General features: G+C 52.8%; 75 protein-coding genes, 1 other RNA gene and 1 pseudogene (2 of these 77 only partly in view). 35 read left to right on the top strand and 42 right to left on the bottom strand.

Annotation, left to right across the window (positions count from 1 at the left end):
- Positions 1-1,124, bottom strand: the 5' portion of a protein-coding gene (locus Q2J34_RS04415; protein WP_422763888.1) for a transketolase family protein. The gene continues 964 nt to the left of window position 1, outside the view; the window shows 1,124 of its 2,088 coding nt (coding positions 1-1,124); its start codon is at positions 1,122-1,124; the stop codon falls past the left edge of the window.
- A 558-nt stretch (positions 1,125-1,682) separates the two neighbouring features.
- Here Q2J34_RS04415 and Q2J34_RS04420 point away from each other — a divergent pair.
- On the top strand, positions 1,683-2,720 hold the full coding sequence (locus Q2J34_RS04420; RefSeq protein ID WP_300969017.1) for an IS110 family transposase: 1,038 nt from the start codon (positions 1,683-1,685) through the stop codon (positions 2,718-2,720).
- 979 nt (positions 2,721-3,699) lie between these two features.
- On the opposite strand, the gene Q2J34_RS04425 is transcribed toward Q2J34_RS04420, so the two are convergent.
- Complete coding sequence (locus tag Q2J34_RS04425) at positions 3,700-9,579, bottom strand: leucine-rich repeat domain-containing protein (RefSeq protein ID WP_300969371.1); 5,880 nt, start codon at positions 9,577-9,579, stop codon at positions 3,700-3,702.
- A gap of 880 nt (positions 9,580-10,459) precedes the next feature.
- On the opposite strand from Q2J34_RS04425, the gene Q2J34_RS04430 reads away from it, so the two are divergent.
- The 9 genes from Q2J34_RS04430 to purD all read left to right on the top strand — a co-directional run bounded on the left by Q2J34_RS04430 (position 10,460) and on the right by purD (position 23,031).
- The gene (locus tag Q2J34_RS04430) at positions 10,460-11,386 is read left to right on the top strand and encodes a magnesium transporter CorA family protein (protein WP_298888948.1); all 927 of its coding nucleotides are present in this window, start codon (positions 10,460-10,462) and stop codon (positions 11,384-11,386) included.
- A gap of 21 nt (positions 11,387-11,407) precedes the next feature.
- Positions 11,408-12,247, top strand: coding sequence for a zinc transporter ZupT (gene zupT / locus Q2J34_RS04435; protein ID WP_300969372.1), 840 nt, complete (start codon positions 11,408-11,410; stop codon positions 12,245-12,247).
- A 318-nt stretch (positions 12,248-12,565) separates the two neighbouring features.
- Positions 12,566-14,308 carry an aspartate--tRNA ligase gene (gene aspS / locus Q2J34_RS04440; RefSeq protein WP_300969373.1) on the top strand — a complete coding sequence of 581 codons (1,743 nt, stop codon included), beginning with the start codon at positions 12,566-12,568 and terminating at the stop codon, positions 14,306-14,308.
- 15 nt (positions 14,309-14,323) lie between these two features.
- On the top strand, positions 14,324-15,436 hold the full coding sequence (locus Q2J34_RS04445; RefSeq protein WP_300969374.1) for a Nif3-like dinuclear metal center hexameric protein: 1,113 nt from the start codon (positions 14,324-14,326) through the stop codon (positions 15,434-15,436).
- A 12-nt stretch (positions 15,437-15,448) separates the two neighbouring features.
- The gene (locus tag Q2J34_RS04450; RefSeq protein ID WP_300969375.1) at positions 15,449-16,339 is read left to right on the top strand and encodes a zinc ribbon domain-containing protein; all 891 of its coding nucleotides are present in this window, start codon (positions 15,449-15,451) and stop codon (positions 16,337-16,339) included.
- A 79-nt stretch (positions 16,340-16,418) separates the two neighbouring features.
- On the top strand, positions 16,419-17,903 hold the full coding sequence (gene tilS, locus Q2J34_RS04455) for a tRNA lysidine(34) synthetase TilS (protein ID WP_300969376.1): 1,485 nt from the start codon (positions 16,419-16,421) through the stop codon (positions 17,901-17,903).
- A 43-nt stretch (positions 17,904-17,946) separates the two neighbouring features.
- Positions 17,947-19,416: a THUMP domain-containing class I SAM-dependent RNA methyltransferase gene (locus Q2J34_RS04460; protein WP_300969377.1), complete on the top strand. Its 1,470-nt coding sequence runs from the start codon at positions 17,947-17,949 to the stop codon at positions 19,414-19,416.
- A gap of 28 nt (positions 19,417-19,444) precedes the next feature.
- On the top strand, positions 19,445-21,661 hold the full coding sequence (locus Q2J34_RS04465) for a S9 family peptidase (protein ID WP_300969378.1): 2,217 nt from the start codon (positions 19,445-19,447) through the stop codon (positions 21,659-21,661).
- On the top strand, positions 21,658-23,031 hold the full coding sequence (gene purD / locus Q2J34_RS04470) for a phosphoribosylamine--glycine ligase (protein WP_300969379.1): 1,374 nt from the start codon (positions 21,658-21,660) through the stop codon (positions 23,029-23,031). The genes Q2J34_RS04465 and purD overlap by 4 nt, the downstream gene beginning before the upstream one ends.
- Before the next feature lie 188 nt (positions 23,032-23,219).
- On the opposite strand, the gene Q2J34_RS04475 is transcribed toward purD, so the two are convergent.
- The gene (locus Q2J34_RS04475) at positions 23,220-26,639 is read right to left on the bottom strand and encodes a leucine-rich repeat protein (protein WP_300969380.1); all 3,420 of its coding nucleotides are present in this window, start codon (positions 26,637-26,639) and stop codon (positions 23,220-23,222) included.
- A gap of 1,006 nt (positions 26,640-27,645) precedes the next feature.
- Between Q2J34_RS04475 and porU the strand changes: the two genes are divergently transcribed.
- Both porU and Q2J34_RS04485 read left to right on the top strand, forming a co-directional pair.
- Positions 27,646-31,128, top strand: coding sequence for a type IX secretion system sortase PorU (gene porU, locus Q2J34_RS04480; protein ID WP_300969381.1), 3,483 nt, complete (start codon positions 27,646-27,648; stop codon positions 31,126-31,128).
- Between the two features lie 29 nt (positions 31,129-31,157).
- A complete protein-coding gene (locus tag Q2J34_RS04485; protein WP_298888924.1) occupies positions 31,158-31,967 on the top strand; it encodes an urease accessory protein UreH domain-containing protein in 810 nt (269 codons plus the stop codon).
- Here the strand turns inward: Q2J34_RS04485 and Q2J34_RS04490 are convergent.
- The 16 genes and pseudogenes from Q2J34_RS04490 to Q2J34_RS04565 all read right to left on the bottom strand — a co-directional run.
- The gene (locus Q2J34_RS04490) at positions 31,934-32,725 is read right to left on the bottom strand and encodes a 3'-5' exonuclease (protein ID WP_298888923.1); all 792 of its coding nucleotides are present in this window, start codon (positions 32,723-32,725) and stop codon (positions 31,934-31,936) included. The genes Q2J34_RS04485 and Q2J34_RS04490 overlap by 34 nt on opposite strands.
- Positions 32,726-32,768: 43 nt before the next feature.
- Positions 32,769-34,526 (bottom strand): bifunctional metallophosphatase/5'-nucleotidase, encoded by a 1,758-nt coding sequence (locus Q2J34_RS04495; protein ID WP_298888921.1) that lies wholly within the window; start codon positions 34,524-34,526, stop codon positions 32,769-32,771.
- A 22-nt stretch (positions 34,527-34,548) separates the two neighbouring features.
- Positions 34,549-35,631 carry a Gfo/Idh/MocA family protein gene (locus tag Q2J34_RS04500; RefSeq protein ID WP_300969382.1) on the bottom strand — a complete coding sequence of 361 codons (1,083 nt, stop codon included), beginning with the start codon at positions 35,629-35,631 and terminating at the stop codon, positions 34,549-34,551.
- 18 nt (positions 35,632-35,649) lie between these two features.
- Positions 35,650-36,816 (bottom strand): DegT/DnrJ/EryC1/StrS family aminotransferase, encoded by a 1,167-nt coding sequence (locus Q2J34_RS04505; RefSeq protein WP_300969383.1) that lies wholly within the window; start codon positions 36,814-36,816, stop codon positions 35,650-35,652.
- A gap of 12 nt (positions 36,817-36,828) precedes the next feature.
- Positions 36,829-38,880 (bottom strand): methionine--tRNA ligase, encoded by a 2,052-nt coding sequence (metG, locus tag Q2J34_RS04510; RefSeq protein WP_300969384.1) that lies wholly within the window; start codon positions 38,878-38,880, stop codon positions 36,829-36,831.
- 247 nt (positions 38,881-39,127) lie between these two features.
- Positions 39,128-40,633 carry a D-alanyl-D-alanine carboxypeptidase/D-alanyl-D-alanine endopeptidase gene (gene dacB / locus Q2J34_RS04515; protein ID WP_300969385.1) on the bottom strand — a complete coding sequence of 502 codons (1,506 nt, stop codon included), beginning with the start codon at positions 40,631-40,633 and terminating at the stop codon, positions 39,128-39,130.
- A 159-nt stretch (positions 40,634-40,792) separates the two neighbouring features.
- Positions 40,793-41,683, bottom strand: a complete 891-nt coding sequence (locus Q2J34_RS04520) for a M23 family metallopeptidase (protein ID WP_300969386.1) — start codon at positions 41,681-41,683, stop codon at positions 40,793-40,795.
- Positions 41,684-42,193: 510 nt separating this feature from the next.
- Positions 42,194-43,390 (bottom strand): C1 family peptidase, encoded by a 1,197-nt coding sequence (locus Q2J34_RS04525; protein ID WP_300969387.1) that lies wholly within the window; start codon positions 43,388-43,390, stop codon positions 42,194-42,196.
- Between the two features lie 270 nt (positions 43,391-43,660).
- A complete protein-coding gene (ffh, locus tag Q2J34_RS04530; RefSeq protein WP_300969388.1) occupies positions 43,661-45,001 on the bottom strand; it encodes a signal recognition particle protein in 1,341 nt (446 codons plus the stop codon).
- 21 nt (positions 45,002-45,022) lie between these two features.
- On the bottom strand, positions 45,023-45,370 hold the full coding sequence (gene panD, locus Q2J34_RS04535) for an aspartate 1-decarboxylase (protein ID WP_004330552.1): 348 nt from the start codon (positions 45,368-45,370) through the stop codon (positions 45,023-45,025).
- Positions 45,371-45,396: 26 nt separating this feature from the next.
- Positions 45,397-46,086, bottom strand: a complete 690-nt coding sequence (locus tag Q2J34_RS04540) for a LolA family protein (RefSeq protein ID WP_298888905.1) — start codon at positions 46,084-46,086, stop codon at positions 45,397-45,399.
- A gap of 11 nt (positions 46,087-46,097) precedes the next feature.
- Positions 46,098-48,695: an FtsK/SpoIIIE family DNA translocase gene (locus Q2J34_RS04545; protein WP_300969389.1), complete on the bottom strand. Its 2,598-nt coding sequence runs from the start codon at positions 48,693-48,695 to the stop codon at positions 46,098-46,100.
- Positions 48,696-49,019: 324 nt separating this feature from the next.
- Positions 49,020-49,955, bottom strand: coding sequence for an alpha/beta hydrolase (locus tag Q2J34_RS04550; protein ID WP_300969390.1), 936 nt, complete (start codon positions 49,953-49,955; stop codon positions 49,020-49,022).
- A gap of 206 nt (positions 49,956-50,161) precedes the next feature.
- Positions 50,162-50,565: a transfer-messenger RNA gene (gene ssrA, locus Q2J34_RS04555) on the bottom strand.
- Between the two features lie 339 nt (positions 50,566-50,904).
- Positions 50,905-51,645 carry a hypothetical protein gene (locus Q2J34_RS04560; protein WP_300969391.1) on the bottom strand — a complete coding sequence of 247 codons (741 nt, stop codon included), beginning with the start codon at positions 51,643-51,645 and terminating at the stop codon, positions 50,905-50,907.
- A gap of 54 nt (positions 51,646-51,699) precedes the next feature.
- Positions 51,700-52,278, bottom strand: a pseudogene (locus Q2J34_RS04565) (transposase); the annotation flags it as partial.
- Between the two features lie 1,012 nt (positions 52,279-53,290).
- On the opposite strand from Q2J34_RS04565, the gene greA reads away from it, so the two are divergent.
- The 6 genes from greA (at position 53,291) to Q2J34_RS04595 (ending at position 57,834) form a co-directional block, all read left to right on the top strand.
- A complete protein-coding gene (greA, locus tag Q2J34_RS04570; RefSeq protein ID WP_300969392.1) occupies positions 53,291-53,761 on the top strand; it encodes a transcription elongation factor GreA in 471 nt (156 codons plus the stop codon).
- A gap of 47 nt (positions 53,762-53,808) precedes the next feature.
- Positions 53,809-54,204, top strand: coding sequence for an HIT family protein (locus tag Q2J34_RS04575; protein WP_273475198.1), 396 nt, complete (start codon positions 53,809-53,811; stop codon positions 54,202-54,204).
- Between the two features lie 16 nt (positions 54,205-54,220).
- The gene (locus Q2J34_RS04580; RefSeq protein ID WP_300969393.1) at positions 54,221-55,243 is read left to right on the top strand and encodes a PhoH family protein; all 1,023 of its coding nucleotides are present in this window, start codon (positions 54,221-54,223) and stop codon (positions 55,241-55,243) included.
- Positions 55,244-55,318: 75 nt separating this feature from the next.
- Positions 55,319-56,263 (top strand): phosphoribosylaminoimidazolesuccinocarboxamide synthase, encoded by a 945-nt coding sequence (locus Q2J34_RS04585; protein ID WP_300969394.1) that lies wholly within the window; start codon positions 55,319-55,321, stop codon positions 56,261-56,263.
- A gap of 84 nt (positions 56,264-56,347) precedes the next feature.
- Positions 56,348-57,061: a bifunctional demethylmenaquinone methyltransferase/2-methoxy-6-polyprenyl-1,4-benzoquinol methylase UbiE gene (ubiE, locus tag Q2J34_RS04590; protein ID WP_300969395.1), complete on the top strand. Its 714-nt coding sequence runs from the start codon at positions 56,348-56,350 to the stop codon at positions 57,059-57,061.
- Between the two features lie 20 nt (positions 57,062-57,081).
- Positions 57,082-57,834 carry a shikimate dehydrogenase family protein gene (locus Q2J34_RS04595; protein ID WP_298888591.1) on the top strand — a complete coding sequence of 251 codons (753 nt, stop codon included), beginning with the start codon at positions 57,082-57,084 and terminating at the stop codon, positions 57,832-57,834.
- 3 nt (positions 57,835-57,837) lie between these two features.
- Here the strand turns inward: Q2J34_RS04595 and Q2J34_RS04600 are convergent, their stop codons facing one another.
- The 7 genes from Q2J34_RS04600 to rsmH all read right to left on the bottom strand — a co-directional run bounded on the left by Q2J34_RS04600 (position 57,838) and on the right by rsmH (position 67,467).
- Complete coding sequence (locus Q2J34_RS04600; protein WP_300969396.1) at positions 57,838-59,250, bottom strand: FtsW/RodA/SpoVE family cell cycle protein; 1,413 nt, start codon at positions 59,248-59,250, stop codon at positions 57,838-57,840.
- A 14-nt stretch (positions 59,251-59,264) separates the two neighbouring features.
- Positions 59,265-60,650 (bottom strand): UDP-N-acetylmuramoyl-L-alanine--D-glutamate ligase, encoded by a 1,386-nt coding sequence (gene murD, locus Q2J34_RS04605; protein ID WP_300969397.1) that lies wholly within the window; start codon positions 60,648-60,650, stop codon positions 59,265-59,267.
- A gap of 28 nt (positions 60,651-60,678) precedes the next feature.
- Positions 60,679-61,938 carry a phospho-N-acetylmuramoyl-pentapeptide-transferase gene (gene mraY, locus Q2J34_RS04610; RefSeq protein ID WP_300969398.1) on the bottom strand — a complete coding sequence of 420 codons (1,260 nt, stop codon included), beginning with the start codon at positions 61,936-61,938 and terminating at the stop codon, positions 60,679-60,681.
- Positions 61,939-62,003: 65 nt separating this feature from the next.
- Positions 62,004-63,506: a UDP-N-acetylmuramoyl-L-alanyl-D-glutamate--2,6-diaminopimelate ligase gene (locus Q2J34_RS04615; RefSeq protein ID WP_300969399.1), complete on the bottom strand. Its 1,503-nt coding sequence runs from the start codon at positions 63,504-63,506 to the stop codon at positions 62,004-62,006.
- Positions 63,507-63,530: 24 nt separating this feature from the next.
- Positions 63,531-65,771: a penicillin-binding protein gene (locus Q2J34_RS04620; protein WP_298886374.1), complete on the bottom strand. Its 2,241-nt coding sequence runs from the start codon at positions 65,769-65,771 to the stop codon at positions 63,531-63,533.
- 30 nt (positions 65,772-65,801) lie between these two features.
- Positions 65,802-66,521 carry an FtsL-like putative cell division protein gene (locus Q2J34_RS04625; RefSeq protein WP_300969400.1) on the bottom strand — a complete coding sequence of 240 codons (720 nt, stop codon included), beginning with the start codon at positions 66,519-66,521 and terminating at the stop codon, positions 65,802-65,804.
- A gap of 13 nt (positions 66,522-66,534) precedes the next feature.
- On the bottom strand, positions 66,535-67,467 hold the full coding sequence (gene rsmH / locus Q2J34_RS04630; protein ID WP_300970150.1) for a 16S rRNA (cytosine(1402)-N(4))-methyltransferase RsmH: 933 nt from the start codon (positions 67,465-67,467) through the stop codon (positions 66,535-66,537).
- An 808-nt stretch (positions 67,468-68,275) separates the two neighbouring features.
- On the opposite strand from rsmH, the gene Q2J34_RS04635 reads away from it, so the two are divergent.
- From Q2J34_RS04635 to Q2J34_RS04685, 11 genes are all read left to right on the top strand, one after another.
- Positions 68,276-71,161, top strand: a complete 2,886-nt coding sequence (locus tag Q2J34_RS04635; RefSeq protein WP_300969401.1) for a T9SS type A sorting domain-containing protein — start codon at positions 68,276-68,278, stop codon at positions 71,159-71,161.
- A gap of 575 nt (positions 71,162-71,736) precedes the next feature.
- Positions 71,737-74,802 (top strand): SusC/RagA family TonB-linked outer membrane protein, encoded by a 3,066-nt coding sequence (locus Q2J34_RS04640; RefSeq protein WP_300969402.1) that lies wholly within the window; start codon positions 71,737-71,739, stop codon positions 74,800-74,802.
- A gap of 39 nt (positions 74,803-74,841) precedes the next feature.
- Positions 74,842-76,497 (top strand): RagB/SusD family nutrient uptake outer membrane protein, encoded by a 1,656-nt coding sequence (locus Q2J34_RS04645; protein WP_300969403.1) that lies wholly within the window; start codon positions 74,842-74,844, stop codon positions 76,495-76,497.
- 519 nt (positions 76,498-77,016) lie between these two features.
- Positions 77,017-78,372 (top strand): Na(+)-translocating NADH-quinone reductase subunit A, encoded by a 1,356-nt coding sequence (locus Q2J34_RS04650; RefSeq protein WP_300969404.1) that lies wholly within the window; start codon positions 77,017-77,019, stop codon positions 78,370-78,372.
- A 67-nt stretch (positions 78,373-78,439) separates the two neighbouring features.
- Complete coding sequence (locus Q2J34_RS04655; RefSeq protein ID WP_293964332.1) at positions 78,440-79,663, top strand: NADH:ubiquinone reductase (Na(+)-transporting) subunit B; 1,224 nt, start codon at positions 78,440-78,442, stop codon at positions 79,661-79,663.
- Positions 79,664-79,677: 14 nt separating this feature from the next.
- Positions 79,678-80,427, top strand: coding sequence for an NADH:ubiquinone reductase (Na(+)-transporting) subunit C (gene nqrC / locus Q2J34_RS04660; protein WP_298887353.1), 750 nt, complete (start codon positions 79,678-79,680; stop codon positions 80,425-80,427).
- Positions 80,428-80,449: 22 nt separating this feature from the next.
- The gene (locus tag Q2J34_RS04665) at positions 80,450-81,073 is read left to right on the top strand and encodes an NADH:ubiquinone reductase (Na(+)-transporting) subunit D (RefSeq protein ID WP_297114699.1); all 624 of its coding nucleotides are present in this window, start codon (positions 80,450-80,452) and stop codon (positions 81,071-81,073) included.
- A gap of 51 nt (positions 81,074-81,124) precedes the next feature.
- Positions 81,125-81,739, top strand: coding sequence for an NADH:ubiquinone reductase (Na(+)-transporting) subunit E (gene nqrE, locus Q2J34_RS04670; RefSeq protein ID WP_007364974.1), 615 nt, complete (start codon positions 81,125-81,127; stop codon positions 81,737-81,739).
- 21 nt (positions 81,740-81,760) lie between these two features.
- Positions 81,761-82,999 (top strand): NADH:ubiquinone reductase (Na(+)-transporting) subunit F, encoded by a 1,239-nt coding sequence (nqrF, locus tag Q2J34_RS04675; protein WP_298887360.1) that lies wholly within the window; start codon positions 81,761-81,763, stop codon positions 82,997-82,999.
- A gap of 256 nt (positions 83,000-83,255) precedes the next feature.
- Positions 83,256-83,867 carry a DUF3575 domain-containing protein gene (locus tag Q2J34_RS04680; protein ID WP_298887363.1) on the top strand — a complete coding sequence of 204 codons (612 nt, stop codon included), beginning with the start codon at positions 83,256-83,258 and terminating at the stop codon, positions 83,865-83,867.
- A 38-nt stretch (positions 83,868-83,905) separates the two neighbouring features.
- The gene (locus Q2J34_RS04685; RefSeq protein WP_300969405.1) at positions 83,906-85,345 is read left to right on the top strand and encodes a DUF3868 domain-containing protein; all 1,440 of its coding nucleotides are present in this window, start codon (positions 83,906-83,908) and stop codon (positions 85,343-85,345) included.
- An 846-nt stretch (positions 85,346-86,191) separates the two neighbouring features.
- Here the strand turns inward: Q2J34_RS04685 and Q2J34_RS04690 are convergent.
- The 10 genes from Q2J34_RS04690 to Q2J34_RS04735 all read right to left on the bottom strand — a co-directional run bounded on the left by Q2J34_RS04690 (position 86,192) and on the right by Q2J34_RS04735 (position 98,469).
- Positions 86,192-87,535 (bottom strand): DUF2851 family protein, encoded by a 1,344-nt coding sequence (locus tag Q2J34_RS04690; RefSeq protein WP_300969406.1) that lies wholly within the window; start codon positions 87,533-87,535, stop codon positions 86,192-86,194.
- 16 nt (positions 87,536-87,551) lie between these two features.
- Entirely contained in the window at positions 87,552-88,640 is a 1,089-nt protein-coding gene (locus tag Q2J34_RS04695; protein ID WP_298886218.1) for a mannose-1-phosphate guanylyltransferase, read from the bottom strand.
- A gap of 524 nt (positions 88,641-89,164) precedes the next feature.
- The gene (gene rodA, locus Q2J34_RS04700) at positions 89,165-90,622 is read right to left on the bottom strand and encodes a rod shape-determining protein RodA (RefSeq protein ID WP_298886220.1); all 1,458 of its coding nucleotides are present in this window, start codon (positions 90,620-90,622) and stop codon (positions 89,165-89,167) included.
- Between the two features lie 15 nt (positions 90,623-90,637).
- Entirely contained in the window at positions 90,638-92,494 is a 1,857-nt protein-coding gene (locus Q2J34_RS04705; RefSeq protein WP_298886223.1) for a peptidoglycan D,D-transpeptidase FtsI family protein, read from the bottom strand.
- Between the two features lie 10 nt (positions 92,495-92,504).
- Positions 92,505-93,023 carry a rod shape-determining protein MreD gene (gene mreD, locus Q2J34_RS04710; RefSeq protein WP_298886226.1) on the bottom strand — a complete coding sequence of 173 codons (519 nt, stop codon included), beginning with the start codon at positions 93,021-93,023 and terminating at the stop codon, positions 92,505-92,507.
- Positions 93,020-93,895 carry a rod shape-determining protein MreC gene (gene mreC, locus Q2J34_RS04715; protein ID WP_298886229.1) on the bottom strand — a complete coding sequence of 292 codons (876 nt, stop codon included), beginning with the start codon at positions 93,893-93,895 and terminating at the stop codon, positions 93,020-93,022. Before mreC ends, mreD begins: the two co-directional genes overlap by 4 nt.
- 41 nt (positions 93,896-93,936) lie before the next feature.
- Positions 93,937-94,959, bottom strand: coding sequence for a rod shape-determining protein (gene mreB, locus Q2J34_RS04720; RefSeq protein ID WP_298886232.1), 1,023 nt, complete (start codon positions 94,957-94,959; stop codon positions 93,937-93,939).
- Positions 94,960-94,983: 24 nt separating this feature from the next.
- Positions 94,984-96,501, bottom strand: coding sequence for a bifunctional phosphoribosylaminoimidazolecarboxamide formyltransferase/IMP cyclohydrolase (gene purH, locus Q2J34_RS04725; RefSeq protein WP_298886235.1), 1,518 nt, complete (start codon positions 96,499-96,501; stop codon positions 94,984-94,986).
- A gap of 254 nt (positions 96,502-96,755) precedes the next feature.
- Positions 96,756-97,754 carry a malate dehydrogenase gene (locus Q2J34_RS04730; protein ID WP_298886238.1) on the bottom strand — a complete coding sequence of 333 codons (999 nt, stop codon included), beginning with the start codon at positions 97,752-97,754 and terminating at the stop codon, positions 96,756-96,758.
- Positions 97,755-97,887: 133 nt separating this feature from the next.
- Positions 97,888-98,469: a superoxide dismutase gene (locus tag Q2J34_RS04735; protein WP_298886241.1), complete on the bottom strand. Its 582-nt coding sequence runs from the start codon at positions 98,467-98,469 to the stop codon at positions 97,888-97,890.
- Between the two features lie 404 nt (positions 98,470-98,873).
- On the opposite strand from Q2J34_RS04735, the gene Q2J34_RS04740 reads away from it, so the two are divergent.
- A complete protein-coding gene (locus Q2J34_RS04740; RefSeq protein WP_300969083.1) occupies positions 98,874-100,025 on the top strand; it encodes an IS4 family transposase in 1,152 nt (383 codons plus the stop codon).
- Between the two features lie 171 nt (positions 100,026-100,196).
- Here the strand turns inward: Q2J34_RS04740 and Q2J34_RS04745 are convergent, their stop codons facing one another.
- Positions 100,197-100,835 carry a 50S ribosomal protein L25/general stress protein Ctc gene (locus Q2J34_RS04745; RefSeq protein WP_298889671.1) on the bottom strand — a complete coding sequence of 213 codons (639 nt, stop codon included), beginning with the start codon at positions 100,833-100,835 and terminating at the stop codon, positions 100,197-100,199.
- Positions 100,836-101,345: 510 nt separating this feature from the next.
- Here Q2J34_RS04745 and rpsA point away from each other — a divergent pair.
- The 4 genes from rpsA (at position 101,346) to nth (ending at position 106,160) form a co-directional block, all read left to right on the top strand.
- Positions 101,346-103,142 (top strand): 30S ribosomal protein S1, encoded by a 1,797-nt coding sequence (rpsA, locus tag Q2J34_RS04750; RefSeq protein ID WP_298889673.1) that lies wholly within the window; start codon positions 101,346-101,348, stop codon positions 103,140-103,142.
- Between the two features lie 878 nt (positions 103,143-104,020).
- A complete protein-coding gene (locus Q2J34_RS04755; protein WP_300969407.1) occupies positions 104,021-104,353 on the top strand; it encodes a T9SS type A sorting domain-containing protein in 333 nt (110 codons plus the stop codon).
- Positions 104,354-104,468: 115 nt separating this feature from the next.
- On the top strand, positions 104,469-105,494 hold the full coding sequence (pheS, locus tag Q2J34_RS04760; RefSeq protein ID WP_300969408.1) for a phenylalanine--tRNA ligase subunit alpha: 1,026 nt from the start codon (positions 104,469-104,471) through the stop codon (positions 105,492-105,494).
- A 15-nt stretch (positions 105,495-105,509) separates the two neighbouring features.
- The gene (gene nth, locus Q2J34_RS04765) at positions 105,510-106,160 is read left to right on the top strand and encodes an endonuclease III (protein ID WP_300969409.1); all 651 of its coding nucleotides are present in this window, start codon (positions 105,510-105,512) and stop codon (positions 106,158-106,160) included.
- A 288-nt stretch (positions 106,161-106,448) separates the two neighbouring features.
- Here the strand turns inward: nth and Q2J34_RS04770 are convergent, their stop codons facing one another.
- Positions 106,449-108,935 (bottom strand): InlB B-repeat-containing protein, encoded by a 2,487-nt coding sequence (locus Q2J34_RS04770; RefSeq protein WP_300969410.1) that lies wholly within the window; start codon positions 108,933-108,935, stop codon positions 106,449-106,451.
- 385 nt (positions 108,936-109,320) lie between these two features.
- Between Q2J34_RS04770 and Q2J34_RS04775 the strand changes: the two genes are divergently transcribed.
- Positions 109,321-110,928: a T9SS type A sorting domain-containing protein gene (locus Q2J34_RS04775; RefSeq protein WP_298887387.1), complete on the top strand. Its 1,608-nt coding sequence runs from the start codon at positions 109,321-109,323 to the stop codon at positions 110,926-110,928.
- Positions 110,929-111,253: 325 nt separating this feature from the next.
- Here Q2J34_RS04775 and Q2J34_RS04780 read toward each other — a convergent pair whose 3' ends face one another.
- From Q2J34_RS04780 to Q2J34_RS04795, 4 genes are all read right to left on the bottom strand, one after another.
- Positions 111,254-112,573, bottom strand: a complete 1,320-nt coding sequence (locus tag Q2J34_RS04780; RefSeq protein ID WP_300969411.1) for a replication-associated recombination protein A — start codon at positions 112,571-112,573, stop codon at positions 111,254-111,256.
- Positions 112,574-112,637: 64 nt separating this feature from the next.
- Positions 112,638-113,171 carry an NUDIX hydrolase gene (locus tag Q2J34_RS04785; protein WP_300969412.1) on the bottom strand — a complete coding sequence of 178 codons (534 nt, stop codon included), beginning with the start codon at positions 113,169-113,171 and terminating at the stop codon, positions 112,638-112,640.
- Positions 113,172-113,173: 2 nt separating this feature from the next.
- Positions 113,174-114,142, bottom strand: coding sequence for an ROK family protein (locus tag Q2J34_RS04790; protein WP_300969413.1), 969 nt, complete (start codon positions 114,140-114,142; stop codon positions 113,174-113,176).
- Between the two features lie 121 nt (positions 114,143-114,263).
- A protein-coding gene (locus Q2J34_RS04795) for a dipeptidase (RefSeq protein WP_300969414.1) crosses the window boundary here: on the bottom strand, positions 114,264-115,343 show its 3' portion. 576 nt of this gene lie beyond the right edge of the window; 1,080 of the gene's 1,656 nt are visible here — the last part of the coding sequence; the start codon falls outside the window, past its right edge — the gene reads right to left on this strand; its stop codon occupies positions 114,264-114,266.

Consider the following 115,343-nt stretch of genomic DNA (forward strand, 5'->3'; position numbering starts at 1 on the left):
GCACGCGTAGCCTGATTAGCCTTCTGAGCTATCTCCTGCCAAGCCACATCGTAGGTAGGCTCTGCAGCAAACCAACGGTCATAGAGCTTCGCCTGATCAGGGTGCTCCTTCTTGTATTGCTCCTGAATCTTGTACTGACCATCCCAGTAGGCGATTAGCTCCTTGCGACGCTCAGCGTAGAAGGCAGCCACATCCTCATATATGGTGAAAGGATTGTCTGGGTCAGCACCCAGTGCCTGCATCGTCTTAGCATACGAAGCACCCGCCTTAGAGATCGGTTGGCCGTGCGTTGCGATCAGATTAGCCAGCGGATTACCCTCCTCATCGACCGCCTTGTAAGCCATATTGGTATAGCCAATGATAAGCGTCGGCGCGCCTGTCTCTTCGGAAGTCTCAATAGCATCTTGTAACACCTGACTCAGCGCTGCTGGGTCATTGCCCGGCACCTCAAAGACGTTCCAGCCCCACGCATCATACTTAGCCGCAACGTCCTCAGCCGTGATATCCTCGACACGCGTCGAGAGCTGTATGTCGTTGCAGTCGTAGTACATGATCAGGTTGTCCAGCCCTAGGTCGCCAGCGATGCGCCCCGCACCCTGACTGATCTCCTCTTGGATACCGCCATCAGAGATAAAAGCGTAGATACGTTGTGGCATCAGCGTATCACCAAGACGGTGCTGGAGGAACTTCGCTGCGATGGCTGCACCCACAGCGTAGGTGTGTCCCTGTCCCAGCGGACCACTCGTGTTCTCGATCATACGGCTACGCGATAGCTCTGGGTGTCCAGGCGTAGGACTGCCCCACGAGCGGAAGGCTGCCAGCTCGTCCATCGTAAAGAATCCCGCCAGCGCCAGCTGAGCGTAGAGCATTGGCGACATGTGCCCAGGATCCATAAAGAAGCGATCCCGCGAGGGGTGCTCTGGGTTACGTGGGTCATAGCGCAGTTGCTCGGAGAAGAGGACCTGGATAAAGTCCGCTCCGCCCATAGCTCCACCGGGGTGGCCACTCTTAGCGCGCTCGACCATTGAGATGGCGAGGGCACGGAGATTGTCGGCAGCACGCTCAGCGATGCTCATAGGCTGCTGTTGGGTTGATAAAGTCTGATCAGTCATTTCGTTGCTCATAATGCGATAGAGGTTCTTTACTTAAAGGTGAGACCTACGTCTCACGGGTAAAACTTACGACTTCAAAGGTACGAAAATTAGAGATTAGGGGTTGGCGGTTAGCTTTTAGCTGTTGGCGATTGGCTGTTGGCTCTTGGCTGTTAGCTCGTGTAACCCGCTGTAGGGACGCTCGGTCGAGCGTCCGTCCCCGTTAAAATCCTGACGCTGTAATCTTTGATACAACGGACGCACCACGGTGCGTCCCTACAAAGGGTTACTCGTCTTGCTGTGATACAACGGACGCACGACCGTGCGTCCCTACTTTAAGTTTGCAGAGTGAAAAGAAATCGACCCGAGAATAGGTCAGTTGAACGGGTTGTTTTTACCTTTGTTGTAGTAAGGTAAGGACAGCAACCAGAGGGTAATCTATCGTCCCTACGAGGCCTTGAGCCTAAGCTCTGTTAGAGACCCTCTGGAGTTCAGCTACTCGAGACTTATTAGAAAGAGAGGACCAGAGCCTAATTAAAGTAATAGCCTAATGTAGCCTAGCTGCCTTATCAAATATTCAAGTACAAAGTTATGAAATACTTTTTCATCGGCATCGATGTATCCAAAGAGAAACTAGACGCCACAATGATTCACTACGAATCTGAATCAGACAGCGAGCAGCAGCTCGCCTACACTACAGTAGAAAACAACCCTAAGGGGTTCCGGAGCCTCGTCTCTTGGAGTAAGAAGAACGCTGGTCGAAGAGTCAAGACCGACACCATGCTCTTCTGCTGTGAGACTACAGGAGGATACGATCGCGCACTCTGCGACTGGCTCTACGGCAACGGCCTAAACATCTGGCGCGAAAGTGCTCTGCAGATCAAGCGCAGCATGGGTCTGCGCAAAGGCAAGGACGACAAAGCCGACTCAGAGATGATCGCTTACTACGCCCTACGCTTCCGCTCCCAAGCCACTCTCTATAAACCTCTGGACGGGAACATGCGTAGCCTACGTGACCTCTTTCTCTATAGGCAGTCTCTAGTTGCCGAGAGACAGGCTAAGATGGTTAGTTCCAAGGAAAAACAGCACATCTCTAGCAAGTCTAAAGTCGACAACTTCATCTACCGAGATGCTCAGAAGGGCATCGACATCCTGACCAAAAGCATCAAAAAGTGCGAGTGCCGAATGCTTGAAATCATCAAGGAAGACGAGGAGATGTACCGCAACTACCTGCACCTCATTTCCTGCAAAGGAGTGGGCCTCATCACCTCTGTCATGCTGATCATCTACACCGACAACTTCAAGAGCTGGAATGCCAAGAAGATGGCTAGCTACTGCGGTATAGCACCCTTCTACGAGAGCTCTGGGAGCTCAGTCTTTCACAAAGCCAACACAAGTGGCTACAGTAACCGACGGCTAAAAGGAATCTTGACCCAAGCAGCCCGAAGTGCCATAACGTATAACCCAACATTAAGACAATACTACCTACGCATGAAAGCCCAAGGCAAGCCCTACGGGGTCATCCTCAACAATGTCAACAATAAGCTCGTACACATTCTCTTCTCGTTGGTTCTGCACGACTGCGACTTCGAGCTGGACCACGAAGCGAAGAGAGCTCTTCGAGCCTAGTCCAAGGAAGGAAAGTCTCCGCTCGGGGAGCGCCCCCGCGGCAAGGGGTGGGAGCCCCCACCCCGACGAGCGGTTCACCCGAAGAGAAGCGAGTCCTCCGAGTCAAGTTCAGAAAGGAAAGTCTCCGCTCCGGGAGCGCCCCGCGGCAAGGGGTGGGAGCCCCCACCCCGACGAGCGGTCCCCCGAAGAGAAGTAGACCGAGCTTGCGAAACGAGAAAAAACTTCGCTTTTTACTTGCACATGAACTTAGAAAGCAAAGGGTTACTCGTCTCTCTAATCTCTAACCTCTAATGACTCTCCGATCTATTCTTCATTTGTCGTTACGTGTAGCTCCTGACAGAGCGATTATGATGCGTCAGCCCTGACTGGGGAAACCTAACGCCAGCTCGCAACAATAATTTAGATCCGACTACATATCGAAACGGCGCTGTGTCGGGGAAAAGTGATTTCCACGTGGATATTTTGAAATCCCCACGTGGAGAATAAAAAATTCTTCGGAGGAATGAAATGAAACTTCGGAGGAATGAAATGAAACTTCGGAAGAAATGAAACACGCCCACGTGGAAAATAAAAAATATCCACGTGGAGATTTGAGATTTCCCACGTGGATATTCGAGAAAGGAGAGAATCGGACGAATTTCCCTGTAAAGATATGTTATTAGAGATTAGAGGTTAGAGATTAGAAGTTAGAGATCGGAGGATTCCCTCCCCACTGCGCCCCTACAGGATTCAGTCACGGCTAGTGTCGTCAAGATCGTTCGACAACGGACGCCCTCCGGCTAGACACTCTCGTGCGTCCGTCCCCGTTAAAGGTTACGATGTCCAGCTTTTACGATGCGAGCTATTCGTTCGCCTCCATCCGATGGCTCCGATCCCTCCGATTCCTCCGATGGCTCTAGCTAACAGCCAAAGGCCAACAGCTAACAGCTAATCTCTAATCAAAAAAGGGGCGAACTGCTTGTTCGCCCCTTTTTTGATTCTAGTGCCTTACCACTACGCGGTAAGTATCGCCCGCTACGCAGACTAGGTAAACCCCGTCTGCATAGGGTGTCAAGTCAATCTGCAGCACGCCTCGATCATCGGCACGACCCGCATAGAGTCGTTCGCCAGTCATGCTGTGCAGCGTCACCTCGCTGGCAGGTGCTACACCCTCCACGATGACATAGTCAGTCGCTGGATTCGGGTAGAGCTGCACCTGTTGCGTGACGGTCGTCTCCACGCCTGTGTGATCCACAAACGTTGCCTTGACCTCCGTTGCACCTGTGACCACAAAGCTCTGGGTAGCCAGGATGTCCTTGCCGTTGGCCGTCAGCTCCGTCAGTACGCACTGCGCATTCTTGCCCGTAGCCTTAACCGTCAGAGTCGTACCATACGGCACCGCGTCTAGATTAACTGGCTCAACGATTGTGATATCTCCATGCTCGTTGCTGGTCAGCGTCACGGCAAAGGTTGCCTCATCGAAGGTTGCCTTGACTGTCACATTATCCGTAACGACCAACTTTTTCGTAGCGAGGATGTCCTCTTCACCAGCCGTAAGAGATATTAGTTCATATCCCTCGGTAGGTGTTGCGACGATCGTCAGCTCCGTACCATAGGGTACAGCCGTGAGATCATCTGCCCCCGTGGCGTTAATCGTCCCTTCGCCCTCCTTGGTCAGCGTCACAGCAAACGACTCCGTCTCTTTACCTGCGTAAGGCTCGTACTGCTGACGCTCCTCGTTCCACTTCATCGGAGACCAACCCTTGTCTTGCACACGCTCCACATCAGCCTTGAAGAATACGTTCCCCTCGTCAGCTGCATTGGATACGATGCCAAAGAGATGTGTACTCCTCAGCGGTAGCTGTGGGAGCCCCTTGATGAGCTGTGCCATCGCCTCGCCCTTGATCTGATTTCTGTAGCAAGTGAGAGAGGTCACGGCAGCGTTGTGCGACACATCCAGAGAGGTCAGTTGGTTGTTGGAGCAGTCTAGCTCAACTAGCGGAACGGTCGTTGAGAGATCCAGGCTAGTCAGCTTATTGCCCGAGCAGTGTAGCTTCGTCACATACCCTCGTATGGTGACATCTTGGCTTATGAGCGTGTACTGATGTGGCTTGCCATCAGTCTCAGGCACACCCTTGACACCGTCTATCGCCACATCTCCCTTAGCCTCCAAGGTCAGAGTAATCTGACTCCCCACCTCTTGAGCTGTACGCATCATCACAACACCCTCATCCATCACACCAAAGTAGTCTTCCCAAGAAAAGGAGTAGTGCTTTTGAGGTCTCCAATTCTTATCGTTGGCACGTCCCACAGCGGGGCGGTAGCAGAAGTTCTCCTCATACTCATCCTCGCTGTAGTAGACAAAGTAAAACTTGCCCAGCTCCTTACCATATCGATCTGGGAGGCTCTCGACTAGTTGCGCTACAGCATTGCCCCTAATCTTATTCCTATAGCACGCCAAGCTCTCAAGATTGGGACAAGCCGATAAATCTAGAGTCTCCAGCTTATTCCTAGAGCAGACAAGCTTTACCAAAGCACTGTTTTGTGACAGATCTAAGCTGGTCAGTTGATTGTGGGAGCAGTCAAGCTTTGTCAAGGCGGTACAACCAGAGACATTCAAACTAGTCAACTGATTGCCAAAACAGTCAAGCTCAGCAACATCTCCTCGGATGGTTATCGTCTGACTAGTAAGCGTGTAGTTGTTGCTATTTCTGCCTAGTTGTGTCATCTCACTAACACCTTCAATAACCACATCTCCATTTGTCACAATTCTTAAATCAACTTTTTCTCCGACAGCTTTAGAGGTGGTCATAGTAATGACTTCCTCTCCAACACCAGAGTAACTCGTCCAAGAATGATAATAAGGCCCATATTTTTGAACTGCCCAGTTTTTCTTGCTTGCAGTAGCTACATCGGCAATGCTACACCAGTTTTTATTCTTTGTCTTAGATGAGTAATCTACCACTCGAAGAGTACCACTGCTCATCCCCTTTCGATCAAAAAGACTATTCACCAACCTGGTCATATTCTCTCCGTTAATCTGATTGCTGTAGCAGGAAAGGGTTGTCAAGGCGGTGTTCTTTGACACGTCTAAGCTACTCAGTTGATTACCTCCACACTCAAGCTCTGTCAAGGCGGTACAACCCGACACGTTCAAGCTGGTCAGTTGATTATTGTAGCAGTTAAGCTCTGTCAAGGCGGTACAACCCGACACGTTCAAGCTGGTCAGTTGATTATTGTAGCAGTTAAGCTCTGTCAAGGCGGTACAGCCCGAGATGTCCAAACTGGTCAGTCGATTGCTGTAGCAGTAAAGCGTTGTCAAGGCGGTACAGCCCGAAACGTTCAAGCTGTTCAGTTGATTCTTGGAGCAGCCAAGCCCTGTCAAAGCGGTGTTCTGCGACACGTTCAAGCTGTTCAGTTGATTATTGTAGCAGTTAAGCTCTGTCAAGGTGATACAGCCCGAGACGTTCAAGTTGGTCAGTCGATTCCGTGGGCAGTCAAGCTCTGTTACATCGCCTTGAATGATGATGGTTTGGCTTTTGATTCTGTAGTACTTGCCACCGAGATAGTTCGTTTCTCCAGTATCTTGGGCGCCATTGATGAAGAAGTCGCCATTGGCTTTAACTTCCAACAAAATTGTCTCTCCGACAGCTTTGGAGGTGGTCATGGTGATGATCCCTTCGCCAATTCCCTTACAAAGATCTCCATTTTCCCATTTAGAAATCCAACTCTTCTCTCGTGCTATAGCTACATCAGATGGTCTACATAGATTTCCTTCGCTCTCACGTCTGCTGATCATAACAAGATTGCCTGACCTCAGACCCTTGCGACTAGGGAGGTTCGTCACCAACCTTGTCATATTCTCTCCGTTAATCTGATTGTCAGAGCAGTCAAGATATGTCAAAAGCGAGCATCTTGACACGTCAACGTTTGTTAGCTTATTGCCAGAACAGCTCAGAGTCCACAAGGAGTTACACTTAGATAGATCTAGATTGGTTATTTGGTTTTTAGAGCAGTCCAGCTCTGTAACATTACCTCGTATTGTAATCTGCGTCCCTGCTAGTGTATAGGTGTGTTCTGAGCCATCAGTAAAAATCCTCTTCTCGTGAACGCCCTCTATCGTTACATCCCCATCAGCTAGTATAGCGAGCCGAATGCCCCCCTCAAGATACTGCTCTTTTGTTATGGTCATCACAATCTCATCATCACCACCAGCCCCAGAGTATAGTACGGACTTTCCTGTATTGACTATATATTTGAATACTTGCCAATTCTTCCTAGAGGCTGTAAGCACATCAGATCTGAGCAGGTTGTTTTCATCTGATTCATCGCAAACCACATACAGAGATCCCGACTCCTTTCCACTTCGATCAGAGAGACCAGCCGCCATTTGCGTCATAGCTTCCCCCTTAAGACGGTTTTTGTAACAGACCAGCTTTGTCAAGGCGGTACAGCCCGAGACATTCAAGCTGGTCAACTGATTGCCGTAGCAGTCAAGCTTAGTCAAGGTGGTACAGCCCGACACATCCAAGCTAGTCAGTTGATTATTGTTACAGTCAAGCTTAGTCAAGGTGGTACAGCCCGACACATCCAAGCTAGTCAGTTGATTTCCTACACAGGCAAGCTCAGTAATATCTCCTCGGATGGTTATTGTCTGACTAGTGAGCGTATAGTTTTTACTATATCTTTCTGATAGATATGGCATCTCACTAACACCTTCAATAACCACATCTCCATTTGCCACAATTCCTAAATCAACTTTTTCTCCGACAGCTTTAGAGGTGGTCATGATGATGACACCGTCGCCAAATCCCTTATAAGAATCCCCATTTTGCCATTTAGGAATCCAGTTCTTCTCTTGTGCTATAGCTATATCAGATGGTCTACATAGATTTACTTCGCTCTCACGTCTGCTGACAATAACAAGATTGCCTGACCTCAAGCCCTTGCGACTAGGAAGGCTAGTCACCAACCTTGTCATATTCTCTCCGTTAATCTGATTGTCGTAGCACACAAGCATTGTTAAGGCGGTATTCTTTGATACGTTCAGGTTGGTCAGTTGATTGCTGGAGCAGTCAAGCTCTGTCAAGGCGCTGCAACCCGATACTCCAAAGCTGGTCAGTTGATTCTTACTGCAGTCAAGCTTTGTCAAGGCACTACAGCCCGACACATCCAAGCTCATCAGCTGATTGCCGTAGCAGTCAAGCTTTGTTACATCTCCTTGAATGATTATCGTCTGACTAGTAAGCGTGTAGTTGTTGCGATTTTTGCCTAATTGTGGCATCTCACTAACACCTTCAATAACCACATCTCCATTTGCCACAATTCCTAAATCAACTTTTTCTCCGACAGCTTTAGAGGTGGTCATAGTAATGACTCCCTCTCCAACACCAGAGTAACTCGTCCAAGAAGAATAATAAGGTTCATATTTTTGAACTTCCCAGTTTTTCTTGCTTGCAGTAGCTACATCGGCAAAGCTACCCTGGTTTTTATCCTTTGTCTTAGATGAGTAATCTACCACTCGAAGAGTACCACTGCTCATCCCCTTTCGATCAGGAAGACTGTTCACCAACTTGGTCATGCCCTCTCCGTTAATCTGATTGCCATAGCAGTAAAGCCCTGTCAAGGCGGTACAGCCAGATACGTCCAAGCTGGTCAGTTGATTGTCGTAGCAGTGAAGCCATGTCAAGGCGGTACAGCCCGAGAGGTTCAAGCTGGTCAGTTGATTTTCGTAGCACCAAAGCTTTGTCAAGGCGGTACAGCTCGAGACGTCCAAGCTGGTCAGTTGATTGTCGTAGCAGCTCAGCCATGTCAAGGCGGTACAACCCGACACGTCCAAACTGGTCAGTTGATTTTTGTAGCAGAGAAGCTCTGTCAAGGAGGTACAGCCCGACACCTTCAAGCTGGTCAACTGGCCTTTTTCCCAAGTAAACTTCTTTAGCGATGTACAATTAGATAGGTTTATACTAGTCAATGGATTGTAGGTGCAGTCAAGCGTTGTCAAGGCGGTGCAGCCCGAGACGTCCAAACTGGTCAGTTTATTGTTGCCACAGTCAAGCTCTGTCAAGGCGGTACAGCCCGAGATGTCCAAACTGGTCAGTCGATTGCTGTAGCAGTAAAGCGTTGTCAAGGCGGTACAGCCCGAAACGTTCAAGCTGTTCAGTTGATTCTTGGAGCAGCCAAGCCCTGTCAAAGCGGTACAGCCAGAGACGTTCAAGCTGGTCAGTTGATTTTCCTTGCAGTAAAGATCTCTCAAGGCCGTACAGCCTGATACGTTCAAGCTGGTCAGTTGGTTCTTTTCGCAGTTAAGATATGTCAAGGCGGTACAACTAGAGACGTTCAAGCTGGTCAGTTCATTGCCCCTGCAGTTAAGCTTTGTCAAGGCGGTGTTCTGCGACACGTCCAAGCTGGTCAGTTTGCCACCAGTCCACGAGAATTCCTTCAGCGACTGGCATCCCGAAAGATTGATACTAGTCAGTGGGTTGTCGTCGCATTTCAGCTTTGTTAAGGCGGTGCAACTCGAGAGATTCAAGCTGGACAGTTGATTGTAGGAGCAGTCAAGCTCTGTCAGAGCGGTACAGCCCGAGACGCTCAAGCTAGTTAGTCGACTGTCTTCGTGGCACGCAAGCGTTGTCACATCGCCTCGGATGGTAACCTTCTGGTTCATAATCGTGTAGAACGTATAACCATACCAGGTCATTTCTCTATCGCGTTGGGCTCCCTCGATGGTGAAATTGCCATTTGCTTCGATTTTCAGGTAGATGTAAGCTCCAATTCTTTCGGAAGTCGTCATCGTGATGACACCTTCGGCGAGGAGGGTGGTGGAGGTGAGGATCGTGCCGAGGAGGACGAAGAGCCAGATGCGTAGTTGTTTGCTCATAGCGTAACTAGAGATTAGATGTTAGAGATTAGAGATTAGAAGAGGGGGGGAGCTGTGATGGCTCGGCCGTGCGAGTTATATTTTCTGCGAAGTTATACCTTTATTTTGAGTTGAGCAAGAGAGGGGGAGAAGGAGAGGTTAGAGATTAGAGGTTAGAGATTAGGGGTTAGAGATTAGGGGTTAGAGACTAGAAGGGAGCGCGAAGCGGTTGGAGGTGTCGGAGCCATCGGAGGGAGGCGAACGAATAGCTCGCATCGTAAAAGCTGGGCATCGTAACCTTTGACAGGGACAGACGCCCTCCCACTAGACACTCTCGAGCGTCACTACAGGGTACAGTCACGGCTAGCCTCGAGTCTTAGTGTGTCCGTCATCCCCCCACGTCGTCCTGTAGGGACGCACGATCTGTGCGTCCGTTGTGTCAAAAGTTACAGCATCGTGGTCTTGACGGGAATGGACGCCCTCCGGCTAGACACTCTCGAGCGTCCCTACAGGATTCAGTCACGGCTAGTGTCGTCAAGATCGTTCGACAACGGACGCACAGATCGTGCGTCCCTACAGGGTGCCGTCTCTCTAATTTTCGTACCTTTGCAGGTGGAGCTGTGGCTCGGAGGGCTGTACTTACTGTGCAGCGCTTTTGGTCGCATCCGCCATTTCACTGATCACGTAAACGTATTAATCCCTAGAATCGTTATGGACGACTCCTTACCGCCGAGTGAGCCTCGAAGTCTCTCGTGTAGACCTCCTCTACTGCGGAGCCTACGCCCTAGCGTCTGCCTAGGGGTTCCCAACGCCTAGATCTACTTGACTAGGTACCGCATAGGAGCAGGAGGTCTCTTAAGTTTCACCCCCTACCAATTACCCCTTAAGAGCCATAGATATTATGCGGAAGTTTTACTTACCCAAGCAGCAGTTTACTCAAGTCGACAGCCTAGAGCCACACACGTGGGTCAAGGTGGTGCAGCCTACCTCGGAGGATATAGACTACCTCTGCGACGAACTGGGCATCCCCGACGGCTTCATCGGAGATACAGCGGATAGCGATGAGCGCCCTCGTACGGAGGAGGAGGATGGCTGGCGTCTCACCATCATACGTATCCCGATCGAGACACCCGAGGGCACGACCCCTTACAACACGGTCCCCATCGGTGTCATCTCGCACCTTGAGAAGCAGCTCGTCGTCACGATCTGCTACCACCGCACGGACCTCATCCCCGACTTCATCCAGCACAACCAGCGCAAGGGTATCTCGGTCGATACGGATATAGACTTTATTCTCCGGCTCATCATGAGCTCGGCCGTATGGTTCCTCAAGTACTTGAAGCAGATCAGCTTCCTGATCCTAGAGACCGAGGAGGCTCTGGAGAAAAGCATCCGCAACGAAGACCTCCTACGGATGATGCGCTTGCAGAAGTGCTTGGTTTACTTCAACACCTCCATACGAGGCAATGAGTCGGTCATCGGACGCTTTAAGGTGAGCCACTATGAGCAGTATGATGCCGATCTAGCGGAGGACGTCGCTATCGAGCTCAACCAGGCGTACAACATGGTCAATGTGTATAGCGATGTCATGAACGGGACGATGGATGCCTTCGGCGGGATCATCAACAACAACATCAATACGATCATGCGCCGCATGACCAGTATCTCAATGATCCTGATGCTACCTACGTTGGTCGCCTCACTGTATGGTATGAACGTCGATCTGCCATGGGCTGAGCATCCGTTGGCCTTTATAGGGATTATGGTGGTCTGCTTGATCTTCTCGGCGATTGCCTTCTGGCTCTTTAAGCGCATCCACTGGTTCTAGCTTTAGACGCTCTAGACGTTTATGCTACTAGATACGAGTAGTACACAGGTCTTTTACGCCTTTCTGATTACCCTCTGGGCGGGTCTCTCTACCGGCATCGGGAGTGCTCTGATCTTCTTTACCAAGCGCACCAACCGCATCTTCCTATCGGTCTCGCTGGGCTTTTCGGCGGGCGTGATGGTCTATGTCTCTTTTGTGGAGCTCTTTCGCTCTGCCGAGACGACGATGACGCCGTTCTATGGAGAGCGACTGGCGACGCTCTATGCTACGCTCGCTTTCTTTGCGGGGGTAGCGCTGATTGGTGTCATTGACCGGCTGATTCCGGAGGCGGAAAACCCTCACGAGCTGCCAGACCAGAGTGCTGTGCGAAGCCTTCAGAATGAACCCGCCCAAACAACTACCGCGCACGAGCAGAGCCTGCTACGTACCGGCATGGTCACGGCGATAGTTCTGGCGATCCACAACTTCCCCGAGGGTATGGTCACCTTTATGTCTGCGCTGACTGATCTCTCGTTGGCACTGCCGATAGCTATCGCTATTGCGCTGCACAACATCCCGGAGGGTATCTCGGTCGCTATCCCTATCTACCACGCTACGGGCAATAAGCGCAAAGCTTTCTTTCTCTCGCTCGCATCGGGTCTAGCTGAGCCTATTGGCGGACTGCTGGGCTTCTTGCTCTTGCGTCCTTTCCTGACCCCGACGGTGATGGGCTGTTGCTTTGCGATGATTGCGGGCATTATGGTGTACATCTCCTTTGACGAATTGCTCCCAGCTGCGGAGCGGTTTGGTCACCACCATACGGCACTCTACGGGCTCATCGGGGGTATGGCGTTTATGGCACTCAGCCTGTTGCTGCTCTAGCTGTTGGCTGTTAGCTGTTGGCTGTTGGCTAGTGGTTCGTGTAACCCGCTGTAGGGGCGGACCTGCGTGTCCGCCCACAAGGCATACAGCACTTCAACGGGGACGGGCGGACACATAGGTCCGCCCCTACAAAGGGTTACTCGTTTCTCTAACCTCTAATTTCTAATCTCTAATCTCTAATTTCTAATCTCTAACTTCTAGCTTCTATCCTCGATGTGCTTGTTTTTGTGTACTTTTGTGCTAGTGGAGGCTGGCGCATAGTGTATCGGTCTCTGCGAGACAAAAAAAGATAGATATAGAAATAGGTAGCATCAGATTATGTACAGAACGCATACGTGTGGAGCTCTGCGTGCCTCTGACGAGGGACAGCAGGTGACGCTCGCGGGTTGGGTCGCTAAGATTCGTCGCATGGGAGCTATGACCTTCCTCGACTTACGTGATAGATATGGCATTACGCAGATCTTCTTTGATGAGTCGCATCAGGGGCTCCTCAGTGAGGTGGGGCGTGAGTGGGTGCTAGCGGTGACGGGTACCGTACGCCTGCGCAGTAGTGTCAATGAGAAGATCCCCACGGGACAGATCGAGATCCTCGCAGATCGTATGGAGGTACTGAATCGTGCCGACACGCCTCCCTTTACGATCGAGGATGTGAGTGACGGTGGCGATGACCTGCGTATGAAGTACCGCTACCTAGACCTGCGTCGTAGACCGGTGCTGAGCAATATAGAGCTACGTCACCGTATGACGATGGAGACGCGACGCTATCTCGACGGGCTCCACTTCCTAGAGATCGAGACACCGATGCTGATCGGCTCGACACCCGAGGGTGCGCGAGACTTTGTGGTGCCTAGTCGTATGAACCCAGGGCAGTTTTACGCATTGCCTCAGTCGCCACAGACCTTCAAGCAGCTACTGATGGTCGCGGGCATGGATCGCTACTTCCAGATCGTGAAGTGCTTTAGAGATGAGGATCTACGTGCCGATCGTCAGCCAGAGTTTACGCAGATAGACTGCGAGATGAGCTTCGTGGAGCAGGACGACATTTTGAGCACCTTCGAGGGGCTGGCAAAGCATCTCTTTAAGGAGATCCGTGGCATTGACCTCCCCACGCCACTACGACGCATGACTTGGTACGAGGCTATGGATCGCTATGGTAGCGACAAACCCGATCTGCGCTTCGGGATGGAGATCGCAGAGGTGACGGAGACGATACAGGGGCATGGCTTTGGCGTAGTTGATGATGCTAAGTACATTGGTGCTATCGTGGTCACGGGCAAGGCGGACTACACACGTAAGCAGATCGACCAGCTGACCGACTTTGTCAAGCGTCCACAGGTGGGTGCCAAGGGATTGCTCTGGCTACGCTATCAGCCTGATGGAACGATGAAGAGTAGCTTCGACAAGTTCCTCGATGCTGACCAACTCAAAGCTCTGGCCGATAAGCTGTCTATGCAGCCTGGCGACATAGCCTTCCTGATCTCTGGGGACAAGCGTCCAGCACAGAAGCAGCTGGGCACGCTACGTCTACACGTTGCCTCTGAGCTGGGCCTGATGAAGCCGGGGCACTATGAGTGTCTCTGGGTGGTCGACTTCCCGCTACTCGAGTGGGACGAGGAGACGCAACGCTACTATGCGATGCACCACCCCTTTACGGCTCCAAAGCCTGAGGATCAGGATCGTCTCGAGAGCGACCCTGGTAGCGTCCGTGCGGATGCTTACGACATGGTGATCAATGGTGTCGAGGTCGGCGGTGGCTCTATCCGTATCCACGATGCGGAGCTACAGGCGCGTGTCTTTGCGGCACTAGGCTTTACGAAGGAGCGTGCCGAGGAGCAGTTTGGTTTCTTGATGAATGCCTTTAAGTATGGTGCACCTCCTCACGGTGGTATCGCCTTCGGACTGGATCGCTGGGTATCGCTCATGGCGGAGCTGGACTCGATACGTGACTGTATCGCCTTCCCGAAGAACAATTCGGGCCGTGATGTGATGATCGATGCGCCTGCACGACTAGATCCCGAGCAGCTCGACGAGCTACACCTGACTGTGCGGGAGACACTATAATATATAGGAGTCCTTATGGTCACGATAGGAGATGTAGTTCGTACGGTAGAGGCGTGCTATCCGCTGAGCTATCAGGAGAGCTACGACAACTCGGGTCTTCAGGTGGGTGATGTGACGCAGCCGCTGCGTGGTATCATGCTGGCTGTGGAGACGACCGAGGCGGTACTCGAGGAGTGCCTGCAGCGTGGGTGCAACCTGCTCATATCGCATCATCCGATCCTCTTTCGAGGGCTTAAGCGGATCACGCCCGCGACTTACCAGGAGCGTTGCGTGGCTTTTGCCTTGAGAAACAATATCGCTATCTACGCCTGTCATACTTCGGCAGACAATGAGATGACGCAAGGCGTGAATCACTATCTGGCCAACCTGATCGGTCTCAAGCGTGAGGGTAGGCGACCGATGATGCCTCAGCGAGGCCGCTTCTACAAGTTGCAGACTTTCATCCCGCACAGTCATGCCGATGCGCTACGCACTGCATACGAGGAGGCGGGCATTGGCTCCCTGGGTGGTTATACCGGCTGTAGTTATAGTTGCTCGGGGGTAGGGCGCTTCCGCCCAGGAGCTGAGACGCATCCGACCATTGGTACACATGGCTCTATGGAGGCGGTCGAGGAGGAGATGATCTCCGTGCTCGTGCCACAGGAGCGACTCTCGCAAGCCCTCACGACACTCGTAGCGTCGCATCCCTATGAAGTGCCAGCCTACGAGGTAATCCCGATCGTGATGGATCACCCGACGAGTGGGTTAGGGGTCATAGGCGAACTGCCTAGTGCGCTGACGCCGCAGGAGCTGCTAGAGCATCTATCTACGCTGCCAGCCGTGGAGCGCATCGCCTACTCAAATCCCCCCACGCAACCGATCCGCCGCATAGCACTCTGTGGAGGCAGTGGCGGTGGTCACGAGTTCATCGGAGAGGCTATGCGCTCAGGCGCAGAGGTCTATATCACAGGTGAGGCCAAGTACAACGATTATCTTGACGTGCAGGGGCGTCTCTGGCTGATCACGCTAGGGCACTTCGAGAGTGAGCACTGCACACGCACCATGCTCTATGATGCATTGTCGGATAAATATCGTAACTTTGTCATCCATACGTCAGATGCTGACACCAATCCTATTCACTATTTCTAAGCAATACCATCTATGAGCATTAATACAACGACCCACGAAGTAGCCGAGCGTAGTATCCGGGAGAAGCTCATCGCCCTCAAGCGTCTACAGGAGACGCTCACCAGTATTGACAAGATCAAACTACTACGAGGCGAGCTACCCCAAGCTATCGAAGATCTAGCGGACGAAATCGAGGGACTGAAGACACGCTTAGAGAAGTACAACGCTGCTGCCAAAAAGCTCTCACAGTCGGTCAGTGGTGAGAATCAAAAGATCGCTACGGCAACCGATAAGCTCGAGGCACTCAAGGAGCAGCTTAATGCGGTGAGTAACAACCGCGAGTATGAGCACTTGTCGCGCGAGATCGAGTTTCAGGATCTTGAGATACAGCTCGCTCAGAAGCATATCCGTGAGTTCAACGCAGAGCTACAAGGCCGCAAGGATGACATCGCCAAGCTCCAAGAGCGTATCAAGGAGCGTGAGGAGGATCATCAGGCTAAGAGTGAGGAGCTGGAGCAGATCATTGCCGAGACGCGCATCGAGGAGGAGCAGCTCCGTGATCGTGCTAACGAGCTGGAAGCGCAGATCGATGAGCGCATCCTCAAGGCATTCCAACGTCTACGCAAGGGCGCTTCCAATGGACTGGCAGTCGTGCCTGTAGAGCGTGAGGCGTGCGGTGGTTGCTTTAACCACATTCCGCCACAGCGTCAGCTAGAGGTCAAGCTACACAACAAGGTCATCGTCTGCGAGTACTGCGGACGTGTACTCATCGACCCAGACATTGAGGAGGAGCCAGTAGAGGAGACGACCGAGGCAAAGGCCGACACAAAGAAGAAGGAGACCAAGAAGACTACGGCTACTAAGAAGACCGCCTCTAAGAGTACCAAGAAGGCTGACGCTAGCAAGGATAGCGAGGACAAGTAAATCTCTTCCTTCCAGCGATGAGTCTTTTCGGACGGTTTGTCGCTCTTCTCTCCCTTTACGACATTCACTCCCTCGCACTGTGTCTCAGCGACGTACGCTACTCAATCATGCTTTGGTGCATCAGATGCGTCGCACGATCGAGCAGTATGAGCTGCTAGACCGAAAGAGCCAGCGAGTGGTCATCATAGCCCTCAGCGGAGGTGCCGACTCGACGGCACTTCTGTGGGGGCTTTTGTTATTAGGGTACCGCTGTGTGGCGGCGCATTGCAACTTTCATCTGCGAGGCCCAGAGAGTGATCGTGACGAGGCGTTTGTCACAGAGCTTTGTGAGCAGCTGGAGGTGCCCCTAGAGCGTGCCTCCTTTGACACTTATGGCTATGTGGCTACGCACAAAGGGGTGAGCGTAGAGATGGCGGCGCGGAAGCTGAGGTACGACTTCTTCGATGAGCTATATGCGCGGTATGATGCGCAGAGCATCGCTCTCGGGCATCACCTAGAGGACAATGTGGAGCAGCTCCTGATCAACCTCTCCCAAGGGGCAGGCGTACGAGGACTGCGGGGTATGCTCCCAATTCGTGAGGAGGGGAAGTATATTCGTCCGCTCATAGACACGCCGCCTCGACTTATCTATGACTTCTTGCGCATTGCCGAGCAGCCTTTTGTGAGGGACTCGACGAATGCGGACACAACTATACGGCGCAACTTCGTCCGGCATACGTTGCGTCCGCTCTTTGACCAGCTCAACCCCTCCTTTGACCAGGCGGTCGCCTCGACGATTCACATCTTGCGAGACTTGGAGCAACTGCAAGACTATTATATAAGGAGTACCCTCCCCGCAGACTCCACTCAGCCGCTAGAGATCGCATGGCTCCGTCAGCAGATAGCACCGCTCGCACTCCTCTACAGCTACTTCGCAGCGATCGACTGCGATCGCCTAGTATTACAGCAACTCCTGATGGACTGCACCAAGTCTGAGCGTGTCGACAGCTATGCTCGCTATGAGGGTCGCGGGGGCATCATCGAGCGTTATCGTGGCTATCTGATAGGCACGACCAGTGAGACCCTGGCGCGTCTGGAGCAGGCGACCAACTTTTGCCTAGAGCTGCCGGCTATCGAGAGCTGGCCAGCGGGAGCTGTGCTGGATCACCCGCTAGGATCGGTAACGATAGCGGTACACGACTGCTCGGAGACGCCACCGCCTGCGATTAGGACGCTCACGCCTTACAGCTATTTGGTCGACTACGACCAGCTTCGAGCGGCAACGCCTCAACTACAGTTCAGAGCCTCTACCGATGGCGAGCAATGGATCGCCCCGTTGGGCATGAAAGGGCGCAAGCCTCTAGCGAAGCTCCTACGCGACGCTAAGGTGCTCCCCTCACGTAGAGCGGCCACAATGCAACTCATCGACCACCATACGGATGCCACGCTGTGGCTGGTTGGTGTGTGTCGCAGTGCTGACTACCAGCTCACGCCACAGACTCGTCGCTGGGCGCAGATCACCTTCTCTCTTACATTATCAGATCCCTTTGATGAGTGCACGAAGCCACATACAGTAGCTCGTTAGCCGTTTATTTTGTACTTTTACAGCTAGAATCGACTTATAAAGCATGACGAAGACCTTTCCCATGATCGCCAAGACGCTCCCTGGGCTGGAGCCAGTACTGGAACAAGAATTGACAGCCCTCGGTGCGAACAATATACAGATAGGACGTCGCATGGTCTCTTACGAAGGAGATCTCAAGATGCTCTACAAGTCCAATCTGTACCTCCGCACAGCACTTAAGGTGCTGAGACCTATCTATGAGTTTGACGCGGAGGATATCGACATCCTCTACACGACGCTGCTAAACTTCGACTGGAGCCAGTGGCTTACGGCCGATATGACCTTTGCGGTCGATGCGGTGGTCTACTCATCGACCTTCAAGCATAGTCGCTACGTCGTCTATAAGACGAAAGACGCTATCGTCGATTACTTTAGAGAGCAAACGGGAGGCACGAAGCGTCCCTCGGTCAAGCTCTCCAACCCGCAGCTGATCTTCCACCTACATATTGCGGAGCAGCATGTGACGCTCTGTCTAGACTCTTCGGGTGAGAGCCTCCACAAGCGGGGCTATCGTATGGAGCAGGATCGTGCTCCTATCAACGAGGTGCTGGCAGCGGGTATCCTACTCAAGGCGGGCTGGCACGGGCAGTGCGATCTGATGGATCCTTTCTGCGGGTCGGGCACCTTCCTCGTGGAGGCTGCGCTGATCGCTACGGGTACGCCTCCAGGCATCTATCGTGAGAGCTACCCCTTCGAGCGGTGGCCAGACTTCGACAGTGAGCTCTGCAGTGAGGTGTACAATGACGACTCGACGGAGCGCTCCTTTGACTACCACATCTACGGCTCCGACCTCTCGCCTCAAGCCATTGCCAAGGCTAAGCGCAACGTCACTCGATCGGGTATGTCTCGCTACATAGATCTCTCGGTAGGCGACTTTGCTGATCAGCATCTGCCACACCCCGAGGCGGAGACAGATCCTAAGTGTCTGCTTGTGATGAACCCGCCTTACGGGGAGCGTCTCTCAGACTACGACCTCGAGCAGCTCTATAGTATGATCGGTCGTACGCTCAAGTTCCAGTTCGCCGGAGCTCAGGCGTGGATCATCGCTCATCAGGTAGAGCACTTTCACGCGATCGGGCTCAAGCACGATCTGCGCGAGGAGCTGTACAATGGATCGCTGCCTTGCGAGTTGCGTGGCTATACGCTCTTTGAGGGCAAGCACAAGGAGTACAAAGAGCAGATCGCTCAGCGTGAAGAGACTCCCCAGCGGAGAGAGCGTGGCGAAGCGTTTCACCGTGGCAAAGGGCAAGATGCTCACAGACCTCGGGCAGCCTACGACAAGCCGGCCTACAGCAAGGGACGTGGTGGCAAACCTTACGACAAACCTTACGACAGGCCTGCACATCGTGGCACACAGCGCACGAAAGGGCCACACCCTGCTGGCTCCTCTAGCTCTGGCTACAAGGCCAATATCCAAACCTTCGGCAGCGATGAGACATTCGTCCATAAGACTGAAGCAAACGACAACGAATAAGTAACATCTATCACTCCATACCGATCCTATGAATAGCATATTGCGTCACTACGCCCTATGGCTCTTCGGAGCTCTTACGCTCACGCTCACAACGGCCCTGCAGGGACAGACGAAGCAACCGTTAGACCTTGAGACTGTCACTTATGGAGGCAAGACCTTTCGGTCAGACTTCTACCCGCAGCCCGTCTATGGGCTCGCTTGGCTACAGAGTGGCTACACCTACACGGTAGATGGTGGCGACTACCGGAGCCTACGGGTCTACACCCCGACGAGAGGACAGGAGCAGACCGTTCTCACGCAGGACGAGCTCGTTCGGCTCCTCAAGCCTTACGATGACACCAACAAACTCTATCCGCTGGTTGCTTACGACTTTACCCCACAGTGCCACTACCTAGAGGTGGAGCTGCCCAAGGGACTTTACCTAATAGATGTAGAGCAAAAGCTAATCGTCGGATACTTCGCCACTGGTGACACCGAAAAGCGCGCTTCGCTCCTCAGCCCTAACGAGCGCAACCTAGCGGTCAAGAGCGAGGAGGGCACACTCCTTATATATACGCTACAGCCCGCTGGGAGCAAACCTCAGGCTCCTACGCTAGTCGCTACGGACGAGGCGGAGGCTGCAGTCGTCTATGGCGAGTCGGTTCACCAGAACGAGTTCGGCATTGACGGTGGACTCTTCTGGAGTCCCGACAGTCGCCAGCTAGCTTTCTACCGTATGGATCAGTCGATGGTCGCACCCTATCCCATCGTTGATATGACACCGCACAAAGCGGTCGTCCAGCCCGTTCGCTACCCGATGGCAGGTACTCCTTCGCACCATGTGACGCTAGGAGTCTTTCATCTAGAGAACCAGCAGACCACTTACCTAGCGACTGGTGGCGACCCCGAGCATTACTTGACAAACGTAGCGTGGCACCCCAACAGCAAGAAGGTTTACATAGCCGAGCTAAATAGAGGACAAGATCATCTCTTCCTCAATGGTTACGATGCTCAGACGGGAGCGCACACCGAGACGCTCTTTGAGGAGACTGATGCGCACTATGTCGAGCCACAGCACCCGATGATGTTTGTCCCTGGGAGCCGAGGCGAGCAGTTCGTTTGGGAGTCTCGTCGTGAGGGCTACCGACAGCTCTATCTCTATAGTATCACGGGCAAATTGATCCGCAAGCTCACCGACATGGAGGGCGAGGTGACCGACATCTACGGCTTCGACCCCAAGGGCGAGCGCATATACTACCAGGCTGCGTACCCCTCACCGCTCGAGCGACACATCTTCGCGAGCGACCTCAAGCGAGGACGTACCATACAGCTGAGCAAGGTAGCCGGAACGCACGAAGCGATCTTTAGTCCCGATAAGCAGTACTATATAGACCAGCTGCAGAGTGCTACCATCGCACGCTCTGTCATGCTTCACGACAATAACGGGCTGCAGCTCCGCCAGATACATCAAGCTCCTGATCCGAGGGTTAAGCTTGATATGCCCAACATCACCACTGGCACGCTCCTAGCGGCTGATGGTAAGACCGAGCTTTACTACCGTCTCATCACGCCGTCTAACTTTGACGAGATGAAGGAGTATCCTGCCATCGTCTACGTCTATGGTGGTCCACATGCTCAGCTAGTCACCAACACGCCACAGTGGGGTGCCTCGGGCTGGGATCTTTACATGGCACAGCAAGGGTACATCATCTTTACGGTCGACAATCGTGGTAGTGCCGAGCGAGGTGCTGCCTTCGAGCAGGTCATCCATCGTCAGGTTGGTACAGCCGAGATGGCTGATCAGATGAAGGGTGTCGAGTATCTCAAGAGCCTTCCCTATGTAGATCGCAATCGTATCGGCGTGTACGGGTGGAGCTTTGGAGGCTTTATGACTACCAACCTGATGCTCACGCACTCCGAGACCTTTAAGGTGGGTGTCGCTGGCGGTCCCGTCATGGACTGGTCTCGCTACGAGATCATGTATGGCGAGCGGTACAACGACTCGCCTCAGGACAATGCCGAGGGCTATCAGCGCAACAACCTCATCGAGCGTGCCAAAGACCTCAAGGGGCGTCTTCTCCTCATCCACGGCACCTCCGACAATGTGGTCGTCTGGCAGCATGCACAAGCCTTTGTCAAGGCGTGTGTTGATGCACAGACCTATCCCGACCTCTACTACTACCCAGGGCACAAGCACAACGTCATCGGCCCCGACCGCGTGCACCTCAACTATGTCATAACTCGTTACTTCCTAGAGCACCTATGAGCCTTATCTATCCCAACACAAAGCAAGACGAGAAGAAGTCTACAGACGCTGAATTTATGAAGTACGCTAAGATCGAAATGGTAAAAGCTCCTCAGACCGTCCTCCTCCTCGGTAGCGGCGGACGCGAGTGCGCTATGGCTGCAGCCATAGCTGAGAGCAAGCTACTCAGGAAGCTCTACATAGCTCCAGGCAATGCGGGTACTGCTGCTTATGGCACCAACGTCTCAGACATCAACCCTGTCAAGCATGAGACGGTGAGCGAGTTCATATCCACCCACGGGGTCACGCTCCTCGTCTGTGGCCCCGAGGCTCCGCTCGTCGATGGACTCGTCGACTATCTGCAGGAGGATGCTCGCCATCCCGACCTCCTCATCGTTGGCCCCGACAAGGCGGGCGCTCATCTCGAGGGTAGCAAGGAGTACAGCAAGGAGTTCATGCGTCGTCACAGCATCCCGACGGCCAGCTACGAGACCTTCGGACCTCAAGATATAGAGGAGGCGGAGGAGTTTCTCGATCAGCTCTCCGCACCCTTTGTCCTCAAGGCTGACGGCCTAGCTGCTGGCAAGGGTGTCCTCATCTGCCAAGATCGTAAAGAAGCTGAGGAGGGGCTAGGCCAACTCTTCAGCGGTATGTTTGGGAGTCGTGGTCAGCGCATCGTCATCGAGGAGTTTCTCGAGGGTATCGAGTGCTCCGTCTTTGTTGCTACCGATGGAACCGACTACTGCGTCCTACCCGTTGCCAAGGACTACAAGCGTGTCGGCGATGGAGACACAGGTCCTAACACGGGCGGTATGGGAGCCGTTAGCCCCGTGCCTTTTGCCGATGAAGCCTTCATGCAGCGTGTTGAGGAGCGCATCATACGTCCCACGCTAGAGGGCTTGCAAGAGGAAGGCATACAGTATGTCGGCTTCCTCTTCATCGGACTGATGAATGTAGCGGGCGATCCCTATGTCATCGAGTACAACTGCCGTCTAGGCGACCCCGAGACCGAGGTGGTACTGCCACGTATCGAGAGTGACTTTCTCGAGCTACTCATCGCTATGGCGACCGGTCAGGTAGCGGGCTACGATCTAAAGATCTCACCCGAGGTAGCTATGACGCTCGTCCTCGTATCCAAGGGGTACCCCGGGCATTACGACAAGGGCTTCCCGATCCAGCTACCCGATCCAGCAGAGGGTATACGTATTTATCACTCAGGCACGGCGCTTGACGAAGAGGGACATGTGGTGACCAATGGGGGACGCGTCCTCGCCATCACGGCACGAGGCACCACCATCCAGGCAGCTCAAGAGGCGTGCTATCGCACCGCCACGCAGACACTCTACGAGGGTAAGAACTACCGCCACGACATAGGCAACGATCTCTTGTAGAGCAGTAGACATAACCCAATAACCTCAAGACAGCAAAGGGGGGGAGTAGGAAAATCAGTCCTACTCCCCCCCCCTTTTTTGTTGTTGAAGCTTTACACTCCTCGTTAGGAGAGTGCCGACCTTTGTGACATCCTCTCTAGGGAAGTAGTCTCTACCCTAGAGAGGTGTGTCACGATAGTGCCAAAGGGCTACTTGCACACCTTGAGTACTAGTCTCGTCTGTGTCGTGCTGCCCTCTAGGATGATTAGATAGCTTCCTGATGGCATCGCTGTGTGGTCTATCGCCACGGTCGTCTCAGCGATAGGATACTCAGCCAGTGTGCGGAGTGTCAGATCTACGACCCGAGCGGTCTGATAGCTAGAGGGTATACCAGATAGTCTCCAGGAACTTCCGTCCACGGCTAGCTCTATGCGCTCTGTCGGGAAGGCATCGATGGCAGTGTCCTCTGCGATCTTGAAGCCTCGCCAGATAGGTGACTGCTCATAGTCAGCCTTGCTGCCCTTGGGAACGATCAGCTCGCACTGACTCCGGTCTACTCCCTCAAAGGGATCATTCTCGTAGGACGACTGTGGAGGAGTGCTTGTCAGCATCGTCAGTCGCTTGAGACTCTTACAGCCTCCGAAAGGTGTGTCGCCAAGTATGGTAAGGTGCTCGGGGAAGGTGACCTCAGCCAGCTTCGGTGCGAACCAAAAGGCAAAGTCCTCGATCGTTTGAGTCTTGTCATGCAGTCTCAGCGCAGTTTCGGTGCGACCTGCAGGGTAAGCGTAGAGGATAGCAAAGTCCTTGCTATATAGGACACCATCCTGTGTGGCAAAGGCCGTATTGTCGTCGTTTACGACAAAAGCCTGGAGCTTTAAGCAGCCGAGGAAGGGATTTTGACCTAACAGTGGTGCCGCAGCACCGATGGTCACACGCTTTAGGTTCGTCGACTCAGCAAACGCAGCATAGTCTAGCTGCTCGAGAGAGCTGGGGAGCTCTAGCTGTTGGAGTGCATGGCAGTGCCAAAAGGCCTTCTCGCCAATGTGTGTCAACCCTGCTCCAAACTTGATGGAGCCTATAGACTCACACTCTTGGAAGGCTCCCATTGCTATCTCTTGTAGCGAGTTGGGTAGCTCCAGTTGCTTGAGGCTTCGGCAGTTTTTGAAAGCATCTAGACCGATGGTCTTCAACCCCTCGGAGAAGTGTATCGTGTGCAGAAGGTTGTTGTCCTGAAAAGCGGTCTCTTCGATACGCTCCACATCGGCAGGTATCGTCACCTCTAGGAGGGCACGGCAGCCGTCGAAGCAGGAGGCGGGGATCGTCTTGATCCCGTTAGGTATCGTGACGCTCTGCAGTGCCTCGGCACCTAGGAATGCCTCTGGCTCAAAGGCATCCATCCGACTAGGCAGCTGAACCTTTGTGAGGCTTGTAGCATTGTCAAAGAGTCGCTTGTTAAGCACCTTGACACCCTCTGGGATAGTTACCTCCTTGAGGTTAGCACAGTAGGTGAAAGCGTATCCCCCGAGGTACTCTAGGTCACGTGGCAAGGTAATCTGCTCAAGAGCGTTGCACACCCCAAAGGCGGTACTATTGATACGAGTCACCTCATCGGAGATAGAGAGCTTCTGTAGCTTGATACACTTCCAGAAGGCTCCGATGCCTATCTCTCGTATATTCTTAGGTAGTACAAGCTCCTCGATAGAGCAGCAGTGGTAGAAGAGCTTGTCCGGTAGGAGCGTCTCCTGCCCCTCGGGTACGACATACTCTCTCATCGTGCCTTGGTCATCAACCTTGATGTAGTATACGCCTCCAGGTACGATGCGAGCCTCCGAGAGGTCTAGCTTGCGGATACGCGCGTGGGGAACCTCTGCGGCATACTCATCAGAGCCACAGAACTGGCGGATAACTCTTAGGTCACTACCGTTTAGCTCGCCCTTGATCTTGATAGAGGTAGCAGACTCCCACATCTCTACGGGACCATCCTCTTGGAGTCGTCCAGCGACGTTGGTATAGACTACGTCAAAGGCGTCGTCTCCCTCTTCGGAGCAACCAGACCCGTCGCCCTCGACAGAGACCATCCACCCCTTTTGTACAGCTATTTGGGTCTTGCTCTTGGGAGCTGCAGGAGTGCCGTTAAAGAGCATACACCCACCGAGGTCGTTCTTTGAGTCTTCGTCACGACGCTCTCTCAGCGATCTGTATAGCGCATTGAGTGCGCAAGCATCGAGTGCCGTACCATCGATCTTGACAAAGTAGATATTGTAGGCATTAGGTAGCGTGAGAGCCGTGATAGGGTTGTCACTCACGGTGATACTCTTGAGGGCAAATAGCTGTGTGACTGACGAGAGATCCTTGATCTGATTCTTAGGACAGGAGAGCACCTCTAGCCCATAAGCACTAGAGAGGTCTAGCTCAGTCAGCTTGTTGTCGACACAGGTGAGAGTCTTGAGTCTACTAAGCTGGTTGAGACCAGGTATCTCTTTGAGTGCACACTGGCTCACATCGAGCGACTGAATACTTGGTGAGAGCTGGAGTGTCTCTAGCGTAGGATTGACTGAGCAGTCGAGAGAAGTGAGTGAGTAGCAGTCGCTTAGATCGATCTTCTTGAGCTTGTTGGAGTAGCAGGCTACATCTTTGAGTCGCTTCATCTTGGAGCAGTTGAGCTCGGTCAGGCTGTTGTTATTGCAAGCCAGCACCTCAAGATTAGGACAGCCAGAGAGGTCTAACTGTGTGAAGGCACATCCCTGACAGTCGAGAAACTTGAGCTTGTCTAGTCCCGTGAGGTTGAGCTCCGAGAGTGACTCGCTATAGCTCACCATCAGGGTCTCTAGGAGTGGCGAGCCTGATAGGTCTAGCTTCGTGAGTCCGATATAAGGTAGGAGGACCGTCTTTAGCTTGCTCGGTGAGGGTAGTGTGAGCTGGGTGATAACCCCCATGAAGCTCTTGCCAGCGACTAGATAGGTGAGCTCGAGGTTTTGAGATAGATCTAGCTCTGTCAGAGCCAGTCCCGATAGGTCGAGGTACTCCAAGCGTGGCATTCCCTTGAGATTGACCGAAGAGATAAAGGGACAGGTACTCAGATCTAGCTTCTTCAGCTGAGGAGCTTGCTGAGGTAGTGCCAGGCTACGTAGCTTATTATTATTGGTACAGACGATGCTGTCTAGCTGCGCGCAGTGTGATAAGTCGAGCGACTTGACTTGCGAGTCTTGTAGCAAGAGGTAGCGTAGCTTCGTGCTTTTCGTCAGATCCAGCACCTCGTGAAAGTTCTTGCGAGAGATAAGGTCTGTCAGCTGGGGCATTTGCGATACATCGAGCTTGAGGAGGTTATTGCCCGAGCACTCTAAGACAGCGACATCACCCTCTATGGTGAGCGTGCGGTCTATCAGTTGGGCCTTGATAGCCGTTGCTTTGTTTTTGTAGAGATCTTTTGTCTCAGAGGTGCCATCGCCCCAGACGAACTTGACTGTTCCGTCTTGTCGTCCCATGAGTAGTAGCTTGTACTCAGATCCGACCTGCCCAGCGAAGGTCATGGAGATGCGCCCTTCCTGAGCGAACACTGAACTAATCCCGGCCCCAGCACAGAGCAGCAAGGCGAGAAATGCGATACAACGCGTAATGAGTTTATTCATACTAATAGTAGTTTTGGATGTGACTGTCCCGAGCTGTGTTGCCTTAAAAAAAGAGTTGCAAGGGATATTTTGGATGCAAATATAATGAAATGTTCTTTAAGCAGTTTCTTTTACACCCATATCTAGACGTCCTTGTATCAAATGCGATGCGATTAGGATATTACGATCTGGCTTATTTCCTGACGAATACGCTTTTCGATCCGATTCCTACGTGGAGAATCGAAAATAGCCTCGTGGAAAATTCCAGATCTTCCGCCACTATGTTGTGATTGCTTATTATCATGTGATCTTCCTCGGCCAGTGCTGACGCTTCATATACAATGAACTCATCGACCTCCCCACTCCTCGCTTGTCGCTCGTGTGAACCTTCTGAAAGAGCAATTATGATGCGTCAGCCCTAGCAGGGCAAATTCAATCCCGACTCATTACAATAATTTAAAGTCGACTACATATCGATACGGAGCTGTGTCGGGGAAAAGTGATTTCCACGTGGATATTTCAAAATCTCCACGTGGGGAATAAAAAATTCCTCGGAGGAATGAAATGAAACTTCGGAGGAATGAAATGAAACTTCGGAAGAAATGAATCACGCCCACGTGGAAAATAAAAAATATCCACGTGGAGATTTGAGATTCCCCACGTGGATATTCGAGAAAGGAGGGAATCGGACGAATTCCCCTGTAAAGATATGTAATCAGAGATTAGAGGCTAGAGATTAGAGATTAGGGGTTAGAGATCCGATCACTCTGATAGCTCCGATGGTCTCGATAGCTAACAGCCAACAGCTAACAGCCAACAGCCAATCCATGGTTGACACATATATAGGGAGCTCATCTAAGCCTCGCTTGTTGCTCATGTGTGGCTCCTGACAGAGCGATTATAGTGGGTCGGCCCTGATTTCTCGGCGGCGATGCCGAGACCAAAGGGAAGATTGTGGTATATTTGCACTGTCGGTCGTGGCTATGGATATACTATAAGTAGCTATCCCCACGTTATTAGAATGCTTATGAGATATAGACTCCTATATATATACAGACCTATTTGCCTGCTACTGGTCATGCTGCTTGCCACGCTGCTGGGACTGGAGGCACAGTCCTCATCCTATGCTCCGCTTCGTGAGGGGCACTGGGCGCGACTCTCTGTGACACGTACGGGCGTGCATAAGGTTACCTTTGCGGCACTGCGCGAGGCGGGCATTGCGAATCCTGCCGAGGTACGTCTCTTCGGACGAGGCGGAGCGATGCTCAGCGAGGTACTAGAGGATAACAGTTTGCAGCTGACGCCTGTCCCCACCTATGTGGCTGATGAGGCGGTCTACTTTTACGCTACGGGGACGACCGAGTGGATCCCTGAGGTGTCGCAGCAGACCTTCCGCCATCAGCAAAATATCTATAGCAACAAGGGGTACTACCTAGCGACCGATCGCGCGGATCTGTCAGCGCACCGTATCGACTCTCAGGTTGCGCAACAGGCTACGGAGGCGGCTGTGCGGACGAGCTTCTTGGCGCATGTGGTGCATGAGGAGGATCGCCACTCGCTGCGTGCCTCGGGACGTAAGCTCTTTGGCGAGCCGATCGGGGGGCATCCGCTCTCGGTATCGCTCTCGCTACCGACGCCATTGGTGTCTGCAGCTGAGGGACAGCTGGGTGTGGCTTATGTGGGGTTACCTGACAAAGATCAGACGCTGGAGCTGACGGTGCAGCTAGGTGGTGAGACCTACCAAGATGTCATCAGGTGGAGTGAGGATAGCTCCACGAGTACCTATCTGGCTGGGATCCATCATGTCAAGCGCTTTGCTGCGCACCTTCCCTCTGAAGCTCAGAGCGTGGAGGCGCAGCTACAGATAGCACCTGCAGGGCGGGCGGCTTATCTAGACTATGTGACACTGGTGGCACCAGTCGCTTTGCAGTATGGGGGCAAGGGGCAGTTGGCCTTTCGTAATTTCTCCGCAACGCCAGGCGCGATTGCCGAGCACCGCATCGGGATGACAGGCTCTGCTGGTGCGCTACAACTGTGGGAACGTACGGCCGAGGGGCAGGTAACGAGCTTGTCCGCAGCGGAGCAGGGTGGCGCCTTGACCTTTACGGGTGCGGTGACAGACGGGACGGGCCGTCCTGTGGAGTATACGCTCTTTGCTCTGACAGATGCTTATCCTGTGGAGCAGGTGGTGACACTGCCTCACGGAGGGGTGCGTCTAGACACGGTGCCGGACTATCTGATGATCACGACAGAAGCATTGCGCCCCGCAGCAGAGCGCTTGGCCATCTACCACAGAGCGCACTCGGGGCTACGGGTGCAGGTGGTGACGCAGCAGGAGCTTTTTGATGAGTATAATGGTGGCACGCCCGATGCGACGGCTTATCGCTTGATGCTGTGGGACTACAAGCAACGCTATGAGGCGGAGCATGGTGCGGGTAGCTACCACCCGTTGCTGCTCCTAATGGGCGATGGTGCATACGACAATCGAAAGGTATCGCAAGACTGGAGCTCACGGGACTTGCAGCAGACGGAGTTCCTGCTGACTTATCAAGGAGAGAACTCGACCAATGTCTACAGCTACTCGACGGATGACTACTTTGGTCTCCTCTCAGAGGGTCAGCGTGGTGTAGGTATCGGGGCTCAGCCCCTCTCGGTGGGTATCGGTCGTCTGACGGTACGGACGCTGGCTGAGGCTGAGGCAGTGGTGGATAAAATAATCCGCTACGATAGCGAGCAGGTGCCAGGGGTGTGGCGTACACGTGCTTGCTATGTAGCGGACAATATGGATGGTTACTCGCACCTAAGCCAGGCGGACCGCATTGCTCAGCTTATGGAGCGGTTGCAGCCAGAGCTGATCGTCTCTAAAGTCTATATGGATGCTTACGCGCACAAAAATGTGGGCGGGCGTACCTCGGTGCCAGATGCGCGCCGCAAGCTGATGGGCGAGCTACAGAAGGGGTTGCTCCTCCTAGACTATACGGGACACGGGGGGCCTGCAGCGTGGAGCGATGAGCAGATCTTGACGCAGGCAGATATTGTGCGCTTTGACTATCCCCACCTGCCGGTCTGGATCACGGCGACTTGTGACTTTACCAATTACGACCATCCGCAGACGTCGGCTGGGGAGTCGGCTATGCTCAATCCGACTAGTGGGGCTATCGCGCTCTACACGACTACGCGCGTGGTGATGGATGTAGCTAATGAGCAGATGAATAGGGCACTACATGAGAGTCTCTTTACGCCTCAAGCGGATGGTTTCCTTCGTCCTATGGGCATCGTGATGCGTGATGCGAAAAACGGTCTGATAAGCTACGATACGACGAATAAGTTGAACTTTTTCCTACTCGGCGATCCCGCTCTGCGCCTTCGTATGCCAGCCTACGAGACGGTCCTCACGGAGCTGGCGGGTGTCTCGCTCGACAACCTCTCGGAGGGTGAGGCGGTGCCACTCCACGCGATGGATAGTGTGCAGGTGCGAGGCTACGTGGCGAGCAGTCAGGGGGTTGTGCAGGGTGACTTCACGGGCCGGCTCTTTGTGACGGTCTTTGATGCTAAGGCTCAGGTCAAGACGCACATTGATAATGCGCCTGGCAAGGACCCTGACGAGATACGGACCTTCGAGGATTACTCGGGAATGCTCTATGCGGGTATCGCTGAGGTAAAAGAGGGACACTTTGACTTCTCTTTTATAGTCCCTAAAGACCTTCCTTATAGTGGGGGCAATGGTAAGATCAATCTCTATGCTTACAGTGACGCGAAGGGTAGCGAGCCATACGAAGCGATGGGCGTGAGCCATGCGATCTGTGTCAAGCCTGGAGTGGGTGAGCACAGTGTGGTCGATACGATACCGCCAGAGATACGGGAGCTATACCTAGGTCATCCAAACTTCTCGATGGAGAATCCGATCGGCTCGACACCACTCTTCGTTGCTACGCTGGCTGATGCTTCGGGGATCAACCTTTCGGGAACGGGAGTAGGACACAATATGACGCTGGTTGTGGATGGTCGTGAGGATTTGACCTTTAACCTCAATAGCAGCTACACTGCCTCTGAGATGGAGGCGGGTGTGGGACGGGTGCTTTACCTGCTGCCTGAGCTACCTGATGGTGACCATACTGCGACTTTTACGGTATGGGACGTGTGCAACAATGTGACGGTGCGTAGCTTTGCCTTCCGTGTCCGTGCTGGTCAAGCACCGACGGTCGTCGAGAGCCGTGCTCGTCCTGGGGTTTTGACGGCTGATGATCCGCTGATCGTGGAGGTGTACAACAACGCGCCAGGCGTGGAGGTCGATGTGACTATCGAGCTGTACGACTATCGTGGTGCGCTCGTTGCGCTCTCGCCACAGATGGTGGCTCGCTCTGTCTACGACACGCCTGCTCTGATACGCTGGGAGCCTAAGCTACAGTCGGGTGGCGCCTTGTTGCCGGGACTTTACATCTACCGCTTGCGGATGACGCAGGGTGACTCGGCACCGGCCTATACTTCGGGCAAGATCGTGGTTCGTTAAGCCTATCTGATTAAGCAATCTGTTTCGTTATGCAGGCTGATCTCTTAGCACTGGTTACTAGCTCGACGCCTTTCGTGGCGGTGGTGGTTATGGCACTCCTCGTGGCGATCAATCCTTGTCCACTGGCGACGGTGGTCTCCTCGCTACTCTTCTTGACGGGACGGCAGACGAGTAGACGGCAGGGGTGGTGGATCGCTACGCTCTATGCGCTGGGACGAGCGCTGCTCTACTTCTCGCTGGGGTTGCTCTCGGCCTGGCTCTTGCGTACGAGCATTCAGACGCTCCAGATACAGGAACAAATTCTGTATGGCTTGGAGCACTGGCTCGGGCCGCTGATTATCCTACTGGGAGTCCTGCTCTGGCTGTTCGGCCGTCACGACCATCACGATCATCACGATCACGAGGGGCATCATCATGAGGCGGAGCAGACGCACCCAGCGGAGGATCCTGATCATGAGCAGAGGCATTCGCTAGAGCGGCAGGGAGCGTGGAGCTGGCGAGTCCTCTGGTTGGGCTTTAGCTCGGCTCTCTTCTTCTGCCCCGCTACGGGACTGATATACTTCGGTATGCTGGTGCCTATGACTGCTCAGGCAGAAGGTGCTGTGGGGCTGCTCTATCTGGGACTCTTTGCGCTCCTGACAGCTAGTGTTGCTTATCCTGTCTATGGTCTGATACGGATGGGGATGAGTCGCTTAGCGCGTTTCGCTGGCGGCATGCAGCGGTGGCGCAAGTGGCTCAATGTGGGGGTGTCGCTTCTTTTCATTGTGATGGGCATTGTGATTACGCTCGTTCACATTCTGCATGGTCACGACTCGGTAGCACTGGTCGGATCTTTGTAGAGCTTGATGAAGCAGTGCGTGGCGAGGATCACGTCGTGTCGGGACTTGAGCTGGTAAAGGATCTCTAGCCCCTCTCGGCCCCACAGAAGCTTGCTGTAAAGCGTCTCTAGACTGATGCGTGTCTGCAGAGGATCGGCTTGGTAGTGCGAGATAAGGTAATTGATGCCTTGGCGCATGGTGCAGAAGCGTCGCTTGGCCCAGAGGTCCTCACTGGACAACTGGTAGTGCTGCAGGTCGTGTGCTAGGACAGCTAGGTGGAAGGCGAGACTATGCCCTACGATCATCTGCGTAGTCTCTAGGTCTCTGAGGAATAGCTCTAGCACCGCTTGGGGTGGCTCGCCATGCCCCGCGACAAACTCGGTCGTCAGCTGGTGGTAGTCGGTCGCTTCGCTCGTGATCGGCACGCCACTGAGTAGTAGATGGTCTTCGCTGCGCACGACGCGTAGCTCGTCGTCTAGGAGGAGCCACGAGAGACTCGCTAGGAGCGGTGTGTCGATGGCGGAGAGCTGTGTCTCATCGAGCGTATCGTGCAGATAGCATACGGTCTCGGTGTCTACCACTAGGTAGCGGGGCGTGGCACCCTCGGGTGCTGTGCTGAGCTGCAGGAGCGGTGACTCCTCGATGCTGAGCGCACAATGCGAGGCGAAGTCGCGCTCTACGCCTTTGTAGACTGGGTTGTGCTTGCGCAGTCGCTTACGGCCGAAGGTGGTGATGCCGCCAGCTAAGATCAGTAAGAGCAGGAGGTCAACCCAAGTCATAGTCTAGTTGAGGGTCAGGCGGGGGCATTGGGTCTCGCCTGCTTTACTTATTAAGGCTCCCCTCGATGATGCGACGATCGCGTGCGATAGCTGGCGCAGCTTGCTCCTTAGGGATGAAGGCCCAGTTGCTGTAGCGAGGCGGCGTGAGCGGCTGGTGAACTTTGGCCCACTCGATGAGGTGATAGCGCAGGTCGTGAGGCGAAACCCAGACGATGCGTTGGCGCAACTCTTCGGGCGAAAGACCAGCACCTTGCGTCAGGTGGCCACCACCACCGATAGCTCGGTAAGAGTTGACCGCCACCGTGTAGACGCTATCGGGAGAGAAGGGTCGTCCGTCAGACAGCTGCTTGATAGAGATCCGCTCGCCTTGAGCTTTGCGCAGATCCACCGTGTAGTCTATGCCCGCCGCTGCGCTGAAGTTAAAGGTCGGATTGACCGTCGGGAAGCGTTGTTCGTCAGCTTGATCCTTCAGATAGAGCAGATGCTCGCCCGTGTTGGCATCGGGACCGCACCACAAGCCGTAAGAGTACTCTAGGTAGCCCAGTATCTCTTGCCCAGAGAGTCGCAGCTTGTAGAGATAGTTCTCATAAGGGTAGATGTCGAAGAAGTTTCGTACCCGTAGCGTGTCAGCTCGCTGAGACAAGGAGAGACGATGAGGTGCGGAGAAGGAGATGTCTGCCTCGCTCAAGTCTAGCTGTAGCTGGTGAAGTAGGGAGATATAAGCAGAAGGTCCGAAGAGCGCGTCCACGCCTACTAGAGGCTCTGTGAGCTGTGTGATCGGCTCTGCGATAAAGCTGCGCACCGTGTCCGCAAAGTCTGAGAAGTAGCTGACGAAAGCGGAGTCTACCGATACGTCTGCCATGGGGACTATCTCTCCCTGGATCTTTTTGTCGACCACTTTGTCACCTTGCTTGGTGATGGAGACGGTTACGTCCGCCACGTTTCTCGCATGGCTCCCAGGATTGATCAGCAGGACGGGAGAGCCTGACGGACTCTGCACGGTCGTCTGATTAGCCTGATGATCGTGTCCGTAGAGGATCAGGTCAATGCCAGAGACCGTACGAGCCATCTGGAGGGCAACGTCCTCCTTTCCCTGTCCATCGCCTAGCCCCGAGTGCATCAGGACTATGAGCAGGTCGGGATGGACATGCTCTTGGATCGTAGGGATCCACTCATGTGCGGTGGCGATCGGGTCGGCAAAGGTCATCCCCTCGTAAGAGGACTGGGGAATCCACTCTGGCACGGATGGAGTAATCAGCCCGAGAACGGCTACCTTGACCCCGTCGACCGTGTGGACGCTGTAAGGCGAGTAGTAAGGCTTGCCCTTGAGGGGTCCGTCGCTGTGTATGATGTTGGCGGCCAGTAGCGGTGTCGCCATGTCGCGTTGCCAGCGGTGGTAGACACTCGGCGTAGCCTCTAGGTCATGGTTCCCCACGACGGCTGCGTCGTAGCCCAGTAGCGTCATAGCGTCAGAGACGAAGTGCGTGCGCACTGTGTCGACAAAGTTGGAGTAGTAAACTGCCGCATTACCTTGTAGCACATCGCCTCCGTCGAAGAGCAACGTGCTCGTTGGGTACTCCTTCCTCACTTGAGCCACATAAGTAGATACCCGCGCTAGTCCGCTAGGCGTGCAGCTATCTTGGACAAAGTCGTAGCCCAGTATGTTGCCATGTACATCGGTCGTATGTAGGATACGTAGCGTGTGCGTCTCCCGCTCCGCCTTCTTGCAACTAGCAAAGCTCCCCAGCAGGAGGAGCGTAGCGAGACAATAGAGTAGGGTGCGATACTGAAGTTTGATCATAACGTGAGGGGCTTTCTAGTGACTACTTGTCTGAGAGGTAAGGGTTGTACTGGTAGATATTGCGAATGAGGCGCACGACACGCAGGGCATCCTCTATCTCCACCGCCTGAGCGGTCGGGTCGCCCAGCAGCGCGCGTGCGGTGTGGTCGATGACAAAGTGATGGTTTTGCGCAGATCCGCTATAGGCTCCGTAGGCGTTGCCAGGCTCGCTCTCGCCCAGGTCAGGACGGTCGTAGCCATCGATGATGCAGTGCGTTAGTTTGTTCATAAAGGGACCATCAAGGACGATGCACCCACGCTCGCCTAGCACCGTGAGGCGCACCCCGCAATTGGTCCCGTAGACTGCTGTCGAGTAGGTCAGCAGGCCCGACGTATCTTGCGGGAAGGTGAGCTGCACCACGCCCGAGTCCTCAAAGTCTACCATTGTCTGGTGATTGTAATTGTAGAAGCTCCCGCCCTGCACCTCAGGCATCCCGAAGCACCAGATCAGTAGATCGAGGAAGTGTGAGTACTGCGTGAAGAGCGTCCCGCCGTCTAGCTTGAGGTCGCCATGCCAGCGACGAGGTAGGTAGTAACGCTCGTCACGATTCCAGAGACACTGCAACTCGATCTGGTAAAGCTTGCCGAGTCGCTTCTCTTCGATCACCTGGTGTAGCCAGGCTGAGACAGGCGTAAAGCGGTTTTGCAAGACACTATATAGGTGACAGCCATGAGCCTTCGCGAGGGCGATCAGCTCCTCGCCCTCGTCGGGGTGTAGCACAGCGGGCTTCTCAATGAGGAGCGACTTGCCTGCCTTGAGCAGCTCTAGTGCAATAGGGTAGTGCAGCCCATTGGGGACGCAGATTGATGCGACATCAAAGGTGTCTCCTCCACGCTCCAGTAGCTCCTCGACGCTTGGGTAAAAAGGAACCCCAGCAAGCTGCGCAGCGCCACACTCCGAAGCGGGCAGCACGTCGACCATCCCGACCAACTGCGTTTGCGGATGCTTCGAGATATGCTCCATGTGTCGGCGGCCAATGTGTCCGCACCCCACGACGACCCAGCGGAGCGGGCTGTGAAGTGGCTTAGGAGCGAAGGTCGTTAGGTCGTTGTGCTTTGCTGTCATAGTGGGGAAGGAAAGCTTTTATAGTAGAAACTGTCTGATTCGTTCGCAGATCTCTGCAGCCAGCAAGTGGAAGGTCGTCGGAGCTATTGGTAGCGAGAGCATTGTCTTCTGGAGCTCCTCCGCTACGGGACAGGAAGCCTCAGAGGAGCTGGCGTTGTAGGCCGCTATCTGGTGAAGCATCTGCGGGTAGTAGACTCGTGCATCGATGCCCGCTGTGCGCAATTCGTTGAGTAGTCCGTCTCGCTTGTCAGAGGGTACGCAGATTGTGTAGAGGTAGAGTGCTTCGGGCCGGTCCCCACTACGCCACGGACGTCTCACCATCGGGAGATCCGCCAGTAGCTCATCGTAGAGATCTGCCAGCGCGCTACGTCGTTGGTTTGCTACATCCAGATGACGTAGCTTAACTCGTAGCACGGCAGCTTGGAGCGCATCGAGACGACTGTTGTAGCCACACCGCTCGTACTGGTAGCGTGTGCGCTGACCGTGGTTGGCCAGTTGGCGCAAACGATCCGCCAGTTGCTGGTCATGCGGTACGAAAGCTGCGCCCCCATCGCCCATACAGCCTAGCGGCTTCGTCGGAAAGAAGCTCGTCGTGCCGATTGTGGCTCGAGTGCCTAGCGGTGCCGTTGTTTTTGAAGCTCCCGAAGCCATCTCGCCTACGCCACCCATCCCCTGAGCATTGTCTTCAATCCACGGGATCTGATGTCGCTTGCAGAAGTGCGCCAGTTCGTCTGCGGGGCAGGGCATACCGTACATATTGACCGCTATGAGTGCCACCGTACGAGGGGTGAGCAGCGACTCTAGATAGTCTGGCGAGCCATTCATCTGAAAGGAGACACGCCCATCGCTACTCAGTGAGGGCATCACGTCAGCCCAGACTGGTCGGAGCCCTAGATGACAGACCGCCTCGGCAGCCGCCACATAGTTGTGCGTGGTGACGATTACTTCGCCACCACGTGGCAGATCTAGCGCAGCCAGAGCCAGCAGGAGTGCATCGCTCCCGTTGCCACAGCTGATGACACTCCACGGCTCTAGCCCTAGGTAGTACGCCAGCTCCGTCTCAAAGGCACGCACCTCCTCACCGCCAATATAGCCGCCGGAGGCGACAACCCTCCCGATACTCCTATCAAGCTCAGCTTGGTAGGGGCTATGTTCTTCGGGGAGGTTGACTAGAGGGATGCGCATGTCGCTGTGAGGCTAGACTAGTTTGCTACCAGGAGCTATCGTGTCAGGCAGTGTGACCACCTGTAGCTGTCCCGTCTTGTAGTCCTCGACTGAGAGGATCATACCTTGAGACTCGACGCCACGTATCTTGCGCACAGGGAGGTTGGCAACGAAGGCAACCGTCTTGCCAACCAGCTCCTCTGGCTTGTAATACTGAGCGATACCCGAGACAATCGTCCGGCCGCCCATGCCATCATCGATAGAGAAGCGCAGGAGCTTGTCCGCCTTAGGAACCTTCTCACAAGCTAGGATACGGCCTGCACGCATATCGCTCTTGGTAAATGTGTCAAACGGCACATCCTCCAGCAGAGCCTCGGGGTGACGGTTCTGCTCCTCGTTGAGCTTCTTGATCGCAGCGAGCTTGTCGAGCTGTGCTTGGATCACCTCATCCTCAATCTTGTCAAAGAGCAACTCGGGCGTACCCAGCTGATGTCCCTCGGGAAGTAGATCTGTAGCTCCAAAGCGGGAGAAAGCAAAGCCTCCCTCCTCAACTTGTAGCATACTGAGGAGTCGACGTGTGGAGAAGGGGGTAAAGGGCGCAAAAGCAATCGACAGATTACCCACCAGCTGCAAAGCTAAGTGCAGGATCGTAGCGACACGATCGGGGTCGCTCTTGATCACCTTCCACGGCTCTGTGTCTGCGAGGTACTTATTGCCGATGCGGGCTAGCTGCATAGCGGTCTTGAGTGCCTCTCTAAAGTGGAAGTGCTCTAGCTGATCATCTAGCTCTGCGGGTATAGCTGCCACCTCTCGGAGCATCTCCTCGTCGATCTCCGTGAGACGACCCAGCGGAGGCACCTTGCCGTCGAAATACTTGTGCGTCAGCACCAAGGCGCGGTTCACGAAGTTGCCGTAGATAGCGACCAACTCATTATTATTACGTGCTTGGTAGTCACGCCATGTGAAGTCATTGTCCTTGGTCTCAGGCGCATTGGCTGTCAAGACATAGCGCAGCACATCCTCCTTGCCGGGCATCTCGTCGAGATACTCGTGGAGCCAGATAGCCCAGTTGCGACTAGTCGAGATCTTGTCGCCCTCGAGGTTGAGGAACTCGTTGGCCGGTACGTTGTCTGGCAGGTTAAACGACCCCTCTGCCTTTAGCATGGCGGGGAAGATGATGCAGTGGAAGACGATGTTGTCCTTGCCGATGAAGTGGATCAGACGGGTCTCGGGGTCGCACCACCAGGTGCGCCAGCTGTCGGGGAGTAGCTCCTTCGTATTGGATATGTAACCAATAGGCGCGTCAAACCATACGTAGAGCACCTTGCCCTCAGCACCTTGGAGCGGTACGGGGATACCCCAGTCTAGGTCACGCGTCACGGCACGTGGCTGTAGTCCTAGGTCCAGCCAGCTCTTGCACTGACCGTAGACGTTGGGCTTCCACTCCTTGTGCCCCTCGAGTATCCACTCGCGGAGGAAGCTCTCGTAGTCGCCCAGTGGCAGGTACCAGTGCTTTGTCTCGCGTAGCTCAGGCTTAGCCCCTGATATAGCGCTATGAGGATCGATTAGATCGGTCGCCGAGAGGGAGGTACCGCACGCTTCGCACTGGTCGCCATAGGCGCGCTCGTTGTGGCAATGCGGACAGGTACCCGTGATGTAGCGGTCTGCGAGAAATTGCTTAGCCTCAGGGTCGTAGTACTGCTCCGAGGTCTGCTCGATCAGCTTGCCAGACTCGTAGAGCTTGGTAAAGAACGCACTTGCCGTCTTCTCATGTGTCTCGGAGGTTGTGCGCGAATAGATGTCGAAGTCGATGCCTAGGCGAGCGAATGACTCTTTGATCAAGGCGTGGTAGCGATCCACCACCTCTTGTGGAGAGACGCCCTCCGCTTTTGCCTTGATGGCGATAGGTACTCCGTGCTCATCGCTACCACCGATGAAGAGGACCTCGTCGCCCTTCATACGCTTGTAGCGAACGTATATGTCGGCAGGAACGTAGACTCCTGCGAGGTGTCCGATATGTACAGGCCCATTGGCATAAGGTAGGGCCGTAGTGACTAAAGTGCGTTTGAATTGTTGCGTACTCATAAAGTTCTTATGATGATTAACGGCTTAGCGCCGATGTCTACCACAAAGGTAGCAAAAATGAGACTGTTGCGAGGGTTTCCAAAAGATTTCCAAGCTTGGAAAAATAAATTTCCAAGGGAGGAAAATAAACTTTCCAGCGTTGGAAAACTTTCTTTCCAGCGTAGGAAAGTTTCCTTTCCTACGGAGGAAACGAAGATTCCTACGTTGTGGTTCTCAGGAGAGCCTGTTTTGAGGGAGGCTTGATCGGCTAGGAGTTAGAGGCTTTTGGCGCAGGGGTATTGGGGAAGAGCGCCTTTAATACTTGTGTCATAGTGCGTCGGGTGTTGCCTCGATGGCGCATATTGTTGGCGAGGAGGGAGACGCAGTAGGTGTGGCCGTTGTAGCTGACGTAGCCTGCATAGTTTTGGACGCCTCGTATGGAGCCGCTCTTGAAGTAAGCGGTGAGCTGCGATGCTGGGAGCAAGTTGCGGACAGTGCCCTCACGACCCACTTGGGGCAGGGAGAGGATGAAAGGATCTGAGACAGGTAGCGGTAGCCGGTAGACTTGTCGCAAGGCGGCGGTCAGCGCATAGGGTGAGAGCTTGCTGCGGGGGGATAGCCCAGAGCCGTCGTAGAGCTCCAGCTCGTCAGATGAGAGGGAGCAAGTCTCCCGCCAGTAGTTCATTTCTTGTCGTAGCGCTTCGCTTGTCGAGATACATCCGCCCTGCTGTATGGCGCCAAAGCGGTTGCCTATGCTACGGAGGAGAGCCTCAGCGTAGAGGTTGACACTGTGATAGTTGCAGGTGCGTATCAGCTCGCTCAGATGCGGACTTAGGTAGATGTCTAGTAGGGTGGTGAGTGTCGGAGCGGACTTGTCATAGTAGGCTACACTCTGGCAGTCGGTGAGCTCTATGCCACGTCGCTGTAGATGCTCTGCTAGTTGCAGTGCCAGTGCCATAGCGGGGTTGCTCAGGTCGCAGGCGATGACCTGTCGCTTAGAGCTGCCACGTGCTAGGCGACCCGAGAGACGGCGTGAGGTGCGAGAGTTGCGATCTGCTGAGATGGCTAATTGACTGCCCCGCTTGACCAGCTGTATGTCTATCTGCCACGCATGACCTGGTGTGGAGGGGTGAAGGTAGGAGGGTGCCTCAGCTCCTTTTGCCACATCCTGTGCGGAGATGCCGACCTGCATGATGTTGTCGCAGAGGTTGACCCCATAGAGGGCTGGAGCGTAGCGCCGGCCCCAGTCCTCACGGGGCCATGCCTCAAGATAGCCCTCGTCGCAGTAGGCTGAGGCATCGACGACGATGCGGCCTTGTATCTGGTGGATGCCCGCTTGTTGCAGTGCTAGGTAGACCTGATCGTAGAAGATTCCCTTGCGGCGTGGGTAATGCTTCGACTCGAGCGAGGGGTCGCCATGCCCTACGATGATGAGGTCGCCTTTGAGTACGCTATCCTTTGTAATCTCTCCACGATAACCGATCTCTGTGGGAAACTGATAGTCGGCACCTAGGGCTATGAGTGCCGTGGCGGAGGAGAAGATCTTGGTCACGGAGGCGGGTGTAAACCGCTCTCTGCTACGGTAGTCAAGTAGTGGCTTGTCCTCATCGATGCGCCATACGGAGACTCCATAGCGAGCCTCTCCACGCTGCTCGGCTTGTTGCAGTATCTGCACAGCTTGCGTGGTGTCTATGATATCTTGTTGCGCCCTCCCGGCCAACGGTAGGAGTAGCAGTAAGAGTAAGGCGTAAAGCGTGATGGATCGTGATTGCATCGGTATGGACGGATCAAATGTGACGAGAGCAAAGTGCTTCCGAAGACTCACCTTGCTCTCTTAAGTTACTTCATAAGTTATGTCTGTCTCTCTCAGAGGGGTGACGATGCACCTGTTTTTAGATTAAAAACACCTGGGAGAGATCTCAAATTGTGTGTGCTAGTATTTCAGAGCTTGCCCTGGGCGCAGCGTAGCTCGTGAGGACATATTGTTTGCTTTGCAGAGATGGCTTACAGAGGTCCCCGTCTTCTTAGCAATGTTCGAGAGTGTGTCGCCCTTCTTCACACGATATATGCGAGGCGAGTGCGATACCTTGGCACGGCTCTTCTGAGCCTTAGCCTTGTACTTAGCATCTCCAGCCTTGCTCTGACTGCCTCCATCCTCGTAAGCATAGGTCTTATAGCCCTTAGGAGCGACAAAGGTGTAGTAGTCGCTCTGGGGCGCTCCTACCTCGAAGTCGATGATCCTAGCGGGGTTGATGTCGATGCCTAGGAAGCGGGTCTCGAAGTGCAGGTGTGGTCCTGTGCTACGACCCGTGCTGCCGCCCTTGCCGATGACCTCGCCAGCACGGACGATCTGTCCCTCCTTGGCGATGCAGCGGCTCATGTGTCCATAGACGGTCTCGAGACCGTTGGGGTGACGAATGACGATGTAGTTGCCATATCCCCCACGCTCGTAGCCACGGATGCGCACCTTGCCATCGAAGGCAGCTCGTACGTCATCTCCTGTGCGGAGTGCTAGGTCTATGCCCTTGTGCTCGCGACGATAGCGAGCGCGGTAACCATAATTGGATGTGACACGCATCGTACCCTCTAGAGGCATGACGAAGCCCGAGCAGTCGATATTATATGTAGCGGGGATACGTGGGCTACTTTTACCCGCAAAGGGGTTTACCCAGTCAGTCCACGAGTCTTCGCCATATAGATCTATTGCAGGGTATTCGAGAGCCTCTCTCTCGAGTGCGCGCTCCATCTCAGCGCTGGATATACGTGTCTCGGCATCTCTGGCCGTCTCTATAGTGTACCCGTCTGCTAGCAAGTTGCGGCTCACAAGGGAGTCACGAGATGTCGCAGCCCTTGTGGGGGACACTAGTCTTACTGGTGGTTGTGTGGTCTTCTGCTGGGGTGATGGCGCTGCAGCCAGTTGGACACAGGCTACAAAGATAAGCCCCACGAAGGCGACAAAGCTGTTACTCTTACTGATCATGAGTCTAGTCGATGTTTTTGATGTGCTTCTGTCGATAGATTGCGGATTAAAAAACTGATATAGAGTAAATAGTGCCTCTGGTAACTGTCACTTACGCTAGAAAACAATACCTACTTTCCTGCCAAAGGTCGGAATAAATTTCGAAACAGCCAAATTTCAGCCCGACGAATTTAGCCCGTTTGACCCCTTAGACTGGCAATAAGTGAACGATTTCGAGCTGGAAATATTGTGGTGCTAGGGCTTCCGCTGACCCGCCTAGTGGAGCTTGCTGCGTAGGTAGATATTAAAAAGGAAAGCCCCCACATCGGCCTCTGGGACTGGTGTGGGGACTCTCTAATTATGTAGCTGGGTCGATTACTTCAGACCGAGCTTCTTAGCAATCGCTGCGGGGATAGCGTCACGGTGTACGACGATATTCATCGTGCGGCCTGCTACGTAGTTCTTAGATACGTACCAGATGCCCTTGTACTGACCGCTCTCACCCCAAGAGTTCTTGATCATATAGAAGATACGACCGTTCTGGTTCTTAGCCTTACCGACCAAAACCATACCGTGGTCGTCGGTGAGGGTGAAGTTGTCAAAGCCCTCCTGACGGAACTCCTGTGTAGGCTCGATCTCGGGGCAGTCAGCGCTATTGATCATACGGCGGATCTCAGCAGCCTTGTCGCTGTAGCTGAGGCCCACCCAGCGTGCCTGATCAGAGCCTTTCGTCTCGATAGCATCTACGTCAGCTAGTACGCCGATACCGTCACGTGTGAAGCCTACCTCGCTGACGTCAGCACCCCAAGCGACGGGGTAGCCATTGACGATAGCGTTGTCGATAACCTGCATGAGCTCGTCGATGGGGAGGTTCCATGAGCTAGACCAGCGCCAGTTGTCCTCGATCTCGATGGGGAAGGCGGTGTAGAAGGGGTGGTGTGTGTAGCTCGTCAGTGAGACATAGTCACTAGCCTTGATGCCGAGGCTCTGAGCAAAGCTCTTGGGGGTGTAGCGCTTGCCGTTGTAAGTAAACTCCTTAGGCAGCTCGCCTAGATAGGTGTCTACGACCTTGTCGTAAGCACTCTTCCACGCTGTGGAGAGACGGCCATTGTGGTTCTCAACGACAGCGTCGAGCATCCCCTTGAGGACAGCCTCTAGCTCGCTGTGAGCGTTCTTTTTTGTACCGTAGTTGAGACCAGTCATGAACTCCTCGGGAACGGCTCCGTAGTTGTCGAATACGTAGAGCACGTCGTAGAAAGAACCTCCCTGAGCGAGGTTGCCCTTGCCATGTAGGCGTACATACTTCTCCGCTTTGTCACGATAAGTGTGGTTGACGACAAACATATCGGAAAGGTCTACCTCGGGACCACCCTTACGAAGGATCTCAGACTCGAGGAAGCCTGTCGTAGAGTAAGACCAGCAGGTACCACTATTTGCCTGATCCTTGATAGAGGTGATGGGTAGCTGCTTGATGATAGTAAACTCGTTGCTCTCACCGCTCGTCTTGGGGGCCTGAGCGACCATGACGAGGCTCGAGAGGAGTGCGATAAGGAGTAGAGAGATTTGTCTCATAGCTTATTCCTGTTTTATAGTTAGAAAATGAATTGTCAGTGAAGCGGTCGTCAAGACCGTCACAAAGATACGAATAAAAAACTGGAGATGCAGAATCCTTTGCCGTCATGACTGCGCAGGGAAGACCCGCATGGCGAAGTGACTGCGTAAAGACAAAAAAGTAGCACCCTCCTCATCATACTGACGGGGAGGGTGCTACTCCTTTTGAGTGGCTTATGCTATGCCACGAGAGATTTCCAAGGTTTGTCGCCTGCTTTGCGGAGCCGGAGACTAGCGACGCTTCTTGTTTTTCTTTTGCTTCTTAGCTTGAGTACGACCGAAGCCACTGCTCTGCATCTTGCGCATGACCTTGCTGACCTGATCAAACTGCTGGATGAGCCTATTGACCTCTGCAACGGAAGTGCCACTACCGTCGGCGATGCGCTTGCGGCGTGAACCATCGAGGATGCTAGGCTTGGCGCGCTCCTCGGGGGTCATGGAGTGGATGATTGCCTCGATACCCTTGAAGGCGTCGTTGCTGATGTCTAGGTCTTTGACCATCTTACCTACTCCAGGGATCATGGAGACGAGGTCCTTGAGGTTACCCATCTTCTTGATCTGAGCGATCTGCGCGAGGAAGTCGTCGAAGTCAAACTGGTTCTTAGCGATCTTAGCCTCCAGGCGCTTTGCCTCCTCCTCGTCGTACTGCTGCTGCGCACGCTCGACGAGTGAGACGATATCACCCATGCCGAGGATACGATCAGCCATACGTGAGGGGTGGAAGACCTGCAGCGCCTCCATCTTCTCGCCTGTACCGACGAACTTGATCGGCTTATTGACGACACTGCGTATAGAGAGCGCCGCACCACCACGTGAGTCACCATCGAGCTTGGTGAGGATCACACCATCGAAGTCGAGTCGCTTGTCAAACTCAGCTGCCGTATTGACCGCATCTTGACCGGTCATGGAGTCCACGACGAAAAGGGTCTCATCGGGTCGGATCGCCTCCTTGATGCTGCTGATCTCATTCATCATCTCCTCATCGACCGCTAGACGACCTGCGGTATCGATGATGACGGTGTCTAGTCCCTCCTGCTGGGCGTGGGCGATCGCATTGCGAGCGATCTGTACGGGATCTTTGCTGTCTGGCTCGCTGTAGACGGGTACGCCGATCTGCTCGCCCAGTACGTGTAGCTGCTGGATAGCAGCGGGGCGGTATACGTCACACGCTACGAGGAGTGGCTTGCGCTGCTCCTGCTTCTTGAGCATGTTGGCGAGTTTGCCTGAGAAGGTTGTCTTACCAGAGCCCTGCAGTCCTGACATGAGGATGATGGCGGGGCTCCCCTTGAGGTTGACCCCTACCGCCTCACTACCCATCAGTGTGGCCAGCTCGTCATGGACGATCTTGACCATCATCTGCCCTGGATTGACCGCCGTGAGGACGTTCTGTCCGAGTGCTTTCTCCTTGACTTGGTTGGTGAAGTCTCGTGCTACGTTGTAGTTGACGTCGGCATCGAGTAGGGCGCGGCGTACATCCTTGAGCGTTTCGGCGACATTGATTTCGGTAATACTCCCTTGTCCTTTGAGTATTTTGAATGAACGCTCTAGGCGTTCGCTTAGATTTTCAAACATGTTGCTGAGATGATGAGTGGTTTATAGACGATTCGTGTCGCTATCGGGGAAGATGATCTTAGGCTGGAAGGTGCGAGCCTCGTCGTAGTCCATGAGTGCGTAAGACATGATGATGACGATGTCGTCAGGCTGTACGAGACGAGCTGCGGGTCCATTGAGACAGATGACCCCGCTGTCGGGCTCACCTGCGATGACGTAGGTGTCGAGGCGGTTGCCGTTGTTGCAGTCTACCACCTGCACACGCTCTCCTGGTAGTATGCCCACGGCATCCATGAGGGTGCGGTCGATGGTGATGCTACCCACGTAGTTGAGGTTAGCCTGTGTGACCCGGACACGATGGATCTTAGATTTGAGTACCTGTATGTACATAGTTTATTGTGTGGATCGCGAGGGGCCTAGCGTAGGTCTACGACCTCAAGCGATTTGTATTCTTGCGGTGCAAAGGTAAAGGATTGTGACGTAATATGCTCCTTTGGCTGTATCTTGTGGATGGTGTAAGAGACCTGCTCGCCTAGGTCAAAGTAGAGATCGACCCGCTTAGGAGCCTGACTCTGCTGGTCAAAAGTCACCTCATAGTACTTGACTCCTGCGAGTACGTTGGTACCCTGTGTGGGGACAAAGCGGTAGACGACTGTGCCTCGAGGACTCTTGCGCTCGGTGATGCGGAAGCGCTGCGAGGTCTGCTGTATATAAGCGAGCGGATTCATTGCCGTGAGGTCTTGCTCGGAGGGAGTCATCAAGGTGTAGGTGCGCTCGCTCTGATTGATGATACGCAGTGTCGAGCCGTCGAAGGCTACCTCCATACCGGGCATGCTGAGCATAAAGCGACGTCCGTAGAGCCATGTGTAGCCCTCCTGAGGCTTTGTGCCCTGTGAGGTTAGGGTAAAGGTGATTGCGACCCCTTTCTTGACCTGCTGCTCGAACTGTTGGAGCGCTTTGTTGAGGTCAAAGACCGCTTTGCGCTGTCCTTGCAGAGGTGCTATGGCAAAAGCACCACACAGGAACAGAGCGAAGAGCGAACTCAGGAGACGCATCGCAAAGGGCGCAGTGTGTTGCTGGTATGATAAGGAGAGGTTTGGTCTCATGTGATTATCGTTTAGAAAGTGTCTAGGAGTTGATCAAGCGTTGTCTCATCAGCGATCAGCACTTGGCGAGGCTTGCTACCATCTTGTGCCGAGACGATGCCGCACTCGTAGAGCTGATCCATAATGCGTCCAGCTCGGTTGTACCCGATGTTAAAGCGTCGCTGGATGTTGCTCGTCGATCCCTGCTGCATCTGTACGACATGGCGAGCCACCTCCTCAAAGAGCGGGTCGCGCTCGGACGCGCCACCACCTCCAGGACCAGCAGTTCCAGCCGCACCTTCTGTGGCTGGCGGCTCAGGCAGCAAGTAAGGCACTGTCGGATAGGGCTGACGAGATATGTGATCCACGATGCGCTCTGTCTCAGGCGTGTCAATGAAAGCACACTGGATGCGTCGCATCTCCTTGCCGTCGTTGATAAGCATGTCGCCACGCCCGATGAGATCCTTGGCACTCTTGGTGTCAAGGATGGTGCGTGAGTCCACTTGCGAGGAGACCTTGAAGGCGATACGTGCCGGGAAGTTAGCCTTGATCAGACCCGTGATCACATCTGTACTAGGACGCTGTGTCGCTAGGACGATGTGGATACCCGCTGCACGCGCCTTCTGCGCTAGACGTGCGATAGGCTTCTCGATGGCTCGTCCTGTGGTCATGATGAGGTCGGCAAACTCATCGACGATGAGTACCAAGTAGGGGAGGAAGACGAAGCCATCCTCCTCACGTAGACGCCCCTGACGGAAGAGCTTGTTGTACTCTGCGATGTTGCGCACCTTAGCACGCGCGAGCAGTTCATAGCGCCCGTCCATATCCACGCAGAGAGACTCTAAGACGGGAAGTGCTTTGTTTGTATCTGTGATGATATACTTCTCCTCGTCCTCGAGCTTCGTCAGGAAGTGTCGGCCGATACTCTCGTAGATGCTAAACTCTAGCATCTTCGGGTCGATGAGGATCAGCTTGAGCTCCTCGGGACGCTTATTATATAGGAGTGAAGTGATGAGCGCATTGAGGCCGACACTCTTACCCTGACCCGTAGCACCGGCGATCAGGAGGTGCGGCATCTTAGAGAGGTCAAAGAGGTAGACATCGTTCGTGATGGTTCGCCCGATGGCTATCGGGAGCTTCTGATCGGTCGTGATAAACTTCTGCGAAGTGATCAGCGCCTTCATACCGACGGTGCGCGGGTTACGGTTTGGCACCTCGATACCTATGGTACCACGTCCAGGCATCGGAGCAATGATACGTATGCCACCGATACTCTCTACCTTCATCGCTATATCGTCCTCAAGGCTGCGGATGCGGTTGACTTTGACCTTAGGGTCTAACTTAAATTCGTAGAGCGTCACGGTCGGTCCGATGGTCACCTCGACCGGTTCCAGTCCGATGCCCAGATCGCTCAGCTTCTCGATAATAAGCTGCTCGATCTCCTTGATCTCAGCCCGATCGATCGTCTGCGAAGACTGATCGACATCTGCCAGTAGGTCAGGCGAAGGCATCTGATATCCTCCACGACGGGTCTCACTCTGTGGCACGACGGCGGCGGCTTGCGAGTCGGCATCCCCCTGTGCAACGGTCACCGTGACACCGCCCTCGAGGCTCTCCTCAACTGGTGTGGAGACGGGCTCGCGGCGTGCCTGCGGAGCATTTGTAGAGGCCTGTGATGTGGCACGTGATGCCAAGACGCTCGGTGCAGGAAGTGGTGCCTCCTCATCTTCATCATCTGTAGTGTTAGGCTCATTATCTACATCATCTGGATCAGCATCTTCACTTGCATCTGTAGGCTCTTCACCTGTGTAGGCTTCCTCATCATCCACCTCTTCTTCGTCACGCTCTAGCGAGCTATCGGCTGTACGGCGACGATTAGGACGCTTGACCCAGCCTAGACCGATAGCCCTGCGCATCCACTGGAGGTACTCATAGCGTATCACCACAATGAGGATAATGATCGAGACAAGCAGGATCAGTGCTACACCCAGCCAGCCGATAGCTAGTAGCAGGTTGTCTATCCAGAGCGTGCAGTAAGCTCCTCCCCAGCGGAAGAAAGTGGGCATGCCGAGGATGTTTTGTATAGTAGCTGCCGTGAGGCCCGTCCATAGACTCAGGAAGATGGCGTAGACCGTTATTTTGATGAGACTCCCTCTTGTGGATATACGCATCAGACGTAGTGCTCCGATGAAACACAAGACGAGCAAGAACCAGCTACCGAAGCCGAGGAAGCCATCCATCAGCCAATGTGCTAGATAGGCTCCATGTACACGGGTCACGTTTTGGATATCCGCAACGGTACCATCGATCCCCTCAGGAAGTGTCTGTGTCAGTGCCTCCCAAGGTGTTAGCTCCGTGACAATGCTCTGGTCACGAGCCCCCACCATAAGGTAGGAGCCACAAGCCACGAGGGTGTATATGACGAAGGCCAGGAGAATCAGGCCCAAGATAAACGAGATCAGCTCGCCATACCGCTTGTCGGCGACATTGTTTTGTAAGCCCTGCGCCCACGAGCGCATACGACTCCCCACCGAGCGAGAGGGGTTTGAGTCCTTTCTGCTAGATGCGTTCGTACGCTTGCGAGTCTGTGCCGAGCGTTTCTTGGTCGGTTTATCTTTGGATGTAGCCATGAGGTAGTAATCAGGAAGTCTGTAGCGTGAGCATTGCACCATGCGTGGTGATCTCCTACAGGAAAGCTTGATGCAAAGGTAACGATTTTTACGCCAATGGCACACCACTCCACATCTCCGATCGCATTAGCGTGTGGCACCGGCTGTCGCTGATTACCATTGCCCATAGCGACATATAGGACTCTTGGTTAGTTCCGAAGAGCCCGACTTTAATCTTTACAGAAGGAAGTGCGAATGCTTTTGAATAGAAACTCCTTCCCTGCTAAGCAGATTTTGCAAAGCTCCCTCGTAAGACTCCCATTCGCTTGGAAAGGTGCGCTACGCTTATCTTAGGCGATTGATGATTTCGTCCTGAGCCTTACGCCCCTCAGGGAAGAAGCGGAAGAGCGGATAGCAGTGGCACAGTCCCTCACCGATATGTATCTCATAGGGGACCCCATACTGGACGAAGGCGCGCTTGTAGTAGGGGGCGCAAGCATAGAGACACTCGTGCGACCCATAGTAGAGGTAGGTCTTGGGGAAGTGCGAGAAGTCGCCCACGCAGCTGTTGATCATATAGTCGGGCAGTCGCTTGTGTCGGTTCATTATCGAGGCAACGGTGCCGAAGTAATGGTAGTCGACGATTATGTCTTGCTCCGAGAGAGCCTTTAGAGAGGCAATGAAGTCTGCATCTTCGTCTGCCATGTCTTCATGTCCCTTACAAAGCGAGAGGGGGATGCCTCCAGGAGAGACCGCTATGATTTGTCTGGGGCTAGGTAGCTGCTGGTGCTGCTCATTATTATATTGTCCTATCCCGATAGCGAGACAAGCTCCTGAGGAGAAGCCTAAGATCGATATTTGCTCAGGAGCGTACTGCTCGAGCATACGCCGATAGAGCTGATGCGTCTTCTCAAAGGTCACCTCGAGTGTTTGCTCCACAATAAGGGGGTAAAGGAAAAACCACACATCGCTCCCCGTCTGATCGACAATTCTCTTGGCTATCTTGAAGTCTTTAGCATCTGGTGGTGTGACATATCCTCCGCCATAAAGTAGCAGGACAGCTTTTGCGGCAGGCTTAGGAGTCGCCTGTATCTTGACGCACTTAAAGCCATCGACCTCCTCTATGGAGCAGTGATAGTCCTTGAATTGATCTAGCCGAAGCCTGAACTTATTCGACTGCTTAGTCGCAAAGGCGAGAATCTCTGCCTCTGACTTTCTGAAGAGCTTCTTGATGTTTAGGAGTCTCACTATTGAGGCTGCCACTCTGTAGGTAATACTCATAGCTGTATGGTCTTTTGTGTGAGCTTATGGATGGGCTTAGATGCTCTGTGGAGACAAAGATAATGCTTCATCTAGTATACAGTGCTAGTGATAGATACCTACTATGCGGTAGCAGGCACCCAATCGGCTCTTTATGAAACTGACCATATAAGATAAGTCCCTCCGACTAGGCGTACCCAGTCGAAGGGACTTAACTGTCTGTGGGGTTGTGGAGCTGCGGGGAATTGAACCCCGGTCCAAACATGGTGGCAAAGCGCTTTCTACATGTTTAGCTGTACTTTGATTGTCGGGCCTTAACTCACGAGCACAGCGACCGAGCTAAAGCCTTATCCTCTAAAGTTTAAGACGATGTACGAGGCGACACCATCCGATCCCCGATATCCATGCACCACCGTATCAGAGCGCCTCGGAGCAACGGCCCCCTGGGTGATGTCTCGTCCCGGCACCTATGCCTGGGATGAAGCGTTAGTGTACTATACTTCGACTACGCAGCGAGAGCAAAGTTGTTTTCGCCATTTAGAAAGGTTCGCAGTAAGGTTTTAAGGTGCGTCACAGCAGGCACCACATGCTTACGAATCACTACAACACGCTGTCAAAGCCAATCAGCCCCAAGAGTGTATGTTGCATCTCCCAGACTAGCGTATCGCTATATCGCTCAGCTTAGGAGAGATCGTATCTGAGTCTGGCGGAGGCTCGCCTCGAGCGAAGTCTTCTCCTACTCATCTAGTGCAAAGGTACAAAAAATCGAATAGGGGGCGATGTGGAATCTAACCCAAGTGGAAGATATAAAGAATGGGGCTAGCAGAGAAGATCCACAGCCCCATTTTGACAACTAAAGCGATACATATCGCTCTGTTAATCAGTCTCTAATTATTGAACCTGCACATAATCATGCACAAGTGATTATGTGCATTTTGATGATTAAATCTACAGATAAAATGGACTGCATTCAACAATTATCTATTGCTCTATATTTTAGTTTTTCCAACCTCTCTCCTAGATCTCGATAGGCTGCCGCTTCTAAAAGCAAATATACATCTCGAGCCTGAACTTCCCTAACCTCTGGATCATTCCAAAAAACACCTAATTCGTGACAATCAAAAGCATCACAATAGACTGTGTAACAAAAATCTAAAGCATTGTAGCTTTCACCATCACAAGCTTCTCCCTTGCCTGGAGCGAGAGAGGCTGAGATATAAACATCTGGATTCGTTCCCAAGGCTATCTGTTTTTGAATCAGATCTGCTTTGTAGGTCAATACAGCATAGCATAGTTCTACTTCATTCTCATCATATCCCATTGCCATTAGCTCATTCATATCACCATCAAGCAATGCATCCATATCCCAATCTTTGAAATAAGCACATTCGTATCGATATGTTTCAAAATCCATTGGCATGTCAATAGGATAGCTCCACCTCTTCTTCCAGTAATTTAATAACAGCTTACAGTTCTGTCTATTTCGCTCTACTATAGGCAAGAAATGACTTCTCCAACCGTCAGTGTCAAGCAAGATCATATTGCATAGGGACAATTTATACAATGGCAAGGGGTGTTCACAACAGCCAATATCCCCTAAAAGGCTCTTATTAAATTTGCCAGACTCAATCAGAGCAATTACCTTCTCTGCTTGATTTTGCATCACTAATGCAACTAATTCGTCTAAATTCTTTGAATAATAACTGTACATAACGCTTCCTTAGAGTATCCATTTATACATGAAATCTATCTTCTAATTTCTGGTTCATCCGAGATTTTGTGTGATGACCTGATCGTGGAGCGCAAAAAGTCTTAGTTGAAAGTAGTCCATATCTCTGTATCCGTAGGCAACCCTTTTGAGGACTTTGATTTTGTTATTGGTTCCTTTGACTACTCCATTGGAAATGCGGTGGTCATACCAGTTTAGAATGCCCCATTAATAGAGCCTGATGGTTTTAGCTATTTGTTTGATATGCCTGACACCCGAATCATCTGCTTGTTCGAGCCACTTCTTCAAAAATAACTCAGCCTTTTCTTTTGAGCCCTGCTGCCAGAATAGTCTAAGATCTTCCTTAAGGTAATATGCTATAGCTAGAGGCTTGTTCATAGCCAGCACATTATCTAGTCTTGTGCGATGATACGCATCCATTACGTCCGCTCCATTTGATAGAAGTAAATACCTAACACCGTTGATGACCTTACGCTTGTTGAGATCTGTCTCCTCTCTATACAGGTCTCTGCGAAGAGCATCGATCTTCTCATTCATCAACTTCATAATATGAAAGTGATCTAAGACTATCTGAGCTTTAGGCTGGTACTCCATCACTGCGCTTATATAGGCTGGGGAGAGATCGTATCTGAGTCTGGCGGAGGATCACTTCAAGCGAAGGCTTCTCCTACTCATCTAGTGCGAAGGTACAAAAAATCGAATAGCTGGGGCGATGCTGCCCGAGGAACGAACAGGGCTGATACATTATATATAATGAGATCGTTGACCTATCTATTCCTCGTCTATCGTTGTGCGTGGCTCTTGAAAAATTCGATTATGATGCGTCATCCCTGGCTGGGAAAAGTTGATGCCGGCTCGCTACGATAATTTACAACTGGCTACATATCAAAACGGTGCTGTGTCGGGGAAAAGTGATTTCCACGTGGATATTTCGAAATCCCCACGTGGAGAATAAAAAATTCTTCGGAGGAATGAAATGAAACTTCGGAGGAATGAAATGAAACTTCGGAAGAATCAAAACGCCCCCACGTGGAAAATAAAAAACATCCACGTGGAGATTTCAGATTTCCCACGTGGATATTCGATAAAGGAGGGAATCGGACAAATTTCCCTGTAAAGATATGTAATTAGAGATTAGAGGTTAGAGATTAGAAATTAGGGATTGGAGGAATCGGAAGGGGTGAAGTTAGAGATTAGAGATCCGATCACTCTGATAGCTCCGATGGTTCCGATAGCTAACAGCCAATAGCTAACAGCAAACAGCTAATCCATGGCGGACACATTATATATAGTGACCTCACCTATATCTTGCTTGTCGCTCGTGTGTAGCTCCTGACAGAGCGATCGGAGGGGAGGGGGGAAGTAAAGGGAAGGGGAGGGTGAAACGTTTTTTTAGTACCTTTGCACCCAGTAAGGAAGGTGTGCAGACGGCGTAGCACATCTCAATATGTGACGAGGCTTCTCTGATGTGGCTCTTCTAGATGATAGAGGGTGCTGTGTGGGAGTAAGTCCTCATTTGTTTTGTATCTATGAGGTGCTTTCGCCAGCCGAGAGATGGCCCGCGTGGTGCGACTCATGGGATATGCACTAGACTGAATTAGAAATCATTATCACCTAATCTATATCTATGGGATATTACTATATGACCCAAGAGGGATACGATGCCCTCAACAATACGATCAAGCAGCTGGAGGCTGAGGAGCGTCCTAAGGTCACACAGCAGATTGCTGAGGCTCGTGACAAAGGGGATCTGTCGGAGAATGCTGAGTACGATGCCGCTAAGGAGGCGCAGGCTCATCTCGAGGACAAGATCGCTATGCTCAAGGCTCAGCTGAGTAATGCACGTGTATTGGAGCCTTCGCAGATTAAGACTGATGAGGTGCAGATACTGAACCATGTGCGCCTACTCAACAAGAAGAAGGGCGAGGAGAAGAGCTACTACATCGTCTCTGATGCTGAGGCAAACTTTAAGGAAAACAAGATCTCGGTCAATACACCCATTGCTAAGGGGCTCCTCGGCAAGAAGGTGGGTGATATAGCGGAGATACAGGTGCCTGCGGGTACGCTGGTCTTTGAGATCCTAGAGATCACTCGATAGGCGGCTACGCTGCTTGAATACTTTCCTCCAAAAAAAACGAATGCTCTATGGCTACAATCTTTAGTCGCATCATAGCGGGTGAGATCCCCTCCTACCGCATTGCAGAGGATGAGGAGCACTACGCTTTTCTAGACATCAACCCCTATCAGCTGGGGCATACACTGGTGGTCCCGAAGCGTGAGGTCGACTACTATTACGATCTGACGGACGAGGAGCTGGCTCGGCTGATGGCTTTCTCCAAGCGGGTGGCACGCGCTATACAGGAGGCTACGCACTGCCGTAAGGTGGCTACGCTAGTCCTAGGACTGGAGGTGCCGCACGCCCATGTGCATCTGATCCCGATCAATAGTGAGGGAGATGTGGCTCACGGACCGCTTGCTACGAAGCCTACCGACGAGGAGATGGCTCGCATTGCCTCCGAGATAGCATCCTATATTAAATAAGGAGTATCGAAGCCTAGTGACAGAGAGACTATATATCCTAGAGGAGATAGATCCAGCAGTACTCTATGGCCCTAACCGTGAGTACCTGCTCTTGCTGCGCAACCTCTACCCTAAGCTGCGGATCGTGGCTCATGATCGAATCATCAAGATACTGGGTGACACGACCGATATACAGCTCTTGACGGCACTCCTCGATAAGCTAGTCCAGCACATCACACGCTACAATCTCCTGACGGAGCAGACCATACGCAAGCTGGCTACGGGCGAGGAGCTCCCCGAGGTCAAGGTAGCGCCCAACCATCTGCTCTATGGAGCGAGAGGACGTAGTATAGGTTACCGAGGTGCTCACCAGCGTGAGATGGTGGAGGCCATAGCAGATCACGATATGCTCTTTGCGATCGGGCCTGCGGGTACTGGTAAGACCTACATAGCGATAGCACTAGCAGTCAAGGCTCTTAAGGAGAAGCAGGTACGTCGTATCATACTCTCGCGTCCGGCTGTCGAGGCGGGCGAGAAGCTGGGCTTCCTACCAGGAGAACTGAAGGACAAGCTCGACCCTTATCTCCAGCCTCTCTACGATGCGCTCGAGGAGATGATCCCGACACAGCGCCTACGCACCTATATGGAGAGCGATGTGATACAGATCGCTCCGTTAGCCTATATGCGTGGTCGTACGCTCAATGATGCTGTCGTCATACTAGACGAGGCGCAGAATACGACCCACCATCAGATGAAGATGTTTCTCACGCGTCTCGGACGCAATAGCAAGATGATTATCACGGGCGACCTCTCGCAGGTAGACCTGCCTCGGGGTGTCACCTCGGGCTTGCGCATTGCTGAGCGGATCCTGAGCGATGTGGAGCAGATACCTTTTGTTTACTTTGATGCGCAGGATATCGTGCGTCACCCGATCGTGCAGCTGGTTGTGGATGCTTACGATCGCAATGAGCATCAAGCTCTGCAGGGCGGACGGCCTACACAAGAGACTCGCCAACAGCAGGATATAGACTTAGATAAGGATCAAAGTAAAGACTCATAGAAACTTTGTCCTCTCCCGGCTAGGCTGAGGAGAGGGCAAGCGCCTTTTAGCAAATCAATTATTGATCATAATACAATGAATCAAGCACTAACACACACCGACCTATCTCTCCCAGGTATCCAATCTGTCTTTCATGGCAAGGTGAGAGATGTATACTTCCTTGAGGGCGATCTGATAGCGATGGTCGCTACGGATAGGATTTCAGCCTTTGATGTGGTACTCCCTGAGGGTATCCCCTACAAGGGTCAGGTGCTCAACCAGATAGCTGCTGAGCAACTTGACGCTACGGCACACCTCGTACCTAACTGGAAGATAGCAACGCCCGATCCGATGGTTACGGTGGGACACCGCTGCGAGCCGTTTAAGGTAGAGATGATCGTACGTGGCTACATAGCTGGTAGCGCATGGCGTGCTTACCAGGCTGGTGAGCGCACGATCTGCGGTATAGAGCTACCTGAGGGACTGAAGGAGAATGAGCGTCTCCCACACCCAATCATCACGCCTACGACCAAGGCTGATGAGGGTCACGACGAAAACATTAGCCGTGAGGAGATCATCGCCTCTGGACTGATCTCGGAGGAGGACTACAAGGTGATCGAGCAGTACACACGGACACTCTTTGAGGAGGGGACACGCATAGCTCGTGAGCGGGGACTGATCCTCGTGGATACGAAGTATGAGTTTGGTAAGAAGGATGGCAAGGTGATCCTGATCGACGAGATCCACACGCCCGACTCCTCTCGCTACTTCTACCTCGAGGGCTACGAGGAGCGCCAAGCTAAGGGTGAGCCTCAGCGACAGCTCTCGAAGGAGTTCGTCCGTCAGTGGCTTATCGAGCAGGGCTTCCAGGGTAAGGCTGGGCAGAAGATGCCTACCATCACGCCTGAGTATGCGGCCTCTGTGAGTGATCGCTACATAGAGCTCTACGAGCATATCACGGGCAAGACCTTCGTCAAGGAGCAGACCCAAGATGTGGCTAAGCGTATCGAGGACAATCTGCTAGCTTTCCTGAAGAAGTAACAACAACCTGATTACATATATGGACCAGCGACTAGGGGGCTGTGTACTACCTCCCTAGTCGCTGGTTCTAATCTCTATATTACTATGTCTGTATCTCTAGATGGTAAGTCTCGCTACGTGCGACAGATGTTTGACCGCATCGCTGGACACTATGACTCGATGAACCGCCTCATGACGGGCGGTATGGATCTGGCTTGGCGCTGGCAGGTCATAGAGCATCTGGCGGACTATGCGCCTCGCCAGGTGGCTGATCTGGCCTGCGGTACGGGAGATATGATCCTGATGCTCTCGCGATACTTGCCGTCGGTACGTGAGATAGTTGGCGTGGATCTCTCGGAGGGTATGCTGGCGGTAGCTGCTGAGCGTGTCAAGCGGGCTGCACGGACAGCGTCTGTAACGCTATCGGCGGAGAACTGTCAGGAGCTCTCTCTAGCCACGCAGTCGGTCGATGCGGTGACCTGCACACTGGGCATTAGAAACTTCTCGGACCCGCTACAAGGCTTGCGAGAGATGCACCGCATCCTCAGACCTGGAGGAAGGCTCGCTATACTGGAGCTGAGCGAGCCTCGTGAGGGGCTACTGCGGCAGGGCTATAACATCTACGCCAAGCGGTTGATACCGTGGATCGGACAGCTATGCGCTCACGATCGCTCTGCTTACAGCTATCTCCCAGCCTCTATCAAGGTGATGCCACAGCGAGAGGAGATGACGGCTCTGATCCGTAGGGCAGGCTTTAGAGAAGTACAATATAAAGAAATGCCCCTAGGGATCTGTATCTTATACACGGCAGAAGCTTAGAGGCATAAAGGAATAAGAGTATGCAACGTATTTACGCACTGATAGGTAAGCCCCTGGGGCATTCGCTCTCGGCAGACTACTTCAACGATCTTTTTGAATCGCAGGGGATCGATGCGCACTACATATTACAAGAGCTGGATGATCTCTCGGCTCTGAGACCTTGGCTGGAGTCTACTCCCGCCATCGCGGGGCTTAATGTGACGAGCCCCTACAAGGTGGAGGTGTGCAACTATCTAGATGAGATAGACACTGAGGCTAAGTATGTGGGAGCTGTCAATACGATCGTTGTGGATCGCGCGGGAGGGCGGATGCGTCTCTTTGGCTACAATACGGACGTACAGGGTGTCGTGGAGAGTCTACAGCCACTACTCACGCCCGAACGACAGCATGCACTCGTCCTCGGCACGGGTGGAGCAGCCCAAGCGGTGGCACAGGCTCTCAAGCGTCTCGGACGGGACTGTACGCTGGTCAGTAGAGATCCGCAAGCTCCACATATCTTGTCTTACGATGCACTGACACCTGAGCTGATAGCAGACAAGTGGATCATCATCAACGCTACGCCCGTCGGCATGGGATCGCTTATCATGGAGCGTCCGCAGATACCTTACGAGGCGATCACGCCAGAGCACGTCTGCATGGATCTGATCTACAACCCAGAGGAGACGCGCTTCCTCAAGGCTTGCCGTGAGCAAGGTGCGACGACGATCAATGGACTGAAGATGCTCCTCGTGCAGGCTCGCTACGCGTGGCACATCTGGCACAAGCAGGCATAGAGACTACGCCATACCATCTACCTCGTCAGAGGAGGAGGGTAGGGAACTCTCTTCGACTATAGAGGTATCCGCAACAATCGCTTCGGCGGCAGCTGCCTCCTCCTGAGCTTTGCGCTCTTCCTCCAGTTGCTTATGGTACTCGTCTTCGCGGATCTGCCTTGTGATCGCTATGCAGGCACCGATGGCGATGGAGGTAGCCAGGAGCGAAGAACCTCCACGACTGATGAGCGGTAGCGTCTGACCGGTATTGGGTGAGATGCCCGTGACGACACACATGTGTATGATCGCCTGCGTGGTGTACATGATGCCTACGCCGAGGAGGAAGATGCGCTGCCAGCTGCGTTGCGATCGTGTCGCCCAGCGAGAGAGCTTGAAGAAGAGAAGGATATAGAGTAGCGGCACCCAGATCATACCGATGAACCCAGTCTCCTCGATGATGATCGCATAGATAAAGTCGGAGTATGCCTCGGGGAGGATGTCTCGCTCCACACTATTGCCTGGGAAGACGCCGGTACCATTGCTCCGTGCTATGGCTATGCGTGCGTGCTGCTCCTGAAAGTTGTCCTCGTCGATGACAAACTTACTGGAGTCAGACTTAGAGGTAAAGTCTTCGATACGTCCCTTCCAGCGCGCTGTACTACTGTTTTGCATGACGATGCTATCGGGCAGCAGTAAGAGACTAGCCACGAGTAGTGCGATGACACCAAGCCCAACGCCCCCAACGAGGAAGAGACTCTTGGAGAAGCCCGTCTGTACGACACCTATACCGAGAACGAATAAGGTAATGATGATACCCATCGAGAGACTCTCCTTGGCAACACAGATGAGTCCGATGGCGGTGAGCCCGCAGAAGAGGTAGAAGCGCTGGTTGTTAGTCAGCTCGCGTATAGAGAGGATGGCAGAGGCGAGGAAGATGACCCCTACCTTATAGAACTCAGAGGGTTGTATGCCTAGTAGCGTACGCTTCGCGTCATTGGTCTCTGTACCTATGAAGAGGGTTAAGATGACGAGTGCGAAAGATCCGATGAAAATAAGGATCCCTACGGAGCGTGTCAAAGTACGGTTCATCCGTGAGAAACCCCACGCCACAATCACCGATATGATGATATGCTTAAGATGACCCGTAAAGGGTGCGTACAGGCTCTCCCCACGGTAAGCTAGTGTGCTGGTAGCACTATAGATGAAGAGTAGTGACGTGGCCAAGAAGGCAAAGTAGAGGAACCACAACGAGCGGTCGCCTGTAATGCGTGGCTTGCGTGGTTTCGTCTCTCCCTCGGTAGCACTCTGAGTACTCTCTTCGTCCAGCTCTGCACTCTCGTTGTCGGTCGGAACCGTCTCCTCACGGGGAGAGAAGTCGAAGATGTCCGAAGGGGTCGTGGTATCTTGGCTAGTATTGTGTTCGTCTTGTGGTATCATAGAGAGTGGGTAGGCTAGAGCGATCTATCAGTATCACGTTGCTGCTGAGCGATGGCGAGCACCTCCGCTCTGAACTGGTCGCCACGATCTTCGTAGCAGGTAAAGAGGTCAAAGCTGGCGCAGGCTGGCGACAGCAATACGGTGTCTCCTGCCTTGGCCATCTGGCGAGCTGCCGCGATAGCGTCACGCATGGAGGTAACCTCCTCGTGGCGAGGTATGACACTGTCGAAGCTGCGGTGGAGCTTGGCAGAGTCGGTCGTCATGTAGATCAGCCCGACGACCTTTTCCTTGACTAGATCCATCAGATCGTTGTAGTCGTTGCCCTTGTCAGTGCCACCTAGTATGAGGATCGTCGGCTTGCGCATACTCTCGAGGGCATACCACGTGCTGTTGATGTTGGTCGCCTTGGAGTCGTTGATGTAGTCTACGCCATCGATGCTGGCGATATACTCTAGGCGGTGTGGCACATTGGTAAAGGTCTCTAGAGAGGCTCGTATGATCTCAGGCTTGATGCCTAAAGCTTGCGCAGCGCAACCGACGGCTAGGGCGTTCTGCACGTTGTGCTTGCCCGATAAGGCTAGAGCGCTCTCTGGCATCTCAACGACTGGCTCCTGAAGGGCAAAGCGTAGCTGTCCGTTGTGACTAGAAGCCACGACGGCATCGTCTGAAGAGGCTTCGGTAGAGAAGAAGATTCGTCGTCCCGCTCCCATGCCTGGCTCCTTGAGTAGTCGCTGTGTCCAGTCGTCTTCGATCCATGAGATGAAGTAGTCGGTGGGCTCTTGGTTTTGCGTGATACGCATCTTAGCCCGAGCGTATAGCTCCATCTGATGGTCGTAGCGATCTAGATGGTCGGGCGTGATGTTGAGCAGGATCGCTATGTGTGCTCTAAACTGGTACATGTGATCCAGCTGGAAGCTGCTCAGCTCGATCACATAGTAAGCGTGCGGAGCGAGTGCCACCTGACGAGCTAGACTGGTTCCCACATTGCCCGCCATAGAGACATCCAGTCCCGCATTGTGGAGCGTGTGGTAGAGCCAGTTGGTCGTAGTGGTCTTGCCGTTGCTCCCTGTGATAGCGATCATCATGCTGTTGCCAGCGTAGCGATAGGCGAACTCGATCTCACTGATGATCGGCGTCTGCTGCTCCGTGAGCTGTCGTATGAGCGGTGCGCTGTCGGGGATGCCAGGGCTTTTGATCACCTCCTGAGCAGATAAGATACGTGAGAAGGTGTGTCCGCCCTCCTCGTAGGGGATGCCGTACTGCTCCAGCTCTGCTTTGTATTGAGGCTTGATCTGTCCCGAGTCAGAGACGAAGACAGGGAGCCCTTGCTGCTGAGCGAGGATGGCAGCTCCGACGCCACTCTCTCCAGCTCCTAGGATGATATATTCGTTGCGTTGCATATCTGTGAGATCGTTGTAAGTCTATTATTTATCGCATCTTAAGCGTGATGACTGTTAGTACAGCTAGCAGGATAGCTATAAGCCAAAAGCGAACGGTGATCTTAGCCTCTCGGATAGGTGCCAGAGGTCTCTGAATCAGGGCGTCGATACCGCTATTGCCCGCTTTCTGAAAGTGATGGTGCAGGGGCGACATCTTGAAGACTCGTCGGCCCGTCCCCGTGCGTCGCTTGGTAATCTTAAAGTATGCTTGCTGTATCAGTGAGGATAGTCCCTCGATGATAAAGAGGAAGCAGAGGATCGGTAGGAGTAGCTCCTTGCGAATGAGGATAGCCATCACGGCAATGATACTGCCGATGGCGAGGCTTCCCGTATCGCCCATGAAGACCTGCGCTGGATAAGCGTTGTACCAAAGGAAGCCAAAGGTGGCTCCCACGAAAGCTGCGCCAAAGATCACCAGCTCCTCAGCGCCTGGAATAAACATGATACTAAAGTATCGAGCAAGTGCTATGTGTGAGGAGACATAGGCGAGCACAGCCAGCGCCACGCCAGCAGGGGCTGCCGTCCCTGCGGCTAGTCCGTCCAGGCCATCCGTTAGGTTGACACAGTTAGAGATAAAGGTCACAATGAGGATGATGATGATCGAGAAGAGGATCCAGCCGACTAACTCGCGATGTGGCGTAGAGGCAGGGACTAGCGATAGGTAGTCGAAGTTGTTGTTCTTAACAAAGGGAATGGTCGTCTGCGTATTCTTCGCCTCCTGACTAGAGAAGGTCACCTGCTCGATGCGTCCGTTGTTGATCACCTCTTGATTCTCACGAATGATAATGTCTGGGCTCAAGTAGAAGGTGAGAGCCACGACAACGCCTAGGAGTACCTGTCCGATGATTTTGTAACGCCCGTGGAGTCCCGCCTTGTTTTTCTTAAAGACCTTGATGTAGTCATCGATAAAGCCCAAGGCACCCATCGTAAGGGTCGTGAAGATCATCAGTTGTATGTAGACATTGTTGAGGCGGGCGAAGAGGAGCGTCGGGACAATGATCGCTATAATGATGATGATACCGCCCATCGTTGGGGTGCCTGTCTTCATAGCCTCACCCTCCAGTCCTAGCGTACGGACCACCTCGCCTATCTGCATGCGATGCAACCAGTGGATGATGCGTCGGCCGATGATCGTGCTGAAGATCAACGCTAGAATGAAGCTGACACCAGCCCGAAAGGTGACATACTGGGCTAGTCGCCAGCCTGGGACGTCGTTTGCTTGTAGCCAATCGTAGAGGTGATAAAGCATAGTGTGATGGGTAAGTTGGTAAGATTATAGGGGAAGGGGCTAAGTGAAGGATGAAGGGACGCTATTTACGCCTGCTTCTCTTCTTTTGCAAAGATCTCTTGCACTACCTCTTTGTCGTCGAAGTGGTGCTTGACCCCTTCGATCTCTTGATAGGTCTCATGACCCTTGCCAGCGATGACCACTAGGTCGCCACGTTGCGCAGCTGCGCAAGCGTCTGTGATTGCTTGGCGACGAGATACGTTGGTGTAGACCTCGTCGCGCTCCGCCTGGGGGATGCCCTCGAGCATCTGATCGATGATCGTCTGCGGATCCTCGGAGCGTGGATTGTCTGAGGTGAGGTAGAGACGGTCGCACATATTGTAGGCGATACGCCCCATCTCCGGACGTTTGCCCATATCCCGATCACCGCCAGCGCCGACCACCACGTAGACCTGTGAGGCGTTAAGCTCGGAGACCGTCTTGAGGAGATTTTCCAAAGCGTCAGGCGTGTGCGCATAGTCCACTACCACATGGTAACCTCTCGGGGAGGCGAGTAGGTCAAAGCGACCATTCACATGCTCCAGACTAGAGATGCCACGCAGTATCAAGCTCTTGTCTAGATCGGGTAGGAGGAGACGAGCCACACCGTAGACAGCCGTCACATTGTAAGCGTTGTAGCTCCCGACGAGCTTGATCTCTACCTCTTCGTTGTCCAGTAGTAGGGTAGAGCCGTCTACATACTGTCCCAGCAATTGAGCTGTATAGTCCGCATGGCTACGCATCGCATAGGTATGTAGATGGGCAGCGCAGTTTTGTACCATGACACTCCCGTTGCGATCATCCGCATTGACTAGCGCATAGGCACTTGGGGAGAGATTGTCAAAGAGCGACTTCTTTGCTGCAATGTAAGCCTGCATCGTGCCGTGGTAGTCCAGGTGATCACGTGTCAGATTGGTAAAGAGAGCTAGTGCAAAGGGCAACCCATAGACCCGCTGCTGTACCAAAGCGTGCGAAGAGACCTCCATAAAGAGATAGCGACAGCCTGCATCGACCATATCGCGCATCACACGATGCAGCTCGAGAGCGTCAGGCGTCGTATGGGTGGCGGGATACTCCTTGTCGCCGATACGTATGCAGACCGTGCTAAAGAGTGCAGCTCGCATACCGAGCCAGTTCCACAGCTGATAGCATAGCGTAGCGGTGGTCGTCTTGCCATTGGTCCCCGTGACGCCTACGATCGTGAGCTGCCGCTCCGGACGATCATAGTAGACAGAAGCTAAGACAGCTATCGCCTTTGCCGTGTCAGTCACCGTGAGCCATGCTACATCGTCAGAGAGGCTCTCGGGTCGTGGATGCTCAGTGACGATGATACGACAGCCCGCTGCAAGTGCCTTCGGGATGTAGTCGGCGCCGTCCACATGCACACCACGTAGTGCTACGAAGATGCATCCCTCAGCGGCACGACGTGAGTCCTGCTCGATAGAGGTCACTTGACACTGCTCCGTAGAGATGCTACCCGTGTTTGCTTGGCTCAGTAGATGCTCCTCGGTGAGTGCTACTATATAACTATTGAGTGGTTTGAGATTCATATCTATCTAAAAGAGTATTCCACTTTACTGTCTATGATTATTGCCTAGATGTAGGATCACCTTCTGTCCTGGGTGGATAGGCGTACCGATGGGAATGCTCTGCGCTAGGACTCGTCCATAGCCGACCAACTGTACCTCCAGCCCCTGCAGACTAATCTGATAGACTGCTTCGCTGGGGGCTAACCCTACAAGTCGAGGCATCACCCCCTTAGAGTAGCGAGCCAGCGGATGTAGCTCCACCCCCTCACGGCCATACTGAGGTACGACCAATTGGTCAGACGCGACCTTGCTAGAGCCGTCGGATCTAACTTCGGGTATCTTGTAAGCCTTGACAAAGCTCTCGACACGCTTCTTCTCACCGCCAGCTAGCTCCAAGTGCTTCAGCCGCTCACTAGCCGGGTGAGGCGTGATCGTGTCTAGGAGGATAGGATTAGAGAGCGTGTAAATCTCCTCAGCGATACGCTTCACACCACGACCAGCTACGATACCGCCTGAGGCACGACCTGCGCCGTGAGGATTGACTACAAAGATGATGCAACTATACTTAGGATGATCGGAGGGAAAGTATCCGCAAAACGAAGTCATGTAGACCTCTCCGCTAGCACGATAACCTCCGCCACCATGGTTGCTCATCAGGGCTGTACCCGTCTTGCCACTGATAGAGATGAGATCAGAGCGTACGGGCCCTTTAGCAGTGCCTTGTAAGACTACATTGTCTAGCATGGAGCGTATTGAGTCGAGCGTAGCGGGCTTGCAGATATTCTCGTGCAGCACCTGTGGCTGAAACTCTTGGATCACCTTGCCCTCTGCATCCTCTACACGATCTACTAGATAGGGGCGCATGATACGTCCGCCGTTGGCGACACCGTTGTAGAAGTTGAGCGTATTGATCGCAGGTACCGAGATACCATAGCCACGGCTGATGCCTGGGATCGTTGAGTTACCGTAGCTCTTGTCCTCGGGCCGTATGATCGTTGGTGTAGCGACTCCCTCTAGACCTACATCTAGACGCTCCAGCAGTCCATAGTTGCTCAGGTGCTGATAGATCCCGTCGGGGTGCTCCACATACCCCTTGATCGCAATTTTAGCTAGGACGATATTACTAGAGTACCACAGTCCCTGCGCTACCGAGATACGTCCATAGCCACCGCGATTGGCATTATGATCACGTATGTTGTAGCCTCCATACTTAAAGACTCCGTTTCCAGTGTCAATGGTATCGCTTGGCGTACAGACCCCATCATCTAGTGCCGCCATCATAAAGGGCGTCTTCATCGTAGAGCCAGGCTCGTTGAGTGCGCTAAGGGCATAGTTGACCCCCTCATAGTAGCTCTCGCCACCCTTCGTCAGATTGGCCAAAGCCAGGATACGTCCCGTCTCTACCTCCATCAGGATAGCCCCTCCGTAGTCCGCCTCAAACTGTGTCATCTGCTCATAGAGCGCACGGTGCACGATCTGCTGCAGATTCATATCTAGCGTGGTGTACACATTGTAGCCATCACGAGGCGGCTGCAGCGTGTTCTGTCGTGTAGACCCTGCTAGGTACTGCCTCACAGCCAATCCAGGCTCACCCCGCAGTAGGGTGTCAAAGCTCTGCTCTAGACCATACTCTCCCTGCGTGAGATCTCCCTTGACCTCCTTGTAGACGCTCCCTATCGTACGTCTCGCTAGCTCACCATAAGGTCTGTCACGTAGTGCACGCTCCTCATGCGTCAGCCCATTTCTGAGCGGCCCACGGCGACGCACTATACGACCCTTGCGCTCTACCGTCATCATCAGTGGATAGGACTGCTTAAGTCGCTGGTACTCCACATGGCTCACCTCGTAGGGGTATATAGATACGTAGCGATAGCCTGGTTGCTTATGCTGCGCCTTGCGATAGCCCTCACGAAGTCGCTTGCGTAGTGCCTGGTAGGTAGCTTGCTCACCCTTCTCCCAGAGACTCATCTGGTAGGCTAGCGAGTCTAGCTGCTTGTAGAGCGAGTCGGGTTCCATCTGCTGAATAGCCTCTGCGCCAAAGTCTAGGTAAAGCTTGTACGCAGGCTTGCTAATAGCCACGATGTGTCCGTCTGACGAAATGATGTTGCCACGTAGTGGTGAGATTGTCACCGTGTCTGGACGATGAAAGTTTTGCGCCATCAGACGCCAGGTAGGGCCCTCGACGAAGATGATGCCGATCACCTTGATAAAGATCCATAGAGTCATCAAGATGGCCAGGAAGCCTAATGTGCGGTAGCGAGCTATGATAGGACTGTGTTTTGACATAGAGCGTGTATACGTTAGAGTGGGTAGAGATTATTTCTTGTTATCACGATAGAGGATGATCGACTGCTGCGAAGGTGCCTCAAGATCTGAGCCCATCGCCTGAAGTTGCTGCTCGAAGTTGCCCCCGATGCTACGACGCGTTAGTTCGCTGACGCTTTCCATGTGCTTGTAGGTCAGGTCTTTGACTCGTGTTTCCAGCTTGTCTATATGACGGCGCTTGTCGATGATCAGATAGTTGCTCGTGACATGTATTAGTCCCATCAAGAAGATCGTGATAAAGACGGGTATGTACTTCCTAAAGGCTGGTAGCTCTAGTGCATCGCCACCTAGCCAGAACCATAGCCCACGCGAAGAACGCTTACGAGTAGACTGGTCAGACTCTTCGGAGGGTTCTTCCTCGATATCCTCTTCATCCTCCTCTTCGACAGCTTCCTCCTCAAGCTCTTCAGAGGTGAACAGAGCTTCAGGAGCCTCAGGCACTTCAGGAGTCTCAGGCTCCGCTAGGGGAGTAGACTCTAGCGTGACGGGGTCACGGGGCGCCTCTTCGTCAGCGGGATCCATAGTGGCGGGTGCGAAGTCGCTCTGAGTGTCTGTGTCGACAGCTTCAGAAGAGACCTCCTCATCTAGGAGATCACCCAGCAGAGGCCTCGGCTGAGGATCTATCGCAGACTCTTCAGTAGCTACTGGTGTAGGCTCCTGTAGCTCCTCCTCTAGGTCATCCTCAAAGTATGTGTCGTCTATCTTAACCATCTTATCATCTCACTCAAATATCCTCACGACGCTCAGCAACACGTAGCTTAGCACTGCGAGCACGATTATTATCCGCTATCTCATCCGCCGAGGGTGTGATAGCTTTTTTTGTGATCACACGTAGAGGCGCAGGGGTCGATAAAGGCATACCTGCCAACGCCTCATTGGGCTGCTCGAAGCTTCCTAGACGGAAGAAATCCTTGACCATACGATCCTCCAGCGAGTGGTAAGAGATGATCGCTATGCGACCCCCCGGCTTGAGGAGGCGCACGGAGTCGCTCAGCAGTTGACGCAGAGCACCCAGCTCATCATTCACCTCAATGCGCAGTGCCTGGAAGATACGGCTCAACTTATTGCGCAGCTGAGGCCCTCCCTTAGGTAAGACTGGCGTCAGCACCTCCATCAGCGAGGCGATCGTCGGGTAGCCCACGGCACGATGCGACACCAGCAAGGCTGCGATGCGACGAGCATCATGGAGCTCACCATAATAATATAGTATATCAGCCAGCTGCTCCTCGCTGTAGCTCAGTAAGAGGTCACGAGCCGTAACGCCCGACCGGCTATTCATACGCATATCGGGCATCGCCTCCTCATAGCGAAAGCTAAAGCCTCGCTCCTCGCTATCGAAGTGATGTGACGAGACCCCTAGATCTGCCAAGATCCCATCGACCTGCCCTGAGAGTTCCCAATAGTCGAGCCACTGTCCTAAGTAGCGAAAGTTTGTCGCCACAAAGTGGTAGCGACTATCCGTAGGGGCATTGACCACCGCATCAGGATCTTGATCGAGCCCGATACAGCGCCCCTCGGGAGCGAGTCGCTCGAGGAGGGCACGCGAGTGTCCCCCGCCACCCATCGTGACATCTACATAGAGACCACTGGGTGTCGTGACCAATAAGTCGAGAGAATCCTCACAGAGGACAGCCGTGTGATAGAGCTTAGCGGACAAGGGAGTAAAAGGTGATAGTGTGATAAGTGTTTGACAGATAGCTCCGTGCGCTTCTGACGAAGACGGGTCGATCGCCTTACTCACGGAGTTACTGCAAAGGTAATCAAATTAGAGATTAGAAGTTAGAGGTTAGAGGTTAGAAATTAGAGATTAGAAGTTAGAGGTTAGAGATTAGAGGGGAGACGTAACCATATAGGGACGCACGATCTGTGTGTCCCCATAGGAGTCGTCTTGAGGTGCGACAACGGAGGCCTCCGACCTGAGGTTGTTTCGCAATAATAATTTAGAGCCGACTACATATCGAAACGGCATCGTGTCGGGGAAAAGTGATTTCCACGTGGATATTTCAAAATCTCCACGTGGAGAATAAAAAATTCTTCGGAGGAATGAAATGAAACTTCGGAGGAATGAAATGAAACTTCGGAAGAAATGAATCACGCCCACGTGGAAAAATAAAAACATCCACGTGGATATTTGAGATTCCCCACGTGGATATTCGAGAAAGGGTAGAATCGGACAAATTTCCCCGTAAAGATATGTAAATAGAGATTAGAGGTTAGAGGTTAGAGATTAGAGATCGGAGTCCGATAGCTCCGATCACTCCAGCCAATAGCCAACAGCCAATCCATGGCTGATACATTATAATAATATGAGTTCATCTATTTCTTGATTGCTGCTCATGTGTAGCTCCTGACAGAGCGATTATAATGCGTCAGCCCTGCCCAAAGTGGAGGATTCTTTCGCTAAGTCAGATTTTTGTTGTAACTTGCAGCCCGAATCGTTTTAACCCATACTAATAAGCCTAAATATGACAGTTCAACGCTTATCCCAAGTCAGTCGGCTCCTTGCAGTAGCTTTTGTCCTACTGTGTGGTGGACTGGTGACTTTCGGACAACAATCCTTCGGAGGTACTCCCCTCATGATGCAGGAAGGGTCCCTACGCTCACTTACTGCCGTTCGCACCGTGAGCTTGGACTTTAATCCCGCGGACTACCTATCACAAGAGTCTTGGTCAGAGACTATACAGACGAAGCCTCTCTCTGTGGGACGCATCGTAAAGCATCCAGTCGACTTTGCAGAGGCTGCTCAGCTGGTAGGCACCGTCGAGGGACGAAACATCTATCGCCTGCAGATCGAACTAGAGGGTACACCCGTAGGGAGCAACCTCTATTACGATGACTTCTACATCCCTGAGGGAGGTAAGCTCTACATCTATTCGCCTGAGGGTAAGCAGGTGCTGGGTGCCTACACACGCGCTACGCACCCCAAGCATGGCGCCTTCGCCACAGAGCCTATCAGTGGCAATACGCTCATCCTAGACTATGAGGCTCCTATCTCAGGTGAGATGCCCTCAATCAAGGTACAGGGTGTAGGCTACTTCTACCGCCCAGTGCTGATGGCTGACAAAGGCGCAGGGCATCACATCAACAGTGAGGATGCGTCTGATCCTGGCTTCGCTAGGTATTGCCAGGTCAATGCAAACTGCCCAGAGGGTGATTCTTACCAGGCTCAGAAGGCTAGCTCTGTGGCTCTGCTGATGATTAAATCAAACGGAGGTATTGGTTTTTGCTCTGGTAACTTGGTGAACAATGTCGCTGGCGACTTCAAGCCATACATTACGACGGCAGCGCACTGTGCTAGCATAACCGAAGATTTTGCTGTCTCACCGATGGAACTGAGCCAGTGGATCTTTGCCTTCCACTATGAGAAGCCACGCTGCTCCAGTGGTGACTATGCCACAACGCAAGAGATGAGTATGGTAGGTGCAGAGATGAAGTCTTTCCTACCTATGAAGGGTTACTCGGACGGACTGCTCCTTGAGCTCACGAGCGAGATACCTCTAAACTATCGTGTCTACTACTCAGGTTGGGATGCCTCAACGATGACTTGGCCTAGAGGTGCTAGTATACACCACCCTGCGGGTGACGCTGCTAAGATCTCTATCTTCGATGGTGGTGTCTCTCTCACAACCTGGTCTCTCGGTGGTGGTGAGGATGACCACTTTGGGTTTAAATTCACGAAGGGACATACTGAGCAAGGCTCATCGGGTTCACCGCTATTCAATGCGGAGGGTAATCAGATCGGTACACTAACGGGTGGATCGGTAGCTCCCTGCTCTATGGATGCAAACTATGGACGTATGAACTCGCACTTTGACAAGTATAAGTCTAAAGGAAATACGTGGTACATGGCTAAGTGGCTCGACCCCAAGAACTCTGGGACTACGAAGGTAAAGGGTACCTGGAGAGAAAACTATCAGCCTCTAGCTGTCGTGCCTTCTATCGTTGCTAAGATAGAGTCTACGGATGCTACAAAGGTGAAGATCTCCTGGAAGCCTGTGGCAAAGCATCCACAGGGCTACGAGGTGAAGTATAACCTGTATCGTAATGGCCGACGCATAGCTAGCCAAGCAGAGACGACCTATGAGGACCTAGTCTCTGGCGATATGAAGCGCAAGGGGCGTGTATCATACTCTGTCGAGGCTGTTTACACTGTCGATGGTAAGGAGGAGACGACGCCTGCTGCTTACTATACGCTCTATACGGGAAAGCTTGCTGCTAGAGCTCCTCACACGGTATCTGAAGGTAAGACGGGTGCTAAGATCAAGTGGCAGATGCCATACAACACGCAGATCGTCTCTAAGATCAAGAATCGTGACAAGGTAGCTCCACTCAAGGCTGCAAACGGAGTGGACTATATCTTGAAGCACTACAGAGTTACTAAGGACGATATCCGTAGAATCTATATGTACGACAGCTATCGTCTAGGACAGTCTCCTCTCAACGGACAGAAGCTCTACATACATCAGGTTAACTTCATCCCCTCTCAGGATACACCATACAAGCCTAACGGTTCTATCGACTCAGAGAAAAACCTATCTTTCTTCATCCGTCAGAAAGTTGATGGTCGTCCTATACAATATTATGGTCTCATCATACCCCAGGGCACTGCTGACAAGAAGCAGTTCTTCTCCATGCAGCTCTCCATGCCTTACGAGATTAGTGATGCACACCTGCTAGATGTAGGTTTTGCCTTTGATCCGTCTAACATCACTGGTGATATCTATGTAGATGCAAACTCTACGGATGAAAATATAAACTACGACGGATGCAAGCTGGCTTTAGACCTTAGGGACGAGTATAAAGTCAATAAGTTCACGCTCTGGCCAGTGCCTTATAGTAGTAATCGTATGGCTTATCAGGCAGTCGAGCTAGTCGTCTCTAACAATCCTAGGAGGCAGCCTGGCGTGACCAATGAATACTACACACGAGGTGAGTTCCCAGTGCCTTTCCCCGAGATCAAGGGTTACGCTGTATATCGCAACGGACAGAAGATCACAAATGATCTGCTACCTGCCGACACTTACGTATACGAGGACACTGACGGTAAGACCTCTGACGACTACTATGTAGAGGTCGTCTATGACTATCCAGGTGAGCTACGTCCTAACGAGCCTATCCATGTAGCTGCTGCAGAGGTGAGCCTCTATCCAGCACACTTCACCACACAGCTACAGCTCACAGATGCTACGGATGTACTAGCTGTCGAGCTATACAGTATGGAGGGTATCCAGGTAGCAGCCTTTGCAGGTACTCAGCTGACGGCGATGGATGTCGCCTCTCTGCCTGCTGGTCAGTATATCGCTACGATCCGTACGGCTGATGGCGTAAAGACTCAGAGACTCGTCAAGTAGAGTCTAGACTTTAGCTACTAGTTCATCTAGACTAAAGAGACGTTGCATAGCGGTAGTGTCGAGTAATCCTCAGCACTACCGCTTGCTATATAAGCTCATTGTGAGACTGTTGCATAAAGGCGAATCGCTGTGTTGCTTTCGGGATTCGGCTTCGGTCACATACGGAGGTATGCTCCATTCAGACCTCACCCTCAGTGCCTTGCGCTTCATCCTTTCTGCAAAGTCTAGATAATCTTGCTTGCAAGATTGTGAGACTGTTGACTTTTGCAACAGTCTCATTGTAATAATCGATGATCGCTACTCGTGAAATTTGTTGCATCTAGGTAGCTCTCTAGATTTGCTTTCCACGCTTTTTTGTACTACCTTTGTTTCCGAAAGGTTAAGGTAGACTCCCTTCGGCAATGTTGAAGGCTCTGTGCAGGGTGGTGCCTGCATAGACTCAAGCGTTAGAAGGTTTTCTATCAGTTGCTATTAGGTTATGTCAGAGACACACCGCCATCGTTGCTAGCGTGATGTGGTGGGTGGGTAAGACTATTCAAACTATCAATGTATAACTAACGCTAAAGAAGAGTTTTATGAAAAGATTGGCTCTATTCTTTCTGATGCTAACGGCCAGCATAGGATGGGCTGTGGCGCAGAATAGGACCATCACAGGTACTGTAACCTCGGGAGAGGGTAAAGAGCCGGTGATGTTTGCGAACGTGGTTGTAGAGGGCAACACCTCTATCGGTACCACGACAGACGTAGATGGTAAGTTTACACTCAGTGTACCTGCCTCTGCTAAGAAGCTGACCTTCTCCTACGTAGGTCTTAAGACTATCTCCGTACCCATCTCCAAGGTGATGAACGTCGTCATGACGACTGACGATCAGACCCTAGATCAGGTCGTCGTAGTAGGTTACGGTTCAGGACAGAAGCTCAGCACGATCTCAGGCTCTATGGCTCGTGTATCTGGTGAGCAGATCGCTGAGAAGCCTGTAGCCAACGTGATGGACGCACTACAAGGTAAGGTCGCTGGTATGAGCGTCTTGACAACCTCTGGAGACCCCAACGCTGTGGCAAACGTACAGATCCACGGTGCTGGTTCTCTGACGGCTGGATCAACACCTCTCTACATCGTAGATGGTATGCAGACCGACCTAGGTACCGTCATGGCAATGAACTCTAACGATATCGAGAGTATGAACGTCCTTATGGATGCTTCCTCTACCTCTATCTACGGAGCTCGTGCTGCTAACGGTGTCGTCGTCATCACAACCAAAAAGGGTAAGCGCTCTGAGGAGGGGCTAGGACACATCACTGTCAATGCACAGTATGGTGTCTCTCAGTTCATCAATAGAAAGCCTTACGACAACATGATGACTGGTGATGAGCTACTCGAGTATCAGGCTGATCATGGATACCTAAAGGCTAAAACCAAGGCTGATCTCCTCGCGAAGCTAAACGAGAAGTCTCAGGCCGAGAATGAGAAAGAAAGATGGCCATTTACTACGCTCTTTGATGTGGATGACTATGATCCAGCAGACTACAACTTCGACTGGCTCAAGTTCCTCATGGGACGTATAGCTCCTACGTACAATGCTGACCTCTCTTTCAGCGGTGGTAGCAACCGTACACAGTACTACATCTCTATGGGTACCTTCTCACAGGAGGGTCTGACCCGTGGCCGCAACAGCTTCACGCGTTACAATGGTCGTGTCAGCGTTGACTCTCGTGTTAAGGACTGGCTTAAGGTCGGTACTAACCTTTTCGGAGCTTTTACAACGCAGTACGCATCTAGGTTCGAGGGTAATTCGTATGTAAACGAGGGCCCGTACGGAGCTCTTTCGCAGCCTCGATACCTCTCTCCTTACGATAAGGATGGTGAGCTACGTCGCTATTGGTACCTACCTCAGATAGGACGTTCTGTAGTCTTTAGAGATATCACTGAAAAGTATCTCAATAACGTCTCTAATGGCTATCAAGCCAACATCGGAGGTTACGCTGAGCTAACGCCTATTAAGGGTCTTGTCATCAAGACGCAAGCTGGTCTTGACTTGACACACAGCACCTCTTCTAGATCTTTCTTGCCAGGTGCTTATTGGGAAAACGACCCGCGTGGTTGGAGAAGTGAGCAGCGTGGTCTCTCTGGGCTCTTCACATGGACTAATACAGCTGAGTACCGCACCTCTTTTGCCGATAAGCACAAGCTTACATTCCTACTTGGTCAGGAGTGGGTTCAGAGCCGCTCAGACGTTATCGCAGCTATCGCTAATGGTCTAGAGCACTCTGAGTTTATGCTCCTAGGCTCTGGTAGTACACAGCCTGAGGATCTAGCACTTCCTGATCAAGCTAAGGGTGGTTACAACTACCTCTCTTTCTTCGGTCGTGTCAATTACTCTTTTGATAACTACCTACACCTAGACCTATCACTACGTAGCGATGCTTCTTCACGATTTGGTGCTGCTAATCAGACAGCTCTCTTCTACTCAGCAGGTGCTACCTATGATCTCTATCGTGCACACCTAGAGCATGTCAAGTGGCTCAACACGCTACGTCTACGTGCCAGCTGGGGTACTACGGGTAACTCTTCTATCCCCACCTTGGCATTCTATCCCCACCTAAGTCGTGTTAACTACAGTGGTATCTTCGGCCTCTACGCAGCAACAATCGGTAACCCTGATCTAGGCTGGGAGAAGCAGTCTAACCTCAATATCGGTATAGACTTTGATGCCTTCGACAATCGCCTACACACGGTGACAAACATCTATCATCGTATCACAGACGATATGCTTATGTCAGTACCTCTACCTTACATCTCTGGCTTCGCTTCTCGCTATGAGAACGTAGGCTCGATGACCAATACTGGTGTTGACCTAACGGTTAGTTACGACATCGTTCGTACACGTGACTGGAATGTATACGCTTCTGCAGTCCTCAACTACAACCACGAGAAGATCACCAAGCTATTCTATGATCTAAAGGAGTACAAGATGCCGAGCTATAGCTTGATATACAAGACTGGTGAGGCTGAGCAGTTCCTAATGGCTGAGTATGCTGGTGTCAATCCTGAGACTGGTAAGCAGCAGTGGTATGTACCTGATGAGAATGGCAACATCTCTAAGGATCGCATTACTGAGGAATACGAGGAGGATAAGTTGCTTCGTGCCTCTGGCAAGAAGCTTCGTGCTCCATTCAACGGAGGTTTCTCTATGGGCGCTAGCTGGAAGGGTCTTGCACTTGACATCGACTGGTCGTTCAACGTAGGTAAGTGGGTTATGAATAATGACCGCTACTTTACGGAGAATCTAAGTGCAGACTTCCTCTCAGACAATAAGAGCCGTAAGGTTCTTGAGGCTTGGACCCCAGAGAATAAGGATACCGATGTACCTAAGTATGGAGAGAAGATCGCTTTCGACTCTCGTCTCTTGGAGAATGCTTCGTTCCTTCGTTTGAAGAGCGCACGTCTCTCTTACGCACTACCTAGCGAGTGGTTTGAGAAGATCGGTCTCATCTCTGGTGTACGTGTCTATGTGACAGGTCGTAACCTACTCACCTTTACTAAGTTTAGTGGATTTGACCCAGAGGCTGTCCGAAATATGGCTATGAACAGCTATCCTAATACACGCCAGTATGTAGGTGGTCTTCAGATCACGTTCTAAGCGAGGATTATCTAATCACCTTATAATAGAAAATATAGTATGAAACAACATATCAAGACCCTAGGTCTCTTGCTTGTATCGCTATTCGCTCTCGCTGCTTGTAAAGTAGAGTATATACCCGAGGGCAACAAGGCACAGACCGAGTTCAAGACGATGCAAGATGTCAAGTGGACGCGTGAGGCCATGTTTGAGACGGTCAGAGGAGCGGAGTCTCCTGCGAATCTAGTCCTCGGCGACTATCAGGCTGATCTCTACAATGTCGTCAACTTACGTGACAATGGTGCCAATGGTAAGTTCTACGACTGGGATGAGCAGTTGCTACGTAATGCAGATGAGATCGCTTCTTATTATGGATCTTACTGCTCCCTCATCAAGGATGCCAACTACTTCATCATGCGTATTGAAGAGTTTATGGCAAATGAGGAACTTACGAAGAATCTATCAGACGAAGATAAGCTAGACATCAAGCACTATATAGCAGAGGCTCGCACTCTCCGTGCGCTCGCTCACTACCGTCTGATGGTTCGCTTCTCTAAGCGCTATAATGATGCCAACGATGGTGGTGACCTTGGTATCGTCATGATGAAGAAGTATGACCCCCTCTTTAAGGAGACGCCTAAGGCGCGCTCCACACAAAAGGAGGTCTACGAGTGGTGTCTCAATGAGCTAGCTGAGGCTGCTAAGGATCTACCCACCAAGGCTGCCTATAAAGATCTAGATATGGATGGCATACCCTGCTATCTCGTTGATGACTATGCTTACGCTATACGCGCTCGCATACTCCTTGAGATGCATAAATATCAGGATGCTATCGTAGAGGTTGGGAAGTTCATTGATAACTATCCTCTCGCTACAAAGGGTGCGCCCTCTGAGACGGATAATGAGAAGGATAAGACGGCTCTCCAAAATATCTGGAAGTACGAGACCTCTACCGAGATCATGATCAAGACCTATGCCAATAAGAAGGTGGGTCGTGTCGGTGGCGTCCTACATGGCATCCGCTACATCAAGGATGCGTATGGTCCTAACACGAAAGATGCAGAGCTTGCTGTACCTGTATGGCTACCTACTCAGTATCTCCTAGACTTGTATACTAAGCCTATCGACACAGAGACCGCTCAGGAGAATAAGGACTGGCGCTATATAAACTGGTTTGAAGATGGCTCTAAGACGCCCAATGGCGTAGAGGTAGCGGTGTATGACGCTCCAGGTGCTACATTTGTCTCCAAGTTTAGAGGCAATCCAGATCTAGATCAGAATCGTGATAAGCACCTCTATAGTTATGCGCATACGACTCACCTCTTTGACATTGCAGAGGCTTGGCTTATCAAGGCTGAGGCTGAGGCGTGGAGTGGTGATGTAGCAAGTGCTAAGGCTACTCTAACGGATTTCCGTCTGTCTCGTGGTCTAGGTGATCCACTTAAGGCTACGACACAGGATCAGATCAAGCAGACTGTCATGAATGAGCGTACACGTGAGATGGTCGGTATGGGAACCCGCATGACCGATCTCAAGCGCTGGCAGGTAGATCTAGATCGTACGGGTAAGCCCGCACAGGAAGCTCTAGCTGCTAAGCCAGGTGCTCTCCACGAGAAGAGTCAGGATCTCAAGAAGTCTCACACGGACAAGATGTTCATCTGGGAGTTCCCACTTCAGGATCGCTTCGCAAATAAGGATCTTATAGCTAACTGGTAAGCTCCAATCAGAAGACTCCGCGACAGGCTCTCCACGGCTAGTGTATGACTAGCTGACTGGATAGAGCGTCGCAAGAGATCCGAACAATAAAGCTAGCCCCCGAGATATCTCCACGCTGGTGGATTATCTCGGGGGCTTCTTGTCTTTTGCGTTGCGGGCACGTGGGGATTTGGAAATAGCCACGTGGAGATCGCCTCTGTGGAGACTGTTGCAAAAGTCAACAGTCTCACAATCTTGCTAGCAAGATTGTCCTGACTTTGCAGAAAGGATGAAGCGCAAGGCGCTGAGGGTGAGGTCTGAAGGGAGCATACCTCCGCATGTGACCGAAGCCGAATCCCGAAAGCAACACAGCGATGCGCCTTTATGCAACAGTCTCCTGTGAGACGAAAAAGAGTGCCTCGTGGGGTAGCCAATGATGACGATAAGAGGTCAGCCTGGAGTTTTTCTACCTAAAGAAGGCTAGTCCCAAATAAAATGAGTACTTTTGCACCAATTGTTGGATTCTAAAGAGAGATCGTCATGGCAAGAACGATAACTATCAAGCGAGGCTTGGATCTCAAACTAAATGGGACTGCGCCCCGTACCCTCCTGACTACACCTTCTGGCGGAGCATCGTCCACCTATGCATGGGTGCCCGATGATGTGCCTGGGCTGACACCCAAGATGAAGGTGCATGTGGGAGATCATGTAGAGGCTGGCGACCCGATTGTCTACGATAAGCAGTACCCAGAGGTTTGGGTCACAGCACCCGTCAGTGGTGAGCTGGTCGCGATCAATCGAGGTGCTAAGCGTAAGATTATGAGCGTAGAGATACGCCCAGATGAGAGTCAGGCACAGCGCACCTTTGCCGTAGAGGGACTACTCGACGGTGAAGCGAGCAAGCTACAGGCTCTGCTGCTAGAGTCTGGCCTATGGACGCTCATACGTCAGAGACCTTACGATCGCATTGCTGATCCTACGATCGCACCACGAGATATATTTGTCACAGCACATCTGACCGCTCCGCTAGCTCCTGAGATAGACTACCTACTAGAGGGCCGTGAGGAGGAGCTACGTATAGGACTACGTGCCTTGGCTCGTCTTACAACTGGCAAGGTCTACGTAGGCGTCGCACACGACTGCCCGCTGACGCTACCCGCAGAGGTGGAGGGCGTAGAGGTGAGAGGACCACACCCTGCTGGTAATGTGGGAGTGCTAATCAACCATGTGGCTCCTATTAACAAGGGCGAGACGGTCTGGACACTTCGTGCTACAGATGTGGTACTCATCGGTCGTCTTCTGATGACGGGGCATGTGGATTACAGCCGTCGCATTGCCATCATGGGTAGTCATGCTGCAGAGCATGGCTATATGGATATACTGCCTGGCTGTCGTATCGAGAGTTTGGGTAAGCTGGCTCTGGATGGGTGTAAGACGCGCGTTATCGCAGGCGATGTGCTGACAGGTACACAGCTCACGGAGGAGCGTCCTTTCCTCCCGATGAGTTGCGACCAGATCACGGTGATTCCTGACGGGTCTGATCGTGATGAGCTGCTCGGATGGGCTATGCCCCGTTTCGGCGAGTTTAGCCAGAGTCGTACCTATCTCAGCTGGCTCATGCCTCGCAAGCACTATACGCTGGATGCTCGCCTCAAGGGCGGCAAGCGTGCGATGATCATGAGTCATGAGTTACAGAGTGTCTTCCCGCTAGATATCCATGCGGAGTATCTGCTGAAGGCGATTATAGCTTTTGACATTGATAAGATGGAGGAGCTAGGCATCTACGAGGTGGCTCCCGAGGACTTCGCGCTGTGCGAGTTCGTCGACACCTCTAAGATGGAGCTGCAACACATCGTGCGTCAAGGTCTAGACCTACTATATAAAGAGATGAACTAAAAAGATAGCCTCTCGGGGGAGCAAAGCTCCGTCTCCGTAAGGCTATGGACTATGACTACTATATTATATGTCACTAAAAGATAGATTCAACAAGCGACGCTCTCAGTTTGAGCCTGGGGGTAAGCTGCATGCGTTTCACTCGCTCTTTGACGGGTTTGAGACCTTCCTCTATGTGCCGCACACAACGGCGGCTCCACGAGGGGGCGTGCATGTACATGATGCGATAGATAGCAAGCGTGTCATGAGTACCGTGGTGCTAGCACTAGTGCCTGCGTTACTCTTTGGTATGTACAATGTGGGACTCCAGCACTTCATCGCGATCGGTCAGACGGCTGGCTTCTGGTCGATGTTTTGGTTTGGCTTCCTAGCAGTACTGCCTAAGATCGTGGTCTCGTACGTAGTGGGACTAGGCATTGAGTTTACTGTAGCTCAGTGGAAGCACGAGGAGATACAAGAGGGATACCTTGTTACAGGTATGCTGGTCCCGATGATCGTGCCCGTAGATACACCCCTCTGGATGATCGCTGTGGCTGTCGCAATGTCGGTGATCTTCGCCAAGGAGGTCTTCGGCGGTACGGGCTACAACGTCTTCAACGTGGCTCTGGTAACCCGTGCCATCCTCTTCTTTGCCTATCCAGCAGCGATGACAGGTGACAAAGTGTTCGTCCGTACGGAGCCTATCTTTGGCTTCGGTGGTGGTGGCGATATGGCTACGGCTGCTGTAGACGGATTCTCAGGAGCTACCCCCTTGGGTCAGGTGGCTACGGCTGGCGACACGCTCCCCACGATCGTGAATACGCTCGGTGAGCCTTCCTCACTATGGGACGCTTTCTGGGGCTTTATACCTGGTAGTATCGGTGAGGTTTCGACCTTTGCGATCCTACTCGGTGCTATCCTGCTAATCTGGACGGGCGTGGCAAGCTACAAGATCATCGTGAGTGGTGTAGTAGGTGCAGCGCTGATGACGCTCCTCTTCAACGCTATCGGTACGACCGCTGCTATGCAGCTCGACATCACGCATCACCTGCTCTATGGTGGCTTTGCCTTCGGTCTTGTTTTTATGGCGACTGACCCCGTTACCTCGGCTCGTACCGAGACGGGCAAGTGGATCTACGGTCTCCTCGTGGGTGTCATGTGCGTCTTCATACGTGTCCTCAACCCTGGTTATCCTGAGGGTATGATGCTCGCTATCTTGCTGATGAACGTCTTCGCACCGCTCATCGACTATGTGGTAGTAAACAAAAACGTCGCTAAGCGCAAGAAGCGCTGGGCAACGGCAGCTAAACATTGATCTTCCTTACGACTATGAATAGAGATAGTAATACCTACACGATCCTCTACGCAGCCATTATGGTGGTCGTAGTCGCAATAGCTCTAGCGCTCACGGCTGTGGCTCTACGCAAGCCTCAGCAAGAGAATGAGCGCATCGACAAGATGCAGCAGATACTACGTGCTGTACATCTGGAGCCTACCAAAGATCAAGTCATCCCCACCTACACAAAGGTGATCAAGCAGGAGCTACTGGTCAATGGCCAGGGCGAGGTGATCGCTACATTTGAGGGAGATCAGATTGCGCAGAATGAGGCTTTCCAGATGAACACGGCCAATCAGTTTAAACTTCGTCAGCAAGACCCTTCACTCGGACTCCCCGTCTATGTTGCGGAGGTCGAGGGACAGCAGCTCTATATCTTCCCGATGGATGGGGCTGGTCTATGGGGAGCCATCTGGGGCTTCCTAGCTGTGCAGGCAGATGGGTCTACCGTCTATGGTACCGACTTCTCGCACGCTGGTGAGACACCTGGACTGGGTGCAGAGATCGCTACGAAGCACTTCTCAAAGGAGTTCGTCGGCAAGCAACTCTATCGTGACGAGCAGTTTAAGTCTATCGCCGTCGTCAAGCATGGTCGCTCGCTCGATGACCAAGACTACGTGGACGGCATCTCCGGCGGTACGCTCACGAGCAATGGTGTCAACAATATGCTCTGGAGCTCTATCCACGAGTACCTCCCCTACATAGAGCAGATACGTGGAGCTCAAGCAGTAGCAGTAGAATAACCAAGAGAGAGTAATCTAAGCTATGAGTAAGATAAGTAATAAAGAGGTATTCTTAGGGCCTCTCAATAAGAATAACCCAGTCACCGTACAGGTGCTCGGTATATGCTCGGCACTGGCGGTCACCGCTCAGCTCAAGCCCGCTCTAGTGATGGCTCTATCGGTGACAGTGGTCGTCGCCTTTGCGAACGTAATCATATCGCTGCTGCGTAACACGATACCTAATCGTATCCGTATCATCGTACAGCTGGTGGTGGTTGCTGCGCTTGTGACGATCGTCAATGAGGTGCTCAAGGCCTATGTCTACGATGTCTCTAAGGAGCTGTCGGTCTACATTGGTCTGATCATTACGAACTGTATCTTGATGGGTCGCCTCGAGGCTTTTGCCTTGGCAAATGGTCCTAAGGCTTCTTTCCTCGATGGTATCGGCAATGGTCTAGGCTATGGACTCGTCTTGGTGATCATTGGCTTCGTCCGTGAGCTGCTCGGTAGAGGATCACTACTCGGATATCAGATTATCCCGCAGTCCTTCTACGACATGGGCTACGTCAATCACGGCTTGATGATCATGCCTCCTATGGCACTCATCGTCCTCGCTTGTATCGTATGGATACAGCGCAGTAAAAACAAGGATCTGCAGGAGCAGTAAGCTCTCCAATCCATATAATACATTGGTCACACACAGATTAAAGTCTAAGCAATGGATTATCTAAGTCTATTTTTCAAGTCGATCTTTGTCGACAATATGATCTTTGCCTACTACCTAGGTATGTGCTCTTACCTAGCTGTATCCAAAGACGTCAAGACCTCACTGGGATTGGGGCTGGCAGTAACTTTTATCCTTACCTGTACACTACCGATCAACTACCTTCTGGAGACCTACGTCTTTAAGGCGGGAGCCTTGAGCTGGCTCGGGGCGGAGTTTGCTTCGGTCGATCTGAGCTTCCTATCGCTCATCGTCTTCATCGCCGTCATCGCCTCCTTTACGCAGCTGGTAGAGATGGTTGTGGAGCGTTACAGCCCTTCGCTATACAACTCGCTCGGTATCTTCCTACCGCTCATCGCTGTGAACTGTGCGATCCTCGGTGGCTCGCTCTTTATGCAGCAGCGTGACTTCATCAATACAGGCATGGCAACGGTCTATGGCCTTGGATCTGGCATCGGTTGGATGCTAGCTATCGTTGGTCTAGCAGCTATCAGAGAGCGTCTAGCTTATAGTAATATACCGAAGCCTTTGAGAGGATTTGGTATCACGCTCATCGTCACTGGTCTGATGGGTATCGCATTCCTCAGCTTCTCAGGTGTCAAACTCTAATCGCCTACAGATATGGATCAAATGACCTTAATAATAGTCTCGAGTGTAGCGGTCTTCCTGCTGGTCGTACTGCTCCTCGTCGTGGTACTCCTAGTAGCTAAGAGTAAGCTCATCCCCTCTGGCAATGTACACATCAATGTCAATGATGTCAAGGATCTAGAGGTGCCGATGGGTGGTACGCTCCTCAACACGCTTCAGAACGAAGGCATCTTCCTCTCTAGTGCCTGTGGTGGTGGCGGTAGCTGTGGACAGTGTCGCTGTCGTGTCGTAGAGGGTGGGGGAGAGATCCTCGCCACTGAGAAGGGCTTCTTCTCCCGCAAAGAGCAGATGGCACACTGGCGTCTCGGCTGCCAGACCAAAGTCAAGGAAGATCTGAAGGTGATCGTCCCCGAGAGCGTCTTTGGTGTCAAGGAGTGGGAGTGCGAAGTCATCTCCAATAAGAATGTAGCTACCTTCATCAAGGAGTTTGTCGTCAAGCTCCCCGAGGGCGAGCACATGGACTTCAAGAGCGGTAGCTACGCCCAGATCAAGATCCCTAAGTACGAGGTCAAGTACAGCGACTACGCAGTCGAGGATCAGTTCCGTGGCGATTGGGACAAGTTCAATATGTGGAGCCTTACGGCAAAGAACACTGAGGAGACCGTCCGTGCTTACTCTATGGCAAACTATCCTGCCGAGGGTAACATCATCACGCTCAACGTACGTATCGCCACACCTCCGATGGATCGTGTGACCCACACCTGGCAGAATGTGCCCGCAGGTATTGCCTCCTCTTATATCTTCAGCCTCAAGCCTGGCGACAAGGTGACCATGAGTGGTCCTTACGGAGACTTCCACATCCACGAGGACTCTGATGCTGAGATGCTCTATATCGGTGGAGGTGCAGGTATGGCTCCGCTACGTGCGCAGCTCCTACACCTATTCCTCACGGAGCATACAACCCGCAAGGTCTCCTTCTGGTATGGTGCACGCTCACGCAGTGAGATCTTCTACGAGGAGGACTTCCGCGCCATCGAGCGTGAGTTCCCGAACTTCTCCTTCCACATTGCACTCTCGGCACCACTGCCTGAGGACAATTGGACGGGTCTGACGGGCTTCATACACCAAGCCATCTACGACAACTACCTCAAGGATCATGAAGCTCCTGAGGATATCGAGTACTACATGTGCGGTCCTGGCCCTATGTCGGCAGCTGCCATTACGATGCTAGACAATCTAGGCGTACCGCCCGAGCAGATCAACTTCGATAACTTCGGCTAAGGCACCTCAGCGACACTTCGCAATGAAACAAGGATAAGGCGACAGCACAGCTCTGTTAGATTAGGAGTGTGTTGTCGCCTTAACTATATGGGGCAAATATCCTTTTGACAATGCTCGTAGATTCGGAAATATTGAAAATGTCAAAAGAAATACCGCTTTTGATAAGTCGAACTACCCTAATAAATTAGTTTGTTTGAAATGAAACACGTAACTTTGTCCCACAGAAATAGTTGAAAATGTAGCCAAACCACTTACTATGATACGAAAGATAGTGATTACCATCGGCCTCGTCCTAACCATTGGATTTGCGGCCACGGCACAGCAAGTTGCTCTCAAGCACAACTTCGCTTACGATGCCATTCTTACGCCCAACCTCTCACTTGAGTTTGCGATGGGCAAGAAGTTTACTCTAGACACGCAGTTCGGCTGGAACTCGTTTGTCTTCAATCTCGATGCGAGCAAGCCCAACTACAGCACGACCAAGTGGGCACACTGGATGGCTCAACCAGAGCTTCGCTACTGGTTCTGCGATGTCTTCAATGGGTGGTTCCTCGGTCTACATGGACATGTAGGTCAGATGAACGTAGGCGGTGTCAACATCCCCTATCCCCTCATCTTAGAAAACAAAGAGTCCATCATGAAGGATCACCGCTACGAAGGGTGGTTCTACGGAGGTGGTCTCAGCGTAGGCTACCAGTGGGTACTCTCGACGCGCTCTTCGCTCGAGTTCTCTCTCGGCGCAGGTTATGCTCGTATACTATATGACAAGTACCCCTGCCAGCGCTGTGGTACTAAGGTCGATGAGGGCAAAGCCAACTATGTCGGACCTACGAAGGCTACGATCTCGTACGTCTTCTTCTTCAAGTAATCGTCAGTAGCACATCTAATAATACAGACACAAAGACTATGAATATCAAGATATCCCGCTTACTCATACTCCTCTCGACGCTACTATTTACCGTCGGAGGGACACTATGTGCTCAGCAATACTCCAAGGCGGAGGAGACACAGACGATTGCTCTATCAGCAGAGCACTGCACGATCACACGTGACATAGAGCGCAATGTGCTATGCATCAACCTAGATGCAGCTCCCTATGCCAATGTACGCTCACAGCAACTCGTACGCATTACTCCTGTTTACGTCTCTGCAGACAGAAGTAAGTCCCTAAGACTACCCAACATCTATGTAGCTGGCAATGCTCGCTACAAGATCATCAAGCGTCAGCACAACCTCTACAACAGTGATTCACTAGTTAAGGAGATATACTCACGCCCCGAGGGTTCTGTCTATGCACGAGGCATCAAGGATCTACCACACATGGCCTACGAGCGCCCCTTCGAGAGCTGGATGGCTAATGGACACATGGAGCTAGAGATCGACACTTATAGCTGTGGTAACTGTCCTAAGGGTACACTCTTAGCACAAGGTGATCCACAGTCTATGCCAGCCTTTGGTCCTGAAGACTATAAGTACAACTATATAGAGCCTGCTGCTACTGCCTTCAAGGAGTACGCAGAGAGCTTTGATGCGAACATCCAGTTCGTCGTAGACAAGCATGACCTTCGCAAGGACTTCAAGAACAATGCTGCCGAGCTAGCTCGTCTCGATCAGTTCGTAAAGAAGGCAACCAAGATCGAGGGTGCAGAGCTACACACCGTCTACATCTATGGTTACGCATCTCCCGAGGCTCCCTTTGACTACAACCTAGCACTCTCTGATCGTCGTACCAAGACCCTCTATAACTATGTCAAGGATGCTCACAAGGCACTCTTCAGTAAGGTCGAGGTCGTTGCCGAGGGCAAGGGCGAGGACTGGGATGGTCTACGCAAGCTCATAGATGCTAGCAGCATGCCTGAGCGTCAGACGCTTCTCGACATTATCGACAAGTACGATACAGATACGCAGCGTGAGGCAGACATCAAGGCTCTCGATGGTGGCAAGGTCTATCGTGACCTTCTCGACAACTACTATCCTAAGCTCCGTCACACTACCTTCACGATGAGCTATCGCGTACGTCCCTTTGAGGTCTCTGAGCTGGCACACATCTACTCGACCAATTCTAAGCTGCTAAGCCTCAGTGAACTCTATACGCTAGCTAATCAGAAGGTGGCAAGAGGCGAGAACCCTGTAGCTATCTATCGCACGGCTTATGAGCAAAACGCTAACGATCCTGTTGCTAAGCTCAACTATGCCAATGCGCTCCTTCAGTATGACAAGAACGCTAAGGAAGCATATCGAGTACTCTCTACCATTCAGTCTGACAGTCGTGCTAAGCTACCCACAGCTATCGCGCTTGACATGATGGGTCGCAAGGCTGAGGCTGAGAAGCTTTACTTCAACTAATAGTTGACAGTCAATACTTGTCACTGAGCTGATAAGTATCACGCTAGATAAGGCACCTCCGTTAGGACGACTTCGGTCATCCTGACGGAGGTGCCTCTTCTGTTGACAAGATCAACCTCTTTTGATAGCTCTAAGGAGACTGTTGCAAAAGTCAATAGTCTAGACAATCTTGCTTGCAAGATTGTCTAGACTATGCAGAAGGGATGAAGCGCAAGACCCTGAGGGTGAGGTCTGACGGGAGCATACCTCCGTATGTGACCGAAGCCGAATCCCGAAAGCAACACAGTGACTCGCCTTTATGCAATAGTCTCATGAGGTCACTATATATAATGTGTCAGCTCTGCCCTCTAACCTCTGCCCTCTAATCTCTATTTACATATCTTTACGGGGATATTTGTCCGATCCCCTCCTTTCTCGAATATCCACGTGGAAAACCTCAAATCTCCACGTGAAAGTTTTTTATTTCCCACGTGGGCGTGAAATGAAACTTCGGAGGAATCAAATGAAACTTCGGAGGAAACGAATGAAACTTCGGAGGAATTTTTTCTTTCTCACGTGGAAATTTCGAAATATCCACGTGGAAATCAGTTTTCCTCGATATAGTGCCGTTTCTATACGTAGCCAGATCTAAATTACGGTAACGACTCAGCGTTGGATTTGCCCAGCTCGTGTCGACGCCTCATAATCGCTCTGTCAGGAGCTACACATGAGCGACAAGCGAGGAGTGGAGAGGCTCATGAGCTCATTGTATAATGCGTCAGCCCTGCATCGAGCCCTAGCTTCCGCCCAGCACTTCAAAAATAGGAATTAGCCCACAGGGCGCTTGTAGAGTTTGTGGGGATTGCCTTATTTGTGGGTTGCCTCACCAACAGAGGGCGGTAGGGTCATGGCACCATAGCTCTGTAAGAGCGTACGCCCTACGGGACACAGCCAGCAGCGACGCGGCTCGCAGTAGCTCCCGTAGAGCTGCAGGAGTGCCTGCGTGTCATAAGCACTGCGGGGACGTAGCCCCTCGTGGACGAAGCGACGCACGACGCTGTTACGCTCCGCAGGAAGGTCATGTGCACTCATCAGAGAGTCGCTCGCTAGGAAGAGCCCGAGCAGGTCACGCTCCTGTGTAAGGTAGTATTGGAGCGGTATGACCACATTGATCGCAATGCTCTCGATGGTCGCTCGTCCTATGGTGCCAAGCTGAGCATCCGTCTCGCTCCCCCAGTGGTAGTGCCGCTGCCAGTAGTCGGTGGGTGTGACGGTGAGCAGCTGCTCGAGATGAGCCAGAGAGGATGTGCGGAGTAGCTCTCCCGGCAGATTGACACTACGGTAGTATAGTGCTGCAAGGTAAGCCAGCCGACGATGCGGGAAGGCACTCGGGCGCAGCCGTAGCATACGGATGGTTCCTGGCGGTAGGGGAGACAGGTGGTACTTATGTGCTAGGAAGGTAAACTCCTCACTCAGTCGCTCCCTATACTGGCCTACCTCTGGGGATATCGGGTCACTCTCTAGCAGTCCGCCCATGCCCAGGAGTAGAGCTTCGAGGGTCAAAGGTGCAGTCTTGTGCTTGAGTAGGATCGACGGGGAGAGTTGGCGAGCAATCTGCTCGAAAGCATCATTATTCACCTTACCTCCTAGGTAACGCATTAGGAAGAGATGGGTCACCGCTGCTAGATCTCCCTTGAAAAAACTCATCGCCGCCTCTATCTGCAGGCACTTCTTGTCCAGTCGCTCGCGCGTAAGCTGTGCAAACCAGTCGGCCTGCACCTCTTCGGAAAGCTGGCTACAAGCCTCCCCGCAGCGAGGTATCTGCGGAGCCTCAGTGAGTTGCTGCGCTATGGCCAGCAAGTCAGGATTGATCTGCATACGACAGGTGATAGGTGGCGTGCCAGCCTGCAGAGAGATGGGACCATCGTCCTGCAGCACGATATGTAGCAGTACATTATTGTAGGCCGGGTCTAGCTGGTGCCCATGGCGTAGCCAGTCTGTCGCATGGCAATGTATCTCGCCATTGCCCGCCCAGGTCAGGGAGCCTATACGTAGCTTGAGATTGCTAAAGTCGGGCCCGCCATTGGTATTGTATCGCCCTGGGTCGATGACGATCGGCGTCACCCCATCGGGTATGCAGGGGTGTGGCTCGAAGGTGAGCGACTCGTAGAGCCTATTGCCCCATATCTGGTGTAGCCACGTCTCCTGCATCGTCTATTTGGTCAGATCAGATGTAGTCCTGTCCAGCCTCTATCTCCACATCGGTGACATAGTTCTTGATACTTTGCTCCGCCTCACGCTTGCAGATGAGCAGCACGTTACCATGCTTAGCGATGATACAATCATCGACGCCCTGCACGACTGCCAGCAGGTCAGGGTCATCAATGTAGAGGATATTATTCATCGACTCGTAGAATCGGGTCTTCTCGTGATTTGTCACATTGCCCGTCTGATCCTTGGAGCTCTGGTCATAGAGCGCGCCCCAGGTGCCTAGATCAGCCCAGCCAAAGGTAGCCGGCGTGACCAGCACGTTGTCTGCTTTTTCCAAGACCCCGTAGTCGATCGATATGCTCGGACAGTAGGGGTAGATCTCCTCGATCGCCTCCCGCTCACGATCAGTGCCAAAGTCGCTAGCCCGTTCGGTAAAGAGTCTGCTCACCTCGGGCATATACTTGGCAAAAGCATCTAGGATCGTCTTGACATGCCAGACGAACATACCGCTGTTCCAGAGGAACTCGCCACAGGAGACAAATATCTCGGCCATCTCACGATTGGGTTTTTCGGTAAAGACCTTGACCTTGTGATATTGCCCGTCGAGAGGCTTTTCACTAGAATCCACCTGTATGTATCCGTATCCCGTCTCGGGAGCCGTGGGCTTGATGCCTAGCGTCAGGAGGTAAGGATGTAGTGACGAAAAGTGAAGTGCCTGGCTGACCGTCTGGACGAAGTTGTCCTCGTTCATAATGACATGGTCCGAAGCCGCCACGACGATCGAAGCCTTAGGGTCGCGCTGCTGGATATGGTAGCAAGCGTAGGCGATACATGGAGCTGTGTTGCGTCGTAGAGGCTCGGTGAGGATTTGGTCACGCTTGAGTCCTGGGAGTTGCTCGAGAGTTAGGTCGACATAGTCGGCGTGGGTGACGATGTAGATGTGATCCTCCGGGACGATCCGCAGGAACCGCTTGTACGTATCCTGTAGGAGTGAACTCCCCGTACCGAAGAAGTCTAGAAATTGCTTGGGTCGTGACTGACGTGAGATAGGCCAAAAGCGACTTCCCACCCCGCCACTCATGATGACACAATAGTAATGCTCCATGAGAGTTGAGTTGTCTTGAGTTTGCTGTCACAAAGCTACTAATAAAAAGGGTGCCACGCAATGAGTATGAATTCTGTGACGTGTAACCCTTTGTAGGAACGCACGGCTCGGACGCAGACCGTCGGTGCGTCCGTTGTATCAGAGGTTACAGCATCGTGGTTTTAACGGGGACGGACGCTCGACCGATCGTTTCTACACATCGTTACTCGTGAGGTTTCGGCAGGTCCGGTGAACCACCTTTATAATAGGGCAAATAGCTCTGAAAGGTCGTCCCATACTGATGGGACAAAAAAATTCCACCCGCGTTGGAACGAAACAATCCCCAGGTAGGAATTTGAAGTTTCCCACGTAGGAATGAAATAAAACTTCGGAAGAATGAAATGAAACTTCGGAGGAAATTTTTCTCGCCCAGGTAGAGAACAAAAAATATCCACGTGGAGATTTAGATTCTCCACGTGGATTGGATATGCGTATGTTGTATCTTTTGGCGGTTGGAGCTTTTGGCGAATTATGATGAGGAGTGGCTATCGCTTGCCCGAAGCGTCGATCTTGAGGAAAAGGGCGAGCATGAGCGAGAAGCCCCAGAGCGAGGAGCCTCCATAGCTGAAGAAGGGGAGCGGGATGCCGATGACGGGCACCAATCCTAGCACCATACCTACATTGACCATAAGGTGAAAGATCAAGACGCACGCTAGGCAGTAACCATAGACCCGCCCGAAGGTGGAGGGGTGCCGCTCCGCTCGCCACATGATGCGGAGTATCATGGTGAGGAAGAGGAGGAGCAAACCAACGGAGCCCGCAAAACCTTGCTCCTCACCGATGGTGCAGAAGATGAAGTCGGTGTCTTGCTCGGGAACATACTTGAGCTTCGTCTGGGTGCCCTGGAGGAACCCTTTGCCTGTGAGTCCGCCTGAGCCGATGGCGATCTTTGCTTGATCCACATTGTACCCAGCGCCGCGTGGATCCTGCTCGATGCCGAGCGACACAGCTATACGCATTTGCTGGTGCGGTGCGAGGATGTCGTTGTAGACGTACTCGACGGAGAGCGAGAAGGCGAGCAGCCCTAAGCTGGCTATGCCGACTAAGAGGTAGGTGCGGGAGTAGTGCAGCAGGGCGCGAACGAAGCAGAAGAGGATGATGCAGCTCATCAGTATCAGTGCGACGTAGCTGTAGTCGATCTGCAGCCAGCGCAGAGAGACATACATGCCGACAAAGTATACGATGCTGACGATCCACAAGATGCGTCGCTCACGGGGCTTCCACCGTACGATGCTGCTGAGGTAGAGGATCGTAGCTACTGAGATGATGCTACAGATGAGGAGGCGACTAGCATCGGTGGCGCCCCAGCTAACGTCAGCGAGCATGAGTGCCACTACAAAGAGCATCACGGCCAGCGAGGCGAGGAGGAGGAAGGCGCCTGAGAGGCCTTCACGATAGAGTGCTAGGAAGAAGGCGCAGAAGACGAGTGCCGACCCTGTCTCGCTCTGTAGGATGATGATTGCCATCGGTAGGAGTATGATCGCAAAGACCTCTAGATAGCCTCGTAGGGTGGTGAGCTTGAACTCGGGGCGATTGAGCCAGTAGGCGAGCATGAGCGCGGTGCCTAGCTTGGCAAACTCTGCGGGCTGCACCCTGACGGGTCCTATGACGAGCCACGAGCGGGAGCCTTTGATGTCAGGTGCTACGATGGCAGTCACGATGAGCAGGAGTATGAAGAAGATATATAAGTAAGGCGCTCCAGACTCAAAGAGGTCTTCATCGATGAGGAGTACAACGCCGCCCAGTACCAGAGCTAAGGAGATCCATATCAGCTGCTGCATCGGTCGGCCTCCCATCTCTAGCAGATGCCCCGGTGTGAAGTCGTACGTAGCTCCACAGATGGCGAGCCACCCCCCAGCCACCATCAGGAGGTAGAGGATGATGAGCGGCCAGTCGAGGCGCATCAGGAGGTTACTACGTCGTTGCTTGCTAAGGTATGGCATGCTGCTTGTTGATTCTTAGGTGTCGTGTGTGTAGAGGATCTTTTGTCGGCTGATCTGCTCTGCAATGGCTTGGGAGGCTCCCGATAGCTCGCCATCGCGTAGGTAATACTCCATCATGACGCGCCCGATGGGTACGCCGTAGGTGGCTCCGAAGCCTCCGTTCTCGACGTAGACGCTGATGGCTACTTTAGGGTCTTCGAGGGGTGCGAAGCCGATGAAGGCGGAGTGGTCTTTGCCAAAGCGGTTTTCGGCGGTGCCGGTCTTACCGCATACGTTGATTTCGCCTGGGGCGAAGTTTGCCCGACGACAGGTACCCGCTAGGACGGCACCATGCATCCCCTGTGCGATCTCCTCCCAGTAGGCTGGCGACACGACCGTATGGTGGGGCGTCCTATAGATGGAGTCTAGAGGGGTGTGTTCGATCTTGCGGACGACGTGGGGCTTGTAGTAGTATCCTCTATTGGCGATGATGGCAGCGAGGTTGGCCATCTGTAGCGGCGTGAGGAGCACCTCGCCCTGACCGATGGAGAGGGAGATGATGGTGGAGGAGTTCCAGCGACTATATACGCGGTCGTAGACGGAGCTGTTGGGTATGAAGCCACGGTTTTCGCCTGCTAGGTCAATGCCGAGCTTGTATCCGAAGCCAAAGTCTACCATATAGTCTCGCCACTTATTGAGTGCATCCTGCACGCTGGGGTAGCGCTTGCGGTCGTCTAGAAGGAAGTGCAGTCCCCAGCAGAAGTAAGCATTGCAGGAGGTGGTCAGGGCACTACGCAGGTTGAGCGGAGAGGCGTGTCCGTGGCAGGCGGGTCGTCCACGCATACGAGGATAGCCCCGAGCGCAGGAGAGGAGCGTGGAGGTGGTGACGAGATGCTCCTGAAGCATCAAGGCACCCATGGCGGGCTTGAAGGTAGAGCCTGGGGGATAGGTACCCATGATGGCACGGTTGAAGAGTGGCTTGCCCTCCTGTAGTACGAGCTGCTGATGCGCCTTGCCTAGGCTCTTGCCTTGCAGCAGTCGCACGTCGTAAGAGGGCGATGAGACAAGACAGAGCACTTCGCCACTCTTGGGTTCGATCATGACGATGGCACCCCGCTTGCCCTGCAGGAGCTTTTCGCCTAGGCTCTGCAACCCTATATCGATGCTGAGGGTTAGGTCTTCGCCTGGGATCGCCTCTATGTCGTCGGCTCCGTCGTTGTAGCTTCCTTGGATCCTACCACGAGCATCTCGGAGCAGGAGGTTGACTCCGTTGTGCCCCCGCAAGGTTTTGTCGTAGGTTCGCTCCACGCCGCTCTTGCCGACGTACTGACCGAGTGCGAGGGTGCTGTCGGCTTTGAGTTCCTCGGGGCTGGACTCGCCTAGGTAGCCGAGTAGCAGGGCGGCATTGGGCTGGTCGGAGCGACGTACAGCTCGGGGACGGAGTGTGAAGCCTGGTAGACGGAAGAGCTGCTCCTGTATGAATCCCGCTTCCTCGCTGGTGAGCTGTGACCAGAAGAGCTGCGGTGTAAAGGGCGAGTACCCGGGATTGATGGAGCGGTCTCGCAGTGCAGCCATGCGCTCCTGTAGTTCTGTCTCGGAGGTGTGCAGGAGGTTGGCCAGCAGAGGTGTATCAAGGGTGTCGGCGAGCTCTTTGGTGGTGACGAGGAGGTCGTAGGCAGGCTCGTTGTAGACGAGGAGTGTCCCCTTGCGGTCATAGATGACGCCTCGATCGGGGAAGATGACCTCTTCGTAAAGGGCATTGCGCATAGCGCGCTCCTTGTACTCAGAGCTGACGAGCTGCAGGTAGCCGAGGCGTATGACGTATAGCACGACGATGCCTATGGCGATCAGCGGGAGGACAGCGATGCGTAGTCGATGACGTGGACGCTCCATAGTTGATCCGCTAGCTCTGATGCCGTGGCAGGTGCTCTAGGAAGAGCATCTGCAGGATCATCATGATGAGATAGGTCAGGAGCAAGCTGCTACCCAGCCGCAGAGCGTAGTACTCCCAGTCGAAGCCGCCTAGAGAGTCTAGCGTGAAGAGGACAAACTGATGTATCGCTACCATCTCAAGGATGACAAGCCAGATGCCCCAGCCATGTATGCGCATGGAGGGAGCGCGGCGTAGGTTGCTCTCAATGTCTACGACGGGTGCTAGGAGGTAGTTGCGCAGGAAGCCGACGAGTGTCAAGGCGGCCATGTGCAGTCCAGGGGTGCCACTGAGGAGGTCGACGGAGAGACCAACGAGCGCTCCGATGAGCGTGAGCCACTCTCTCGGAGTGTCTACGCTAAAGAGTAGCAGCGCAAAGAGATAGACCGAGGGGGTCGCATAGCGAAAGAGCTGTATGTAGTTAAAGACCTCTACCTGCAGCAGTACCAGCAGTACGATGCCTAGGGTCGTCCATATCATCTGTAGTCTCATAGCTCCTCTCTGCTCGCTTGCTCTTCTAGATTGATCGTATTGCCTCCCGTTATCACATAGACGTAGTGTAGCTGTCCGAAGTCTGTCGCCAGGAGTACCGGTAGCTCCTTACGATAGGTGATACGAGAGCCCTCGGCGCCATCGCCCTCTAGCCTGCCGATCATCATGCCTGGGGGAAAGATGGCGGAGTAGCCACTCGTCACGATCGTATCGCCGACGGCGAGATGCGCATGCTTGGGCAAGCCCCGTACGATGCTCTCCGTGGGGGAGAGCTTTTGTCGCCACGAGAGATCTCCTACATGCCCCTCGCGGAGGGTCATACAGCTGAGGGTTAGGCTCTCGTTGATGAGCGGTACGACCGTAGCGTAGCGAGGTCCCACCTGAGCGACGATGCCTACGACACCGCTCTGGGAGACGACACCCATATTGGGCTTGATGCCGTCACGAGAGCCACGATCTATGGTCATCATATTGTTTGCCTTGAGATAGGTCAGGCTGACGACGCGTGCCGTCACAAAGGTAAAGCTGGGATCCTCTCGGACAATCGTGTCTAAGGAGTCTAATGGCGTCAGCACTTGTGGCACTACGGTGTCTGCGAGGAGGTACTCGAACTGCCTCTGTAGGGAGAGGTAGCGCCCTTCGAGCGTTGCCAGCTGTGCCGTGAGCTGCTGGTTCTCCTGCTGTAGCGAGAGGTAGGAGCGCCAGCGGGCGCCCTCGGTGTGAATCCTCCCCACGACAGACGAACTGGCAGCCGCTCCCACGAATGAGTGGTAGAGACTGCCATGAAAGAGTAGGAGCAAGGCGATCGCCTCACACACCACTAGGAGCACCCAGTGCAGGTTAGCACGAAGGAGTTCGAGGAGACGACGCATTGCTGTCTTTTATTACTACTTATAGCGCCACGGACTGACCTTTAGTGAATGAGAAAGTTGTAACTATCTACATTCTTGAGTGCCTTGTCGGTACCCATAGCCACAGCGCGTAGTGGATCCTCGGGGACGTTGAACTGTATCGCGAAGCGACGTGTCAGTCTCTCGGCGAGACCGCGTAGTAGGGCGCCACCGCCTGTCAGAGAGATGCCGTTTTGTGTCACATCGGAGTAGAGCTCAGGAGGTGTACTCTCGAGCGTCTTGAGGATAGCACTCTCGATCTTGACGATAGACTTGTCGAGGCACTGGGCGATCTCCTGATAGGAGACACTGATCTGTCGTGGCAGTGAGTCCATCAGGTCGGCACTCGTGACGACAAAGTCTTCGGGAGCGTTGTCTAGCTCAGCTAGGGCGCTACCTACCTCGATCTTGATCTGCTCTGCGGTACGCTCACCGACACGTACATTGTGCTTCTGGCGCATGTACTCCATGATGTCGTGGGTGAACTCGTCGCCAGCTACACGTATCGACTGCTTTGAGGAGATACCGCCGAGCGAGATGACGGCTATCTCGGTCGTACCACCGCCTATATCCACGACCATGTTGCCCTCAGGGGCGAGGACGTCTATGCCGATGCCAATAGCAGCCGCCATCGACTCATAGAGCATGTAGACGTCACGACCGCCAGCGTGCTCGCTTGAGTCCTTGACGGCGCGTATCTCCACCTCCGTACTGCCCGAAGGCACGCTGACCACCATACGTAGCGAGGGGGAGAAGAGCGAGTGCGACTTCTTATTGATCTGCTTGACCATGCCTCGGATCATCTTCTCGGCTGCGTCAAAGTCTGCTATGACACCATCTCTGAGAGGACGCACGGAGCGTATGTACTCGTGTCCCTTCTCATAGATCTCTCGCGCCTTCGTACCTACGGCGATCACCTCATCGTTGCGCCGATCGAAGGCGATGACACTGGGCTCGTCAAAGACGATCTTCCCATCCTTCATTATAATCGTATTAGCTGTACCGAGGTCAATAGCTAATTCTTGTCGTAGTTTGAATAGTCCCATATATCGTTTGGTTGTGACTAATGATTAATGTCTAAAGTGGCGAATACCTGTCGTCACCATGGCGACGCCCTGCTCGTTGCATGCGTCGATGCTCTCCTGGTCTCGTATCGATCCGCCAGGCTGTACGATCGCCGTGATGCCCGCGGCGGCTGCTAGATCCACACAATCACGGAAGGGGAAGAAGGCGTCGCTCGCCAGGACAGCCCCCTTGAGGTCAAAGCCAAAGGTGTGCGCCTTCTGGATCGCCTGTCTGAGTGCTGAGACACGAGAAGTCTGACCGATGCCTGTCGCTAGGAGCTGGCTGTCACGGACTATAGCCAGAGCATTGCTCTTGCAGTACTTGACGATGCTCTCAGCCATACGTATGTCGGCCATCTCATCTTCGGTGGGCGTAGCCTCCGTGACAGAGGTGTAGACGACCGGCTCGGAGAGGACGTCAGGCGTCTGCACTAGGTAGCCACCCGCAGCTGTGCGGATGCTGTCTAGGTCTGGTAGGGGAGCTTTCTGTAGCAGGAGGATGCGCTTTGACTTCTCACCCAATATCTGCAAAGCTTCGGTGTCAAAGTCTGGCGCGATGAGTACCTCAAAGAAGATGTGTGAGATCTGCTCTGCCGTCTCCTTGTCGATCGCTCTATTTGCCACTAGGATGCCGCCGAAGGCTGACTCCGTGTCTGCCTCATAAGCTGCTTGCCAAGCCTCCGAGATTGTCTCTCGTGAAGCTATACCGCACGGGTTCGTATGCTTGAGCACGGCAAAGGTCGGTGCTTCGAACTCCTGTATGAGATGCACAGCAGCGTCTAGATCCTGCAGATTGTTGTAGGATAGCTCTTTGCCCTGTAGTTTGTCAAAGTAGTGATCTAGGTCGCCGTAGTAGAAGCCCATCTGGTGAGGGTTCTCGCCATAGCGTAGGACTCGTGGGTTGCGCCCCGAGAGATGGAGTGCCGTGTGAGCACCTGCGTCAAAGTAGTTGAAGATGTCACTATCGTAGGTCGCCGTCACCTCAAAGGCGCGCAGTGCATAGCTCCTCCGCTCGGGGAGCGTTGTGGTACATCCGTCACGCTCCAATAGCTCTATGAGCCCATCGTACTGATCACGATGCGAGCAGATGAGTACGTCGCGGTAGTTCTTTGCCGCAGCACGTATGAGGGAGATGCCACCTATGTCGATCTTCTCAATGATCTCCTCCTCACTAGCACCACTAGCGACCGTCTCAGCAAAGGGGTATAGGTCCACAATGACAAGGTCTATCAGGGGAAGGGCATACTGCGCCACCTGCTCCTCGTCATGCGCATTGTCTCGCCGTGCGAGGATACCTCCGAAGATCATTGGGTGGAGCGTCTTGACACGTCCTCCGAGTATAGCGGGTAGAGCGGTCAGAGCCTCTACTGGAGTACAGGGTATCCCGAGCGACTCGATATACTCTTGAGTACCTCCTGTGGAGACGATCTCTACCTCGGCAGCATGTAGTATACGTGCGATGCGATCGATGCCCTCCTTGTGGTAGACTGATATGAGGGCTCGCCGGATAGGTCTTGTGGTCATAGTGCTTGTGGCGTGTGGTATAGGGTGAATAGCAGCTCTCCTAGGTAGCCTCTGAGAAGAGCCAGATCTCGGTCATAGCTACAGTAGCTACAAAGGTAGTAAAAAGAGCGGATAAAGAGAGCTTTTTGCTAGCTGTTCTTTAGAAAAAAGCGATCACGTGAAGATGTTAAGCCTTCACGTGACCGCTCATTATTTATTCTCACCCCTAGACCAAAGGGGGAGTTATCGTCTTGTCAGACCGTCTCTGCGAAACTTTATAGGTTCGGATTGATCGTGTGCCACTCGGCAACGGGAGGTATGACGCCCATCTCGATGATCTGCTCGCGCATACCCTCTAGATGCTTGTAGCTCTTGTCTAGAGCAGCCTCCTCTTCGGGTAGACCCTTGACCTCTTTGTAGGTTACGCCCTCACGAGTTATGGTCGTCTCACGTGCCATCATCACATTCTTGTAGCGATGGTCATTGACGAAGCACCCTGCGGGCCAGCGGAAGGGCTCACCGCCCATAGCTGCGCGAATCATCTCGATGGAGACGTACGCAGGGCTCTGGAAGCTGGAGCGACCACGTAGTGCGATAATGTTGGCACCGCCCTTGATGACACGCTGCTGGAGCGCTGCCCACTGATCATGCGTGAGGCGATCGGTGCCGATGAGCTCCGTCAGAGGCTTGCCATCGATGCGAGCTGTGCTGGCGAAGACAGCCATCTGCTCACCGTGACCACCATAGGTGCGTGTATTCGTCACCTGACTCTGCTGGAGACCAAAGTGCTTAGCTAGCTCGCTCTGCAGACGTGTGCTATCGAGCGCAGCAAGAGTGGTCACCTGTGAAGGCTTCAGGCCTGAGTGTATCAGCGTGACTAGACCCGTGATGTCTGCAGGGTTGAAGATGATGACCACATGGTTTACATCGGGGCAATACTTCTTGATATTGCGTCCCAGCTCAGCGGCTATCTCGGAGTTCCCCTTGAGGAGATCTTCGCGGGTCATGCCCTCCTTACGAGGTGCGCCACCAGAAGATACGATATACTTAGCTCCTTGCAGAGCCTCAGCGATGTCAGAGGTAAAGGTTAGATTGATTCCATCGAAGCCACAGTGACGCATCTCCTCCCAGACTCCTTCGAGTCCCTTAGCGTAGGGGTCATATAGGCAGATGTTTGGGGTGAGACGCATCATGGCAGCCGTCTGTGCCATGTTTGATCCGATCATACCGGCAGCGCCGATGAGGACCAGCTTGTCTTGTGTTACGAAACTCATAGTGTCTTATACTTGTTGAAGTGATTGATACGCGATCTCCTGTCTAGAATGGGAAAAGATCGAGAGCTGGTCACCTAACCTGCAAAAGGTCGTACGCACTAGCTCCCGATCTCTCCACTAGAGTGTTACCTTACTAAGCCTCGTAGCGACGAGCGACCTCCTTCCAGTCGATGATAGACCAGAGATCCTTGACGTGGTCGGCACGGCGGTTCTGATAGCTTAGGTAGTAAGCGTGCTCCCATACGTCGAAGCACATCAGAGGCTTAAGTCCCTTGCGTAGTGGGTTGCCAGCGTTTGGCTCCTTCTCTATCGAGAGCTTGCCCTGGTTATCACAAGCTAGCCAAGCCCAGCCTGAGCCAAAGAGTGAGGTGCAGGCATCGTTGAAAGCCTTCTGAAACTCCTCAAAGCTGCCGAAGTCACGCTTGATAGCCTCAGCGAGCTTGCCCTCGGGCTGACCACCAGCGTTGGGCGCAAACTGGAGGAAGTACATGTTGTGGTTCATCACCTGACCAGCCTGGTTGTACAGCTTGCCCTCAGCCTTGCGGACGATATCCTCTAGAGAGGCATCCTTTAGGTCAGAGTCGGGGAGTAGCTTATTAAGTGTATCTACGTAGCCCTTGAGGTGCTTGCCGTGGTGATACTGGATCGTCTCAGCGCTGATTACTGGCTCAAGAGCGTCGTTTGCATAGGGGAGCTTTATTAGTTCGTGTGTCATGTTGCTTTATCTGTTTATATTAAGTGTTACAAATGCGTTCTCTAGTCTCGCAGCTCATGCTATTAGAGACTGTTGCAAAAGTCAACAGTCTCTATTAGAGCTACCATCCTAGACAACATCACAAAGGTATATAAAAAGAGTTACAACTGCAAGTCCCCTCAAAGGGATCTCCCGCAAATCGTCACACGCTCTAGCTTCTAACCTCTAATCTCTAACCTCTAATCTCTAAATATATAGAGAGCCTACAATCCTCTGCGGACTGTAGGCTCTCTTTACTAGACGATCAAATGTCTATCTGAGGCCAATAGTGTCCTAAACGTTTTGCAGGATAAAGAGAAAAGGGTAGGTTTGTAATTGAGAAGAAAAACACAGCTAGTGAGAGCTGTCACAAACCACCCTTTTCAATGGCAAATATAACACTATTCGCACAAGTAATCCGACTCATACCTCGAGAAATCATCCAACGATTAGTCAAGAAGCATGGCACAGACAAGCATGCAAAAGGCTTTAACTCGTGGAGCCATTTGGTGACTATGATCTTCAGCCAATTCTCGAGTAGCGTGTCGCTACGTCAAATCTCAGAGGGGCTACAATCTGCCACGGGCAATCTCAACCACCTAGGTCTATCACGAGCTCCCTCCAAATCCAACATCAGTTACCAAAACGCCAATAGGAGTTCCCAATTCTTCCAAGATGTCTTTTATGCACTCTTCCAATATTTGGGACAGCACGGAGATCTCAAGCAGATAAAGAAACGGCTGAAGGCGAAGGTTTGTCTTCTAGACTCAACCCTAATGTCCCTATGTCTCAGTATGTATGACTGGGCTCTCTATACTCATACGAAAGGAGCCGTCAAGATGCATACAGTGCTTGATTTTGAGACACTTCTGCCTGAATTCGTCTGTATAAGCAATGGCAAGGGAGCCGACAATACGATTGCCAAAAAGCTCCCCTTTGCCCGAGGAACCATCGTTGTAGCTGATCGAATCTACAGCGATACTGAGCTTCTGAATCATTGGGACAGCACAGGTGTGATTTTCATCGTCAGAGGAAGAGACAACATCCAATTTGAGTCAATAAGGGAGAGAGATTTGCCTGATACGACATCTCAAGAGATACTGATAGATGAAGAGGTGAGACTGACAGGTGTAGAGACAGCGAGCAAGTACCCTAAGAAGATTCGTAGAATAGGCATCTACAATGTTCAAGGAGGTTACACGATTGACTTGTATACCAATGACTTTACGCATGCAGCCAGTACTGTTGCAGCGCTATATCGCTCACGTTGGAAGATTGAGATCTTCTTTAGAAACCTCAAGCAAAACCTGCATATCAAGAGTTTTCTGGGAACTTCTCAAAACGCTGTCGAGATTCAGATTTGGACGGCTCTGATTACGATTCTCTTACTTCAATATCTCAAGCGAATAGCAAAACACCCCTGGTGTCTCTCCAATTTAACAGCATCCTTGAGACTCAACACGTTCACCAAAATCGGCCTCTTTCAGTGGATAAATGAGCCGTTTTCACCGCCTCCAGACGAGACCGAAATAGCATAGGGGGGATACCCCCGTTTTTACAGCAAATGTCAAGGGGCGATTGACCCGCTTGACAGCTATCTTACACCCATCGCCCGCAAAAAACGTTTAGGACACTATTGATCTGAGGCTAGACCTCTTTAGGCGTACTGCATGAAACGCCTTAGGTATGAGGTCTGATGCACCGAGGTATTACTCAGCGTCCTGGTGCTCCTCAGCGTGCTCGCTGCCCTCCTCCTCGGTCTCTTCAGACTCAGCTGCAGCAGTATCCTTGCTACGAGCAGCACGTGTCTGCTTGACACCGCACACGACAGCCTGTGGAGCGTCTACAAGCTCGAGACCCTCGAAGGATAGCTCGTGAACCTGGATCGTCTTGCCGAGCTTAAGGTTAGTTACGTCGATAACTAGGTTCTCAGGGATCTTGTCATAGACGGCACGTACGCGTAGGTTGCGCTTCTCACGAACCAGCTTACCACCAGCTCTAACACCGACAGCGTGACCATCGAGTACGACTGGTACGCTCATGACGATAGGCTTGTCCTCGCTCACCTCGTAGAGGTCTGCGTGGAGCGTCTTGTCGCTTACTGGGTGAAACTGTACATCCTTGAGTACAGCCTTGACCTGCTTGCCCTCGATGTCTAGCTCGATGAGATAGATGTCTGGCGTGTAGATCAGCTTGTTGATGTCGTCAGTCTTGACGATGAGATGCTGTGTCTCGCTACCTCCGTAGAGGACTACAGGTACGAGCCCCTCACGACGGAGCCCCTTGGTAGCTTTCTTGCCGAGCTGGTCGGCCTTGCGCACGGTGGCGCTGAGATTAAAATGCTTCATTAGTACAAATAGTTAGTGTTACTCAAAATTAGTCTCGCTAATCTCCCATTACACTGTGGTGCACTACTCAGAGCCTCTGTGACGGGTGTCAGACAGTCGCATCAGACGCCTCGTCGGCTCCGTTAGAGACCAAAGATCCCCATCACGCAAGAGGGGGTGTACAATTGGATTCATAGGAAAACCGTCCGCAAAGGTACGAATATTCTACCAATCAGCGACAAAGAATTTCAGATCATCGATCGCGCAACTAGAGACTGTTGCAAAAGTCAACAGTCTCACAATCTAGATTGTCCTGACTTTGCAGAAAGGATGAAGCGCAAGGCGCTGAGGGTGAGGTCTGAAGGGAGCATACCTCCGTATGTGACCGAAGCCGAATCCCGAAAGCAACACAGCGATTCGCCTTTATGCAACGTCTCAACTAGTTATTAGATAAGATTTTTGTACCTTTGCGCCATTGTACAGAGTAACTATACATACAGTTTTACCTATTAAATCACCACAACTTACTAAATGAGTAACAATCCAACAGATCGTATCCAGCCACTCGCAGACTTCGACTGGTCTGGCTACGCACAGGACACTGACATCTCTCCAGAGATGCGCAAAGAGCGCGAGGCGATTTATGACAAGACTCTGACGACGATCAAAGAAAACGAGGTCGTCATGGGTAAGGTCATGTCTATCAGCAAGCGCGAGGTACTAGTCAACATCGGCTACAAGAGTGCAGGTATCATCTCTGCCAACGAGTTTAACTACAACAAGGATCTCAAGGTCGGCGACGAGGTTGAGGTACTTGTCGAGAGCAAGGAGGATCGCTTCGGTCAGCTACAGCTCTCTCACCGCAAGGCGCGTGCAGCTCGTGCTTGGGAGAAGATCGCAGCTGCTCAGGAGAACGACGAGGTCATCCTGGGCTACATCAAGAGCCGTGTCAACGGCGGTATGATCGTCGATATCTTTGGCGTCGAGGCATTCCTACCTGGCTCACAGATCGACGTACGTCCTATCAAGGACTACGACGCATTTGTCGACAAGACGATGGAGTTCAAGATCGTCAAGGTCAACCCCGAGTATCGCAACGTAGTCGTATCGCACAAGGTCCTCATCGAGGCAGAGCTCGAGCAGCAGAAGAAGGAGATCATCTCCAAGCTCGAGAAGGGTCAAGTCCTCGAGGGTGTCGTCAAGGGTATCACCTCTTATGGTGCCTTCGTCGACCTCGGTGGCGTAGACGGTCTGATACATATTACCGACCTCTCTTGGGGTCGTATCGGAGATCCCTCTGAGGTGGTCTCTATCGATGAGAAGATCAACGTGGTCATCCTCGACTTTGATGAGGAGAAGACACGTATCGCTCTCGGTCTCAAGCAGCTTATGCCACATCCATGGGATGCCCTCGATCCTAACCTTAAGGAGGGTGACATCATCCATGGCCGTGTCGTCGTCATCACTGACTACGGCGCATTTGTAGAGGTGATCCCAGGTGTCGAGGGACTGATCCACGTCAGCGAGATGTCCTGGACGCAGCACCTACGCAGTGCTCAGGAGTTCCTCACCGTAGGTCAGGAGGTAGACGCTGTCGTCCTCATGCTCGACCGCGAGGATCGCAAGATGAGCCTCGGTCTCAAGCAGCTCAAGCCCGATCCATGGGAGACCATCGAGCAGCGCTTCCCCGTTGGGTCTAACCACGAGGCGCGCGTACGCAACTTCACCAACTACGGTGTCTTCGTTGAGCTCGACGAGGGTATCGATGGCCTGATCCACATCAGCGACCTCTCTTGGACGCGCAAGGTCAAGCACCCCAACGAGTTTGTCAAGGTTGGTCAGATGATCGAGGTACAGGTACTGGAGATCGACAAGGAGAATCGTCGTCTCAGCCTGGGTCACAAGCAGGTTACGGAGAATCCTTGGGACGAGTTCGCTAAGGAGTTCACCATCGGCTCTATCCACGAGGGTACAGTCGTTCGTATGAACGAGAAGGGTGCCACCATCGCACTACCTTACGGTGTCGAGGCATTTGCTACGCCTAAGCACCTCATCAAGGAGGACGGCACTAGCGTCGCTGTAGACGAGAAGCTCCCCTTCAAGATCCTCGACTTCAACCCCGAGATGCAGCGTATCATCGTCTCTCACAGCCGTATCCACGAGGATGCTGAGCGTGCAGAGCGTCGTCAGGCTGCTACAGAAGAGCGCAACCAGCAGGTACGTGACGCTGCCGCTGTCGCTGCTACACAGCAGAGCGTAGAGCGTGCTACCCTAGGAGACCTTGACGAGCTAGCTGCTCTCAAGGAGCGTCTAGAGAGCGCTGAGTAATAGATAGTGGAGGACCTGAGCGGTGCTTAGCACCCTCTGACCCTATCCATAATAAATAACGAAGAGAGGTGATGACCCGTCGGGACGTCACCTCTCTTCATATCTAGTATGTACTGATCTAAGGAAGTCTGACGCCGCTGGCTTATTACAATAATTTAAAGTCGACTACATATCAATACGGTGTCTTGTCGGGGAAAAGTGATTTCCACGTGGATATTTCAAAATCTCCACGTGGAGAATAAAAAATTCTTCGGAGGAATGAAATGAAACTTCGGAGGAATGAAATGAAACTTCGGAAGAAATGAATCGCCTCCACGTGGAAAATAAAAAACATCCACGTGGAGATTTGAGATTTCCCACGTGGATATTCGAGAAAGGAGGGGATCGGACGAATTTCCCCGTAAAGATATGTAAATAGAAATTAGAGGTTAGAGATTAGAAGTTAGAGATTAGAGGTCCGATCACTCTGATAGCTCAGATGGTTCCGATAGCTAACAGCCAACAGCCAAGAGCTAACAGCCAATCCATGGTTGACACATTATTATATATAGTGCACACATCTATTCCCTCGCTGGTCGCTAATGGGTAGCTTCTGACAGAGCGATTATAGAGACTGTTGCATAAAGGCGAATCGCTGTGTTGCTTTCGGGATTCGGCTTCGGTCACATACGGATGTATGCCCCCTCAGACCTCACTCTCAGCGTCTTGCGCTTCATCCTTTCTGCAAAGTCTAGACAATCTTGCAAGCGAGATTGTGAAACTGTTGACTTTTGCAATAGTCTCATTATAATGCGTCAGCCTGAATAAAAGCTTCGGTTTTGACCGCTATCTCAAAAGTTGTTTGTATATTTGCCACTACTACTAGTGACTATATGCTTATGAAGCAACTACTACATACTCTATATACCCTCGTCGTTTGCGCTCTACTACTGCCTTGTGGGGCATTCGCTAGTGATCAGTGCGTAGCCGCCGAGCAGCTCTCCGACCAGCCTCTCACCATGGTGACAGCGCAAGCCTTAGGCATCGACCAGTCTGCCCCTCAGGTAGAGGTGCGTGACGGGTCTATCATACCGCTCTGCGAGTATGAGCAGATGCAGGTCTTTAATGTCATGGGACAGGAGGTACGCAACGAGCATTTGCCGTCAGGTGTATACCTCGTGCGTCTTGTCGTGCAGGGAGAGACCTATACACTCAAAGTGGTCATACGCTAATCCGACTACTAAAGCTATTCATGTAGCCCACTCGTCGAGAGCTATCCGCGTCGTGCTGTGCTATCGTTAGCCAGACTCACGTGGAGGATAGCTCTCTTGTAATATATCCTATCCTATGCTTGATCAAATCCAGCAACTTCAATCAGCACTCTCCAACCTCGCAGCCTCTACACCCGAAGAGGCCGAGCAACTACGCATAGCTTATCTAGGTAAAAAAGGACGCATCACCCAGCTCTTTGAGGCCTTTCGTCAGCTTCCCCCCGAGGAGAAGCGACAGCTAGGAGCAACACTCAATGAGCTCAAACAAGAAGCCTCCGCACGCATCAAGGAGCTCCTATCCTCTGTTGCGACGCAGTCGGTGCAGCAGACGATCGATCTGACCCGTCCCGCCGTACCTTATCCACAAGGCTCGCGTCACCCGCTCACGCTCATACAGGAGGAGATCTGTAACATCTTCGAGCGGATGGGCTTTAGCATAGCTGAGGGACCTGAGGTGGAGGATGACTGGCACGTCTTTGAGGCGCTCAACTTCCCGCCAGACCATCCCGCACGAGACATGCAGGACACCTTCTTTGTGGATCACAAGAGCAATATACTCCTCCGCACCCACACCTCCTCCGTGCAGACGCGTGTCATGAAGAGCCAAGAGCCGCCTATACGCGTCCTCTGCCCTGGGCGAGTCTATCGCAACGAGGCTATCTCGGCGCGTGCTCACTGCTTCTTTCACCAGATCGAGGGTCTATACATCGACCGCAACGTGAGCTATGCCGATCTTCGAGAGGCTTTGCTCTTCTTCGCTCAGTCGCTCTTTGGTGCCGATACGCAGATACGCTTGCGCCCCTCCTACTTCCCCTTTACTGAGCCGAGTGCGGAGATGGATATCTCGTGCGGCTTGTGCCATGGCGAGGGGTGTGGTTTCTGCAAGCATACTGGATGGGTCGAGATCTTGGGCTGCGGTATGGTCGATCCTAACGTGCTGGAGAACTGTGGCATCGATAGCTCCGTCTATAGTGGCTACGCCTTCGGACTAGGTGTGGAGCGCATTGCCAACCTCAAGTACAATGTCAAGGATCTGCGCTACTTCTCGGAAAACAACCTAGACTTCCTCTCGCAGTTTACCGCACACACTACACCACTCTAAAGGCTGCTCAACGACGTGACGCTCGACGAACGCTACCGCCTGGCACTGGAGGGGCTTGCACAGCTCTATCCCGATGCCGATACGGAGCTTATCTACCACGACCCCTTCAGTCTACTCGTAGCGGTCGTGCTCTCGGCACAGTGCACCGACAAGCGGGTCAATATGGTGACGCCGCAGCTTATGGCGCACTACCCGACGCCCGAAGCGATGGCGCGCGCCTCGGTCGATGATCTGTTAGCCTTCATGGGGAGCGTCAGCTATCCAAACAATAAGGCGAAGCACCTCATCGGGCTCTCCGAGCGGATCGTCCAGGAGCATCACGGCATCGTTCCCTCAACGCGCGAAGAGCTAGAGGCGCTCCCAGGCGTAGGACGCAAGAGTGCTAGCGTGATGCTAGCCGTCTGCTTTGAGACGCCAGCGATGCCGGTCGATACACACGTCTTCCGTGTAGCTAAGCGCATCGGGCTTGCCTCCTCACATGCTACGACGCCCTTAGCGGTCGAGCAAGCACTCGTCAAGCGCATCCCACAGGCACAACTCATACGTGCGCATCATCAGCTCATCTTGCTGGGACGCTACATCTGCAAGGCGCGCAAGCCACTCTGTGCAGAGTGTACCCTCCACAACTGCTGTCGCCACTATGCCACAGCCTCCCAAAAGCAATAAGCACATACATAAGTAGCCCACAGGCAACTCCATCGCATACCCTGAGAAGAGCGAGGCCTTATAGTCTCTGCTCCATAGAGACTGTTGACTTTTGCAACAGTCTCACATAACCTTTGTACGCCCTATCTGCTAGGGGTTCATAAACTACGAGGGAGACCTCCGCTACTATGTGGGAGTCTCCCTCGTGATATATTACAGTGCTGTGTCTCCTATTAGGAGACTGTTGATTTTTGCAACAGTCTCATTAGGAGCGTCGCGCTGTGGCCCTAGTGGACCATCGGTTTACTCTTACTTGACGATGCGCGTCGTGTAGTTGCCGACGAGGACAATGTAGCTACCAGCAGGTAGTGCGCTGATGTCGAGCGCATGCTCTGTGCTAGCGAGGAGTAGCTGACCTGTGTAGTCGTAGAGACGTACCTCAGCACCCTCAGCAGCACCAGCTATCTCGAGGCGTGTACCGCCGTTGGTCACGTAAGCGACGAGCTGGTTCTGTGTCGGCTGCTCGACAGCCACAGAGAGCCTAAAGGTTACCTTGACCTTGGTGTCCTTGTTGAGGTCGAAGTAGTAGTAGCCTGTTTCTGGTGTAGGGATGGTCTCATCATCGACAAACCACTCGTCTATCTCGTAGCCTTCATCTGGCGTAGCTATCACCTTGATCGTGGTACCAGCGGGTACCTTAGCACCACTCTCGATAGTCTCTTGGTCTACCATAGCTGTGACAGCACCACCCTTACTAGCTTCTAGGGTGATGGTGTAGTCGACTGCTGGAGCAGCCTTCTTGGAGAAGACTGCATGTATATCAGCATCCTTGTCAGCCTTAAAGGTATAGACAAAGCCATCCTCTGAGAGTGCCTCTGCAGGTACAGGCTGGCCATTGTTTGTGAAGACCACCTGATAGTCTCCACTTATGGTGAACTTCGCCTTTACCGTGACGTCACTGCCTAGCGGGATGCGCTTCTCGTTAAAGATCATTAGCGGGTTGCCCGAACCTTTTGGCTCAACGTAGGTAGTCTCAAGGGAGCATCCCATCGGTCCCTCGGAGCTAACCTTTATGAGAGCTGTGGTCTTTTTCTGGGTCTCGGCAAATACCATCGCAAAGCCATCTACTGTGAAGGTGTAAGGGTTCTTGCCCTCAGAGCCTGGGATGAGCTTATAGTCAGCATCAAGCCAATCCTTGACTTCGTAGCCTTCCTCAGGCGTTACGGTCAGTACGACTTTTGCGCCAGCAGCAATGTTATCGCCATTTTCGAAGGGCTTACCATCTGCTGTACCAGTGATCGTAGCATGCTTATCGCAATCGTAGTAGATGTAAAAGCCTATGGCACCCTCTGTGAAGATAACCTTGATATTAGCTGGCTCCTCTAGGGTAAACTCGTACGTGAGTCCCTCGTCTGTGAGCTGGTCAGCAGCCACTGGGTTATCATTGTGTGTGAAGGCGACGGTCGCTCCAGTGATCGAGATGTTTGCCTCGACTCTTACCTTCGTACCGACAGGCAGGTCTAACGTTGGGTTGGTACCCTCAGTTGGCCTCTCCCAAGTGGTGCTGCCAGGTGTCTGATACTGAACCGTAGCATAGCCACCTACACCCTCCTCCTGGACTGAGAGCTGAACTTTCTCTGCGGGTGTAGCACCCTCCTTCTTGACCACGGCTGATAGTGTGAGAGGTCCCGTTACGACGACCTTAATCCCTGGAAACTCTTCACTCTCTGAGGGTGTTGCCACTCCATTAACGAGGAAGTGTTCTAGCTCATACCCCTCGTCTAGGAAAAGATCGACACGAAGCTCTGTCCCTTCGGGGACTTGATCGCCACTATTTACTCTCGTCGAAGATGAGTAGCCACCATACTCTACCTTTAGGTATGCATTCTCTAGCTCCTCGATGGTGACAGCGTAAGACTTAGCTTCAGCCTTCTTCTCGATGACCGCCTCGATGGTTACTGCTGTCACTTCTTTCGGAGCTACATAGTAAGTCAAGAGAGTCTGCATGTCATTAGGTAGTCTCTTCTCGCCATTGATGAGGTAGTGCTTAAATTCATAGCCCTCATTGACAGTTGCCTGGATCGAGATGGGATCTTGCTCCTTGACACGCGTACCAGAGGGTACATCTGCGACGGGATTGACGGTCTTCACTGTGAGCGTACCATTTGCTGGTTGCTCGTAGGTGACGACATAGCCACTCTCTACGAGCACAGCCGAGATGGTTGTAGCCTTTGAGATAGTGATCGTCTTCCTGGCAGGACGAAAGTCCTCCTTAGGCTCTACCTTGTCATTGATGAGCCAGTGGTCTAGCCTATAGCCCTCGTTTGGATTGATCACCATAGTAATCAGACTACCAGTCTCTACTTGGTCACCAGAATTGAGGGCCTCATCATCCGTACTGGTTCCCTTGTATAGGTCGATCGTACCATGCTCGGGCTGCTCGACAGTTATGACACAAGCTGTAGATGCTTTCTGAACTACTCGTGCTGAAACTGTCATATTCGTTGAAACCATCTTTGTTAGACCTTTAGAGGAAGTATTCTCTACTTCCTCTCCATTGAAGATGTAGTGCGTAACTTCATATCCCTCGTCTGCCGTTGCGACAAACATAACCATTGTGTAGGGGGGCACTTTATCCCCACTATGGAGTTCCACCAATTCGCCTTTGTCATAAAAGCCTGTGATGGTGCAGTGCTCTACCTGTTCGAAGGTTACTGTTACCTCCTGCGCTTGCGCCATAAATGGCCAAAGCAGGAATGCACCTAGTAATGATAAGATAGATAACATTCGTTTCATAAGCGTATCTGTTTAAGTGTAAGTGATTGATTTGTCTATTTATAAGGGTTTGTGTCGCTACACAAGGGGGAAAAGGGGGCGAAGCTACGATGCTTAAATCTACCTGCTTCTCCTCAAGGGGCTAAGGTAATGAAAAGTAAAGAGAAAAACAACTGTAGGACAATTTCTGTTTTTGAGGCTGTTCGGAGGGCTAATTTCTATTTGAGGGTGCTGAAGGAAGATTCACCGCTGACAGGAGATAGACAAGGCATCAAAGCCCCGATGTGATTTTGCTTCGAAAAAGTAGCCGCCACGTGGAGATTTGAACCTTCCATGGGAGGCTTGCTTTTCTCGAAAAAGAATGTTAGCTTTGTGGCAACTATAACCCTTAAATGTTTCAAACGATATGACAAGAAAACTACTATCTTCATTACTCCTACTCCTTGCTCTGAGCTACGCACTGGCCGCTCAGCAGACAGGATGTAAGATCACGCAAGAGCCGAAGGCACTACCAGCTGAGGCTTGCAACTTCTCCATCTATGGTACGAGCCCCAATGGGCGTTACATCTACGGCGGTAGCCCTAACTCGACAGCCTTTTGCTACGACACAGAGCGTGACACCACCTCGCTCTTCCTCTCTGAGACGGGTGCTGAGAAGTATATGATCTACGCAGTCTCTGATGCTGGTGAGATCTTTGTTGCTCAGGATGAGGTTGGTGCTTTTATCTACAATATGGCACAAGAGAAGCTACACGAGATCAAGACTCCTGAGAGCAACTGGCCTGACGTAAGACCTGTCTATGTGACTCCTGATGCTAAGTTCCTCGTAGGTTATCTGATGGACCCGACTTATGCTCAAGCAAGCATGACGCTTCCGATCTATGGCACACGGGGTGAGGATGGCTCCTGGACGATCAAGACACTCCCCGTGCTGGACAAAGACTATCTAGGCCTCAAGCCTCACTACACGCAGGCTTTCTTCTGCTCGTCTGATGGTAAGAAGATCCTAGGTCGACAAAATACCCGCAATGGCTCTGACAGACCACTTTTCTGGCAGCTGGATGAGCAGGGGCAGTACCAGTGCTCCACGCCTTGCGACTCATTCCTCTACAATCTAGATGCGCCACTGCCTGGCCCCCAGCCTGAGTGGGAAGACTATGTGACGGCAGACTATGAGAAAGATCCTGACCTATACAACCAGCAAGAAGCTGAGTTCAATAAGGCATACGACGCTTGGCTAGAAGTGTATGACAAGGTGTTTAAGGGTGTCGCTGTTAATCTCGCTTGGCAGATGATGTCTCCTGCAAGTGGGTACTGGATGATATCCATCCAAGAGGAGGTTGGTGAGGGCTATGCGAACATCTCCTATCCAGGTGCATTAAATGTCGCTGATGGTAGCCTTGAGCGGATCAACATCAAAGAGGCTTATGGTCTCGGTGGGGTCGGGCGTACTAATGATGGTGGCTGGATCTGCAATCCCGATGGTAGCCGAAGCCGCTCTGATCGCAGTACCTACGTAGTTTACCTAGATGGAAAGAAGATGACCATGCTGGAGTACCTGAAAAGTTTGACAGGTAAGGATCTGTCTGAGTTCTTTACCTACTCCTACACGCTTGATGATGAGACGGAGCAAAAGAGCATAACAGATATGGGGTCCATCGCGATCTCTGCTGATGGCAAGACCTTGGCCTCTTGTGCGGTAGATATGACGGAGATGCACAGCTGTCGCAATGCGTATCTACGTATTGACAAGCAATTCCTCGCTCAGCCTCTAGGCGTTGCTCCTGTAGAGCTGCAGCCTAACGGACTCTCGATCCGCTGGCAGGGCGATGCACTCCTCTTCTCAGAGCCTGCTACGGGTACGCTCTATCTGTATGACATGGCCGGTCGACTACTAGACAGCTACACGCTGGCAGCTACCTCAAGGCTCTCCCTGACAGACCTAGCTCAGGGCCTCTACATCGGTCAGGTTGTCACGGAGCGTGGCGTTAGCACCATACGATTCATTCGTTAGAAGACGTTTCTGACAAAACGAACCAGTCCCGCAAGGAGTCTACAGCGATGTAGTGCTCCCTGCGGGACTGCTGTCTGCTGACTCGGGTCAGAGAGAGTTCTTTAGACGCTAGAAGTTGACCGAAAAGCCCATGTCCAGGCCTATGCGATGAATTAAGCTGGACCCTGAGTAGATGCCCATCTTGTAGTCAACGCCAGACCGCCATGCCACACGTGGGGAGTAAAAAATATCCACGTGGAGATTTGCCCCCCCCCACGTGGATTTCATGTTTTATAGTCTCATTACTCCGTAGTGAATCTGCGGAGATGAGTCGACAGTCGCTCATTTATTTAGTCTCCTCCTGCTGATCGATGAAGTCGAGGTAGCTACTGAGCGTGCGCTCGGCTTGGCCTACTTGTTGTGGCGTGTAGAACTGCGCATCGACGAGTTCGTCCGGCAGGTACTGCTGCCGTGTGTAGTGCTTGGGATAGTCGTGCGGGTAGCGGTAGTCGACACCGTAGCCGAGGTCGGACATGAGCTTAGTAGGTGCATTGCGCAGATGTAGCGGGACTGGCAGATTGCCCGTCTCACGTACCTTGGCGAGGGCGGCATCGATAGCGAGGTAGGCGGAGTTACTCTTTGGCGAGCCAGCGAGGTAGACGACTGCCTCAGCGAGCGGTATGCGTCCCTCGGGCCATCCGATGAAGTCGACCGCATCGGCAGCAGCCTGCGCTACGACGAGTGCCTGCGGATTGGCCAAACCTATGTCTTCGGCTGCTGAGATGACCACACGACGCGCTATGAAGCGAGGCTCTTCGCCGCCTTCGATGAGGCGAGCCATCCAGTAGAGTGCTGCATCGGGATCGCTGCCTCGTATGCTCTTGATGAATGCGGAGGCGATGTCGTAGTGCAGTTCGCCGTCACGATCGAAGGCGGCGGGCTGCTGGCGCGCTACGCTGGCGATTGTCTCGCCAGTCAACTGTACCGTGGTCTCGTCGGGGTGCTGCTCGAGTGCCATCGAGAGGGTCATCTCGAGGAGGTTGAGTAGCTTGCGGGCATCACCGCCTGCGAGGTGGATGAGTAGCTCACGGTCGGCACCCTCTAGGGTTACTTGGTAGCGAGAGAAGAGCGGATCGGTGGCGAAGACGCGGTCGATGAGTTGCGAGAGGTCGCTATGCTCTAGAGGCTTGAGGACGAAGACTTGACAGCGTGAGAGGAGCGGGCGGATTACTTGAAAGGAGGGGTTCTCCGTCGTAGCTCCGATGAGTGTGACCACGCCCTGCTCGACGGCCGCTAGCAAGGAGTCTTGCTGAGACTTGGAGAAGCGGTGTATCTCGTCGATGAAGAGGATGGGTCGTCCCTGATGCTGTGAGAAGAGACCAGTCTGCGCCTCTTTGGCCTCCTGCAGAGTCTTGCGCACATCTGCTACGCCTGAGCCTACGGCCGAGAGACTGTAGCAGCGGCACTGCATCATCTGCGAGAGAAGCCGTGCTAGGGTTGTCTTGCCGACGCCGGGCGGTCCCCATAGGATCATGGAGGGTATGTGTCCCCGCTCGAGCATAACGCGCAGTGGGGCATTCGCACCGACGAGGTGAGACTGTCCGACATACTCTTCGAGCGTCTTAGGACGCATCCGCTCCGCTAGCGGTATCTGCTCTACTGACATATAGTGCAAATGTACAAAAAGACTAGCCTTTGGCTGTTGGCCTTTGACTGTTGTAGGGGAAAGGTCAGTCCGCGAGGGAGGATAGGTAGCGAGCGATGCCTCGGCGGATGGATATTAGTCCGAAGCGTGACGGATCGATCTCTGCGGGTGTGAGCCAGCAGAGCTGCGCTACGTCGTCCAGAGCTCGTACGGCAGGCATCTCGCTCGGTAGCTGAACCGTGTAGAAGAGATCTAGCGTCGGTACGAGGAAGTCGCTGTAAAGGTAGCTGTTGGGCAGAGAGAAGGCGTAGGCAAACTGCTCCGTGGGGAGTCGTAGTCCGCTCTCTTCGCATAGCTCTCGCTGCGCTGCCTCTTCGCCTGTCTCGTCCTTGTCGACGAAGCCGCCTGGGAGGTCTAGCGTCCCCTTGGCGGGCTCTTTGCCTCGGGTTGCCACGAGTAGCCTGCCCTGCAGATCCCGCACGAGGAGGGCCACCGCGGCACTCGGGTTGTGGTAGTAGGTGAAGCCACAGCACTGACAGTGCTGCGCCTTGACACCATGCGCCTCCAAGCGGTCAGCACCACAGCGCGGACAGTAGTCGAAGGTCTCGCGTTGGCTCATACTTATAGGTTCCGTTCGCGAGCTAGCGAGGCTGCACCCAGTACGGCCGCTTGTCCCTTAGGGAGTGAGCTGAGGAGGATCTGGATAGAGCCTTTGTAGATGTGGAGTAGTGCTTCGTCAAAAGCTTTGCGCACCGGCTGTAGGAGCAGATCACCACACCGTGCTACGCCACCGAAGATGACGAAAGCTTGCGGTGCTGAGAAGCAAGCGAACTGCGCCAAGGCGCGTCCCAATATCTCTCCCGTCTCCTCGAAGACCTGTCGCGCTAATGAGTCGCCCGTCGCTAGAGCTACCTCTGCCACAGTCTTGCTGGTCAGCTCTTCGTCAGGTATATCACAGAGTTCGCTCCACATGCCTTGTTCTAGACAGAGCTTCTTCAGGCTCACGGCACGTCGTGCTACGGCAGGTGCTGCGACAGAGGCTTCGAGACAGCCGTATCGTCCACAGCCGCAGAGTTGATGTGGCTCTCCGACGGCTAGGTGTCCTAGCTCACCAGCCTTGCCTTGGTAACCACGTATGAGGCGACCATCGGCATAGATACCGCTACCTACGCCTGTGCCGAGGGTTATCTCGACAAAGTGGTCTAGCCCACGCGCCACGCCGTAGCTATGCTCCCCGAGCGCACTCGCATTGGCATCATTGTCTAGGACGACGGGTAGTCCTGTACGTGCCGATAGATCAGCGACGATAGGACTGATGCCAGCCCAGGGTAGATTGACAGCTTCTTCGATACAACCAGAGAAGTAGTTGGCATTCGGAGCTCCGATGCCTATGCCGACGACCTGGTCTGTTAGGCCCGAGTTAGCGATCATTTGTGCTATCTGCTGGCTCAGCGCCTCGACGTAGTCAGTGAAGAGGCTCCCGTTTTGCTTCGTCAAGAACGTCTGCGAGGCGACTATTTGCCCCTCATCATCGACGATGCCTAGCTCTGTGTTGGTTCCACCTATGTCTATGCCTAAGTATAGTGACATATTGTTGCTCTATATAATATAAGGAGTGGGCAATGCTTAGTAGCTCGACAGTCTCTCTAGAGGAGTTGTCTCGCTAACTTAGCATTGCCCACTTTGTTATTACATATATTGCTCTTAGGGCTTACTCATTGATCTTGAGCAGATCGCCAGTCGTCTCAGCGATGCGCTTGTAGTAGGCCTTGTCGTAGCCAGGGAAGTAAGGCATATCGCTCATACCATAGCCGTTGGTCTTGAACTGCCCGTTCTCCTCCTTCTTCATGTTTCCGTCCATATACTTGACGAGTAGGTACTCGCCGAGCTTCTTCCAGCGGTGTGTCGCATAGTCAGCGGTCTCGCAGGAGAAGGTCGTGAGGACTTCGCGAGCCTTCATCGGGTCTTGCTGGTAGATGGCTAGAGCCTGCTGATCGATCTCCGAGACGATCTTGTCGAAGCTCTGCTCCAGCTGCTGCTGTACGGGACGAATATCCTGCATCATAGGAGCATAGCGTGCATAAGCCATATTGGCTACCCAGTTGTGGATCCAGAATGCACTCGTCCAGGAGAAGTGCATCATATCGCCATTGCCCACACGGTAGCACTCAGGCGTGCGGAGTGAAGAGCAGTAGACAGGCGTAAAGACAGCCGTATTGGCATCATCTACACCAAACCACAAGATGCTGAAAGCGTCTGGCAGGTTAGGTCTGAGCTGAGCTACTAGCACGAAGCCCGTCTGCTGTGTAGCGATCGCACGCTCATTGACGTAGGTCTGACCATCTACCTCGAAGGTCATCGGGCGCCAGCGGTAAGGCACAGCGTAGGGACCAGCACCTACGTCCTTGGTCATATCCATCGGTGTACCCTCGTAGTGGTCACGCATCATGTCTCGTACGTCAGCAACAGAGAGCTTGCGGTTGGGGACAACGTAGAGTGGCATAGGCTTGGAGGCCTTTTCGTCACCCATGACGAAGCGCTCGTACTGCTTCATATTGTCGCTAAACTTATTGAAGAAAGCCCATACACGTGCCTCGCAGCCACGTAGACCACCTGGTGTGTAGGGGTTGTAAGCCTTTTGGAAGCTAAAGTCCCGGTCCGAACCCTTGTAGAATCCTCTCTCACGAGCGAAGTCGATCACGTCGGGAGCGTAGAGACAGTTATCAGGATCGTTGAACTTGATCTGCTGGATGCGCGCCTGGTTAGCATGTGCAGAGATCGCATTGTCAGG

Source organism: Porphyromonas vaginalis (assembly GCF_958301595.1).
GTDB classification, from domain to species: Bacteria; Bacteroidota; Bacteroidia; order Bacteroidales; family Porphyromonadaceae; genus Porphyromonas; species Porphyromonas vaginalis.

Coding starts and splice junctions, on each gene's coding strand:
- Q2J34_RS04420 (WP_300969017.1), top strand. CDS start 1,683: ATGAAATACTTTTTCATCGGCATCGATGTATCCAAAGAGAAACTAGAC.
- Q2J34_RS04425 (WP_300969371.1), bottom strand. CDS start 9,579: ATGAGCAAACAACTACGCATCTGGCTCTTCGTCCTCCTCGGCACGATC.
- Q2J34_RS04430 (WP_298888948.1), top strand. CDS start 10,460: ATGCGGAAGTTTTACTTACCCAAGCAGCAGTTTACTCAAGTCGACAGC.
- zupT (WP_300969372.1), top strand. CDS start 11,408: ATGCTACTAGATACGAGTAGTACACAGGTCTTTTACGCCTTTCTGATT.
- aspS (WP_300969373.1), top strand. CDS start 12,566: ATGTACAGAACGCATACGTGTGGAGCTCTGCGTGCCTCTGACGAGGGA.
- Q2J34_RS04445 (WP_300969374.1), top strand. CDS start 14,324: ATGGTCACGATAGGAGATGTAGTTCGTACGGTAGAGGCGTGCTATCCG.
- Q2J34_RS04450 (WP_300969375.1), top strand. CDS start 15,449: ATGAGCATTAATACAACGACCCACGAAGTAGCCGAGCGTAGTATCCGG.
- Q2J34_RS04460 (WP_300969377.1), top strand. CDS start 17,947: ATGACGAAGACCTTTCCCATGATCGCCAAGACGCTCCCTGGGCTGGAG.
- Q2J34_RS04465 (WP_300969378.1), top strand. CDS start 19,445: ATGAATAGCATATTGCGTCACTACGCCCTATGGCTCTTCGGAGCTCTT.
- purD (WP_300969379.1), top strand. CDS start 21,658: ATGAGCCTTATCTATCCCAACACAAAGCAAGACGAGAAGAAGTCTACA.
- Q2J34_RS04475 (WP_300969380.1), bottom strand. CDS start 26,639: ATGAATAAACTCATTACGCGTTGTATCGCATTTCTCGCCTTGCTGCTC.
- porU (WP_300969381.1), top strand. CDS start 27,646: ATGAGATATAGACTCCTATATATATACAGACCTATTTGCCTGCTACTG.
- Q2J34_RS04485 (WP_298888924.1), top strand. CDS start 31,158: ATGCAGGCTGATCTCTTAGCACTGGTTACTAGCTCGACGCCTTTCGTG.
- Q2J34_RS04490 (WP_298888923.1), bottom strand. CDS start 32,725: ATGACTTGGGTTGACCTCCTGCTCTTACTGATCTTAGCTGGCGGCATC.
- Q2J34_RS04495 (WP_298888921.1), bottom strand. CDS start 34,526: ATGATCAAACTTCAGTATCGCACCCTACTCTATTGTCTCGCTACGCTC.
- Q2J34_RS04500 (WP_300969382.1), bottom strand. CDS start 35,631: ATGACAGCAAAGCACAACGACCTAACGACCTTCGCTCCTAAGCCACTT.
- Q2J34_RS04505 (WP_300969383.1), bottom strand. CDS start 36,816: ATGCGCATCCCTCTAGTCAACCTCCCCGAAGAACATAGCCCCTACCAA.
- metG (WP_300969384.1), bottom strand. CDS start 38,880: ATGAGTACGCAACAATTCAAACGCACTTTAGTCACTACGGCCCTACCT.
- dacB (WP_300969385.1), bottom strand. CDS start 40,633: ATGCAATCACGATCCATCACGCTTTACGCCTTACTCTTACTGCTACTC.
- Q2J34_RS04525 (WP_300969387.1), bottom strand. CDS start 43,390: ATGAGACAAATCTCTCTACTCCTTATCGCACTCCTCTCGAGCCTCGTC.
- ffh (WP_300969388.1), bottom strand. CDS start 45,001: ATGTTTGAAAATCTAAGCGAACGCCTAGAGCGTTCATTCAAAATACTC.
- panD (WP_004330552.1), bottom strand. CDS start 45,370: ATGTACATACAGGTACTCAAATCTAAGATCCATCGTGTCCGGGTCACA.
- Q2J34_RS04540 (WP_298888905.1), bottom strand. CDS start 46,086: ATGAGACCAAACCTCTCCTTATCATACCAGCAACACACTGCGCCCTTT.
- Q2J34_RS04545 (WP_300969389.1), bottom strand. CDS start 48,695: ATGGCTACATCCAAAGATAAACCGACCAAGAAACGCTCGGCACAGACT.
- Q2J34_RS04550 (WP_300969390.1), bottom strand. CDS start 49,955: ATGAGTATTACCTACAGAGTGGCAGCCTCAATAGTGAGACTCCTAAAC.
- Q2J34_RS04560 (WP_300969391.1), bottom strand. CDS start 51,645: ATGTACAGTTATTATTCAAAGAATTTAGACGAATTAGTTGCATTAGTG.
- greA (WP_300969392.1), top strand. CDS start 53,291: ATGGGATATTACTATATGACCCAAGAGGGATACGATGCCCTCAACAAT.
- Q2J34_RS04575 (WP_273475198.1), top strand. CDS start 53,809: ATGGCTACAATCTTTAGTCGCATCATAGCGGGTGAGATCCCCTCCTAC.
- Q2J34_RS04585 (WP_300969394.1), top strand. CDS start 55,319: ATGAATCAAGCACTAACACACACCGACCTATCTCTCCCAGGTATCCAA.
- ubiE (WP_300969395.1), top strand. CDS start 56,348: ATGTCTGTATCTCTAGATGGTAAGTCTCGCTACGTGCGACAGATGTTT.
- Q2J34_RS04595 (WP_298888591.1), top strand. CDS start 57,082: ATGCAACGTATTTACGCACTGATAGGTAAGCCCCTGGGGCATTCGCTC.
- Q2J34_RS04600 (WP_300969396.1), bottom strand. CDS start 59,250: ATGATACCACAAGACGAACACAATACTAGCCAAGATACCACGACCCCT.
- murD (WP_300969397.1), bottom strand. CDS start 60,650: ATGCAACGCAACGAATATATCATCCTAGGAGCTGGAGAGAGTGGCGTC.
- mraY (WP_300969398.1), bottom strand. CDS start 61,938: ATGCTTTATCACCTCTACGATTGGCTACAAGCAAACGACGTCCCAGGC.
- Q2J34_RS04615 (WP_300969399.1), bottom strand. CDS start 63,506: ATGAATCTCAAACCACTCAATAGTTATATAGTAGCACTCACCGAGGAG.
- Q2J34_RS04620 (WP_298886374.1), bottom strand. CDS start 65,771: ATGTCAAAACACAGTCCTATCATAGCTCGCTACCGCACATTAGGCTTC.
- Q2J34_RS04625 (WP_300969400.1), bottom strand. CDS start 66,521: ATGGTTAAGATAGACGACACATACTTTGAGGATGACCTAGAGGAGGAG.
- Q2J34_RS04635 (WP_300969401.1), top strand. CDS start 68,276: ATGACAGTTCAACGCTTATCCCAAGTCAGTCGGCTCCTTGCAGTAGCT.
- Q2J34_RS04640 (WP_300969402.1), top strand. CDS start 71,737: ATGAAAAGATTGGCTCTATTCTTTCTGATGCTAACGGCCAGCATAGGA.
- Q2J34_RS04645 (WP_300969403.1), top strand. CDS start 74,842: ATGAAACAACATATCAAGACCCTAGGTCTCTTGCTTGTATCGCTATTC.
- Q2J34_RS04650 (WP_300969404.1), top strand. CDS start 77,017: ATGGCAAGAACGATAACTATCAAGCGAGGCTTGGATCTCAAACTAAAT.
- Q2J34_RS04655 (WP_293964332.1), top strand. CDS start 78,440: ATGTCACTAAAAGATAGATTCAACAAGCGACGCTCTCAGTTTGAGCCT.
- nqrC (WP_298887353.1), top strand. CDS start 79,678: ATGAATAGAGATAGTAATACCTACACGATCCTCTACGCAGCCATTATG.
- Q2J34_RS04665 (WP_297114699.1), top strand. CDS start 80,450: ATGAGTAAGATAAGTAATAAAGAGGTATTCTTAGGGCCTCTCAATAAG.
- nqrE (WP_007364974.1), top strand. CDS start 81,125: ATGGATTATCTAAGTCTATTTTTCAAGTCGATCTTTGTCGACAATATG.
- nqrF (WP_298887360.1), top strand. CDS start 81,761: ATGACCTTAATAATAGTCTCGAGTGTAGCGGTCTTCCTGCTGGTCGTA.
- Q2J34_RS04680 (WP_298887363.1), top strand. CDS start 83,256: ATGATACGAAAGATAGTGATTACCATCGGCCTCGTCCTAACCATTGGA.
- Q2J34_RS04685 (WP_300969405.1), top strand. CDS start 83,906: ATGAATATCAAGATATCCCGCTTACTCATACTCCTCTCGACGCTACTA.
- Q2J34_RS04690 (WP_300969406.1), bottom strand. CDS start 87,535: ATGCAGGAGACGTGGCTACACCAGATATGGGGCAATAGGCTCTACGAG.
- Q2J34_RS04695 (WP_298886218.1), bottom strand. CDS start 88,640: ATGGAGCATTACTATTGTGTCATCATGAGTGGCGGGGTGGGAAGTCGC.
- rodA (WP_298886220.1), bottom strand. CDS start 90,622: ATGCCATACCTTAGCAAGCAACGACGTAGTAACCTCCTGATGCGCCTC.
- Q2J34_RS04705 (WP_298886223.1), bottom strand. CDS start 92,494: ATGGAGCGTCCACGTCATCGACTACGCATCGCTGTCCTCCCGCTGATC.
- mreD (WP_298886226.1), bottom strand. CDS start 93,023: ATGAGACTACAGATGATATGGACGACCCTAGGCATCGTACTGCTGGTA.
- mreC (WP_298886229.1), bottom strand. CDS start 93,895: ATGCGTCGTCTCCTCGAACTCCTTCGTGCTAACCTGCACTGGGTGCTC.
- mreB (WP_298886232.1), bottom strand. CDS start 94,959: ATGGGACTATTCAAACTACGACAAGAATTAGCTATTGACCTCGGTACA.
- purH (WP_298886235.1), bottom strand. CDS start 96,501: ATGACCACAAGACCTATCCGGCGAGCCCTCATATCAGTCTACCACAAG.
- Q2J34_RS04730 (WP_298886238.1), bottom strand. CDS start 97,754: ATGAGTTTCGTAACACAAGACAAGCTGGTCCTCATCGGCGCTGCCGGT.
- Q2J34_RS04735 (WP_298886241.1), bottom strand. CDS start 98,469: ATGACACACGAACTAATAAAGCTCCCCTATGCAAACGACGCTCTTGAG.
- Q2J34_RS04740 (WP_300969083.1), top strand. CDS start 98,874: ATGGCAAATATAACACTATTCGCACAAGTAATCCGACTCATACCTCGA.
- Q2J34_RS04745 (WP_298889671.1), bottom strand. CDS start 100,835: ATGAAGCATTTTAATCTCAGCGCCACCGTGCGCAAGGCCGACCAGCTC.
- rpsA (WP_298889673.1), top strand. CDS start 101,346: ATGAGTAACAATCCAACAGATCGTATCCAGCCACTCGCAGACTTCGAC.
- Q2J34_RS04755 (WP_300969407.1), top strand. CDS start 104,021: ATGAAGCAACTACTACATACTCTATATACCCTCGTCGTTTGCGCTCTA.
- pheS (WP_300969408.1), top strand. CDS start 104,469: ATGCTTGATCAAATCCAGCAACTTCAATCAGCACTCTCCAACCTCGCA.
- Q2J34_RS04770 (WP_300969410.1), bottom strand. CDS start 108,935: ATGAAACGAATGTTATCTATCTTATCATTACTAGGTGCATTCCTGCTT.
- Q2J34_RS04775 (WP_298887387.1), top strand. CDS start 109,321: ATGACAAGAAAACTACTATCTTCATTACTCCTACTCCTTGCTCTGAGC.
- Q2J34_RS04780 (WP_300969411.1), bottom strand. CDS start 112,573: ATGTCAGTAGAGCAGATACCGCTAGCGGAGCGGATGCGTCCTAAGACG.
- Q2J34_RS04785 (WP_300969412.1), bottom strand. CDS start 113,171: ATGAGCCAACGCGAGACCTTCGACTACTGTCCGCGCTGTGGTGCTGAC.
- Q2J34_RS04790 (WP_300969413.1), bottom strand. CDS start 114,142: ATGTCACTATACTTAGGCATAGACATAGGTGGAACCAACACAGAGCTA.